Origin of the sequence: Microbacterium sp. HMH0099, assembly GCF_049384025.1 — a bacterium.
Lineage (GTDB): Bacteria > Actinomycetota > Actinomycetes > Actinomycetales > Microbacteriaceae > Microbacterium.
Genome location: NZ_JBMRJR010000007.1, coordinates 57,672 through 157,040, shown reverse-complemented (window position 1 = coordinate 157,040; position 99,369 = coordinate 57,672). Strand labels below are relative to the sequence as shown.

Annotated in this window: 92 protein-coding genes and 4 pseudogenes (1 of these 96 cut by a window edge); 53 read left to right on the top strand and 43 right to left on the bottom strand. The window is 66.2% G+C overall.

What is annotated here, in order from left to right:
* Window positions 1–133: 133 nt before the first annotated feature.
* Genes ACO03V_RS15880 through ACO03V_RS15870 form a run of 3 tightly spaced genes read right to left on the bottom strand, consistent with a single transcriptional unit; the run spans window position 134 to window position 1,775 of the window.
* Entirely contained in the window at window positions 134–496 is a 363-nt protein-coding gene (locus tag ACO03V_RS15880; protein WP_423138302.1) for a substrate-binding domain-containing protein, read from the bottom strand.
* A gap of 57 nt (window positions 497–553) precedes the next feature.
* Entirely contained in the window at window positions 554–1,237 is a 684-nt protein-coding gene (locus ACO03V_RS15875; protein ID WP_423138301.1) for a GntR family transcriptional regulator, read from the bottom strand.
* Between the two features lie 10 nt (window positions 1,238–1,247).
* A complete protein-coding gene (locus ACO03V_RS15870) occupies window positions 1,248–1,775 on the bottom strand; it encodes a VOC family protein (RefSeq protein WP_423138300.1) in 528 nt (175 codons plus the stop codon).
* A 168-nt stretch (window positions 1,776–1,943) separates the two neighbouring features.
* Between ACO03V_RS15870 and ACO03V_RS15865 the strand changes: the two genes are divergently transcribed.
* Both ACO03V_RS15865 and ACO03V_RS15860 read left to right on the top strand, forming a co-directional pair.
* Window positions 1,944–4,130 carry an alpha-ketoacid dehydrogenase subunit alpha/beta gene (locus tag ACO03V_RS15865; protein ID WP_423138299.1) on the top strand — a complete coding sequence of 729 codons (2,187 nt, stop codon included), beginning with the start codon at window positions 1,944–1,946 and terminating at the stop codon, window positions 4,128–4,130.
* A complete protein-coding gene (locus ACO03V_RS15860; protein WP_423138298.1) occupies window positions 4,130–5,470 on the top strand; it encodes a dihydrolipoamide acetyltransferase family protein in 1,341 nt (446 codons plus the stop codon). Before ACO03V_RS15865 ends, ACO03V_RS15860 begins: the two co-directional genes overlap by 1 nt.
* 1,567 nt (window positions 5,471–7,037) lie before the next feature.
* Here the strand turns inward: ACO03V_RS15860 and ACO03V_RS15855 are convergent.
* Entirely contained in the window at window positions 7,038–8,276 is a 1,239-nt protein-coding gene (locus tag ACO03V_RS15855) for an acyl-CoA dehydrogenase family protein (protein ID WP_423138297.1), read from the bottom strand.
* 280 nt (window positions 8,277–8,556) lie between these two features.
* Here ACO03V_RS15855 and ACO03V_RS15850 point away from each other — a divergent pair, with 280 nt between their 5' ends.
* A complete protein-coding gene (locus ACO03V_RS15850; RefSeq protein WP_423138296.1) occupies window positions 8,557–9,039 on the top strand; it encodes a VOC family protein in 483 nt (160 codons plus the stop codon).
* A gap of 71 nt (window positions 9,040–9,110) precedes the next feature.
* On the opposite strand, the gene ACO03V_RS15845 is transcribed toward ACO03V_RS15850, so the two are convergent.
* From ACO03V_RS15845 to ACO03V_RS15820, 6 genes are all read right to left on the bottom strand, one after another.
* Window positions 9,111–9,437, bottom strand: a complete 327-nt coding sequence (locus tag ACO03V_RS15845) for a hypothetical protein (protein ID WP_423138295.1) — start codon at window positions 9,435–9,437, stop codon at window positions 9,111–9,113.
* A 23-nt stretch (window positions 9,438–9,460) separates the two neighbouring features.
* Complete coding sequence (locus ACO03V_RS15840; RefSeq protein WP_423138294.1) at window positions 9,461–10,165, bottom strand: SDR family oxidoreductase; 705 nt, start codon at window positions 10,163–10,165, stop codon at window positions 9,461–9,463.
* 31 nt (window positions 10,166–10,196) lie between these two features.
* Complete coding sequence (locus ACO03V_RS15835; protein WP_423138293.1) at window positions 10,197–10,787, bottom strand: flavin reductase family protein; 591 nt, start codon at window positions 10,785–10,787, stop codon at window positions 10,197–10,199.
* Between the two features lie 153 nt (window positions 10,788–10,940).
* Window positions 10,941–11,969 carry an ABC transporter permease gene (locus ACO03V_RS15830; protein ID WP_423138292.1) on the bottom strand — a complete coding sequence of 343 codons (1,029 nt, stop codon included), beginning with the start codon at window positions 11,967–11,969 and terminating at the stop codon, window positions 10,941–10,943.
* Window positions 11,966–13,549: a sugar ABC transporter ATP-binding protein gene (locus ACO03V_RS15825; protein ID WP_423138291.1), complete on the bottom strand. Its 1,584-nt coding sequence runs from the start codon at window positions 13,547–13,549 to the stop codon at window positions 11,966–11,968. The genes ACO03V_RS15830 and ACO03V_RS15825 overlap by 4 nt, the downstream gene beginning before the upstream one ends.
* Window positions 13,546–14,712: a sugar ABC transporter substrate-binding protein gene (locus tag ACO03V_RS15820; protein ID WP_423138290.1), complete on the bottom strand. Its 1,167-nt coding sequence runs from the start codon at window positions 14,710–14,712 to the stop codon at window positions 13,546–13,548. The genes ACO03V_RS15825 and ACO03V_RS15820 overlap by 4 nt, the downstream gene beginning before the upstream one ends.
* A 602-nt stretch (window positions 14,713–15,314) precedes the next feature.
* On the opposite strand from ACO03V_RS15820, the gene ACO03V_RS15815 reads away from it, so the two are divergent.
* The 9 genes and pseudogenes from ACO03V_RS15815 to ACO03V_RS15775 all read left to right on the top strand — a co-directional run bounded on the left by ACO03V_RS15815 (window position 15,315) and on the right by ACO03V_RS15775 (window position 22,697).
* Window positions 15,315–16,322, top strand: a complete 1,008-nt coding sequence (locus ACO03V_RS15815) for a PucR family transcriptional regulator (protein ID WP_423138289.1) — start codon at window positions 15,315–15,317, stop codon at window positions 16,320–16,322.
* Window positions 16,323–16,355: 33 nt separating this feature from the next.
* Window positions 16,356–16,652 carry a putative quinol monooxygenase gene (locus tag ACO03V_RS15810; RefSeq protein ID WP_423138288.1) on the top strand — a complete coding sequence of 99 codons (297 nt, stop codon included), beginning with the start codon at window positions 16,356–16,358 and terminating at the stop codon, window positions 16,650–16,652.
* Window positions 16,653–16,793: 141 nt separating this feature from the next.
* The gene (locus tag ACO03V_RS15805; RefSeq protein WP_423138287.1) at window positions 16,794–17,420 is read left to right on the top strand and encodes a helix-turn-helix domain-containing protein; all 627 of its coding nucleotides are present in this window, start codon (window positions 16,794–16,796) and stop codon (window positions 17,418–17,420) included.
* On the top strand, window positions 17,417–18,799 hold the full coding sequence (locus tag ACO03V_RS15800; protein ID WP_423138286.1) for a M24 family metallopeptidase: 1,383 nt from the start codon (window positions 17,417–17,419) through the stop codon (window positions 18,797–18,799). The genes ACO03V_RS15805 and ACO03V_RS15800 overlap by 4 nt, the downstream gene beginning before the upstream one ends.
* A complete protein-coding gene (locus ACO03V_RS15795) occupies window positions 18,796–19,668 on the top strand; it encodes an NAD(P)-dependent oxidoreductase (protein ID WP_423138285.1) in 873 nt (290 codons plus the stop codon). The genes ACO03V_RS15800 and ACO03V_RS15795 overlap by 4 nt, the downstream gene beginning before the upstream one ends.
* A gap of 132 nt (window positions 19,669–19,800) precedes the next feature.
* Window positions 19,801–19,914: pseudogene (locus ACO03V_RS15790) on the top strand (hypothetical protein); the annotation flags it as partial.
* Window positions 19,915–20,131: 217 nt separating this feature from the next.
* Window positions 20,132–20,482, top strand: a pseudogene (locus tag ACO03V_RS15785) (ATP/GTP-binding protein); the annotation flags it as partial.
* 20 nt (window positions 20,483–20,502) lie between these two features.
* On the top strand, window positions 20,503–20,892 hold the full coding sequence (locus ACO03V_RS15780; RefSeq protein ID WP_423138284.1) for an SDR family oxidoreductase: 390 nt from the start codon (window positions 20,503–20,505) through the stop codon (window positions 20,890–20,892).
* Window positions 20,893–21,248: 356 nt separating this feature from the next.
* Entirely contained in the window at window positions 21,249–22,697 is a 1,449-nt protein-coding gene (locus tag ACO03V_RS15775; protein ID WP_423138283.1) for an AbfB domain-containing protein, read from the top strand.
* A 492-nt stretch (window positions 22,698–23,189) separates the two neighbouring features.
* Here ACO03V_RS15775 and ACO03V_RS15770 read toward each other — a convergent pair whose 3' ends face one another.
* Complete coding sequence (locus ACO03V_RS15770; RefSeq protein WP_423138282.1) at window positions 23,190–24,176, bottom strand: SMP-30/gluconolactonase/LRE family protein; 987 nt, start codon at window positions 24,174–24,176, stop codon at window positions 23,190–23,192.
* A complete protein-coding gene (locus ACO03V_RS15765) occupies window positions 24,173–25,987 on the bottom strand; it encodes a flavin-containing monooxygenase (RefSeq protein ID WP_423138281.1) in 1,815 nt (604 codons plus the stop codon). The genes ACO03V_RS15770 and ACO03V_RS15765 overlap by 4 nt, the downstream gene beginning before the upstream one ends.
* Window positions 25,988–26,158: 171 nt before the next feature.
* Between ACO03V_RS15765 and ACO03V_RS15760 the strand changes: the two genes are divergently transcribed.
* The gene (locus ACO03V_RS15760) at window positions 26,159–26,605 is read left to right on the top strand and encodes a MarR family winged helix-turn-helix transcriptional regulator (RefSeq protein WP_423138280.1); all 447 of its coding nucleotides are present in this window, start codon (window positions 26,159–26,161) and stop codon (window positions 26,603–26,605) included.
* 653 nt (window positions 26,606–27,258) lie between these two features.
* On the opposite strand, the gene ACO03V_RS15755 is transcribed toward ACO03V_RS15760, so the two are convergent.
* From ACO03V_RS15755 to ACO03V_RS15745, 3 genes are all read right to left on the bottom strand, one after another.
* Entirely contained in the window at window positions 27,259–27,771 is a 513-nt protein-coding gene (locus ACO03V_RS15755; protein WP_423138279.1) for a B3/4 domain-containing protein, read from the bottom strand.
* A gap of 81 nt (window positions 27,772–27,852) precedes the next feature.
* On the bottom strand, window positions 27,853–28,278 hold the full coding sequence (locus ACO03V_RS15750; protein ID WP_423138278.1) for a cupin domain-containing protein: 426 nt from the start codon (window positions 28,276–28,278) through the stop codon (window positions 27,853–27,855).
* Window positions 28,279–29,168: 890 nt separating this feature from the next.
* A complete protein-coding gene (locus ACO03V_RS15745; RefSeq protein ID WP_423138309.1) occupies window positions 29,169–29,813 on the bottom strand; it encodes a TetR/AcrR family transcriptional regulator in 645 nt (214 codons plus the stop codon).
* Between the two features lie 161 nt (window positions 29,814–29,974).
* Between ACO03V_RS15745 and ACO03V_RS15740 the strand changes: the two genes are divergently transcribed.
* The 8 genes from ACO03V_RS15740 (at window position 29,975) to ACO03V_RS15705 (ending at window position 40,487) form a co-directional block, all read left to right on the top strand.
* Window positions 29,975–31,270 carry an MFS transporter gene (locus ACO03V_RS15740; RefSeq protein ID WP_423138277.1) on the top strand — a complete coding sequence of 432 codons (1,296 nt, stop codon included), beginning with the start codon at window positions 29,975–29,977 and terminating at the stop codon, window positions 31,268–31,270.
* 17 nt (window positions 31,271–31,287) lie between these two features.
* A complete protein-coding gene (locus ACO03V_RS15735) occupies window positions 31,288–33,942 on the top strand; it encodes a family 78 glycoside hydrolase catalytic domain (RefSeq protein ID WP_423138276.1) in 2,655 nt (884 codons plus the stop codon).
* 38 nt (window positions 33,943–33,980) lie between these two features.
* On the top strand, window positions 33,981–35,210 hold the full coding sequence (locus ACO03V_RS15730; RefSeq protein WP_423138275.1) for a glycoside hydrolase family 1 protein: 1,230 nt from the start codon (window positions 33,981–33,983) through the stop codon (window positions 35,208–35,210).
* Window positions 35,211–35,213: 3 nt separating this feature from the next.
* Window positions 35,214–36,011, top strand: coding sequence for an SDR family NAD(P)-dependent oxidoreductase (locus ACO03V_RS15725; RefSeq protein WP_423138274.1), 798 nt, complete (start codon window positions 35,214–35,216; stop codon window positions 36,009–36,011).
* A gap of 88 nt (window positions 36,012–36,099) precedes the next feature.
* A complete protein-coding gene (locus ACO03V_RS15720; protein WP_423138273.1) occupies window positions 36,100–36,933 on the top strand; it encodes an SDR family NAD(P)-dependent oxidoreductase in 834 nt (277 codons plus the stop codon).
* 2 nt (window positions 36,934–36,935) lie between these two features.
* Window positions 36,936–37,805, top strand: a complete 870-nt coding sequence (locus ACO03V_RS15715) for a sugar phosphate isomerase/epimerase family protein (RefSeq protein ID WP_423138272.1) — start codon at window positions 36,936–36,938, stop codon at window positions 37,803–37,805.
* A 59-nt stretch (window positions 37,806–37,864) separates the two neighbouring features.
* Entirely contained in the window at window positions 37,865–38,836 is a 972-nt protein-coding gene (locus ACO03V_RS15710; RefSeq protein WP_423138271.1) for a Gfo/Idh/MocA family protein, read from the top strand.
* A gap of 154 nt (window positions 38,837–38,990) precedes the next feature.
* The gene (locus ACO03V_RS15705) at window positions 38,991–40,487 is read left to right on the top strand and encodes an MFS transporter (protein ID WP_423138270.1); all 1,497 of its coding nucleotides are present in this window, start codon (window positions 38,991–38,993) and stop codon (window positions 40,485–40,487) included.
* A 46-nt stretch (window positions 40,488–40,533) separates the two neighbouring features.
* Here ACO03V_RS15705 and ACO03V_RS15700 read toward each other — a convergent pair whose 3' ends face one another.
* Entirely contained in the window at window positions 40,534–41,745 is a 1,212-nt protein-coding gene (locus ACO03V_RS15700; protein ID WP_423138269.1) for a helix-turn-helix domain-containing protein, read from the bottom strand.
* A gap of 146 nt (window positions 41,746–41,891) precedes the next feature.
* On the opposite strand from ACO03V_RS15700, the gene ACO03V_RS15695 reads away from it, so the two are divergent.
* From ACO03V_RS15695 to ACO03V_RS15675, 5 genes are all read left to right on the top strand, one after another.
* Entirely contained in the window at window positions 41,892–44,135 is a 2,244-nt protein-coding gene (locus ACO03V_RS15695; protein WP_423138268.1) for a glycoside hydrolase family 2 protein, read from the top strand.
* Between the two features lie 36 nt (window positions 44,136–44,171).
* Entirely contained in the window at window positions 44,172–45,527 is a 1,356-nt protein-coding gene (gene uxaC / locus ACO03V_RS15690) for a glucuronate isomerase (RefSeq protein WP_423138267.1), read from the top strand.
* A complete protein-coding gene (locus ACO03V_RS15685) occupies window positions 45,524–46,936 on the top strand; it encodes a mannitol dehydrogenase family protein (RefSeq protein ID WP_423138266.1) in 1,413 nt (470 codons plus the stop codon). The genes uxaC and ACO03V_RS15685 overlap by 4 nt, the downstream gene beginning before the upstream one ends.
* Before the next feature lie 33 nt (window positions 46,937–46,969).
* Window positions 46,970–48,208 carry a D-mannonate dehydratase ManD gene (manD, locus tag ACO03V_RS15680; protein WP_423138265.1) on the top strand — a complete coding sequence of 413 codons (1,239 nt, stop codon included), beginning with the start codon at window positions 46,970–46,972 and terminating at the stop codon, window positions 48,206–48,208.
* Window positions 48,209–48,931: 723 nt separating this feature from the next.
* The gene (locus ACO03V_RS15675) at window positions 48,932–49,279 is read left to right on the top strand and encodes a hypothetical protein (protein ID WP_423138264.1); all 348 of its coding nucleotides are present in this window, start codon (window positions 48,932–48,934) and stop codon (window positions 49,277–49,279) included.
* Window positions 49,280–49,963: 684 nt separating this feature from the next.
* Here the strand turns inward: ACO03V_RS15675 and ACO03V_RS15670 are convergent.
* The 4 genes from ACO03V_RS15670 to ACO03V_RS15655 form a co-directional block, all read right to left on the bottom strand.
* Window positions 49,964–51,088, bottom strand: coding sequence for an alpha-L-rhamnosidase C-terminal domain-containing protein (locus ACO03V_RS15670; RefSeq protein WP_423138263.1), 1,125 nt, complete (start codon window positions 51,086–51,088; stop codon window positions 49,964–49,966).
* Window positions 51,072–51,287 (bottom strand): hypothetical protein, encoded by a 216-nt coding sequence (locus tag ACO03V_RS15665; RefSeq protein WP_423138262.1) that lies wholly within the window; start codon window positions 51,285–51,287, stop codon window positions 51,072–51,074. Before ACO03V_RS15665 ends, ACO03V_RS15670 begins: the two co-directional genes overlap by 17 nt.
* 11 nt (window positions 51,288–51,298) lie before the next feature.
* Window positions 51,299–51,826, bottom strand: coding sequence for an ROK family protein (locus tag ACO03V_RS15660; protein WP_423138308.1), 528 nt, complete (start codon window positions 51,824–51,826; stop codon window positions 51,299–51,301).
* A 107-nt stretch (window positions 51,827–51,933) separates the two neighbouring features.
* Window positions 51,934–52,941 (bottom strand): LacI family DNA-binding transcriptional regulator, encoded by a 1,008-nt coding sequence (locus ACO03V_RS15655; protein ID WP_423138261.1) that lies wholly within the window; start codon window positions 52,939–52,941, stop codon window positions 51,934–51,936.
* Between the two features lie 138 nt (window positions 52,942–53,079).
* Here ACO03V_RS15655 and ACO03V_RS15650 point away from each other — a divergent pair, with 138 nt between their 5' ends.
* Genes ACO03V_RS15650 through rhaS form a run of 4 tightly spaced genes read left to right on the top strand, consistent with a single transcriptional unit; the run spans window position 53,080 to window position 57,780 of the window.
* A complete protein-coding gene (locus tag ACO03V_RS15650) occupies window positions 53,080–54,612 on the top strand; it encodes a sugar ABC transporter ATP-binding protein (RefSeq protein ID WP_423138260.1) in 1,533 nt (510 codons plus the stop codon).
* The gene (locus tag ACO03V_RS15645; RefSeq protein WP_423138259.1) at window positions 54,609–55,643 is read left to right on the top strand and encodes an ABC transporter permease; all 1,035 of its coding nucleotides are present in this window, start codon (window positions 54,609–54,611) and stop codon (window positions 55,641–55,643) included. The genes ACO03V_RS15650 and ACO03V_RS15645 overlap by 4 nt, the downstream gene beginning before the upstream one ends.
* A complete protein-coding gene (locus ACO03V_RS15640; protein WP_423138258.1) occupies window positions 55,640–56,704 on the top strand; it encodes an ABC transporter permease in 1,065 nt (354 codons plus the stop codon). Before ACO03V_RS15645 ends, ACO03V_RS15640 begins: the two co-directional genes overlap by 4 nt.
* Before the next feature lie 38 nt (window positions 56,705–56,742).
* Window positions 56,743–57,780, top strand: coding sequence for a rhamnose ABC transporter substrate-binding protein (rhaS, locus tag ACO03V_RS15635; RefSeq protein ID WP_423138257.1), 1,038 nt, complete (start codon window positions 56,743–56,745; stop codon window positions 57,778–57,780).
* 188 nt (window positions 57,781–57,968) lie between these two features.
* Here the strand turns inward: rhaS and ACO03V_RS15630 are convergent, their stop codons facing one another.
* Window positions 57,969–58,979 (bottom strand): LacI family DNA-binding transcriptional regulator, encoded by a 1,011-nt coding sequence (locus tag ACO03V_RS15630; RefSeq protein WP_423138256.1) that lies wholly within the window; start codon window positions 58,977–58,979, stop codon window positions 57,969–57,971.
* A gap of 81 nt (window positions 58,980–59,060) precedes the next feature.
* Here ACO03V_RS15630 and ACO03V_RS15625 point away from each other — a divergent pair, with 81 nt between their 5' ends.
* From ACO03V_RS15625 to ACO03V_RS15605, 5 genes are all read left to right on the top strand, one after another.
* Window positions 59,061–59,420, top strand: coding sequence for an L-rhamnose mutarotase (locus tag ACO03V_RS15625; protein WP_423138255.1), 360 nt, complete (start codon window positions 59,061–59,063; stop codon window positions 59,418–59,420).
* Window positions 59,420–60,586 carry an L-rhamnose isomerase gene (gene rhaI / locus ACO03V_RS15620; RefSeq protein WP_423138254.1) on the top strand — a complete coding sequence of 389 codons (1,167 nt, stop codon included), beginning with the start codon at window positions 59,420–59,422 and terminating at the stop codon, window positions 60,584–60,586. The genes ACO03V_RS15625 and rhaI overlap by 1 nt, the downstream gene beginning before the upstream one ends.
* A 79-nt stretch (window positions 60,587–60,665) precedes the next feature.
* Window positions 60,666–62,702 carry a bifunctional aldolase/short-chain dehydrogenase gene (locus ACO03V_RS15615; protein ID WP_423138253.1) on the top strand — a complete coding sequence of 679 codons (2,037 nt, stop codon included), beginning with the start codon at window positions 60,666–60,668 and terminating at the stop codon, window positions 62,700–62,702.
* Entirely contained in the window at window positions 62,699–64,120 is a 1,422-nt protein-coding gene (locus ACO03V_RS15610; RefSeq protein ID WP_423138252.1) for a rhamnulokinase, read from the top strand. Before ACO03V_RS15615 ends, ACO03V_RS15610 begins: the two co-directional genes overlap by 4 nt.
* A gap of 66 nt (window positions 64,121–64,186) precedes the next feature.
* Window positions 64,187–65,446 carry an alpha-hydroxy acid oxidase gene (locus ACO03V_RS15605; RefSeq protein WP_423138251.1) on the top strand — a complete coding sequence of 420 codons (1,260 nt, stop codon included), beginning with the start codon at window positions 64,187–64,189 and terminating at the stop codon, window positions 65,444–65,446.
* A 260-nt stretch (window positions 65,447–65,706) separates the two neighbouring features.
* Here ACO03V_RS15605 and ACO03V_RS15600 read toward each other — a convergent pair whose 3' ends face one another.
* The 6 genes from ACO03V_RS15600 to ACO03V_RS15575 form a co-directional block, all read right to left on the bottom strand.
* On the bottom strand, window positions 65,707–67,503 hold the full coding sequence (locus ACO03V_RS15600) for an ATP-dependent nuclease (protein ID WP_423138250.1): 1,797 nt from the start codon (window positions 67,501–67,503) through the stop codon (window positions 65,707–65,709).
* Window positions 67,504–67,737: 234 nt separating this feature from the next.
* Window positions 67,738–68,631, bottom strand: a complete 894-nt coding sequence (locus tag ACO03V_RS15595) for a hypothetical protein (RefSeq protein WP_423138249.1) — start codon at window positions 68,629–68,631, stop codon at window positions 67,738–67,740.
* A gap of 5 nt (window positions 68,632–68,636) precedes the next feature.
* A complete protein-coding gene (locus ACO03V_RS15590; RefSeq protein ID WP_423138248.1) occupies window positions 68,637–70,304 on the bottom strand; it encodes an HsdM family class I SAM-dependent methyltransferase in 1,668 nt (555 codons plus the stop codon).
* Between the two features lie 357 nt (window positions 70,305–70,661).
* A complete protein-coding gene (locus ACO03V_RS15585) occupies window positions 70,662–71,018 on the bottom strand; it encodes a VOC family protein (protein ID WP_423138247.1) in 357 nt (118 codons plus the stop codon).
* A 257-nt stretch (window positions 71,019–71,275) separates the two neighbouring features.
* Window positions 71,276–71,491 (bottom strand): hypothetical protein, encoded by a 216-nt coding sequence (locus ACO03V_RS15580; RefSeq protein WP_423138246.1) that lies wholly within the window; start codon window positions 71,489–71,491, stop codon window positions 71,276–71,278.
* Between the two features lie 102 nt (window positions 71,492–71,593).
* Complete coding sequence (locus tag ACO03V_RS15575) at window positions 71,594–72,622, bottom strand: helix-turn-helix transcriptional regulator (protein WP_423138245.1); 1,029 nt, start codon at window positions 72,620–72,622, stop codon at window positions 71,594–71,596.
* Between the two features lie 125 nt (window positions 72,623–72,747).
* Here ACO03V_RS15575 and ACO03V_RS15570 point away from each other — a divergent pair, with 125 nt between their 5' ends.
* From ACO03V_RS15570 to ACO03V_RS15560, 3 genes are all read left to right on the top strand, one after another.
* A complete protein-coding gene (locus ACO03V_RS15570) occupies window positions 72,748–73,176 on the top strand; it encodes a VOC family protein (protein WP_423138244.1) in 429 nt (142 codons plus the stop codon).
* Window positions 73,177–73,576: 400 nt separating this feature from the next.
* Window positions 73,577–73,861: an ATP-dependent DNA ligase gene (locus ACO03V_RS15565; protein ID WP_423138243.1), complete on the top strand. Its 285-nt coding sequence runs from the start codon at window positions 73,577–73,579 to the stop codon at window positions 73,859–73,861.
* Between the two features lie 53 nt (window positions 73,862–73,914).
* Entirely contained in the window at window positions 73,915–74,256 is a 342-nt protein-coding gene (locus tag ACO03V_RS15560; protein WP_423138242.1) for a hypothetical protein, read from the top strand.
* Here the strand turns inward: ACO03V_RS15560 and ACO03V_RS15555 are convergent.
* Window positions 74,249–74,563, bottom strand: coding sequence for a hypothetical protein (locus ACO03V_RS15555; protein ID WP_423138241.1), 315 nt, complete (start codon window positions 74,561–74,563; stop codon window positions 74,249–74,251). The two genes, ACO03V_RS15560 and ACO03V_RS15555, sit on opposite strands and share 8 nt — an antisense overlap.
* Before the next feature lie 54 nt (window positions 74,564–74,617).
* Here ACO03V_RS15555 and ACO03V_RS15550 point away from each other — a divergent pair, with 54 nt between their 5' ends.
* The 3 genes from ACO03V_RS15550 (at window position 74,618) to ACO03V_RS15540 (ending at window position 76,083) form a co-directional block, all read left to right on the top strand.
* Complete coding sequence (locus ACO03V_RS15550; RefSeq protein ID WP_423138240.1) at window positions 74,618–74,866, top strand: PASTA domain-containing protein; 249 nt, start codon at window positions 74,618–74,620, stop codon at window positions 74,864–74,866.
* A 523-nt stretch (window positions 74,867–75,389) separates the two neighbouring features.
* On the top strand, window positions 75,390–75,773 hold the full coding sequence (locus ACO03V_RS15545) for a hypothetical protein (protein ID WP_423138239.1): 384 nt from the start codon (window positions 75,390–75,392) through the stop codon (window positions 75,771–75,773).
* A gap of 25 nt (window positions 75,774–75,798) precedes the next feature.
* Complete coding sequence (locus ACO03V_RS15540) at window positions 75,799–76,083, top strand: ATP-dependent DNA ligase (RefSeq protein WP_423138238.1); 285 nt, start codon at window positions 75,799–75,801, stop codon at window positions 76,081–76,083.
* A gap of 107 nt (window positions 76,084–76,190) precedes the next feature.
* Here the strand turns inward: ACO03V_RS15540 and ACO03V_RS15535 are convergent, their stop codons facing one another.
* The 6 genes from ACO03V_RS15535 to ACO03V_RS15510 form a co-directional block, all read right to left on the bottom strand.
* Complete coding sequence (locus ACO03V_RS15535; RefSeq protein WP_423138237.1) at window positions 76,191–77,213, bottom strand: PDDEXK nuclease domain-containing protein; 1,023 nt, start codon at window positions 77,211–77,213, stop codon at window positions 76,191–76,193.
* Window positions 77,214–77,348: 135 nt separating this feature from the next.
* Window positions 77,349–77,516 carry a hypothetical protein gene (locus tag ACO03V_RS15530; RefSeq protein WP_423138236.1) on the bottom strand — a complete coding sequence of 56 codons (168 nt, stop codon included), beginning with the start codon at window positions 77,514–77,516 and terminating at the stop codon, window positions 77,349–77,351.
* A 50-nt stretch (window positions 77,517–77,566) separates the two neighbouring features.
* Window positions 77,567–78,559, bottom strand: coding sequence for an FHA domain-containing protein (locus tag ACO03V_RS15525; RefSeq protein ID WP_423138235.1), 993 nt, complete (start codon window positions 78,557–78,559; stop codon window positions 77,567–77,569).
* Window positions 78,556–80,010 carry a hypothetical protein gene (locus tag ACO03V_RS15520; protein ID WP_423138234.1) on the bottom strand — a complete coding sequence of 485 codons (1,455 nt, stop codon included), beginning with the start codon at window positions 80,008–80,010 and terminating at the stop codon, window positions 78,556–78,558. Before ACO03V_RS15520 ends, ACO03V_RS15525 begins: the two co-directional genes overlap by 4 nt.
* On the bottom strand, window positions 80,007–81,026 hold the full coding sequence (locus ACO03V_RS15515; RefSeq protein WP_423138233.1) for a M15 family metallopeptidase: 1,020 nt from the start codon (window positions 81,024–81,026) through the stop codon (window positions 80,007–80,009). The genes ACO03V_RS15520 and ACO03V_RS15515 overlap by 4 nt, the downstream gene beginning before the upstream one ends.
* 2 nt (window positions 81,027–81,028) lie before the next feature.
* Window positions 81,029–81,382 (bottom strand): hypothetical protein, encoded by a 354-nt coding sequence (locus tag ACO03V_RS15510; RefSeq protein WP_423138232.1) that lies wholly within the window; start codon window positions 81,380–81,382, stop codon window positions 81,029–81,031.
* 330 nt (window positions 81,383–81,712) lie between these two features.
* Here ACO03V_RS15510 and ACO03V_RS15505 point away from each other — a divergent pair, with 330 nt between their 5' ends.
* From ACO03V_RS15505 to ACO03V_RS15465, 9 genes are all read left to right on the top strand, one after another.
* Complete coding sequence (locus ACO03V_RS15505; protein WP_423138231.1) at window positions 81,713–82,273, top strand: DUF6668 family protein; 561 nt, start codon at window positions 81,713–81,715, stop codon at window positions 82,271–82,273.
* The gene (locus ACO03V_RS15500; protein WP_423138230.1) at window positions 82,270–82,551 is read left to right on the top strand and encodes a hypothetical protein; all 282 of its coding nucleotides are present in this window, start codon (window positions 82,270–82,272) and stop codon (window positions 82,549–82,551) included. Before ACO03V_RS15505 ends, ACO03V_RS15500 begins: the two co-directional genes overlap by 4 nt.
* Before the next feature lie 19 nt (window positions 82,552–82,570).
* Complete coding sequence (locus tag ACO03V_RS15495) at window positions 82,571–83,302, top strand: hypothetical protein (protein WP_423138229.1); 732 nt, start codon at window positions 82,571–82,573, stop codon at window positions 83,300–83,302.
* Window positions 83,295–84,668 carry a hypothetical protein gene (locus ACO03V_RS15490; protein ID WP_423138228.1) on the top strand — a complete coding sequence of 458 codons (1,374 nt, stop codon included), beginning with the start codon at window positions 83,295–83,297 and terminating at the stop codon, window positions 84,666–84,668. Before ACO03V_RS15495 ends, ACO03V_RS15490 begins: the two co-directional genes overlap by 8 nt.
* Window positions 84,668–86,170, top strand: a complete 1,503-nt coding sequence (locus ACO03V_RS15485) for an SCO6880 family protein (protein ID WP_423138227.1) — start codon at window positions 84,668–84,670, stop codon at window positions 86,168–86,170. Before ACO03V_RS15490 ends, ACO03V_RS15485 begins: the two co-directional genes overlap by 1 nt.
* Window positions 86,170–87,852 (top strand): hypothetical protein, encoded by a 1,683-nt coding sequence (locus ACO03V_RS15480; RefSeq protein ID WP_423138307.1) that lies wholly within the window; start codon window positions 86,170–86,172, stop codon window positions 87,850–87,852. The genes ACO03V_RS15485 and ACO03V_RS15480 overlap by 1 nt, the downstream gene beginning before the upstream one ends.
* Window positions 87,849–89,597, top strand: coding sequence for a type IV secretory system conjugative DNA transfer family protein (locus ACO03V_RS15475; protein ID WP_423138226.1), 1,749 nt, complete (start codon window positions 87,849–87,851; stop codon window positions 89,595–89,597). Before ACO03V_RS15480 ends, ACO03V_RS15475 begins: the two co-directional genes overlap by 4 nt.
* Window positions 89,597–89,965: a DUF4913 domain-containing protein gene (locus tag ACO03V_RS15470; RefSeq protein ID WP_423138225.1), complete on the top strand. Its 369-nt coding sequence runs from the start codon at window positions 89,597–89,599 to the stop codon at window positions 89,963–89,965. The genes ACO03V_RS15475 and ACO03V_RS15470 overlap by 1 nt, the downstream gene beginning before the upstream one ends.
* A 585-nt stretch (window positions 89,966–90,550) precedes the next feature.
* Window positions 90,551–90,736 carry a hypothetical protein gene (locus tag ACO03V_RS15465; RefSeq protein ID WP_423138224.1) on the top strand — a complete coding sequence of 62 codons (186 nt, stop codon included), beginning with the start codon at window positions 90,551–90,553 and terminating at the stop codon, window positions 90,734–90,736.
* A 234-nt stretch (window positions 90,737–90,970) separates the two neighbouring features.
* On the opposite strand, the gene ACO03V_RS15460 is transcribed toward ACO03V_RS15465, so the two are convergent.
* The 3 genes from ACO03V_RS15460 to mobC are packed head-to-tail and all read right to left on the bottom strand — an operon-like array spanning window position 90,971 to window position 93,829.
* On the bottom strand, window positions 90,971–91,801 hold the full coding sequence (locus ACO03V_RS15460; RefSeq protein ID WP_423138223.1) for a hypothetical protein: 831 nt from the start codon (window positions 91,799–91,801) through the stop codon (window positions 90,971–90,973).
* A gap of 22 nt (window positions 91,802–91,823) precedes the next feature.
* Window positions 91,824–93,437 (bottom strand): relaxase/mobilization nuclease domain-containing protein, encoded by a 1,614-nt coding sequence (locus tag ACO03V_RS15455; protein WP_423138222.1) that lies wholly within the window; start codon window positions 93,435–93,437, stop codon window positions 91,824–91,826.
* On the bottom strand, window positions 93,434–93,829 hold the full coding sequence (gene mobC, locus ACO03V_RS15450) for a plasmid mobilization relaxosome protein MobC (protein WP_423138221.1): 396 nt from the start codon (window positions 93,827–93,829) through the stop codon (window positions 93,434–93,436). The genes ACO03V_RS15455 and mobC overlap by 4 nt, the downstream gene beginning before the upstream one ends.
* Before the next feature lie 266 nt (window positions 93,830–94,095).
* Here mobC and ACO03V_RS15445 point away from each other — a divergent pair, with 266 nt between their 5' ends.
* The gene (locus tag ACO03V_RS15445; protein WP_423138220.1) at window positions 94,096–94,389 is read left to right on the top strand and encodes a hypothetical protein; all 294 of its coding nucleotides are present in this window, start codon (window positions 94,096–94,098) and stop codon (window positions 94,387–94,389) included.
* Between the two features lie 255 nt (window positions 94,390–94,644).
* Here the strand turns inward: ACO03V_RS15445 and ACO03V_RS15440 are convergent, their stop codons facing one another.
* From ACO03V_RS15440 to ACO03V_RS15425, 4 genes are all read right to left on the bottom strand, one after another.
* Window positions 94,645–95,370, bottom strand: a complete 726-nt coding sequence (locus tag ACO03V_RS15440) for a hypothetical protein (protein WP_423138219.1) — start codon at window positions 95,368–95,370, stop codon at window positions 94,645–94,647.
* 343 nt (window positions 95,371–95,713) lie between these two features.
* Window positions 95,714–95,992 carry a VOC family protein gene (locus ACO03V_RS15435; RefSeq protein ID WP_423138218.1) on the bottom strand — a complete coding sequence of 93 codons (279 nt, stop codon included), beginning with the start codon at window positions 95,990–95,992 and terminating at the stop codon, window positions 95,714–95,716.
* A gap of 72 nt (window positions 95,993–96,064) precedes the next feature.
* The gene (locus ACO03V_RS15430) at window positions 96,065–96,430 is read right to left on the bottom strand and encodes a DoxX family protein (RefSeq protein WP_423138217.1); all 366 of its coding nucleotides are present in this window, start codon (window positions 96,428–96,430) and stop codon (window positions 96,065–96,067) included.
* Between the two features lie 28 nt (window positions 96,431–96,458).
* Entirely contained in the window at window positions 96,459–97,082 is a 624-nt protein-coding gene (locus ACO03V_RS15425; RefSeq protein ID WP_423138216.1) for an NADPH-dependent F420 reductase, read from the bottom strand.
* Window positions 97,083–97,176: 94 nt separating this feature from the next.
* Between ACO03V_RS15425 and ACO03V_RS15420 the strand changes: the two genes are divergently transcribed.
* Both ACO03V_RS15420 and ACO03V_RS15415 read left to right on the top strand, forming a co-directional pair.
* A complete protein-coding gene (locus ACO03V_RS15420) occupies window positions 97,177–97,671 on the top strand; it encodes a MarR family winged helix-turn-helix transcriptional regulator (RefSeq protein WP_423138215.1) in 495 nt (164 codons plus the stop codon).
* An 83-nt stretch (window positions 97,672–97,754) separates the two neighbouring features.
* A pseudogene (locus ACO03V_RS15415) lies at window positions 97,755–98,603 on the top strand (IS481 family transposase); the annotation flags it as partial.
* Between the two features lie 39 nt (window positions 98,604–98,642).
* Here ACO03V_RS15415 and ACO03V_RS15410 read toward each other — a convergent pair.
* Window positions 98,643–98,768 carry an IS3 family transposase gene (locus ACO03V_RS15410; RefSeq protein ID WP_423138306.1) on the bottom strand — a complete coding sequence of 42 codons (126 nt, stop codon included), beginning with the start codon at window positions 98,766–98,768 and terminating at the stop codon, window positions 98,643–98,645.
* 47 nt (window positions 98,769–98,815) lie between these two features.
* A pseudogene (locus ACO03V_RS15405) lies at window positions 98,816–99,369 on the bottom strand (IS3 family transposase) (its annotated part continues 97 nt past the right edge of the window); the annotation flags it as partial.

The window sequence follows — 99,369 nt, the reverse complement described above, 5'->3', positions numbered from 1 at the left end:
CGCGGGAGCGGGCGGTCGTCGAGGGGTGATCGACACGCCGAGTCTAGGAACGGCGCGCGTCCGGACCGGTGGGCTTGTCACGAACGAGGGACCTGTGCTGAAAGCATCGACATCGTGGGCGCCGCTCATAGCGTTACACCGACTCACAGAAGGTTCGTGCCGGATGCATCTTGACATTCGGAGGCATTGACGAAGTGCGGTGACGCCGACACCAGTGTCGTTCAGTAGCCGTATCGCTCTCGGCGTCCTCGAGGAGGCCGCCGCGCCGGGAATAGCGACTCCGGACCGAAGTGGGGGGAACCACCGTGGCCGCGGCGAAGTCGATGTCGTCGTAGCCGACAAGCGGGATGTCATCGGGAACGAGGATGCCGCCGAGCATCGTCAGCGCTTGGAGCACGCCGACGGCGAGGAGGTCGCTTGCGGCGAAGACCACATCGGAACGATCGTCGCGATCGCGCAAGGCCTCGCCCGCGGCGCGGCCAGCCAGCACCGTCATGGCCTCGGTCTAAATGACCTCGAGGCTCGCACCGTCAACCTCGGTGACCGCGCTGCGTCATTCCTGACGGAAGAGTTCCGGATGCCGCGCGAGCCGGACGCTTGTGCGGCGGATGTGCGCGGCGAGGGCAAGTTCAGCCACCTGCAGGTCGTCGGAATCGAGGCCGGTGACGATCAAGGCGTGGTCGGAGTCGACGAGGGCGCGATCCGCAGGTGACATCGAGCTGGTGTACGCCGCGCGATACGCCTGCGTGGCGTTGAACAACTTCTCGGTGAGCGCCCCGAGCTGGCTCGTGTGCGCTCCCGAATAGGTGAGCATGTGGAAGCGCCTGTCGAGGTCGAGGAACTCGACGACGTCGGTGGTCGCGGTGAGCCGGGCCGCGAGGTCGCGCAGCTCGGCCCTGGTCGAGGCGGGCAAGCCCTCCGCCGAGTAGCGCAGCAGCAGCGGCTCGAGCCGCTCGCGCATGCGATAGATCTCCTCGCACTCCGCGAGGGTGAGGTGGGTGACCCAGGCGCCCGCGTTCGCGCGGATCGACACCAGGCCGTCGCGCTCAAGCACGAGCAGCGCCTCGCGAACGGGCACGCGACTCGCCCCGAAGCGCTGGGCGAGGTCCTCCTGCCGCATCCGGGTGCCGGGCGGGTAGTCCCCGGCGAGGATCGCGGCGCGGATGAGCTCGGCGGTGCGCAGGCCCGCATCACCGTCGCGCGCGGCCCGCGTTCCGGCCGTTGAAGTGGCATTCATCGGCTCGACGTTACCGGTCGGGGGAGAGGGGGCTCCACAGGCGCCGATCGGTGGTCTTCTCGTATGCCTTGCCGTGGGGGAAGCTCACCAACTCGAACTGCATCCCCCATGGAGACCGGAAGTATACCCACCGCTGGCCGGCGCTGGCGTTGCTGCTCGGGGTCGGCTCGCCCATCACCTCGACGCCTTCGTCGCGCAGGTAGGAGACCGCGGCGTCGAGGTCGTGGACGTAGAACGCGAGGTGGTGTCCGCCGATGTCGCTGTTCGAGGGCACCGGGCGCTGCCCGTCGGCGGCGTCGTACTCGAAGACCTCGAAGTTGACGCTCGTGCCGAGGCGGTAGAAGCGCAGCCGGCGCATGATCGTGCGCGGGTGGACGCCCAGATGCTCGCGCATCCAGTCGCCCTCGGTGTGAGCGAAGGGACCGAGGTCGTACACGGGCACGCAGCCGAGCACCCGTACAAGGAAGTCGTCAGCTGCGTCAAGGTCGGGCACGGTGAAGCCCACGTGCTCCGTGCCGACGAGTCCGGGTACCGCCATGGCGTCTCTCCTTAGTTCTGCTTGCGAACACTGTATTCAATCAGGGGATCGCGCCTCGCGATCGACGAGACAACGAGCACCACGCCTTGAAATTGAATGCAATCAATGGGAAACTCTCCTCTGAGCGATAAATGAGGGCGCTCTTCCTCTTCAACGGAGACCGGGAACATGCCGAAACGCACAAAGCTGTCGACGGGCGTCGACTGGATCCAGCTGACCGCCACCGCCGCGGACTGGAAGGCCGCCGACGCATCGCTGCTCGATACGATGTTGAGCCAGCTTCATCTGATCCGCGCGTTCGAAGAGACGGTTCTCGATCTCGCCGGCGAAGGCCTCGTGCACGGACCCGCGCACTCCTCGATCGGTCAGGAGGGTGGCGCGGTCGGCTCCATCGTCGGAATGCGATCGACGGATGCCGTGAACGGATCGCACCGCGGACACCACCAGTTCCTCGCGAAGGCGCTCACCCACGTCTCGCCCGACGGGCTCGACCCGCGCGCCGACCTCACCGACGCCGTGCAGGAGGTGCTGCAGCGCACCCTGGCCGAGATCCTCGGACTCGCGCAGGGCTACTGCCGCGGACGCGGCGGGTCGATGCACCTGCAGTGGTTCGAGGCGGGTGCCCTGGGCACCAACGCCATCGTCGGCGGTGGCGCGCCCATGGCTACCGGCAACGCGTGGGCCCAGAAGCACTCGGGCACCACCGACGTCACCGTCAACTACTTCGGCGATGGCGCAGCGCAGATCGGCTCGGTGCTCGAGTCGATGAACCTCGCCGCGGCCTGGAAGCTCCCTGTGGCATTCTTCGTCGAGAACAACCTCTATGGGGTCTCGACCCGCGCCGACGAGATCACCGCCGACCCCCGGTTCTCTGTGCGCGGTCAGGGATTCGCTATCCCGTCCTGGCGCGTCGACGGCATGGACCCGCTCGCTGTGCACCTGGCCACACAGGAGGCCTACGCTCACATGCGTGGCGGCAACGGCCCGGCGGTGATCGAGGCGGAGGTGTACCGCTTCTTTCACCAGAACGGCCCCTACCCCGGAAGCGCGTTCGGCTACCGCACTAAGGACGAGGAAGCCAGCTGGAAAGCGCGCGATCCGCTCGACCTCACCGCCCGCCGCATGATCGAGCGCGCGCTCGTGAGCGAAGACGACGTCGTCGCCTTGCGCTCCCGCGTGCAGGCGGCGATGGCGAAGGCGGTGGCCGAGCTCGTCGAAGACGATCCCGATCGCCCGGGCAAGAGGCGCATCCGACCGGAGCTGTGGCCTGAGACCAGCTTCGTCAACGTCGGCGTCCGAGGGGACGCGAGCGAACTCTTCGACCTGCCGCAGCGCGGCGCAGACGAGGGCGACGCCACGCGCACCGTGAAGTTCGTCGACGCGGTCGCGCAGGTGATGGACCGTCGCATGGAGCAGGATGCCCGCATCGTCGTCATGGGCGAAGACGTGCACCGCCTCAACGGCGGCACGAACGGCGCTACCAAAGGCCTGGCGAAGAAGTATGGTGACGACCGCGTCATCGGCACCCCGATCAGCGAGAACGCCTTTGTGGGGGCCGGTGGCGGCATGGCGCTCGACGGCAGGTTCCGCCCGGTCGTGGAGTTCATGTACCCCGACTTCATGTGGGTGGCCGCCGACCAGGTCTTCAACCAGATCGGTAAGGCGCGGCACATGTTCGGCGGCGACAACCCCGTGCCGCTCGTGCTGCGCATGAAGGTCGCGATGGGCTCGGGCTACGGTTCGCAGCACCTCATGGACCCCGCCGGTATCTTCGCCACGAGCCCGGGGTGGCGCATCGTCGCCCCCTCGAGCGCGGCCGACTACATCGGACTGATGAACGCGGCTCTCGCCCTCGAAGACCCCGTGCTCGTCATCGAGCACGTCGACCTCTACGGCAAGACCGAGGCAATTCCCGACGGCGATCTCGACTACGTCATCGGCCCCGGCACCGCGGTTCTGCGTCGCGAGGGCGCCGAGGTCACGGTCATCGGCTATCTGTCGATGGTGCATCACGCGCTCGAGGCGGTCGAGAGCACCGGTATGGACGCCGACGTGATCGACCTGCGCTGGCTCGACCGGGCCTCGATCGACTGGACGACCATCGGCGACAGCATCAGAAAGACCAACGCCGTCGTCATCGTCGAGCAGGGCTCGCAGGGCACCTCGTACGGCGGGTGGCTCGCCGATGAGATTCAGCGACGATTCTTCGACTGGCTCGATCAGCCCGTCGCCCGGGTGACCGGCGAAGAAGCGTCGCCGAGCATCTCGAAGGTGCTAGAGCGGGCGGCCATCGCCCGGACGGAAGAAGTCGTCGCGGTCCTCGAAGAGGTCCGCAAGGGACTCGGAGCACGCTGATGGCCGAGATCGTCCGGATGCCGGAGGTGCTCGCCGGCGCGAGCGAAGCCGCCGTACAGAGTTGGCTCGTCTCGGAGGGCGACGAGATCAGCGTCGGCCAGCCCATCGCCGAGATCGAGACCGACAAGGCCATCGTCGAGCTCATGGCGGAATCCGCCGGCACGGTGAGTCGGCTGCTCGTGCCCGCGGGCGAGAGCGTGTCGGTCGGGGAGGCCATCATCGCCCTCCGCGGCGCCGACGAGGACACCGGTGCGATCGACGCAGCACTAGCGCACGCGGGCGGCGCCGCGGCGCCGGCGGCCGCTGAGGCCGAGCCGACGTCCGCGCCGCTCGTCGACGACCCCGACACCGCAGGGGCGGAGGCTCCCGAGGCGTCGGCCCCCGAGTCCGCTCCCGCTCAACCGGAATCGCGGACGACGGGGGAGGGCAGGCGTATCTTCGCCACCCCGCTCGTGCGCCGCCTCGCGCACGCCGAGGGCGTCGATATCGCCGGCGTCGAGGGGACCGGACCGAACGGGCGCATCGTGCGCCGTGACCTCGAGCACCACCTGGAGCAGCGCGGGACGCGCGCGCCCGGCGCCGAGGCCCCCACTGTCCCGACCCCGTCGGACCCGAACCCCGCGACGCCGAAAGCGCCGGCATCCGCCCCCGACGACACCCTCGGATACCGCGACGTGCCGCTGGATCGGATGCGTCGCGCGATCGCCCGTCGGCTCACCGAGAGCAAGTCGAGCGTTCCGCACTTTTACCTCACGGCCGACTGCCGGGTCGACGCCATGCTCGCTCTGCGCGCTCAGGTCAACGAGGCCGCCCCGCGAAAAACCTCGCTCAACGATTTCGTGGTCAAGGCGGTCGCGATGGCGCTGGTAGAGGTTCCCGAGGCGAACGCGATCTGGAACGGCGACAGCGTCCGCGTCTTCGACGGCGTCTCGATCTCGGTGGCCGTCGCCATCGACGGCGGCCTCACCACGCCCACCCTGCGCGACGTGCACCGCTCCTCGCTGACAGAGGTGAGCGCGAGCATCGCCGACCTGGCCGAGCGCGGCCGGGCCGGGCGCCTCAAGCAGCACGAGCTCGAGGGCGGAAGCTTCTCGGTCTCAAACCTCGGGATGTACGGCACGACGGAGTTCTCGGCAATCCTCAACCCGCCGCAGTCGGGCATCCTCGCCGTCGGCGCGGCACGACCGATGCCGGTGGTGACCGACGGGGCCCTGCAAGTCGCGACCGTCATGACCGTGACGCTCTCGGCCGACCATCGGGTGCTCGACGGCGCGGTGGCTGCGCAGTGGCTGGCCGCCTTCCAGCGGCGCATCGAGAACCCGCTGTCGATCCTCATCTAAGCGCCGCCGGGCGCGGCGTCAGATCATCGTGCAAGGATGCCGACCAAGTCGTCGAACGTCGTGCGCGCCAAAGTTGTCGTTGCATACGCCTTCCGCTACAGCGACGAAGTGCGCGGGCTGTTCTTCGAAGAAGCGCCCCTCCTCGGCGCATAACATCAGATGCCGCTGCCAGGGGTTGAGGTCGTACGTGGTTGGGTCGAGTCGATCGTCGACGGGGCGACAAGGTCGTTCCCGTGCAACGGTTCTCCTCGGTTCAATTCATCGCCTTACGCGTCGCCCCATCGATCACCGACGACCCGTCGATGCCGCGGTTCGGCCTAGGCGCCCGCAGGAGCTGCCCGTCGTTGACGTCGCCGGCGTCTCAGTTCACTCGAGTGGACGCGACATGGGGGCTGATGGGCACGGCGGCGGCCACACGGGATGTGGTCGAGAGCCGGCTGCCGACGGTGGCAGCTTCTGCTCGACCTGTCGGTGACAGTCGATGGTATGAGCAGCGCCGGCCAGTCGTAGGCGATACGAACACCTTCGCAACGTGGCTACAGCGCAGGACGTCGATGTCGCCAGGTGCTGCACACCCGGCTGATACGCGCACTGCGAAACCAATCCGCTCGGCGGATCAATACATCCTCAGCCATGGCTGAGGAACATAGAGACCGCTCGCGCTTTGCAGGCGCAAACTGCAAGTGACGATGAGGCGACGCGCGTCGTGCGGTATCCACAGGGGTGAAGCTAGCTGAGTGTGTTGTACGTGGCGGCCTCGAAGTCCATGTATCCCGTGAACGATCCTGCTTCGGCGAAAGGGCGGATCGGGGTTCCCCAGTAACCGGCGATACCGTAGGACCTGGATTTCTGTTGCGGGTGCCGCACTACGGCATTCTCTCCAGAAGCACTATCGGCAGTTTCTGCCCGGATACTAAGCCCCAGGCGTTGAGAGGGACCGGTGGACTCAACCGGTTCCTGTCTCGCCCTCGTCGAGCGGCGAGAAAGGTATATCGCAACTGCGGTGGACTCATCACCCGGGTCAGGCCATAGATCGTTATGAGTCAACCGACTGGTCTCAACCGCGTTTACAAGTGTGGTTCGGCAGACGAACGCGTCGCCAGGCTAGTGGGACGGCTGGAAAACACCAGGGGTGTGCGCCGATGAATTAGGTTATGTCAAGCGCTCTCGGACTCGATGGCCCCTGCGATGTACTCCACGCCGGCCACGGGCTCATCAGGAGTGTTGCAGCTCAGCGCCGTAACTGAGTGGCCGTGCTTGCGCGCTTTCTAGACAAGGGCCGCCCCTGCATAGCCGCTCCCGCCGAGCACTGTGATGTGAGCCACGTTCGTCATTCTCTGATCTGTAGGGGGTCTAGCTGAGTTGATTCATGTTTCTCGGCGGACCCGGAGGGGCGCGGAACACTGAACAGGAGCGCTCCCTGATCGCTACCACTCCTCTGTAACCTGACCGATACTTTGGGTCATCTCACCTGCACGCATGTAATGGAAGATGCCCAAAGGCCCGGCGACCAGCGCCCTGGCCCCTCCAGGTTTCGACGGAAAGGACGAGCTTTTCAGCTGCGCGGTCAGCTCAATCCGAAGTGGGCCTTCGCGAACGCCACAGCGACCTCCGGCATATGCTCCTGGATCTGCGCCTTTGACATCTGCGATGTCAGGAAGTAGTCCTGGAGGGGAACGCCCTTCTTTGCGACAGATGAACCGACCGAGCGGAACACGAGCTCGGTCGCCTCATGCGCGATACGACAGGCTCCGTAGATTGCGTTTCCGAGGCCGACCCACTCCTCGAGAGCGGGGACGTCGCCCGTCGCCCATCTCTCACCGAGACGCTCGTACTCGCGCATGGCACCGAGAAGGGTCGACTGGGCAGCGTCGATCGACGCACGCGCGGTACCCCAGACCCGCTGCCCTTCCTCGTGCTTGTACCGCTCGATCAGGGGCGGGTAGATCCTCTTCTTCGTGAGGATCGTCTCCTCGTACGCGTCCAGCGCCGCCCAGGCAGTCCCTACCTGCACCGCAGCGAGCGAAGCGGGATAGAGGGCCTGGATCTGTCCGAGATAGATTGGGTTGCCCGTGGACCGGGTTCCGAATGTGCCCTCATCGAGGGTGGAGTAGGCCCATTCGGACATCGGCGAGACGTGATCGGCGGGGATGAAGACCTCTTCGGCCACCACCGTGTTGGAGCCGCTCGCACCCAGCGACATGGTGACGTGGGAGCCCCAGTCGTCCCGGATCTGAAAGTCCTGCCGAGGCATCAGCACGACGGCGGGGACAGGGGCCTCGCCCTCGGCGATGATGACCGAGGTCGCCATTGCGTGCGTGGAATACGGGGATCCTGAAGACCAGGGCCACTCGCCGGAGAGGAGATACCCGCCCTCGGTTGGGATCAGGGCGCCGCGTGGAGTTGCCGAGTGAGGGGCGATGAAGACGCCGTCCTCTCCGAATGCATCTCGCACGACGTCGGGGGAGAAGTGGGCGACGAGCGGGATGGTGTGCCCGGTCCCCAGGGTCAGGCACCAGCCAATTCCCGGGTCTCCTCGGGAGATCTCGATCATGGTCCGGTAGTACGTCTCGAGGTCGAACTCGTAGCCGCCGTATTGGCGGGGCTGGACCAGCCGGTAGAAGCCCGCACCGCTGAAGGCTTCGTGGATCTTCTGGGAGTACTTCCCGTCGCTGGCGGCCTGCACCCGGTTCTCTCTGAGGAGCGGGCGCAGGGCGACGGCCCGAGAGAGAACCTCGCTCGGGGTCAGGTCGGGCTCCGGTACCTGCAGATCTCCGGACACGGCCGTTGTATCGATCGACGACATTGTCGTTTCCCTCCGTCTGCCCCTCTAGGTAAGGAGCAAGTAGATTCCATCGCGTCGCCAGGGGTGCGCGCTTGCCCTCGGTCCCCAAATCGCCGTCGACTCGTTGACCTGTCGAGGCAAGCGACGCGCGGGAGCGTCTGGCGAGCATGGAATGCCGACCAATTGTGCTCGGCGAAGTCCCCGAGAAAGGTAGATCGATGAAGATCCATGACGAGTCACGACTCGAAGCGAACCTCGATGGCGCTGGAACCCGCAGGCGTGGAGTCTCAGGAGGTGAGCGATGACCCGCGTCCAGCACATCGCCATCCGGGTGTCCGATCTCGAGCACTCGATTGACTTCTTCACGAAGGCCCTGGGCGGGAAGCAGGTCCTGCGCCCGTACAATAACGGCGTCCAGATGACGGAGATCATTATGGGTGTGGAGAACACCGACTACCGGATCGGGTTTGTTGAGCTGCCCGACGGGTTCGGTCTGGAGCTGTTTCAGTTCGTTCCAGACAGAAATCCGACGATCGGTGTGCCGCAGCCACAAGCGTCGTTCATGCATTTCGCTATTCATGTGGATGATGTCGCCGCTACTCTCGAGCGCGTTGTCGCCAACGGCGGGAAAAGCTTTGGAGACCCGAACGGTTGGGCGCCGAGCGATCCCGGCCAGTACGCGTACTTCACCGACCCCGACGGTAACATTTTCGAGTTGAACGACACGACGTGGGAGCGGATCCTGAGCTCGGCAACCGAACTTTACCCCGAGGCCAAGCTCTGACACGGGTGAGGCTTTGATACAAAGCAGCGGGCTCCAGGATCATTCCTGGAGCCCGCTGCTGTTGCGCTCGATTAGTAGTGGACGACCGCCGTGATTGCCGTCGGCCGATCACCGATTTCGTCGCAAGACCCGACGATGAGACGTTCCCGCCACTCAAGGACGAGGAGAGCCTCGTCATAGTCGCAGAGGTGGCCGGCGCCGGTGGACCAGAGCATGTCCGAGATGATGGAAGGGGGCACGCCCGGGGCGTGGATCCCAACGCCGCGTCCTGCACTCGTCTCAACCCTGATGAGGTAGCCCCCGCTGTAGACCAGCAATTCACTCGGCGGTTCCGGCGTTTTTTCGGTGGGGAGATCGCGAACGGCTCGCGCCTCCAGCCGATCAATGATCGTCAACATGTCGGTCGCTCCCTTCCCGCCTCCTAAGAGGCAAGCGTTCCTCTGTTGACGTGCAGCTCGGCTCCGGAAACTCCCCGGTTCTCCAGCAAGAAGCGGGTCGCGTCTACAACGTCGGCCATGGCGGCAAGTTCACCTCCGGGCGTTCGCGTCCTGTACTGGACGAGGGCCTGTTCCTTGTCGGCCCAGAACGGCGAATCGCCGATGATCCCCGGATGCAGCACGTTCACGCGGATGGGCGCCAGGTCCACTGACAGTGCGACGGACAGGCCCTCAATTCCGCCGTTAACCGTCGATACGGCGAGCGAGCCGGGATAGGGGCGGTACCGGGCGATCCCTCCGAAGAGCACCACGCCGGTGTCTGCCGATCGGACCAAGCGATCGCCGAGAGCGTGGATGACCTCGGCGTATCCGACGAGCTTGAGAGTGGCCAGGCGGGTGGCCGCAGCGATATCGAAGCTGCCGATGGTCATAGACCCTCGTTCGACTCCGGCGAGTACGACGCCGTGCACCTCACCGACGCCGGAGAGGGCATCGGCGACTGCTTCGGGTTGTGCGAGGTCGAGTGCCAGTCCTTGAGCGGCGACACCAATGCTCGAGGCGATCTGCTCTGCGCGTTCCCGATCGCGGCCGGTGAGGATGACACGGTCACCTCGCCCGGAGAAGGATCTGCTCATTTCCGCGCCAATCCCGCTGGTTCCTCCGACGACGAGGATGGTTCGTGTAGCCATGATGACTTTCCTTTGGTTGAGGCGGGAGGTGTCAGCTGAGGGCAGCGGACCGGTCCAGGGCGAGCCAGGTCCTGCTGTGGTACACGAGCGGCACCGCCGGCTGCTCAGGCTGATCGATGGATGCGGTGTGGGTGACATTGACGACCACGAGAGTGGACGTACCTGCCTCGTACCGGTTCACGATGCGCCCACGCAGACGGATCCGGGGGGAGAGATAGTAGGGCTCACCGGTGGCGAGCCGGCCCCACGACGTCTCGTCGGCGAACCTGTCTACGCCGCTGGTCGAGCAGAGCCTGGCCAGCTCAACATCGTTGGTGTCCAGGAGGTGGACAACCACAGATGATGCCGCGAGGATCACGGGCGCGGCGGAGGAGAGCGAAGAGACCGAGAAGACGAGCAGCGGCGGTGTCGCGCTCACGGAGAAGACGCTCGTCGCGGTCAACGCGACGGGTCCCTGCCCGGCGTCGGCTGTGACGACCGCGACCCCGGCGGCGTGGTTTCGGAAGGCAGCGCGGAATTCGTCCGCGGAGACTCCTTCCACCAGATCTGCGTCGTCTACCAGAGGTGACGAGCTTGAGGGGGCAAGCACGCTGGGTGCGGTAACCGGATTGTTCGACGGCATTGTCGTTTCCCTTCTTCGAGGTCGACCGAGTCGGCTGAGAGCCGTTGTCTCGATGTCCTGAGTCAACGCGACGGGGCGATGCAGGCGCTTGCGCCCCTGCATCAGAGCGCTGTCGCGTCTTTGGCTTCCCGAGTCAAAGACGCGACAGCGCACTTAGCGTCCGGCGGCCTTGTTCCGTCGCCCCAGGTAGGTCGAGAGGCCGACGGCGATGAGGAGGATGGCACCGTTGAAGACGTTCGATGCCCAGCTGCTGGCTCCCATGAGGGTGAGCCCGCTGACGACGATGGAGACAAAGATGGCGCTGACAATTGTGCCGATGACGTTGAAGAAGCCGGGCACGATCGCGGTCGCTCCCAGGAACACTGCCGTGAGAGCTGGGAAGAGTAGAGAGCCCCCGTCCACTGCCGTCGCGCTGCCGAGGCGTCCGAGCTGGAGTATCCCAGCCGCTCCGGCGATTAGCGCGGATATCACGAAGGTAACCAACACGTTGCGGTCAACTCGCACGCCTACCAGCCGTGCGCTTGATGCGTTCGATCCGATGGCGTAGAGAGATCTGCCGAACGCAGTGTGCTCGAAGACGTACCAGATGATGACCGCTGCCAGGATGACTAGGAAGAAGACGGCAGGAAGACCGAACCATCTCAGTGAACCGAATGAGATCAGCGCTGAGCTGGCGGGCAGGACGAAGGTCTTGCCTGCACAGAACCAGATCGTGAGCCCTGACAGGAGTGTGGACATTCCCAGTGTGGTGACGAACGGGTTCATCTTGAATCGGACGACGAATAGGCCATTGACCAGCCCGATCACGACGGAGAGCGCGAGAGGCAAGACAATGGCGAGCCACAGGGGAGCCTGCGCCTCGACCTGCAGGCCGGCCGAGAAGACGAAGCTGGCGATCGCTGTGGCCCCCACCGAGAAGTCGAAGACCCCGCTGACGAGGGTGAAGAGCACCGCCAGCGCCACGAGAGCCACGACCGCGTTGCTGCCGAGGACGACGTTGACATTATTGATCGTGGGGAAGGCCGCGCTTGCTGGTGGCACGACGGAGAAGAAAATTATGACGGCGCAGGTGATGAGGATGAGCGCGTACTTCTCTGCAAAGCTCAGGGCCGAGAAAGAACGAGTCTTCTCCGGGCTGGGCGGGGGCGTCTTTGTGGCGGTGTTGACGGTGTCGGCAGTCATGCGGAAGCTTTCTCGTCGGCGATGGGGGTGGTGAGGGTGAGGGCCGCGAGGTCGTCGAGCGACACTTCTGACGCGGCGACGTCACCGACGATCCGTCCCTGAGAGAGGATGACGATGCGATCGCACAGGGCGTGAAGCTCGGCGAGATCGCTGGAGGCGATAATGACCCCGTTCTCCGACGCGGTCGACTCTCGAATGAGCGCGTAGATTTCGGCGCGCGACATTACGTCCACCCCTTGAGTGGGCTCGTCGAGCAGCAGGACTCGCGGGTCTCTTTGCAACCATCTGGCGATGACGGTCTTTTGCTGATTTCCTCCTGACATCGAGGAGAACAGAGCACGTGGACCGGAGACCTTGATGTGGAATCGATCGATAAGCCCGGTTGCATACCGCCTGGCTGGCCCCCTGGCGAGAAAGCCGCGTCGTCGAACCCGGTGCATGACGGTGATCCACAGATTTTCAGCGACGGATAGATCGGCGAACGCTGCCTCACGTCCCCGGTCTTCTGGTACCAGAGCGATGCCCTGGGACATGGCGGCGCTGACCGAACGCGGGGCGTGAGGGCGATCACCGAGCCGCATCTGTCCGCGAGCGGGGCGTTGACTGCCGAAGATGCACGACAGCAACGTGGACCTGCCTGCGCCGGCAAGGCCTGCTATCCCGAGCAGCTCTCCGTGGTGAAGGGTGAGGTCCACCCCACATAGGGGACCGCTCTCGATCCCTGTCAGAGTGAGAAGTGGAGCGCTGCGGGCGTGCGCGACGCTTCCTGTCGGGCGCAGTGACGCGACTTGCCTTCCTGCCATCAAGGAGATCAGCTCATCCTCGGTCGGTGCGGCCGCCACAAGATGTCCCGCGACCCTCCCGTCGCGGAGCACTGTGTAGTCATCGGACACCGCGAGCACCTCGTGGAGTCGATGGCTGACAATGATGAATGTCTGTCCCTGGGCTGCGCGGACCTTGATGCGGGCCAGGAGTTCACTTGATTCCTCCCTACCGAGGGAAGCTGTGGGCTCGTCGAGGACGACGACGAGGCGGCCCGTTTCGTCGTCCTGTAGCGCCCGCGCGATTGCAACAAGCGTCCGGTCGGAGGGACGCAGCCGGTTGATAGGCGTCTCCGGAGATGCAGAGATTCCGTAAAGCTGAAGGAGGGCCCGAACCCGGGCGCGAAGCTTTCCCCAGGCCACCCGGCGTGTTGGTGTCACCGGGTAGCCGGATGACAGGGCGAAGTTCTCCTGCACCGAGAGGTCGTCGAACAGCCCCAGGTCCTGGTGCACAAACCGGAGTCCAGCTTGTTCGGCGTCCGCCGGTCCGTAGGCGCTGAGGTCAAAGCCCACCCCCTGGACCTGAAGCTGTCCGCTGTCGGCGGTGTGTACCCCGGCGAGGATCTTGATCGTCGTGCTCTTGCCAGACCCGTTGCCGCCGAGAAGAGCGTGCACGGTTCCAGGCCGGACGCTGAGGGAGATGTCGTTCAGGACGACGACGTCGCCGAACGATTTGGACAGCCCTGTGACGACCAGGGCTGAGTCGACTCTCCCGCCGGCCGAGCCCTGGTCGTCACGATCGAGAGTGGCCTCGGTCACTCTCGGCCCCACGCCTTCAGATAGATGTCACGCCAGTCGCCCACATCGATTCCACCGGAGGCGGGCAGGTTGTGATCCGCGTCCACGACGAGGAGCGGTTGCGCGATATACGCCGGCGCCGCCCCCGCCAGGACACGGTTTGCGGTGTCGATCGAACCCCACTGGGACCAGCCGGAGTCCTCCGCCGTGACACCCAACGCGAGGCCGTTGCTGGAGCCGCTTCGGATGAGATCGAGAGTCGTGGCGTCCGAGGGACCACCGACCACGACCGTGAGGTTGCTCACACCGGATTGCGCTATTGCCTGGTAGAGCCCGCCCGTGAGAAATCCGCCGCCGGGGACTTGCAGGATGGTGGCATCAGGGTTGGCCAGAAGCGCTGTAGTCACCTTCTGGATGAACGTGCCGTCAACCGTCTCTGGGTCGGAGAAATCGATGTTGGTGATGACCTCGCCACCTCGGCTTTCCAGCTCTTGCGTGAACCCGTCAGTGATCGTCTGGCCAAAGGAGTTGGTCACCTGCGTGAGCGTGATGGCACGAGCGTCTCCGTTGGTGGCACCGTAGGCCCAGGCGGCACCGAGCTTGCCGTAGAGGGCCCAGTGATCATCGAAGGAGTAATCCGGCAGCCACTCGGGCACGGCCGCCCACAGGGCCGGGTCGCAGTCGTCCGGGCCTCCTCCGCCGACTATCACGATGCCGGCATCATGCGCCTCCTTGAACGCGGCCTGCGCCGCCATGCATCCGAACCCCATCGGGATGATGACATCCGCACCGGCGGCGACGGCCTGACGGATCGCGGTCGCGAAGCCCTCCGGGCTGAGTTTGCCGTCAGCGATCTCAACATCCCACCCGGCGGCCTTGGCCCCCTCGACGAGGCTCGCCGTTCCGGTGGCGCATCCGGAATTTGCTTCGCCACAGGAGATGACATAGGCCTTGATTCCTTCAGGAATCTTCAAGGGGTCGAGCGTGAGATCTCCTCCGAGCCCCTGGTAGGCGTAGTCCAGTGCGGCTTGCGCCTCGGGTGACTTCTCGCCGGATTGCTGCTCGTTTGCGTCGCTTGGGGCGCTCGAACAGCCGAACAGGGTCACGGCGATGACCATGGCCGTGGTGATGGCCGCTGCTCGCCTCAACCGCCAAGGAGAGCGACCGTGGACGGTGGTACTCATCATCTGCTGCCTCTTCCTCCGACCGCTGTTGAGTCGGATCGAAGGCCCGACCGGCGGCGAGCCCGTTTCGTCGTTGAAACACCGGTTTCTGCATCGTGGACGAGCGTCCCTCCTTCACGCTTGGCTGTGGGAGCCAAAGCCCAATCCCCGGCTTGGCCCGAAAGACCAAAGTTTGGTAGACGCCGCCCACGCCGAGCCCAGAACGCGGCGCATCTGTCGTGTGGGCGAGTATCGTTCCCCCACCGGCGCTGTGGCCCGGGTCGATGCAATGAGGCATGGAGGTGTATATGGTGCGCTCATCGCCGTGGGTGCGACGGCTACGGCCCCTCGGGCCGGTGACGCCGACGTGTCTGCCTGAGACATGGCTTCGAACGGTTGCTGCTCTCGGCGAGGGCCCGGCTTTGTGGGCGGTCGAACTGGGCCGAGACCTTGGTCCCTTGGCTGTGAGGTCAGACCTCCCCGCTACCCGTTTTAATGAGGCTTCGGAGGCAGCACGTCCGGCGGCGGAGGCAGTGGTGCTCAACGCTCTAGTCGCTCTCGCGGAAGGGTCACCTGCGGCGGCGGACGTGCCACCAGAGACAGCGGAGCAGATCGCTGTAGCAGTGCGTCAGAAGGTGCCTCTGGAGTACATCCTCGAACATGAACGCCGCTCGCATGCCCTTGTTGGCGAGGCCCTCATCCGCGAGTTCAAGCGCTTAGCTCCGGCCGAAGAGCAGGCCGAGGGGCTCGCTGAGTTGTCACGGTTCCTGGTCGACTTTGTCAGTACCTTCGCGACGGCCAGCAGTGCCGCCTTCGCGGCAGCTGAGCAGGCGTGGCTCACGAGCGTGGCCCACGGCCGTGTGCAGTCCGTCCAAGGTCTGCTGAGCGGCGCCCTCGGCGGAGCGGACGCCGAGCGACGGCTGTCCTACGAGGTCCTGAACCGCGTCCACGTCGGCCTCATCGTGTTCCGCCGCGACCGCCGGCGCGTCGACCTTGATCGGGTGGCGGCACAAGTCCTCGCCCACTGGGGCGCAAAGCGACACTTGATCATCCCAGGGGAAGACGGAGCAGTGTGGGCATGGGGCAGCTTCCTAGACGTGATTGTCCCGTCCTCAGAGCTGAATTGGGTGATCCCTGAGGAGGCGGTTGTGGCCGCGGGGCGGCCCCTGACCGGGGCGGACGGTTTCCGTCGCACGCATCGTGAGGCAGTCGTAGCGGAACGTGTTGCGAGAATCGCGCACGCAAAGTCCGCCCCTTTGGTGCGATTCGAGGACGTGCGGCTCATCTCCCTCCTCACAGCTGATCCGCGCGCTGCGGAAGCGTTCGTGCGTGACGAGCTTGGGCCGCTCGGCCAGGTCCGGGAAGCCCACCTGCGCGAGACGGTTCGGGTCTATCTCGAGTGCAATTGCAGTCCTGCGACAGCTGCGTCTCGGCTTAACGTCGTCAAGAACACGATCGTGTATCGCATCCGTCGGGCGGAGGAGCTGCTGGGTCACTCGGTCAAGGAGCGGCAGTCGATCCTCTGGGTCGCGCTGCACCTCGTTGATGTAATCGGCCTGCCGCAGGAGGAGGCAGCCAGTGAAGCAGCATCTTCGGCTTCCAGCGCGGCTTACCTGGTACAGCGTCACTGAACGAGCCGGGCGATCGCCTTCTACGGTGTCTGCATGACCGTCTTGTCGATCTTCGAGATCCGTGTAACCCCCGACGCCCTGCAAGAAGCACCGCAGCTCATAAGCGAGACACTGGCAGGTACGAGATCACAGCCGGGCTGCATCGGCGTCGAGGTTACGGTCGATATTTACGATCCGTCGCGATTTTTCCTTGTGGAGCGCTGGGCGACGCTGGCCGATGACGATGCCTACCGCGCATGGAGGATGACGCCCGAGGGAGCACCGACCGTCGGGCGGATACTCGCCGGGCCTCCCGTGCTCACCCGGACAGAGGTGCACGACGAGCTCTGATTGTCTGCCCTCCCGGCTCAACAGATCCACCCTTCTTGTGTCATCGGGTACAAGAAGGACCGTGCTGCCTGCGGCTTGACTGGACTCGCTGACAGCACGCACGTGCATTTGTTGCGGGTCGGCGCCGAGAGGAAGCGGACGATGACGTCGACGGAACGGGGCACGACACCGACAGCACTGTCCGTCGAGTCTTCGACAGATGACCCGGACGCCGACGAAACCGCCGCCCGACAACTGCTCGGGCGCAGGCTTAGAGCCCTGCGCACTGAGCAGGAACTAAGTTTGCGTGCCCTCGCATCTGAGGTGGGCTGTTCGGCCAGCGCGCTGTCACAGATCGAAAGCGGTTTGGGGTGGCCGTCCGTCCGCCTGCTCGCCCGAGTGGCCCGCTACCTCGGAGCGTCCCTGGATCTCCTTTTCGACCTCGGAGGACCCGCTCGGACCGCACGCACGCTTTCGGTCGATTCGCTGATGCTCACCTCCCTATCTCTCGAGCCGGAGGAGTTCCTGCCGATCACCTCCGGCAACAAAGGAGGCGTCGCGTTCGTCCACGTTGCGGAAGGCGAACTGACGATTGAGACCAACCACGACGCCATCACGGTCGGCCAGAGCAGCACGGTCCGCTTCCGTTCGGGGCACCCGATGATGTGCAGCAATCGCAGCTCCTCCCTCTGCCGAGCCCTCTGGGGCCACGTGGCCGTCTCCGAGCCCTACTCCCATGCCGCAGAGCAGACGCACTTGACCAGGAGCCAACGAAAGGACACCCCATGAAAAACACCGGCACCACGGGCACCACAGCCGTCGACTGGGAGGCACGCGTCGACTTCGACCGGCTCCGCGACGCGCGCCTATTCCGCTTGAAGGCTGAGCTCGACAGGTCCGAGCTCGGTGCGGTGCTCGCCTTCGACTTCTCGAACATCCGCTACATGAGCGCCACCCACATCGGCACCTGGGCCATGGACAAGCTCATCCGCTTCGCCCTGCTCACCCGTAACACCGACCCCGTGGTGTGGGACTTCGGATCCGCCGCGAAACACCATCAGCTCTACAATCCGTGGCTGGACACCACCACCGCGGAGATGGACGCCGACCCTAACGCTCCCCATGAGGGCGCCAAGCGACCGCGCCTGGAAACGGGTGCCCGCGCCGGCATCTCCACCCTCCGCGGCGCGTTCCCGCCTGAGGCCGAGATCGCCCAGGGTGTGGCGAAGAAGATTAAGCGCGAGCTCGAGAAGTTCGGGCTCGCGAACCAGCCTCTCGGCGTCGACGTTATCGAGCTGCCGATCTTGTTCGCGCTGCAGCAGGAGGGCATCCAGGTCGTCGATGGCCAGCAGGTGTTCATGGAGGCCCGTCGAGTGAAGACGCCCGACGAGATCCGTCTACTCACCCAGGCCGCCTCGATGGTCGACGCCGCATACGAAGACCTCTACCGCTTCCTCCGCCCCGGTGTCCGCGAGAACGAGGCCGTCGGTCTCGTGGCGAAGACGCTTTACGACCTCGGCTCCGAGTACGTCGAGGGCGTCAACGCGATCTCGGGCGAGCGTTGCTCCCCGCATCCGCACGTGTTCTCCGACCGGCTCATCCGGCCGGGCGACCCGGCGTTCTTTGACATCCTGCACTCCTTCAACGGCTACCGCACCTGCTACTACCGCACCTTCGCGGTGGGCTCGGCGTCGAGCGCCCAACGCGACGCATACACCCGCGCCCGGGAGTACATGGACCGCGCGATTGCCCTCGTGAAGCCCGGTGCCACCACCGCCGACATCGTGTCGGTGTGGCCCACCGCCCAGGAGTTTGGCTTCGGTGACGAAGAGGCCGCGTTCGCCCTGCAGTACGGTCACGGCGTGGGACTGTCAATCTGGGAAAAGCCGATCTTTTCCCGCTTGACCTCGCTCGACCACCCCGAGGTGCTTCAGGAAGGAAACGTGTTCGCCCTCGAGACCTACTGGCCCTCGGCCGACGGCTGGGGTGCGGCGCGGATCGAGGAGGAGGTTGTGGTCACCGCCGACGGCTGCGAGGTCATCACGAAGTTCCCCGCGGAGGACCTGCTCGTGGCCGGAAAACGGTACTACACGATCAACGGACCGTTGAATCTTCGGCGCGATTCGCAGTCGCACCTGAACACGACGTGGGGCCGAGGCGAAGCATGACAACGCTTGGATTCCTCGGTGCCGGAGCGATGGGGTCGGGCATCGCTCAGCGACTCATTGACGCGGGCCACGATCTCGTCATCTGGAACCGCTCACCCAAATCCATCGCCCCGCTCGTCGCGGCGGGGGCTAGGCCGGCCGCCACACCCGCGGAGGCACTGAAGCCTGACATCTCCTTCTCGATGCTTGCGAATGACGCAGCGGTCGAGGCTGTGCTCAGCAGCGACGCGATCGGCAACCGGCCCGACCGCGTTCACGTCTCGATGGCCTCCATCAGTCCCACTCTGGCTGACCGGCTTTCGGGAAGCTTCAGCGACGCCGAATCCACCTACGTCAGCGGGTGCGTGCTCGGCCGCCCCGCTGTGGCAGCGGCGGGTGAACTGCATGTCCTTGTCAGCGGGGCTGAGAACGCCATTGAAGCGATCCGCCCGTACCTTGACATCATTGGCAAGCGAACCTGGCTGCTCGGCGATCGTCCGTCCACGGCCAATGTGGTCAAGGCCGCGGTGAACTACAACATCATTCATGCCCTCCAAGCCATCGGTGAATCAGTGGCGATGACCGAACGGCAAGGTGTTGACCCTGCGCTCTTCACGCAGCTGCTCTCCTCGACCCTGTTCGCCGATGTCGTCTACACCGGCTACGGCGACATCATTTCGCGAAGGGCATACCACCCCCCGGGCTTCACGGTCGCCCTCGGCCGAAAGGATCTCGAGCTAGCCGAGCAGGTCGCGCGGGTCGGCGGTGTCACGCCGGCGTCGCTGCCCGTCCTGCGCTCGGTCTTTGACGCAGCGCTGGCGGATCCGTCCCTCCGCGACGGCGACTGGAGCGTAATCGCCGAGGTGAGCAGGCAGGGGCTCAGTATCTGATCAATCGGACTGCGGCCCGGCGACAGCGGCTACTGCACCGACCATCCGCCGTCGGAGGCGAGCACCGCACCCCTGATGTTCACAGAGTCCTCGCTCAGCAGGAAGGTGCTCGACGCGGCGAGCTGATTAGCGATGGTGATCGTTGGCATGATGTCCTGGAAGGGCTTGAGCCGTCCGAGACCGGCGGCCGAGATCCTGCTCGACCGCGGCTATGACTCGGCCACAAAGTCCGACATCACTATCGAAGCCGGGATCAGCGGGCTAACACTCCATCGCTATTTCCCCTCGAAGGTCGACATCGTCTGGGGAGGCTCTGATGGAGCACTCGACGCTTTGCGTGAAGGCGCTCGAGACCACCGACGATCGCCTTTCGACCATCGGAGTTGTGACCGAGGCGGTGACAGCGGTCTTCAGCGAGGACTGACGTGACACCCCTGGCTGCAGGAGCAGCCATCCAGACCACGTGGTCTACGACATTTCCGCGATCGGTGAGGCTGCGGGCGATCTGCGTGCGGCGACGCTGCTCGCATGCTGGTCGAACGGCTTCGCGACGGTGAATATCGCCAACGTCCTCGCAGACGCTGGCCTGGAACCGCGTCGGCACTACTTCGTCATCATAGACAAGCTGTGGCGTGCCCTCCGCGCCGGTAAAGGCATCGTCGACCGCGTGGACTTCCTCACCCGACTCAACCGTCAGGTGGGTGTCGGCACGGCAATGAGTTCGCACACCATGGCCGACCTGAGCGCCCTCTCGGAGAAGGACCGTCTGAAGGCGAAGGGCTTCGTCGAGCGCGCCGGCATGTGCGCAACGGGGCTCGAGCGGCCGCGCGGACGATGACCGACGGAGGGGTCGTCGCGAACATCGTCTCGACGGCGGGCTTCCGCGACGTGGCGCCGCGGCTGTCGGCGTATGTTTCCCCCAAGCACGCCGTCCGGGGTCTCACCAAACAGCTCGCACTGGAATTAGCGCCGCGGGGGATCTGCGTGCACGGCGTCGTCCCCTCGTATATTCGACGGAGGGGGAACATCGCGGCGGCGGCCGCCGCGATGACGCATCGCGCGGGAGAGACCGGCGACCCGTCCACCGCGCCCCAGGCCATGACGCAGAGTCTGATCGGACGGCTCGGAACGCCGGATGACATCGCGCGCGTGGTCTGCGTGAGCGACCTCTCGATGATCATGACGGGAAGCACGCTGCTCGCCAACGCCGGCGAGACAATTTGAGGCGTTAAATACGTGAGAGTAATGCTGCTGGGGTCCGGTCGAACTTCGAAGTCATCTGAGCCAAAATCGTAAGAGTTGAGCAGCTGTCTGCGCGCCGGTTATTGGCGGGCCACTGTGCCGCGAGTGACTCGACGCCATTTGGCATTGACGTCCGCGAGCCGGTTACCAGATCCGAGTCCGCAAGCTCCGCTGCGGTGTCATACCGAGTGGTGCGCTCGTCGCGGTGGTGAAATGGCTCTTCGGTGAGCTCATCAGTGACGAGATGGGCGCACGTCGAGCTATGGGCCACCGGTCAACACGTGAAACGGAGGCCCGCAGCTTGCGGCCCCTGGCAACCGCTCATATACCGTTCGAAAATGTTAGCCCTCACAATGAGCCGTTCTCTCTTAGGAGTCTCAATGACGCTACTCCGACGATTCGGTGATCACATGGGTCGCCGACGTCTCGCCACCTCCCTCGCTGCCCTCGCTCTCGCGACGCTGACGGTACAGATTGGTGCCGTGGCCCCCGCCGCCGCGGCCACCGGCGACTCCGCGTACGCGATGGCCTACTTCACCGAGTCCCCGCAGGGGCTCGCCAACGACGACAACGTGCACTTCGCGGTTAGTGATGACGCATTGGAGTGGACACCGTTAAACGACAACGAGGGCATCGTCGACCCAACTCTGGGGACCGGCGGGATCCGAGACCCATTCCTTTACCGCCTGCAGAACGGTCAGTGGCTCCTCGTAGCCACCGACATCTGCGAGACCGCACCAAACAATCAGATTCACGTCTGGACCTCGCCCGACCTAGTCAACTGGTCGGCTGAGCGAATGCTCACGGTCAACAACGCATCCTTCAGCTGGGCACCATCGGTTTACTGGGACGCCGGTCGTAACACCTACGGAATTCTCTACTCCACCGAGCGCACCATCAACGGGTCAACGCGCCTAGTGAACATGGTGTCGTATACCAACGACTTCGTCACTGCGTCCGCGCCCACCCTTTTCTACGATGCCGGGACTCAAAGCACGATCGACACGCATCTTGTCGCGAACGTCGACGGGTGGAACTACCTATACATCAAGGAGTACGGCACGGGGAAGCTCGCCGGGCTACGCTCTCGGACCCTAGATCCGGGGAGCTTCGTCAAATACACGGACGGTGTCGGCCTGAACTGCACGGAGGCGCCGACCCTGGTCAAGTCTCTCACGAGTAACAGCTGGTACTTGTGGGGTGACAACTTCTGCCCGAATGCCCGGTTCTACGCCTGGCAGGGCGACATCGCGACCGGAACCTGGTCGCAGCTCAGTGATCGTGTGTACACGGCACCGGTCCTGGGGAAGCACAACACAATCGTCACGGTCACCGCGGCGGAAAAGAGCGGCCTGCTGAACCGGTGGGGTGGGACGAACACGAACCGCCTCAAGTCGTGGAACTTCCCCGACCGGTACGTCCGCCACATCGGCGGGCAGGGCCGCATCGACACCATCCCCCTCGACCCTTATCAGGACTCACAGTGGAGGGTCCGACCGGGTCTCTCCGACAGCGCGGGCGTGTCGTTTGAATCTGTCAACTTCCCCGGTCAGTTCCTCCGCCACACGGGATTCAAGGTAGTCCTCGCGCCGAACGACGGGTCAGCAGGGTTCCGCGCAGACGCGACCTTCTATCGCGAGCAGGGCCTCGCCAACGCAGGATGGTCGTCGTTCCGCTCCGTCAACTTTCCCGACCGGTACCTGCGTCACTCTGGCTTCGAACTGAGGATTGATCCAATTACTGACTCGGTGGGACGCGACGACGCGACATTCCGGGTGGGCTATTGACGCCTGACAGACAGCATCCCGCCGTCGCCCTGTGGTAGACGGCGGGGTGATTTCCCCGACGCTCGTTTGGCGCCACCGCTCGGGCCAGCGACGGTCTTGGCAAACGCGACCATTGCTTGACCGGGCGCGGCGACCGAAGGCGGGATGGAAGACAGTATCCAGCGCCAAGGCGGACTCGCCGAAAATTTACGTTATATCAGTTTATTGGTCACCCGCCGACCGTACGCAGAGCTACGTCGTCCGCTACGGAACGCAACCCGAGCGCCTACCGCAGCCGTGCGGTGCTCGACGGGACTAGCGTTGAACTCGGCGGACTGAACGCGGGCACCGACCTCTGGATTCGCGTGGACTCGGTCGATGAGGGCGGCGTGGCCGAAGGGGTGCTGATCGGGCCCGCGGCACAGCCGCATCACGGTTGGCCGCTTCGACCCGGCTGACCGGCGTCCTCGCTCCAGCACGGAGACGAGGACGCCGATCGTCGGCGGCGAGGCGTTACTGCGCTACTCCGTCTGCGAGTGCGGCGAAGCGGTAGACGAAGCCGCCGTCCGCGCCGCTAATGGTGGCGTATGCCTGGTTCGTGCCCGGCGCGATGGCGACGTTGGTCGCGGAGCTGAGTCCGGCACCGATTCCCTCCGGTACCGTCACCGTCTGCAGCAGAGTGCCAGAGGTGTTGTAAATGAGGATCTCGGGGCGGCTGTGCAGGCCGACGTAGAGGTTGCCGTCGGCGTCAACCGCGATCGAGTCGACCTGGCCGACGCCCGGGGATGCGTGGATCGCGGGGAACGCGGTCGCGACCTCGGCGCCGTCCTCGGTGAGGGTGAGCCGGTCGATACGGTTGCCGGTGTTCAGGCTGACCCACAGCTCGCCGTGGTCGGGCGAGAAGGCGATACCGTTGGGCGAGGGCAGCTTGCCCGCCAGCACGGTCGCCGCACCGGTCGCTGGCTCTACGCGGACGACGCGGCCCGACGCCTCCCAATACGGGTCCTGCGCACCGGCCGCGTCAGTGACGTAGAGGGCGCCGTCCGCACCGAACGCGACGTCGTCCGGCTGCATCGGGACGCCGTCGACCGATCCGGTGAGGACGTCGCGGACGTCCTCGCCCTCGGCGGTCATGCTGCGGATTGATCCGCTGAGGAAGTCGGTGACGTAAAGTCGCCCGTCCTCGGGGTGGAACTGCGCTGAGGTGAGCGCGGAGGCGGCGTCGGTCCACACCGGCTCGACTCTCTCGTCGTCAAGGTCGATCCGGAGCACTTTGCCCGCGCCGGGAGGTGCCGTGACGTCGACGACGTAGAGGCTGCCGTCGGGGCCGAAGGTCGGCCCTTCGAGCAGGGTCATGCCGGTCGTCTCGTGTACCTCGGTGACCTGCAGCACTCGCTCGGCGGCGACGATCGACGCAGTCGACGAGGGGTCGCCGGCGCCCGTGCAGCCTGCGAGCGCTCCGGCGAACAGCACCGGGAGGGCGATTGTTCGCCGCCTCATCGGGAGGCTCCGACGCTCGCGCCGACGAGCACGTCGCCCATTCCGTCCTCGCGCCAGGCGCGCAGCAGGCGGTGGAACGCGATCGGGCCGGGGCTGTAGGTCGCTCCTCCGATGGCGCGGGTGCCCTCGCCGTTGTAATAGCCGGGCGTGCACTCGGCCTGGAACGCCGTGGTGTCCGCGGCCGTCTCTTGCACGGTGCGCACCCAGGCCTCCTCGGCTTCGGCGGAGGGCTCGAGATAGCGGGCGCCGACCGCGCGGCCGCGGGCGATGACGGCGGCGATGTGCTCGGCCTGCTCGAGCAGGATGTGTGCGAAGTTGACCGAGTTGGCGTTCTGGATGCCGCTGAGGTGGAAAAGGTTCGGGAAGCCGTGCGAGGAGAAGCCGTGCAGCGTCCGCGGTCCTTTCCCCCACGCCTCGAGCAGCGTCCGCCCGTCGCGGCCTACGACGGGCAGGGTGCCGGACATGACGCCGGAGATCCCGACCTCGAAGCCGGTGGCGAAGATGACGCAGTCGACCTCGTAGGCGGTGTCGCCGACGACGACCTCGGTCTCGGTCATCCGGGTGATGCCGCCAGTGTCCGCCGTGTCCACGAGCCGTACGTTCGGGCGGTTGAAGGTGGGAAGGTAGGTGTCGCTGAAGCCCGGGCGCTTGCACATGTACCGGTACCAGGGCTTGAGCGCCGCGGCGGTCGCGGGATCCTGGACGACGGAGTCGACGCGGGCGCGGAGGCGGTCCATCGTGTCGAGGTCAGCCAGCTCGTCGCGCCGCTCGCGCTCCTCCCGCGGGAGTGACGTGTCGACGGCGCCCGAGAGGATCTGGCGCTGCAGCTCGACGGTCTTCGTCCAGCCGTCCTGCACCAGCGACTCGTCGACCGGTTCGCCGGCAAGGACAGCGAGGAAGTTCTCCATCCGCTCGCGCTGCCAGCCCGGGCGCAGTGACGCGACCCACTCGAGGTCCGTCGGCCGGTTGTCGCGGACGTCGACCGTGGAGGGCGTGCGCTGGAAGACAATTAGCTCGCGGGCGTCCTCGCCGACGTGCGGGATCACCTGCAGACCGGTGGCGCCGGTGCCGACGACGGCGACACGCTTGTCCGCGAGGCCCTTCAGCCCGCCGTCGGGCGTGCCTCCGGTGTAGCCGTAGTCCCAGCGCGAGGTGTGGAAGGTATGGCCGCGGAAGGTCTCGATGCCCGGGATGCCCGGCAGTTTCGGCTGGGTGAGGGTGCCGGAGGAGGTCACGACGAAGCGAGCGCGGAAGGCGTCGCCGCGGTCGGTCTCGACGAGCCACTCCTCCGCGTTCTCGTCCCAGCTCAGCGCGGTCGCTCGGGTCTGGAAGAGGGTGTCACGGTAGAGCCCGTAGCGCTCGGCGATCGCGACCGCGTGCCGACGAATCTCCTCGCCCGGCGCATACCGTTCGGACGGGATCGTGCCGACCTCCTCCAGTAGCGGGAGGTAGACCGACGACTCGACATCGCATCGCACCCCCGGGTAACGATTCCAGTACCAGGTGCCGCCCACGTCGCCCGCCTCGTCCATCAAGCGCAGCGACTCGACGCCCGTCTCGCGCAACCGCGACGCGGTGAGCAGCCCGCCGAAGCCAGCCCCGATCACGAGAGCCTCGACCCGGTCGGTCACCGGCTCGCGCTCTACGCGCTCGGTGTAGGGGTCCTTCGCGTAGTAGCCGAACTCCCCCACCACACGGCGGTACTGCGACGCGGCATCGGGCCGCGCGCGACGGTCGCGCTCGGCGCGGTACTTCCGGCGTACGGCATCGAGGCGGTGCTCGTCTGCGGTGGTGAGGATGCTGTCGGCCATGCGTGCTCGCTCTCGTCACGCGCATCGGCGCAATGACGGAGCCCGGAATGGGACGTCGGCGGGATTCCCCCGCGGGCGCCGACACGACTCCGGATCGGTTCTTACTCGCCCAAAGGTTAGCCTATAACTAAGTAATTGTCCTGGGGATACGCCGAGTCCTACGGTGGTGGCATGGACTCCCGCGCCCGCGCCCTCTCGGACATCGAGCGCCTGTCGATCGCGATCACCATTCGGTCGATCCCCCGCGTGCTGGCACCACTGCTGACCACCGACCTCACGATCCAGCAGCTGAAAGCCCTCTCGGTCATCGTCACGACCGAGGAGGGAGCGACGGGCGCGGGCCTCGCGCAAAGCTTCACCGTCTCGATGCCGTCAATGTCGAAGCTCATCGACCGCCTCGCCGCCAGCGGCCTGGTCCTCCGTGAAACCGACCGGGCCGACCAGCGCGTCCGCCGCATCCATGCAACCGATCTCGGCCGCGCCGTCGTCCGCGAGCTGATGGCTGCCCGCCCCGAACTCGGCGAAGATGTGCTCTCACGGCTCTCCCTCGACGAACTCCAGGCCCTTGAGACCGGACTGCGCGCCATCAGCCGGGAGTTGCGTACAACCCACGACTGACCGGGCACTGTCGCATCCGTGAGGTCTCAGCTCCAGGTTCAGCGGGCCGCGGTCACCTTCGGCACCACCCCATCAGGCAGTGCCGGTTCTTCACCCACAACGGTCCGAGGGCTGGGAATGAACACGGCGATGGCTGCGCAGAACACAGCAGCGGCGAGTCCGAAAAGCAGGGCAAGGGCAAAGCTCGACCCGGAGGGCACGGAACCGCCGGCGCTGCTGATGGCCAAGTTTGCGAGCACAGCGGCGACAGCGGCCGAGGCGACGCTCGTGCCGGCATCGAGGTGGCCTGCCGAGCCCTCGGAGACAAGTGGGAGAAGCGCATTTGAATGGCTGGCTGCAACCACAGGGTCACGCGGCCGGTGTCGACCCCGGCCGCGGGAGTCCAAGTCATCGTGAACCATTCCCCGCGCCGTATCTTCGTCGCGATGACGACCTGAAGATAGTTGAGAAGCCGGTCATCTATGTAGAGGGGCTGTGGTCAGTGCCATAAAACAGCTGGCCCATTGAAGTCCTTTTGATGCAGTGGAGGGTCGCGTCAAGGTGGAGGCCGTGCCGCGGGAGCAATTTGCGCTGCTCTACTCATATGAGCACGCCAGCGTCGCCGCGACCGCAATCGACCACGGCGGAATCCCTGTCGATCTACGTCCCTGGGGTCATGCGCTCACCAGGCGACGAGACACCTGCACGTCTGCGCCCACGCCCGTCAACGCCTCGGCAAGTGCGTCACCGGTCGCGTGCAGTTCGGCGTCGGTGACCGGGGCGAGGGCGTCGAGAATGAACAACGCCGTCCGAGTCGTATCGGTGAGTCCGGTGCGGCGGCCTTGCCGCCAGTTCCACCTGCGGCACGTCACCCCGACCTCGTCGCCCCAGACGACCTCTCCGGGTTCGGGATGCTCGATCACCGTCTTTCCGTTCGCGGTCGTGTCGAACGGCTCCTCGCCCGTGGCGCCGAGCAGACGCGCAGGCCCGTCGTAGCGGTTGAAGTCTTCCCCGCCGAGAGGGATCTGGTGCAGCACGGAGATCGCATTGTAGACATCCGTGAGCGCGTTCACGCGCGGCAGACCGTTCTCGGCTCGGCGGGTCATGGCTTCGAGGCTGTTGCGGGTGCGTTGAGGCCTCGCCCCGAACCCCCGGTACGCCTCACGCCATGACGCGATATGCGGCAACTCATCCAGGAAGACTCTGCCCGGAGGTCAAGCGCATGGGCCAAAGCACGAGTGATGAGCGCATCGACCGTGGTGTCGCCCTCACCGGACGCGGCCGGAGCGAGGCCATCCACGACGACGAGGAGAGCGCGGTAGTCCGGGCGCATCTCGAACACTGCAGGCGCCACGGTGCATGCATCTAGGAACTGTTTGGGGGTGAGGGTGTCTGGCATCGGGGGTCTCCGTTCGGTGTGCGGCCCCCACGCCCGGCTCGAACACCGTCAGCGAGAACCGGGCAGAAGCATCGGTCGAGTTCACATACGAATGGGAAGTATCGCCGTGGAATGACAGCGCATCGCCGGGGGCGAGGTCGTAGCGGTCGCCGTCGACTTCGACCGTGACCGTTCCCTCTTGGACGTGCAGGAGTTCGCGGGTGCCGTCGCTGTGTGCCTCACCGTCTTGACGCTCACCCGGGGCGAGCGTCCAGTCCCACAACTCGACTACATCCGGCGTCTCGGTGCCCGCCACCAGCACGCCTCGGCCACCCGCGTCGCCAGACCACAGGACAGCACCCTGCCCGTTGCGGATGAGCCTCGCCCGGCGCGGGGTCGGAGGCTCCGCCAGGGCCGGAAGCCCAACCCCGAGCGCAGCCGAGAGCCGCAACAGGGTACCCACGCTTGGGTTCACCGCACCCCCTCGACGTTGACGAGCATACGGCGACTCACCGTCGCGAACCCTGCGAGCTGATCAAGCGTCCATCCGCGGCCCTTGCGGGCCCGTCGGAATCGGCGGGCCCTCTTCTTCTGAGCGGACCAAAGCTGTGGGCCGATCGGCAAGTTCAGCCCGACGATGTCCCCCCGCGCTGCACGCACGCCGGATGTTGACCGTGCCGGGGTTTGCGGAACTCCCGTCATTGTTTACCTTCACGCTAACTCCGCCTGCCCAGGAGGGATTGCGCAACGTGAGCGTCCAGGGCAGATCTCCCCCTGGTGCGGGGCTCAGCAATTTGTGCCTCCACGGCCCGGACGAGCCCGTCGTACGCCAGCGTCGGAGCGGCCCAAGCCGCTCGAGCACTTGTCGCGCAGCACCGGACGCACCTGCAGCACACACCGAGGGGGTGGACCGATTCCAAACTGCCCGGCCCGTGATGGCTTCGCGCGCCTGCTACCCGACAATCAATTGCTGAACCGCTGCGCGAGCCCCTCGAACGTTTCGTATGGACAATAGGGGCCCGACATCGCGGAGGAGTGCTCGAGGTGGTGCGTGGAAAGGATGTACCGCAGTGGCGCGGGGACCCCGCGCCGGCAGGGGAGCCAGTGAGGCTGACGAATGGAGCTAACAGCGCGCCGAACGAGATTCGACCAACGTTCTTGCCCGGAACCCCAATGTCTTTCGCTCAAACCCGAGCCAACCGGGGATCATGTAGATGGCTCGGGTCCCACGCTCGGCGTCGCAATCATCCGCATGAACACCTCGAGTAGCGGCAGGACGTCATGGCTTGGATCCATCAGCGCCTGGATGCGCAGGCCATCGATCATCGCCGCGAGCATCGTAACCTTGTCGTCGGCGCTGAGTTCTTCGCCGTCCTCGTCAGTGCCGAAACGTCGGCTGCAGAGATGTGATCGCATCCGGTCGCGCCGCGCGACGAAGAACTCGTGGGCGGGATGCTGGGGATTGGTCGCTGCGACCGTGATAGCCAGCCAGTTGCGTCCTTGTTCTGGGTGTGAGAATTCGTTCCTAAGTACGGCGGACAGCACCTGCTCGGCGGGGACTTGCGACTCCATGATGCGTCGAGCGAACTCTTCGTCGTCGGCGTCGCGCTGAGCGAGCGCCGCGACAAGGAGCTCGCCCTTGTCGGTGAAGTGGCGCAGCAACGCAGCGTGCGTGACGTCGGCGCGCGCGGCGATGTCACGGAGCGACGCACGTTCGTAGCCGTGCTCGGCGATGCTCGCCAACGCCGCCCTCACGATCTGAGCGCGTCGCGCGGGGGTTGAGGCGTAGGGCCCACGGCGACGCGGATTTGCGCTGAGTGGCACCGTCACGGGGGCGTCCGTGCCATTCATCTCCACCCTCCCAATCTTCCATCCCATCGGTTACTTGCTAATCGTAACCAGGGTGGTTACTCTTCAGCAAAGATAACCATGCCGGTCACATTTCGGCGGGCCGCAACACGCTCGCGCTCACGCGTAGCCGCGGGATCGGATCACACGATGAAGGAGTCACTGTGACCAACAACCTCTCGGAGCTGCAGCAGGAGTCCGCTCCCAGCGGATCCGGATCCGAACCTTTGCAGCCCATGAGCCGGAGCTACATCTTTTGGCTCATGCTCGCCAGTTTTGGCGCTTCGATGGCGATGATGGTTCCGTTGTCGTACGGCATCGCGGTGCGCATGACCGAGCTGGCTCCCGGCCATGAAGAGGTGTTGGGCTACATCACGGGCTCGGCTCAGCTGGTGTACCTGGTCGTGAGCCCGCTCATCGGGATCTGGAGTGACCGCACCCGCTCGCGCTTCGGGCGGCGCACGCCGTTCCTCTACCTCGGCACCGTGATGGGTCTTGCCGGCCTCGTCGTGATCGGTCTCGCGCCGAACCTGTTGATCGTCGGTGTCGGCTGGGTACTCGGAATGACCGGGTGGTCGATCGCAGGTGCCGCGCTGCAGACGGTTCAGGCTGACAAGCTTCCGGAGGCTCAGCGTGGAAAGGTCTCGGCGCTCACCGGGCTCATGACCCAGATCGCACCCGTGCTCGGAATCGGCGTCGCGTATGCGGTGTCGTCCAGCACGCTGCTGATCTTCGTCGTGCCCGGTGCCATCGGTGCGCTGATGCTCGCCTTGTTCCCCCTAATCAAACCCGAGGGCTCGTCGAAGAACCTTCCTGCCGGGGGCCACGTTACGGTGAAGTCTGTCGTGACCAGCTACGGCTTTAACGTGCGCAAATACCCCGACTTCGCGTGGAACTGGCTCGGCCGCTTCGTGTTCTTCATCGGCCTGTACTTCAACACGACGTTCGGCACCTTCTTCTACGCCCAGCGCCTCGACCTTCCGGTCCGGGAGGTCGCAGGAATTGTCGCCACCGTCGGCATGATCGGCGTGCTCGCCGCTGCCACCGGCGCAATCCTCGGAGGTTTCCTCTCCGACAAGCTGCAGCGCCGTCGTCTCTTCGTCATGATCGGCTCACTCCTGTTCGTCGTCGGCGCCGTCGCGGAGGCAACCGCGTGGTCACTGCCGCAGATCATCGTCGGGGCGGTCCTTATGCAGCTGGCCATCGCGGTGTTCGCTACCGTGAACCAGGCGATCGTCTATGCGGTCATTCCCGAGCGCGATCAGGCGGGCCGCTACATGGCGGTGATTCAGTTCGCGCAGAAGATCCCCAGCGCCGTCGCCCCGCTCATCGCGGGTGTCGTGATCACGATCGGCGCGGTCGGCGATGCGAAGAATTACACGCTGCTATACCTCACCGGTGCCGTCTTCGCCCTCGTCGGCGGACTCATCATCCTGCTCAAGGTCAAGTCGGTCCGCTGAGGCGGAGGGAGTCCACCATGTCGCATCAGAGTCCTCGCGCCCTCTTCGTCGATAGCGGAGGAGACGAGTTCATCGTCACCGGCCCACGTCCTCGGCTGTCGTTCACGAGCGACGGCTCCGAAACTCACGTCGTTGAGGCATCCATCGACGGCGAGGCCCCAGTCACGGCGGAGGTTGCCGGTCACCGGTTTGTCGAATGGCCGTTCGCGCCCTTGCTCAGCGGCAGTCGTGTGTCGTGGAGAGTGCGTAGCGGAAAAGATGCTGCGTGGTCAGACCCCGGGGAGTTCGAGGCGGGGTTGCTCGACGCCGACTGGACGGCCGAGTGGATCTCGCCGGTCGAAGCCGGGGATGCCGGCTATGGGAAGCGCCCCGCGCACGTCCTCGCGGCGACATTCACCCTAGAAGCGGAAGCCGTGTCGGCTCGTCTGTACGCGACGGCGCTCGGCATCTACACGGCGACCGTAAATGGACGCCGCGTGGGCCGCGATGAGCTTGCTCCCGGCTCGACCTCGTACGACCGCACGCTCTACGCGCAAGCCCACGACGTCACCGCGCTCCTCGAAGCGGGGGAGAACCGCTTCGAGATCGAACTGTCCGACGGCTGGTATCGCGGCCAGGTCGGAGCCTTTCGGCTGCCCGCGGGCTGGGGCACCACCCTGGGGGTGCGGGCTGAGCTGCATGTGCGGCTCGCCGACGGGACGACGCAGCTGATCGTGACTAACGGCAGCTGGACGAGCGCCCTGTCGACCATAACCCGTGCCGACCTCATGGCGGGCCAGACGACCGACTTCACCGCGAAGCCTGGTGACCCGACCGCGGTGCGTGTCGGCGCGGTGATCGACGCGCCGGCGATCTCGTGGTCGCCGGCGCCGCCCGTGCGCGTGCTCGAATCGCGCGCTCCCGTCTCCGTCGCGCACATCGCGGATGGCGTCAGCGTCATCGACTTTGGCCAAAACGCCTCCGGCCGGGTGCGCCTCACCGATCTCGGTGCCCCGGGCACCCGTACGGTGATCGAATACGGCGAGTACGTAGATGCCTCGGGCGACCTGTCCACCGCCCACCTCGATTCCGAGCGACCAGAGGGTCGGAAGGCCTTCGTGCAGCGCGACGAAGTCGTGGCGGGAGCCGCCGGTGAGGTGTTCGAGCCGCGACACACGGTGCACGGCTTCCAGTACGCACGCATTACCCGTGCGGGAGCGCCCGTGGATGCGGCATCCATTGCCATGCAGATCGTGCACAGCGATCTGAAGCGCGCGGGCTCGTTCGAGAGCAGCGACCCGGACCTCAACCGTCTGCACGAGATCGCCGACTGGAGCTTCCGCGGCAACGCCGTCGACGTGCCCACCGACTGCCCGACACGCGAGCGCCTCGCGTGGAGCGGTGATTACCAGGTGTTCGCGCCGACAGCGACCCGCCTGTACGACGTGCTCGGATTCACCCGCAAGTGGCTGCAGTCCGTCCGCGACGACCAACTTGACGACGGCCGCATCGCCAACTTCTCACCCGACGGTCGACGCATCAAACATCACCTCGACGACCAGTTCGCCATGATGACCGGGTCATCGGGATGGGGCGACGCGATCGTCTCCGTGCCGTGGGAAATGTACGTCTCGTACGGCGACCGCGCGGTGCTCGAGGAGAACTACGACGCCATGGTGCGCTGGGTGGAGTGGGCGCTCGAGAAAGCGCGCACGACACGACACCACGCACGCGTGCAGACGTCGCCCGAGCCCGAGCAGTTCGAGCAATACCTCTGGGACGGCACGTTCCACTGGGGCGAGTGGACCGAGCCGCGGGAACGGGATGCCGAGGGCAACCGCATCGACCCCATCAAGCACAACCCGATGGCCTGGTTCATGGCAGATAAAGGCGAGGTCGGCACCGCCTACCTGCACCGGTCGACCACGACGCTCGCTCGCGTCGCGGAGATCCTCGGACGGGAAGCGGATGCTGCGCACTACGCAGACACCGCCGAGAAGGTCGCCGATGCGTGGCGCCAGGCCTATCTGAACAGCGACGGCACCACCGCGGCCGACACCCAGGCGGCCTACGTCCGCGCACTGTCGTTCGGCCTCGTGCCCACCGTCCTGCGCTCCGCTGTGGTGCAGCGGCTGGTCGAACTGATCGAAGACAAGGACATGCACCTCGCGACCGGCTTCCTCGCAACCGGTGACCTGCTGCCCGTGCTCGCAGACGCCGGACGTGCCGACGTCGCGTACGCGCTGCTCGGTCAACGTACGGCACCATCTTGGCTGTACATGATCGACCGCGGCGCAACGACGATCTGGGAGGACTGGGAAGGCATCGACGAGCACGGTGTCGCCCACGACTCGCTGAATCACTACAGCAAGGGCGCCGTCATCCGCTTCCTCCACACCCACACCCTTGGGCTCCGTCAGGACGCCAACTCGGTGGCGTGGGAGAAGATCACGATCACCCCGGTGCCCGCGCCCGGCATGACGTGGGCCCGCGGCACCCACGACGGCCCGCAGGGCGAGATCGCCGTGGAGTGGCGGATTGACGGTGACAGCATCCGCATCACGGCCGACATCCCGGCCGGCACCACCGCCCGCATCGTGTTCCCGGGCGGTGAGACGCACATCGCCGAGCAGGGCCGTTTCGATCAGACCGCCGGGCTTCCGGCATCCCCCCTCGCCGTCGCCACCCGGTGACGCGCATCCGACGCATCGACGCGAAAGAGAGAACGACAATGACGAGATTCCCCGACGGCTTCCTCTGGGGTGCCGCGACCGCCGGCCACCAGATCGAGGGCAACAACGTCAACAGCGATTGGTGGGCGCGGGAGCAGATGATGCCGGGCATGGCACTGTCCGGCGACGCTGTGGACAGCTACCACCGCTATCGCGAGGACATTCAGCTTCTGGCAGACGCCGGACTCACGTCTTACCGGTTCAGCTTGGAGTGGTCACGCATCGAACCTGTGCGCGGACACTTCTCGAAGGCGGAACTTGCGCACTACCGGCGCATGATCGAGTTCTGCTTCGAAAAGGGCGTGACCCCTGTCGTGACGCTGCAGCACTTCACCACGCCCCAGTGGTTCGCCGCGCTCGGCGGCTGGGACGGCCCCGAGGCACAGGAACTGTTCTGCGCCTACGTCGAACAGGCGTGCACGATACTGGATGGCGTCGAGTGGGTCGCCACCATGAACGAGCCCAACATGCAGGCCGCGATCATGACGGCCATGCGCCACCTGGCCGCGTCCGGCGGCGACTGGACAAGCCCCACCGTCGAGAACACCGGCGACGATCTGAAGGAGAAATCGCACAGCGAGTTCCTCACGTACGCCGACCCCGAAATTGGCCGCATATTCACTCGCATCCATCACGCCGCCCGGGCGATCGTCCGCGCCCGCACCCAGGCGAAGGTCGGTTGGACGATCGCGGCGGGCGCACTCACCGCAGCGCCGGGTGGCGAGGAAAAGCTGCTCGAGATCCGCTACGGCAAGGAGGACGTGTACTGGGAGGGCAGCCGCGGTGACGACTTCGTCGGCGTGCAGGCCTACAGCTCGCAGCAGGTCGACGCGAACGGACTCGTGCCGCATCCGCCGCACCCCGACAACACCCTCGTCGGCACGGCCTATCGCCCTGACTCGCTCGCGATGGCCGTGCGTCATGCGTGGGAGATCAGCGACCACACGCCGATCGTGATCACCGAGAACGGCATCGCCACCGCGGACGACACCCAGCGCATCCGCTACACCGGCGAGGCACTCCAGGGCCTGCTCGGCACAATTGCCGATGGCATCGACGTGCGCGGGTACCTGCACTGGACACTCCTCGACAACTTCGAGTGGGGTCACTGGGAGCCCACATTCGGACTCATCGCGGTCGACCGCGACACCTTCGAGCGCACTCCGAAGCCCAGCCTCGTGTGGCTCGGCGAGGTCGCCCGGCGCAACGCCTTGTCGACAGAGGCCTGACCCGTGAAGATCTCGGGCAAGACCTTCGTCGTCACCGGTGCCGGCAACGGCATCGGCCGCGAGGTGACGCTTCAGCTCCTCGCAGCCGGCGCGTCCGTGGCCGGCGCCGACCTGAACAAGGACGGCCTCGACAAGACGGCGGCAACCGCGAACGCGGGCGCCCGGTTCTCGTCCCACGTCGTGAACATCACCGACCGGGATGCCGTCGAGGCGCTCCCGGCGGCTGTTGAAGCGGTGCACGGGTCGGCCGACGCAGTGATCAACGTCGCCGGCGTCATTCAAAAGTTCGTGAAGGTCGCCGACCTGCCCTACTCGGAGATCGAGAAGGTCATGAACGTGAACTTCTGGGGAACCATGAACATGGTCAAGGCGTTCCTCCCCGTCCTGACCTCGCGTCCGCAAGCCGCTCTGGTGAACGTCTCCAGCATGGGCGCCTACGCCCCGGTCCCTGGTCAGGCCGTCTACGGCGCATCCAAGGCGGCAGTGAAGGTGCTCACCGAGGCTCTCTACGCGGAACTGCTCGACACGTCCGTCACCGTGAGTGTCATCTTCCCCGGCGCAATCGGCACCGACATCGCCGCAAACTCGGGGGTCGCGCTGTCGGACGGTTCGCAGGACGCACCCGCATACAAGACGACCCCGCCTGCTGCTGCAGCAGCGGTCATCGTCGACGCCGTGGTCAAGGGCAAATACCGCGCGACCATCGGAAGCGACGCCTCCGCTATGGACAAGCTCTCGCGCCTCAGCCCCAAGCGGGCCACCACCCTCATCGCCAAGCAGATGGGTGCCCTGCTCGAGTGAACCCGTGGGGTGCTGACGCACGCGTCAGCACCCCACCCCCGACCATCCAGACCACACCCGCTGAGTTTCAGCATGCAAAGGAGCACTCATGTCCTTCCCGTTCGCCGACGTCTCAGACCGCCCGATCTCCGATCTCCTCTCGCTGGGCGGTCGCCGTGCCGTCGTCACCGGCGCAGCGCAGGGCCTGGGCAAGGCCATCGCGTTGAGACTCGCCGAAGCCGGCGCCGACCTCCTGCTAATCGACCTCAACGCCGATGCCGCGAAGGCTGCGGCCGCGGAACTATCTGACCGCTACAGGGTCCGCGTCGCGAGCACCCGCGCCGACGTCGCCGATGCCGCATCCATCGCCGCCGCGGCGGACCTCGCCGTCGCCGAACTCGGCGGCATCGACGTGTGGGTGAACAACGCCGGCATCTTCCCGAACGCCCCCGTGACAATGATGCCCGACGAGATGTGGGACGCCACGTTCGCGGTCAACGCGCGCGGCGTATTCCTCGGCGCACGCGAAGCCGCCAAGCGCATGTCCGCCGGCGGCGCAGGCGGGGTCATCGTGAACATCGTCTCCACAGCGGGGGTGCAGGTCGCATTCCCAGGTATGGCCGCCTACGTCGGCTCGAAGCACGCGGCGCTCGGTATGACCAAATCCCTCGCGGTCGACCTCGCCCCGCTCGGCATCCGCGTGCTCGGTGTGGCGCCCAGTTTCGTCCCGACCGAGGGCAACCTCGCCGCAGCGAAGGCCGGCGCCGAGGCGGCCGCCGCGGCCGGGATCGAGATGCCCCCGCTCGACGTCATGGCCAAGAGCCTGATCGGCCGGATGGGAACCCCTGACGACATCGCCCGCGTCGTGCTGTTCGCTGCGAGCGACCTGTCGATGATCATGACGGGTAGCACTCTCATGGCTGACGCTGGCGAGACGCTCTGAGAATGCACGGCCCCTCTCGGCGGCCGCTGCGCGCGATCCAGCAGATTCAGATCGGCCGAGTGACTTCCACCGAAGACCAGACCCGCGACACGCTCGCGCGTCTGGCTTCGGCGGGGTTCGAGGGGATCGAGCTCAACGGCTTCATGACCCGTCCGACACCGCTCTTCGTGCGTGCGCTCACGAAGGTCGCGGGCATGCCGGTCGGGCGCGGCGGGCGGTTGGCCTGGCCGCGACTCGTTGCGGAATCGGGGATGTCGGTCGTCGCGCTGCACGAGGATCTCGGCACGATCGAACGCGAACCTCGCGCAGTCGTGGCGCGGGCAGCCGAGTTCGGCACCGTGACGATCGTGGTGACCGGCATGCACCGGTTCGATTATGGCGACGAAAGCGCGGTCGCTCAGCTGGCGCAGCGTCTGAGCGCCGCAGGTCGGGTTCTCGCCGCCGACGGTATGCGCTTGCTATATCACAATCACACCGCCGAGTTTCGACACGTGAGCTCTGGGCGTACCGCGTTCGACGTGCTGATCGAACTGACCGACCCTGATGCCGTCGGGTTCGAACTCGACTGCTTCTGGGCGGCCACTGCGGGGGCAGATCCGCTCGCGCTGCTGGACGCGGTCGGCGAGCGCGTGCGTCTGGTCCACATCACCGATCGCGGACCGCGTTTCACCGGTCCGACGATGACCCCCATCGTGAAGGTCGACAGCGTCGAGCTCGGCGCCGGAAACCTGGCGGTCAACGCGATCGTCGAGCGCGCAGCATCCCTGCATATGGACGCTGTCGTCGTCGAAACCCACAAAAACTGGATCGACGGATCCCCCCTGCGCAGCGCAGAGGTGAGCGCCCATGTGCTGCGGCGCCTCCTTCGCTGACCGATCCCGCGACCATCTCACCTGCAGAACGTGAGGGCGCTGAACAGAAGGGAGCAACGATGCTCACATGGGGGATCATCGGTACCGGAGACATCTCGGAGAAGGTGGTGGCCGACCTCACCGCGCTGCCGGACGCGACCGTCGGTGCGGTGTGGGGGAGGTCGACCGACCGGGCCAATCACTTCGCTCGAGGCCACGGCATTCCGTTCGCGACGGCGGCGCTCGACCAACTCCTTGCCCACGCGGACGTCGACGTCGTCTACATCGCCACCCCGGCGCACACGCACGCCGACATCGCCGTCGGGGCAATCCGCGCAGGCAAGCACGTGCTCATCGAGAAGCCGATCGCCACGAGCGCGGTCGACGCGGAGCGTGTGTACACCGAGGCGGCGACGGCCGGGCGCTTCGCGATGGAGGCGATGTGGATGCGGTTCAATCCGCTCTACGTTGAAATGATCGACCGAATCTGCGACGGGCTCCTCGGGTCGGTGCACAGCGTCAGAGGTAGCTTCGGAACACCGTTCCAGGCGCGGGGCCGTGTCCTCACTCCGGCGCAGGGCGGCAGCATCCTTCGAGATCGTGGCATCTATCCCGTCACCCTCGCGCACTGGTTCCTCGGCGAACCGACCGCGCTCGCTGCATCGGGGGTGTTCGAGGACGGTATCGATGTCGACGGTCACGCAACCCTCGAGTATGAAACGGGATTTGCCCAGCTGGCATGGTCGGGCATTCGTTTCCTCGATCTGACCGCGACGATCACGGGCGAGCGCGGGTGGCTCACGATTGATCCAATGTTCTGGGCCGGATCGCGCGCACGCGTGCACGCGGGCTCGGTGGAGCGGATCTTCGGTGCCCCCGAGGTGGTCGAGCATCCCCGCCAAGCGAACGGCTACGGGCCGATGCTCGCCGCGGTCACCGATGCCATCGGTCGCGGAGGCCTCGAGCATCCGTGGCATTCGCACGCGAACTCGCTCGCCATCACCCGCACTCTTGATGCGGTACTGGCGGGAATGGCGGCCTCGGACGTATGAGGCACCACACGGATGCCGTACCGCTTCTGTTTGCGACCATTTAGTTCTATTCTTGCCCGATTCGCCACCCTAGCATTGCGGTCGTCTCATACGCGCGACGTGGATCGACTCCCGTCATCGGTCGTGAGAGTATCCCCAAAGGAGTGTGAACGCGATGGCGCGTAACCCGAAACCGACAGCCAGCGAAGCAGACGGCGTCACCTACCGTCGAGCCCGCACCTGGGAGATCGCCTTCTCCCAGCTGAACAACGGTTCGGCGATGATCTTCTACGTCCTCGTCGGCCTCATGAGCTACCTGCAGAACGCCGGCTACGGCATCGCCGTGGCCGTCGCAGGCATCATCCTCACCGTCACCCGTGTGTTCGACGGTGTGATCGATCCGCTCGTCGGCCTCATCATCGAGAAGGTCCGCTTCCGATTCGGCAAGCTGCGCTTCTTCATGCTCGCCGGCTGGGCTATTCGATCGTTCGCGATCCTCATGCTGTTCGTCTGGGGATCGAACGGCGGCCTCGGGGCTGCCTTCTTCATCGCGCTATACCTCGTGTACATCATCGGCTCCTCGATGAACGATATCGCCGGTCAGATGTCGGGCCCCGTGCTTACCAACGACCCGCGCCAGCGGCCCACCGTCCAGGTGTGGGCGACCGTGTACGCCTATCTGATCCCCTCGATCTTTACGATCGTTTCGACCGTCGTCTTCCTGCCCCGCCACGGCAACGAGTTCACGGTCGGGATGCTCAGTGAGACCGCCATCACCTACGTCGCGTGCTCCTTCGTCTTCCAGATCCTCGCCTGTGTCGGCGTGGCGCGCGTCGACAAGCCGGAAAGCTTCGTCCACCTCGGGGTCACGAAGAAGGACGCCGAAGTCTCGGTCCGCGACATGTGGAACGTGCTCGCCCACAACGGAGCGTTCCTTCGATACCTGATCAGCGGGGCATCCGACAAGCTCGCTCAAGTCGTGAAGTCACAGGCTGTGATCGGAACTTTGATGTGGGGCATCCTCCTCGGCAACATGCAGCTCGGCACCACACTCAGCCTCATCGCGATCCTTCCCGGCATCGTGTTCGCGATCTTCGGTGCGCGTTACACGGGCAAGCACGGGTCGAAGGCGGCGACCGTGACGTGGACGTGGATCTGCATCATCCTCGCCGTCGTGCTCGCCGCGTTCTGCCTAATCGTCGACTTGCGCTCGGTGCTCGGCAGCCTGCCCCTCACCATCGTGTTCTTCCTCGTGTACCTGCTGCTCAACGGCGCGTCGATGGTGGTCACGGTGGCCTCGGGTGCGATGCGCGCCGACGTCATCGACTACGAGCTCGACCGCTCGGGCAAGTTCCTTCCGGCGACGGTCACGGCAACGTACAACTTCGTGGACCAGATCATCTCGTCGCTCGGTGCGACCCTCGCCCTGGGAGCCGTCGCACTGATCGGCTTCACCACGGTGATGCCGCAGCCGACCGACAGCCCGAACACCGCGATCCTGCTGATGACGATGCTGTTGTTCTTCGGCCTGCCGATCCTCGGCTGGGTCTGCACGCTGTTCGCAATGCACGGATACAAGCTGAACCGCGGGGAGATGATCGCCGTGCAGAAGCGGATCGCGGACCGCAAGGCTGAGGTGAAGGCGGAAGCCCCGGCGGAGTCCCTCGCCTGACGGCCACCGACGAGGGGTGCCGACGCGACCGCGTCGGCACCCCTCGTCAGTTTCCGTGCAGGCCGCGGTACGCCGTCGGCGTCATTCCATACTCGGCACGGAATACCTTGACGAAGTAGTTGGCGTCGTCATACCCGACAAATGTCGCGATGTCGCGTACCTCCTGAGTCGTGGTGGCGAGCAGTCGCGCGGCGCGCTCGGCCCGTCGCTGAGCGACGTACCCGGCGAGCGTCGTCCCGGTGGCCTCCTTGAAACGCCGCGCCAACGTCGAGGTCGACACCCCGAGGCGCTCGGCGAGCTCGGTGGTCGACGAGTGATTGCTCAGGTGCAGGTCGATCTCGTCGGTCACGCGCCGGATCAGAGGCGGGTAGCCGCGGACTCGATGGCGTCTGACCGCCTCGCAGAAATCGGTGATCATCTGCGACATGAAGCCCAGAGCGCGTCGCGGATCGGAGCTGTGGCCCACGCGGTGCAACCGTTGCGCGTACTCCTGGGAGATCGCGTCCACCGTCATCGGCGGCAGTCCACCGCGCTGGGCGGCGACCCGGGCCATAATCCGAAGGATGGTTGCGCCGAGGAACGGCGTGTTCAAGTAGCCGCTGATGCGCGGCATCCCGGACAGGCCCTGCAGCGCAGCGAGTGCCCGGTCGGTCGCGCCGTCCGCGACGGCATCCATGAAGTCCTGCTCGTGGCGATAGCGCTCCTCAATCACGGCGAACGAAGCGGATTGCGGCGCGTCGCCGAAGCCGGGCGCGATGGTACCCCCCTCCGCCTTCACGTGCTGCAGGGTGCCGGCAGCATCCTCACCACCACCCGCACGCAGCACCGCAGAGGCGCTGCGGTGCACATACTCGGCATCGACGATCGCGTAACGGGTGCGGTAGAGCTTGTACAGCGACAGGTAGGCGGTCGGAATCCCGAGCCGACTCATCACCTCTTCGGCTGTCCCCGGGTACATCGGCGCGTGCGTGTACGGGCCGATAACGAGAAGCCGGTCGTCCCAGCGCACCAGAGTCACCGCCATCCCGAGCGGCTCCTCGACCTCATGGATGACCTGCGCGGGCATCGCGTGAACGAACTCGCGAAGAGCGGTAGCGGTGAAGGCCGGTTGGATCTGCGGGTTGAGGCAATGGGCATCTTGAAATGACGCAAGTGCGCTCACGAGGTCGGAGGTGACGGTCACCGGACAGCTCAGCACGTCGGTGAGAACTCTGACGATGGCGGTGAAAATGTCCGGATCTGCCGTTATCGTCGCCAATGTCGTCTCAATCCGTCGGCGCGCCCCCACTCCTGCGCGGTGAGTTCTGTTCGTGCGCTTCCAGTTCTACCATCCATCCTCAACTGCTCCTAGCGTGGGGTCATGCCCGGCACATGCCGGTGCGCTGTGCGCCGAAGGAGATTACAATGACGCAGCCTCCCCGCTCTTCCGTCCGCCGGGTGACGCCGATTCTCGACGGCTGGGCGTTCGCCCCCGAAGCGCTGCCGGACGCGAGCTGGGACGAGGTCGCGTCCGCTGGATCGAACGTCGACCTGCCGCACACGTGGAATCTCTCGGACGGCTCCGCCGGTGGCGGGTACCGCCGTGGCCGTTCGACCTATGCGCGACGCGTGACCGCCGACGTCGGCGCGATCGAAACCTGGCTCGAGTTCGCCGGGGTGAACTCGAGCGCCGAGGTGTACGTCGACGGCCACCTCCTGTCGCGTCACCACGGCGGGTACTCCACATTCCGTGTCAACGTGACCGATCATCTCGTACAGGATGCCGCGACCGTCGTGGTCGTCGTCGACAACGCGGCGAACGAGACCGTGTACCCGCAGCAGGCCGACTTCACCTTCTATGGCGGCATCTACCGTGAGGTCCGGCAGATCACCGTCGGCGCGACGCACTTCGCCCTAGACACAGACGGGGGACCGGGCCTCACCGTCATGCCCCGGCTCGAAGGAGAGCGGGCCATCGTCTCGATGAGCGCCGCCGTGTCCGGGGTTGCCGGCGGCGCGGCATCCGTTCGGTTCGTCATCGACGGCGAGACGTCCGTCTCGGCGCCCGTTACAGACGGCGCCGCCCAGGCAGACCTCACGATCGAGCAGGTTCGGCGCTGGCACGGAATGCGCGACCCGCACCTCTACACCGCTCGCGCGGAGCTCCTTCACGACGATGTCGTCGTCGATGCGGTCGAGTTGCGATTCGGATGCCGCGAGTTCGAGGTCGACCCGCAGCGCGGGTTCCTGCTCAACGGAGTGGAGTACCCGCTTCGTGGCGTCTCTCGACACCAGGACTTCGAGGGCGCCGGCAATGCCATCACCGAGGACATGAAGCAGACCGACCTCGCCCTGATCCGCGAGATCGGCGCGACCACCGTTCGGCTCGCTCACTACCAGCACGATCAGCGGTTCTACGATCTGTGCGACGAGGTGGGCCTTGTGGTCTGGGCCGAGATCCCGCAGATCACGGTGTTCCTGCCCGGTGCGGTCGACAACGCCCGTCACCAGCTCACCGAGCTGATCGTGCAGAACCGTCACCACGCGAGCATCGTGTGCTGGGGTCTTTCGAACGAGATCACCCTCGCCGGCTCCGGCGAGGACGTCGTGGCTGCCCACCATGAGCTCGACGACCTCGCCCATCGCCTCGATCCGACGCGGCTGACGGCCATGGCGAACCTGTTCCTCCTCGAGACGGACCACGCCCTGGTCACCCTGCCCGACGTCATGTCATACAACCTCTACTTCGGCTGGTATGTCGGCGACGCTCCCGACAACGACATTTGGCTCGACGACTTCCACGCCGCGTACCCCGATATTGCGATCGGACTCTCGGAGTACGGTGCCGATGCCAACCCGCAGTACCAGTCCGCTGATCCCGCCAAGGGGGACTACACCGAGAGCTACCAGGCGCTGTATCACGAGCACATGGTCGGAATGATCGAGGAACGGCCGTGGCTGTGGGCCACGCACGTGTGGAACCTCGCGGACTTCGGTTCGGCCGGTCGGGACGAGGGCGGCGTCGCCGGGCGCAATCAGAAGGGTCTCGTCACGTTCGACCGCTCGCTCAAGAAGGACGCGTTCTACGTGTACAAGGCGGCCTGGGCGACCGAGCCGTTTGTCCACGTGGCCGGACGACGCCGTGCCGAGCGCGCCGAAGACGTGACCGAGGTGGTGGTGTACTCCAACCAGCCGCAGGTGACGCTGCTCGTCGATGGTGCCGAAGTAGGTACGGTCTCGGGCGCTCGGACGTTCCGGTTCGACGTGCCGCTGACAGGTGAGCACGAGATCACCGCGCGCGCCGGCGAAGAAACCGACACGGTCGTCCTGCTCAAGGTCGACGAGGTGCCCGCGGCATCCATCATGCCCACCACCACCATCGCGAACTGGTTCGACGAGGCGCCCCTGCCGGCCCCTGAGGGATTCTTCTCGATCAACGACACGCTCGCCGACATCAAGCAGTCGGAGGAGGGTGCGCCACTGATCGGCGCGGTGCTCGAAGCACTCGCGACAAGCCGAGGCGAAGTCGGTCGCGGCGTCGAGATCCCTCCGGCTATGCAGGCGATCGTCGATCGGATGAGCCTGGAGAAGCTCATCAAACAGGCAGGCAGTGTGCCTGTCGAGCAGGTCGCCGCGCTCAACGCGCAGCTCAACCTCATCGCGAAGTAAGCAGTTCTCGTGGACCATCGACTGTTTCCTTCGGACGTGCGCGTCCGTGAGCTCGCGGCCGAGCTTCACGCTGAGGTGGCAGACGCGCCGATCATCTCGCCGCACGGCCACGTGGACCCCCGTCTCTTGGCGGACGACATTTCGTTCAGCGACCCCGCCGAGCTCTTCCTCACCCGCGATCACTACGTCACGCGCCTGCTCCATGCGAGCGGGGTGTCGCTCGGTGATCTCGGGCTCGACTCGGGGCGCGCCGTCGATCCCCGCGAGGCGTGGAGCATCCTCGCCGCCCACTGGCACCGCTTCGCCGGGACGGCCAGCGGGTACTGGCTAACTGACGAGCTTATGAGTCTTTTTGGGGTCGACGAGGAGCTCGCCCCCGAGACCTCTGACCGCATCTACGATCGCGTGGCGGCGGCGTTGGCCGAGCCCGCGTTCCGACCCCGTGCTCTTTTCGAGCGGTTCCGTATCGACGTGCTCGCCACCACAGACGACCCGCTCGACGACCTGGCACCGCACGCGCGCCTCGCCGCGGACCCGACGTTCCGCGGTCGCGTGCTTCCGACCTTCCGCCCCGACGCGTACCTGGATCCGGAGGCTCCCGGGTTCGCCGATCGGGTCGGGCTTCTGCTCGCGGCGACCAACAAGCCGACGACGTTCGTGGGGTACCTGGAGGCGCTGCAGGACCGCCGGGAGTACTTCCTCGACCACGGAGCCGTGTCTGCGGACCACGGTGTGGTCGAGCCGTTCACGACTGATCTGGACCCGCAAGAGGCCGACGAACTGTTTCGTGCGGCGCTGGCAGGGACCGTGGATGCTGCGGCCGCCCGCGTCTTCCGCGGCCACATGCTGCTTCAGATGGCACGCATGAGCGTGTCGGATGGACTGGTCATGACGGTGCACCCCGGCGTAAATCGCAACCACCATCAGCCGACCTTCGAACGATTCGGACCCGATACCGGTCACGACATCCCCGTGAGCACCGAGTACACGTACAACCTTCGTCCGCTCCTGAACGCCTTTGGTACCGCGCCAGGGTTCCACCTCGTGCTGTTCGCGGTGGATGAGACGGTGCACTCGCGGGAGGTGGCGCCTCTCGCCGGCTTCTATCCGAGCGTGTTCATCGGCGCACCGTGGTGGTTCCTCGACGCGCCCGACGCGATCCAGCGGTGGCGGTCGGCTGTCACCGAGACCGCAGGCTTCTACCGGTCGAGCGGCTTCATCGACGACACGCGTGCATTCCTTTCGATTCCTGCAAGGCATGACACGGCACGACGATCGGATGCCGCGTTCCTCGCGCGTCTCGTCGTCGAGGGGCGCGTCAGCCTGCCGACCGCGCGCAGGGTGGCCCGGGATCTCGTCGACGCGATACCGCGAAAGGTCTTCAAACTGTGACCCCATCACTCCTCACCCGCGACGAGCTCTCCAGACGCCTGGGGGAGGCAGCTGCTGCGCCCGCTCCGGTGCGGATCATCCATCTGGGTCTCGGGCACTTCTTCCGTGCGCACCAGGCCTGGTACACAGCCCATGCCCCAGATGCGGCGCAATGGGGGATCGCGGCGTTCACCGGGCGCAGTCTCGCGAGCGCCGAAACCCTCAACGGGCAGGGTGGACTGTTCACGCTCGTCGAGCGTGGGCCTGAGGCGGATCGACTTGAGGTGGTCCCGAGTGTCGTCGAGGCGGTCGCGGGTAACGATGTCGAGCGCCTCGACATGTTCGCTCGTGACCCGCAGGTCGCCGTGATCACGCTCACCGTGACCGAGAGCGGGTACCGGCTGACGGCCTCAGGGCTTCCCGACCTCGACGATGGGGACGTGCGCGCAGACCTCGACACCCTGCGCTCCGACACGCATGCGGCATCCACGATCCTCGGCCGGCTGAGCACAATCTTCCGAGCGCGCCGGAACGCGGCCGCCGGGCCGATCGCTGTCGTCCCCTGCGACAACATCCCCGGCAACGGCGACTTCGTCGCGCGCGGGGTCACCGCGTTCGCCGAGCTGGTCGACCCCGCGCTCGCGGCGTGGATCACCGCGAACGTATCGTTCGTGAGCACATCGGTCGATCGCATCACCCCTCACACCGACGAGGTCCCCGCCGTCGTTTCGGACGCGGGCTGGCTCGACGGCCTGACGGTGATTACCGAGCCGTTCTCGGACTGGGTGCTCGCGGGCGACTTCCCCGCGGGAAGACCCGGCTGGGAGAGCGCCGGCGCCCGATTCGTCGACGACATCGAACCGTGGGAGAACCGCAAGCTGTGGCTGCTCAACGGCGCCCACAGCCTCCTCACCTTCGCGGGCATGCCGCGCGGGCTTCGAACGGTCGCCGAAGCGATCGCCGACCCTGAGTGCCGTGCCCTCGTCGAGTCGTTCTGGAGCGAGGCCGTCGCCTGCCTCCCCGAAGGCACCGAGCATGTGCAGTACCGGCGCCAGCTCATCGACCGCTTCGAGAATCCCCGTATCGTCCACAGGCTCGCCCAGATCGCCGCTGAGGCGACGACGAAGGTGAAGTTCCGGTTCGCGGCCGTCGCCGAGCGTTCGATGGCAGATGGTCGGGATGCCTCGGCCAGTGCGCGCGCCCTCGCGACCTGGATTGCCTGGCTGCGCACCGACCCTGGAGCCGCCGACGTGCGAGCCGACGCGGTCGCAGCTGCCGAGTCATCCGACGATCCCGTCTCAGCACTCATCGGACTCGTCTCGCCGACGCTCGCGGCCGGGCACGGCTTCGTCGATCAGGTCCGTCGATTCGTCCCGTCGGTGACGGTGATGGCTGATCAGACATGGTCTTCGGTCGCTGACCGAACCTGACTTACAACCGTTCCACTGTTCCAAGGAGAACTCATGATCATCGATAAGGCCGAGGTCATTGTCACCAGCCCTGACCGCAACTTCGTCACGTTGAAGCTCACGACCGATGAGGGCCACACGGGGCTGGGGGACGCGACCCTGAACGGTCGCGAGCTGGCCGTCGTCGCCTATCTCACCGAGCATGTGGTGCCGTTGCTCATCGGCAGCGATGCCAGCAGGATCGAGGACACGTGGCAGTTTCTTTACCGCTCGGCGTATTGGCGGCGTGGTCCGGTCACAATGGCGGCGTCCGCTGCGGTGGACATGGCGCTGTGGGACATCAAGGGCAAGGCTGCGGGGATGCCGGTGTACCAGCTGCTGGGTGGGGCGTCGCGCAACGGTCTCATGGCATACGGGCATGCGTCGGGCAAGGAGCTTCCTGAGCTGTTCGACTCGATTCGATCCCATCAGGAGCAGGGGTACAAGGCGATCCGGGTGCAGACCGGTGTGCCGACGTTGAAGGCGATCTACGGGATCGCCGCGCAGGGTGCGGATGTCGGCGACGCGACCGTCAGATATGACCACGAGCCAGCCCGTCGCGGCGCGAAGCCTGTCGAGGAGGATTGGGATACCCGCGCGTACCTCAACCACCTGCCTGGAGTGTTCGAGGCGGTGAGAAACGAGTTCGGTCCCGACATTCCGCTGCTGCACGATGGGCATCACCGGATGACTCCGATCCAGGCGGCACGTCTCGGTAAGGATCTCGAGCCGTACGACCTGTTCTGGCTGGAGGACTGCACCCCTGCCGAGAACCAGGAGGCGCTGCGGCTGGTTCGTCAGCACACCACGACGCCGCTCGCGATCGGAGAGATCTTCAACACGGTGTGGGACTTCAAGGACATCATTCGCGACCAGCTCATCGACTACGTCCGCGGCGCCGTAACCCACATGGGCGGAATCACGGCGCTGAAGAAGACGCTCGACTATGCGGCGCTGTACCAGATCAAGTCGGGCATGCACGGGCCGACCGACATCTCGCCGGTCGGCATGGCCGCCGCGATGCACCTGGGTCTCAGCATCCACAACTTCGGCATTCAGGAGTACATGAAGCACGGGCAGCGCACAGATCAAGTCTTCGAGCAGTCATTTACCTGGACCGACGGGTACCTCCACCCCGGCGACAAGCCTGGCCTTGGCGTCGACCTCAACGTCGACGAAGCGGGCAAGTACCCGTACGAGCAGGCGTACCTGCCATACAACCGCCTTCTCGACGGCACCGTCCACGATTGGTGAGTGCAATGGATGCCGCGGCCGGCGCCCGTTCGTTGCCGATCGCGGTCGTCGTGATGGGGCGGAGGGCGACGTCACGCACCCAGGCGTGGCCTTCCGCGATGCCGATGTAGACCGTCATGACCTCACCAATCCTGCTTGGCCGGGGCAATGATGATGTCGTTGATGGTGACGTTTTCAGTTGATCTCGCGCATACGAGACGGCTCCCGAAACCTGTTCCGGAGTGATGGCCATCCCGTTCGGCATGCATACCTCTAAAGCACGGGAGAGACCACGCGTCGTTTACGTTCCGTGGATCGACAAACTATTAGTAGATAGCCGAGCGTCGCTCGTCTTCGCTGCCCCGCAAGTCGCACATGCCCAAGACCGCTGCGAGACGGGCGATAAGGTCTGCGCCACTATCGAAAAACGCCTCGTGGCGCTCTGACTGAGTCCTCTGTGAAGCCGTTGAGTCCACGATACCGACCGTCCGCCTTCGGCATATGGCCTGCATCCCGTCGTAGATAAAGATTCCTGAGCGCGTTCCCTACTTTACGGGCGACCACCGGTCACCGTTCCGAATGTGTTCGCGCCGATAATCGACGTTATGTTGGCGTGCTGCGAGTAGAACCGATTGCTCAATCCCGGATCAGTGCAGGGGGTGCCGGAAGCGAGTTTCGGTACAACCGTCTGCTGCATCCTGCAACCCGGCTCCTTCCGATCTTGGGTGAACACAGACTGTTGCGATGCGCCGAGTGTTGTACGCGGGGGGCGAGTTCGTCACCACTGATGTGACCGCGACGAGCCTCTTGCGGTTTACTGCGGGTCTCGGCGCCATCGGCACGGCCGACATCGTCGAGGTGCCCATCGCGCGCAAGGATACCGAGGTGGGTTCCGTGACGGCGCAGTTGGTGATTAACTCCTCGTCGGACATCCTGACCCTGCCGGCCGCGTGGTCGGGGGTGGAACCAGACTTTTCCGGCGAGGCGCTAATGCTGCAGATGCGCCCTGGCTACCCACGCTCCCCGTCCCGGAACGTGCCTGTGAATCCGCGACCGCGTTGGGCGTACGAGCCCGAGTTCGGCGGTTGGTAGACGACGTCCAACCTGCTGCTTGAGACGTGCTCTTCCACATCGTCGATGACCTCCTGGGTCGGTGAAGACACGTTCCGGCAGAGAAGCTGCCTCAGGAATCCGTTTGCGCGTCCCATGACGCCCTTCAACTCTGGATCGCAAGCTGGTGGGAGCAGAATCCTCGTTGTGAGCGTCCCTCTGAAAGACGCCGCGGCAATCCTGGGCGTGGAGTTCTTCGACGCAAGGACCTAGCACTCATAAGTCGCTCGGACTGACGCACTCGAGGTCTGGAACCGCCACTACGAGTGACATCGGCCCCACGGCGTCCATAACGGCCAGCCGCTGGCGCCCGCAAATCCGGCGCGCGTCAACAACGTCACGGGTCCCTACACCCAGAAGTGAGCTGAGTCTCACGTTCCCCACACGCAGCGCCCAGCCTATGATGCTGCTTGGCGTCCTCGGCACATCCCCGCCAACTCACTTAGCGCACACCACACTGAACACGCTCTCGACACCTCGCGGCAGCCCAGTGGTTCCAGCATCGTATGCGAGACGTGGCGTCAATCCTGGCCGGTGGAGGACTATTTCCAGAGAGAGCACGTTGCGTCGAGCGGCGATGCATCTATTTCGGGTGTGTAATAAGACAGCGCCCACACCATGCGGCGAGGCACTGGCTTGCCCCTCAAGGAACGAGCGAAGTCACTCCTATTTGACGGAGGCGTCGACAGAGTCGACCGGTATGACTACAGAGCCGCTGTAGCGATTCTCCCCGTAGAGGAGCGTTGTATCCGCCGGAAGGTTGACGACTACTCGCTCTCGGTCCACGAGCACCTCAATATCGCCGCGGGGCGTCGGAACGACCGCTCCCGCCCAATCCAGATCTCCCAAATCCGGGCTCAAGCTCACTTCGCGCCAGCCGTCAGCGACGGGTTCCAGCCCCAGGATTATCGTCGGCAGCGCCGCGGCCGGTCCGGCCGACCATGCATGCGTCAGACTCTTCCCGAACGGTCTGCCGTACATCTCCCACGGTGACGCGTCGTCGCTTGAAAACTCCTCCCAGAATGTCGCGGAGCCTTCGTTCTGCATACCGCCCCACATGCGACGCAGGTGGGAGAGCGCTTCGGCTCGTCCACCGAGGCGGGCCAATACCAACAGTCCGAAGGTGCGCATGAACGGGGTGCCGGCGCTATTGGAGAGGATCGCTTGCTGCATCCCATTCGTTGCGGCGCCTTCCGGGGGTTGCAGCTGAGCGATTGGCGCCAGGAAATTGGGGTACGCGGAGATTTCGTCGCCGCCAAGGTACATGCTCCAACGTTCGTGGCGTGAGTCCCACGCCTGCTCTCGCAGGGTCGACGAGAGCTTGTCTGCGAGCTCTTTGGCGCGCGTAGCGGCGGGGTGACCCGCGATGGTCAGGACGCGGCCGGCACCTCTCAGCGCCCAGAACCAGAGAATCTGCGTGGCTGTCAGTACGCGACCCGCCTCCACATCGAGGCCCCAGTCCAGGAAGATGCCCCCGGGGCCGGCATGGGCGAACTGCTCGGGGTGATCGCTCGTGCGCAGCAGCCCGTCCGAAGGCGACGCGCACTCGATGAGCCCGTCGAGAACGTTCACGATGTGTGGGGCCAGCTCTCCGAGGTAGCGGCGGTCTTCGAAGTAGACCTGGAAGAGGTCGTGCGAGATTAACCACCAGAGGGAGTAGTCAGCGATTCCGTTGATGTAGCCGTCGCGCGGGCGCCCGAGTGCGGTAAGCGTGTCGCGGGTGGGTTGTGGGTCAGCGAACGCATACGCGTTCGTCAGCACCGCAAGTGCGTTGTCACCGGCCCACGGCATGCGGTCTCTCCTGATGCCGTCCACGACGAAGGTCTGAAGGCAGGAACGCAGCGTGAATGCTCCTCTGGCCCTCGCCGCGAATGCGCCGCGGCGCGGCGCCGAGCTCGTCGAGACGAGGCGTGATCCCCGCGGGGCCGCCGAACGACGACGGCGACAGCGCGTCCATGTCGTCGGCGGTGATGAGGACGACGTTCGTCACAGTTTTACGGGTCATGCGTAATACAACTCCTCGAGGGCGATGGCGGCGGCGCCGCGAATGAGGAATTCGTCACGTGCGTCCGCGGCCTCGATCCGCAGCGACTCCCGCAGAAGCGGTAGAATGCGTTCCCGCGTCGCGGCATCGAAGCGAAGCAGAGTGGCGGGGGCTATGCTGGCCAGCGTGCCGCCGACCAGGACCAAGGCCGGCGTGAAGAGGTTCACGATGGTCGCGATCGCGCTGACGAGCTTGTCGATGATGTCGTCTTCGAGCTCGCGAGCGCCGGCGATGCCTGCCGAAGCGAATTCGTCGAGCTCGCGCATCATCTCCGGCTGACGCTCACGCTTGCCCCGAAGCGCCTCGAGTTGCGGTCCCAAGTACGGCTCTGCGGCGACCGTCTCCAAGCATCCGTACGCCCCGCAACTGCACAGCCTGCCGTTTTCGACGACGCGCAGATGTCCGAGGTAGCTCTCACCGCCGCGGCCGGGTATCCCAGCGAACGGCCCGCCCTTGAGGGCGGTCGCACGCGATTCGCCCTGAATCGTTTAAGGCGATGCTAGAGCACCGCAGCGCGCTCATCTACTCCGGCTCACACTGGCCGCGGCCGGCACGGCGGGCGGACAAAGTCCGGAATCGCGCACAGCGCCGCTTAGCACTCCGTGGAGGCCCGCGCGATGAGCTCCGGCGAGAATACCGTCTGACGCCTGGGCCGTTCGGGATCGTCGGCCTCGTCCAGCAGGATGCGCATGGCGGTGCCGCCGATGAGCGTGCTGGGCTGGCGCACAGAGGTGAGGGGAACGGCCGCGGCGGCGGCGAAGGGGATGTCGTCGAAACCGACGACGGCGATCTCGTCGGGGACCAGCATCCGCCCCTTCACGATGAGCCCTTGCAGCAGCCCGAGGGCGAGCAGATCGTTCGCGGCAAAGACCGCGTCAGGGCGATCGGCGCGATCGCGCGCTAGGATGCGTTGCGCGGCCGCGACCCCCTCGGCCACCGTCATGGCCCGCGTCGGTGTCACCTCGAGCGTGGCGGGGAGCCCGCTGTTGTCGACGGCGCTGCGCGCCCCGGCGAGTCGATCCGTCACCTGCCGGATGTCGAAGCTGCCGCCGACGAAGGCGATGCGTCGCCGTCCGCGCGCGAGAAGGTGCTGCGCCGCCAGGTGTCCGCCGGCGACACTGTCGACCGAAACCGAGGAGAAGAGCCCGTCCCCCGAGAAGCGGTCGATGAGCACGGACGGTATGCCGCGAGCGCGCAGGCGATCCAGTCGTGACGTCACGTCGCCGTACGGCGCGATCAGCAGGCCCCGCACCATCTGCTGCTGGAACAGGTCGATGTAGAGCAATTCGCGTGCGGCGTCCTCGTCGCTGTTGCCGTGCAGGAGCGCCAGACCGCGAGTGATCGCCTCGTCCTCCGCTCCACCGACCACCGCCGCGAAGAAGGGATTCCGGCCGTCGAGAGTCACGAATCCGACGGTCGTGCTCACCCCCGCGCGCAGCTGGCGAGCGGCGTCGTTGCGGACGTAGCCCAGGCGCTCGATCGCCAGACTGACGCGCTCGACCGAGGATGCCGAGACCGTCTCCGGTCTGTTGAGGACGTTCGAGACCGTGCCCACGGACACCCCGGCGAGGGTGGCGACGTCGCGGATGCTGACGGTCACGGCGCCTCCTCGCGTCACGATCTGATCTCGGCGCGTCGTCGACTTGACCGCGCCGTCCGCCTCACCCTACAGTGACTGGCATCCAATCTGAAACGATTCAGATTCTGGACTCGATTCGACCCTCAACGAGGAGGCCGCATGGCTGACGCGACGAACGCGACACCCGCAACACCCGGGCACGCCCTCGAACTTCGCCGCGTGATGAAGTCGTTCGGTCCCGTGGTTGCCCTGCGCTCGGGCAGCCTCACGCTCGACCGCGGCTCGATCCACGCCCTGATCGGCGAGAACGGCGCCGGCAAGTCGACCCTGGTCAAGATCATCGCCGGGCTCTACCGCCGGGACGACGGCGACTTCTTCCTCGACGGCGAGAGCGTGGACTTCCTCAGCACGGCGCAGTCCAAGGCCGCCGGCATCGCGGTCATCTATCAGGAGCCGACGCTGTTCCCCGACCTGTCGGTCACCGAGAACATCTTCATGGGACGCCAGCCCACCGGCCGCCTGGGGCGCATCGACCGCGCGGCCATGCGCGAGGAGGCGACGAAGATCTTCTCGCGCCTGGGGGTCGCCCTCGATCTCGACCGCGTCACCGAGGGCCTCTCGATCGCCGACCAGCAGATCATCGAGATCGCCAAGGCGATATCGCTCGACGCGCGCGTGCTGATCATGGACGAGCCCACCGCCGCTCTCAGCGGCGTCGAGGTAGAGCGCCTGTTCGCCGTCGCGCGGAGCCTGCGCGACGAGGGCCGCGCCCTGCTGTTCATCTCGCACCGCTTCGACGAGGTCTTCGCTCTGTGCGACGTCGTCACGGTCATGCGGGACGGCGCCTACGTGCACACCACGCCCCTGGTCGACACGACCGTCGACGAGCTCGTCCGGCAGATGGTCGGGCGCGATGTGACCGAGCTGTTCCCCAAGCTGCCCTCCACCGCGGGTGAGGTCGTCCTCGAGGTCGAGGGACTGACCCGGCGCGGAGTGTTCCGGGACGTGTCGTTCACCCTCCGCGCGGGCGAGATCGTCGGCCTGGCCGGACTGGTCGGCGCCGGACGCAGCGAGGTCGCACGCGCCGTCTTCGGCGTCGACACCTACGAATCGGGCAGCGTGCGTCTCGGCGGCGCAGCCCTGCCGAAGGGCAACGTCCGGCAGGCGACCGCGCGCGGTCTCGCGCTCGTCCCCGAGGACCGACGCAAGCAGGGCCTCGTGCTCGACGAAGGCGTCTCGCGGAACATCACGCTGGCCATCCGCGGCAAGCTCTCGCGCTGGGGGCTCCTGCGCACCGCCGACGAGAACCGCGCCGCCCGCGAGTGGGCCAGCCGCCTCGAGGTCAAGACGGCGGCCCTGGATGCCACGACGGGAACCCTCAGCGGAGGCAACCAGCAGAAGGTCGTCATCGGCAAGTGGCTCGCCACCGAGCCGCGCGTGCTCATCGTCGACGAGCCCACCCGCGGCATCGACGTGGGCACGAAGTCGGAGGTGCACCGCCTGCTGTCGGAGCTCGCCCAGCAGGGACTGGCCATCCTGATGATCTCGTCGGAGCTGCCCGAGGTCCTCGGCATGGCCGACCGCGTCCTGGTCATGCGCGAAGGGCGCCTGACCGGCGAGTTCGCCCGCGCCGATGCCACCCCCGAATCCATCATGTTCGCCGCGACCGCCGATGCGGAGGCCACCCTGTGAGCACCATCGCCCCCGTGCGGCCCGGCACCAGCCCGGCCGCCAAACTCGTCTCCCACGTCGCGACCGCCCGCGAAAGCGGCATCGTCCTCGCGCTGGTCCTCATCGTCGTGGTCGCGACGCTGAACAATCCGACGTTCGTCTTCTCGCCGGACGGCTTCCGCGACCTGCTGCTGACGCCGTCCCTGCTGCTGCTCGTCGCGGTCGGACAGGCGATCGTCATCATCACCCGCAACGTCGACCTGTCGGTCGGCTCGGTCGTCGGGCTGACGGCGTACCTGACCGGTCGCCTGTTCGTCGACGTCCCCGGCATCCCGCTGATCGGCGTCTTCGTCGGAGGCATCCTGCTCGGCGGGCTCCTCGGTCTCATCAACGGCGCGCTCGTCGCCTACGCCAAGGTGCCCGCGTTGGTCATCACGCTCGGCACCATGTACATCTACCGCGGCATCAACGTGTCGTGGGCCGGCAGCAGCCGCATCAACGCCGGTGACCTGCCCGCCGACTTCCGGGGGCTGGGAACGGGGCAGGTGCTCGGCATCCCGTTGCTGACGATCCTGGCCGTCGTCGTCCTCGTGGTGGCGGCGTGGTACCTGCGCAACCTGCGCAGCGGCCGGGAGCTCTACGCCATCGGCTCCGACCCCGCCGCCGCGCACCTGTACGGGTTGCGGGTCAACCGCCGCATCATCGGCGCCTTCGTCACCTCGGGTGCACTGGCGGGCCTGGCGGGCGTGCTGTACGCCGCCCGGTACGGCACGGTCGCCTCGAACGCCGGCTTCGGCTGGGAGCTGCAGGCCATCGGCGCCGCGGTCATCGGCGGCGTCGCGATCTCCGGTGGCGTCGGCACGGTCTGGGGTGCTGCGATCGGCGCCTACCTGCTGCTGACCATCAACCGGGCGCTCCCCATCCTCGGCATCGACGACTTCTGGCAGCGAGCCGTCGTCGGCGCCCTGATCCTCGGCGCCATCGTGCTCGACCGCGTGCTCGCCGTCCGCCAATCCCGCAGACTCACCGCACAGAGGGAGACGGGTCGATGACCTCCACCGCCGTCGAGAACCGCCAGCGCTCGTACCGCGCACACGCCCGACCGTTCTGGCGCCGCAGCCTGCTGTCGCGCGAGGCCGCCGTGATCGGCATCCTGCTAGCCGTGATCGTCGTGTCGCTGCTGACCGTGCGCAACTTCGACAGCCCGCTCACGGTGACGTACCTGTTGCGTGACATCGCGCCGATCCTGCTCATCGCCCTGCCGATGACGCTCATCATCGTCACGGAGGAGATCGATCTGTCGGTGGCGAGCATCGTGGGGCTGTCCAGCGTGACGGTCGGGGTGCTCACGCAGTCGGGATGGCCGTTCGAGCTCGCCGCGGCGGCCGCGATCGTGGTCGGCATCCTGGCGGGCATGCTCAACGGCTTCCTGGTGACCGTCGTGGGATTGCCGTCGCTCGCGGTCACGATCGGCACCCTCGCCCTGTTCCGCGGGATCGCGGTGGGCCTTCTGGGCACCGAGGCCGTGACGACGTTCCCCGAGACGTGGACGGACCTCGCGAAGGCGAACATCCCCGGCACACCGCTGCCGATGATCATGATCCCGTTCGTCGTCCTGGTAATCGTGTTCGCCGTGCTGCTGCACTTCACCCCGTTCGGTCGGTCGCTGTATGCGATCGGTCTGAACAAGGAGGCCGCGCAGTTCTCGGGCATCGACGTGGGCCGGACGAAGTTCCTGCTGTTCGTGATGAGCGGTGCCGTCTCGGGCTTCGCCGGCGTCTACTTCACGCTGCTCTACAGCAATGCCCGCGGTGAGAACGCCATGGGAATGGAGCTGCAGATCATCGCCGCGGTCCTGCTGGGCGGCGTCTCCATCTTCGGCGGGCGCGGTGCACTGCACGGCGTGATCGCCGGTGTTCTGCTGATCGGCACCCTCGGCAGCGCCCTGCGCCTGGCCGGTGTCACCAGCGACATCATCAACGTCATCACCGGAGCGCTGCTCGTGCTCTCGGTGGTGTCCGCCAGCGCACTCGGCTGGCTGCAGACCCGGCGCGCGTCCCCGCGCGGCCCCAAGAAGGACGACCGCGCCGTCGCAGCCGCGACGGCCGGTTGACCCGACCTGATTCCCACACACGAGAAAAGGAAACAATGATGTTCGGATTCACACGCACGGCTCGCGTCGGCACCGCTGCCGCCGCGCTCGCCCTGGCCGTGACGCTCGTCGCGACCGGCTGCTCCGCGGGGAGCGGCGGAACCGGCGGCGGGGAGGGCGAGGGCGACCTGTCGATCACGTTCCTGCCCAAGAACCTCGGCAACCCCTACTTCGACACCTCCAACTCCGGCGGCGAGGAAGCCATCGGGGAGTTCGGCGGCACGTACGAGCAGGTCGGGCCCAGCGAGGCCACCCCGACCTCGCAGGTGCAGTACATCCAGACCGCCGCCCAGCAGGGCGTCGGCGGTCTGGTCATCTCGGCCAACGACCCCTCCGCGATCTGCGACGCCCTCGACGAGGCGCGCAGCGCCGGCGTCAAGGTCGTCACGTTCGACTCCGACACCGATGCCGGATGCCGCGACCTCTTCATCAACCAGGCCACCGCCGAGGGCATCGCCCAGGCGCAGGTCGATCTGATCGCGGAGCAGATCGGCGACGCGGGCCAGATCGCGGTCTTGTCGGCCGCCGCGAACGCGACCAACCAGAACGCCTGGATCGAGCTCATGAAGGAGGACCTCGCCGCCGACCACCCGAACATCGAGCTCGTCGACGTCGTCTACGGCGACGACGACGACCAGACCTCGTTCGACCGCACCGCCGCTCTGCTGCAGACCTACCCCGACCTGAAGGGCATCGTCTCGCCCACCACGGTCGGCATCGCCGCCGCCGGCCGCTACCTCTCCACCTCGGAGTACAAGGGCCGCGTCGCGCTGACCGGTCTGGGCACGCCGAACCAGCTGCGCGAGTACGTCGAGGACGGCACCATCACCGCGTTCGCGCTGTGGAACCCGGCCGACCTCGGCTACCTCGCCGCGTTCGCCGCGAAGGCGCTTATCGAGGGCGACATCACCGGTGCCGAGGGCGACTCGTTCGAGGCCGGCAAGCTGGGCGAGTTCACCGTGGGTGCGGATGCCACCGTGCTGCTCGGAGACCCCTTCGTGTTCGACGCCGACAACATCGCCGACTTCGACTTCTGATCCGTCGAGGTCGCACGAGCCCCGGTCGCCTCACGGTGGCCGGGGCTCGTGCCGTCGTGCCGGGCCGTGGCGGGCCGGGGCTCGTGCCCTCGTGCCGGGCCGGGGCTCATGCCGTCGTGCCGGGCCGGGCCGGGCCGTGCCGGGCCGCGCCGCGCCGGTGTGCGGGGCGCGCCGTCCTGACGCGTCGGTCAGGCGGTGCCGGCGGACGAGGAGGCCCGCACGACGAGCTCGGGACGGAACCGCACCTGCCGCTCGTCGGGGGCGAGGTCGTCGTCCAGCTGGCGCAGGAGCAGATCGACGGCCGTCGCGCCGAGGGCCTCGGCCGGCTGGCGCACCGAGGTGAGGGGGACGACGGTCGCCGCGGCGAAGTCGATGTCGTCGTAGCCGACCAGGGCGACGTCTTCGGGTACCCGGATGCCGCCGAGCATGGTCAGCGCCTGCAACACGCCCACCGCCAGCAGGTCGTTGGCCGCGAACACGGCGTCGGGTCGGTCGGAGCGTTCGCGCAGGCTCTCGCCCGCCGCGCGGCCGGCCAGCACGGTCATGCCCTCGGTCTCGATGATCTCGAGTTCGGCATCCCGGACCTCGGCGACCGCGCGTCGCGCACCGGTGAGTCGGTCGGCCACCTGGCGGGTGCTCAGCGGTCCGGCGACGAAGGCGATGCGCCGGCACCCCTGTGCGAGCAGGTGCGCAACAGCGAGATGGCCGCCCTCAACGTCGTCGACCGACACCGTGCACACGTCGTCGCGGGACGTCTGCTCGTCGACCAGGACGACGGGGATGCCGGCGGACGCCAGGCGCTCCACGACGTCGCCGTCAGCATTCGCGGGGGTCAGCAGGACTCCGGCGACCCGCTGCTCGCGGAACTGATCGAGATAGAGGCGCTCGTGGTCTCCGTCGGCTCCGCTGGAGCCGAGCAGCACGACGAACCCGTCTGCGGCCGCGCGGGCCTCGGCGCCGCGTGCGACGGCGGCGAAGAAGGGATTGCCCACGTCGAGCACGATCAGCGCGATGGTGCGGCTGCGGCCGGCGCGCAGCTGACGCGCGGCGTCGTTGCGCACGTAGCCGAGGACCTCGATCGCGGCCTGCACACGCTCCACCGCCGCGGTCGAGACCGTGGCCCGTCCGTTGAGGACGTTCGAGACGGTTCCCACCGAGACGCCGGCATGCGCCGCGACGTCTTTGATCTTGACCGCCATGATCCGAGACGATATCGCACCCCGGGACCGCGTGTGGTATCTTCGCATGAAACGATTCATTCTCAATGAGGAGATCCGCCCATGTCCGGACAGACCGAGCGCGTCTGCTTCGAACTCCGCGTCCGTCCCGAGCTGATCGACGAGTACGTCGCCCGGCACTCACCCGTCCGCGCCGACATGCTCGCCGAGATCGCCGCGGCCGGTCGACGCAACTACTCGCTGTTCCTGGGCGAGGAGGGACGACTCATCGGCTACTACGAGACCGACGACGACGCCGCCGCCCAGGCCTACCTGGCGGCATCCCCCGTCGCCGCCGCCTGGGAGGCCGAGATGGCCCCGTTCTTCCTCGGCCTCGACGGACGCCCCGATCAGGCCGCCACCGCACTCACCGAGGTGTTTCACCTCGCCGACCAGCTCGCCCACGCCACGAAGGACCGATGATGACGACTCTGACCCCCGAGATCCTCTCGGCCCTCGAAACCCAGGCCATCGAGCTGCCCTCCTGGGCGTTCGGCAACTCCGGAACGCGCTTCCGCGTCTTCCCCACCGCCGGCACCCCGCGCGACCCGTTCGAGAAGATCGCGGATGCCGCCGAGGTGAATCGCCTGACCGCGCTCGCTCCGAGCGTCGCGCTGCACATCCCGTGGGACCTGGTCGAGGACTTCGGTGCGCTCCGCCGCCACGCCGAAGACCTCGGGGTGAGCCTCGGCACGATCAACTCGAACACCTTCCAGGACGAGGACTACAAGTTCGGCGCCCTCACGCACCACGACGAGCGCATCCGCCGCAAGGCCATCGACCACCACCTCGAGTGCATCGACGTGATGGATGCCACGGGCTCGCGCGACCTGAAGATCTGGCTCGCCGAGGGCTCGAACTACCCCGGGCAGAACGACATGCGCGGCCGCCAGGACCGCCTGCAGGACTCGCTGCAGCAGATCTACGCGCGTCTCGGCGAGGACCAGCGTCTGGTGCTGGAGTACAAGTTCTTCGAGCCGTCGTTCTACCACACCGACGTCCCCGACTGGGGGACCTCCTACGCCCAGGTCGCCGCCCTCGGCGACAAGGCGATGGTGTGCCTGGACACCGGCCACCACGCACCCGGCACGAACATCGAGTTCATCGTCATGCAGCTCCTGCGTCTGGGAAAGCTCGGCTCGTTCGACTTCAACTCGCGTTTCTACGCCGATGACGACCTCATCGTGGGGGCGGCCGACCCGTTCCAGCTCTTCCGCATCCTGACCGAGGTCGTGCGCGGCGGCGGACTGAACAATCCCGACGTGGCGTTCATGCTCGACCAGTGCCACAACATCGAGGACAAGATCCCCGGGCAGATCCGCTCGGTGCTCAACGTGCAGGAGATGACGGCGCGCGCGCTGCTCCTCGACCGCGAGGCCCTCGGCGCCGCGCAGCAGGCGAACGACGTGCTCGGCGCCAACGCGGTGCTGATGGACGCGTTCTACACCGACGTGCGACCGGCTCTCGCCGAGTGGCGCGCCTCGCGCGGCCTGCCCGCCGACCCGATGGCCGCATTCGCGGCATCCGGGTATCTGCCCCGCATCGCCGACGAGCGTGTCGGCGGGACGCAGGCCGGCTGGGGCGCCTGACCGCGACCGCCGAGCGCCCCACCGAGACGCGCACGACACCCCTCACGACACGACCCATCACACGATGAGAGATGACGACATGACCAGCTCGACCGCCGCCGACCTCGTCGCGCGCAGCAACCGCCTCGGCTCCGACCCGAAGGTCACCAACTACGCCGGCGGCAACACCTCCGCCAAAGGCAGCGACATCGACCCCGTCACCGGCGAACCGATCGACCTGCTGTGGGTCAAGGGCTCGGGCGGAGACCTCGGCACCCTGACCGAGAAGGGGCTCGCCGTGCTGCGGCTCGACCGCATGCGCGCGCTCGTCGACGTGTATCCCGGCATCGACCGCGAAGACGAGATGGTCGCCGCCTTCGACTACTGCCTGCACGGCAAGGGCGGGGCCGCCCCCTCGATCGACACCGCGATGCACGGACTCGTGGATGCCGCGCACGTGGACCACCTGCACCCCGACGCCGGCATCGCCATCGCCACGGCCGCCGACGGTGAGGAGCTGACGCGGAAGATCTTCGGCGACAAGGTCGTGTGGGTGCCGTGGCGTCGCCCCGGCTTCCAGCTGGGTCTCGACATCGCCGCCATCAAGGGGGAGAACCCCCAGGCGATCGGCACGATCCTCGGCGGCCACGGCATCACGGCCTGGGGTGACACGTCGGAAGAGGCCGAGCGGAACAGCCTCTGGATCATCGACACCGCGCAGGCCTACATCGACGAGCACGGTGCAGCCGAGCCGTTCGGCGGTGTGCGCGAGGGTTTCCAGACCCTCCCCGAGGGGGAGCGTCGGGCGAAGGCCGCGGCTCTCGCCCCGACCATCCGCGGTCTCGCCTCGACCGACAAGCCCATGGTCGGTCACTTCACCGACAGCGACGTGGTGCTGGACTTCCTGGCATCCGAGAAGGCACCTGCCCTCGCCGCGCTCGGCACGAGCTGCCCCGATCACTTTTTGCGCACCAAGGTCAAGCCGCTGATCCTCGACCTTCCCGCCGACGCCTCGGTCGAGGAGGCGATCGCGCGGCTGAAGGAGCTGCACGTCGCCTACCGCGAGGACTACCAGGCGTACTACGACGCACATGCCACCGCCGACAGCCCCGCGATCCGCGGCGCCGACCCGCTCATCGTGCTCGTGCCGGGCGTCGGCATGTTCTCGTACGGCGCGAACAAGCAGACCGCGCGCGTCGCGGGGGAGTTCTACGTCAACGCGATCAACGTCATGCGCGGCGCCGAGGCCCTTTCCACGTACTCCCCGATCTCGGATGCCGAGAAGTTCCGCATCGAGTACTGGGCGCTCGAGGAGGCGAAGCTCCAGCGGATGCCGAAGCCGAAGACGCACCAGGGTCGTATCGCGTTCGTCACGGGCGCGGCATCCGGGATCGGGAAGGCCATTGCCACCCGCCTCGCCGCGGAGGGCGCGTGCGTCGTCGTCGCCGACCTCGACCTCGAGAAGGCCCAGGCAGCCGCTGCCGAGCTGGGCGGAACCGACGTCGCGATCGGTGTCGCGGCGAACGTCGCGGATGCCGACGGCGTGCAGGCCGCGATCAACGCCACGGTGCTCGCCTTCGGCGGTGTCGACCTCGTCGTCAACAACGCCGGCCTGTCGCTGTCGAAGCCGCTGCTGGAGACCACCGAGAAGGATTGGGACCTGCAGCACGACGTCATGGCGAAGGGCTCATTCCTCGTGGCGAAGGCGGCCGCGAAGGCGCTCATCGCGCAGGGGATGGGTGGCGACGTCATCTACATCTCGTCGAAGAACTCCGTGTTCGCCGGCCCCAACAACATCGCCTACTCGGCGACCAAGGCCGACCAGGCGCACCAGGTGCGTCTGCTCGCGGTCGAGCTGGGTGAGCACGGCGTGCGCGTGAACGGGATCAACCCCGACGGTGTCGTGCGCGGCTCGGGCATCTTCGCCGCGGGCTGGGGCGCCAACCGCGCCGCGACCTACGGCGTCGACGAGAAGGACCTCGGCCAGTTCTACGCCAACCGCACGATCCTCAAGCGCGAGGTCGTGCCCGAGAACGTCGCCGACGCGGTGTACGTGCTCACCGGTCCCGAGCTCTCGCGCACGACGGGGCTGCACATCCCCGTCGACTCGGGCGTCGCCGCGGCGTTCCTGCGATGACCGCGACCGACGGCGGCGCCGTCGCCGCGGTCGATCTCGGGGCCACGAGCGGGCGCGTGATGATCGGCCGGGTGCGCGACGGCGGGCTCGAGCTCGAGCAGGTCGCACGCTTTGCCAACGGACCCGTCGAGCGCGAGGACGGCTGGCACTGGGACATCGACGCTCTGAACGCACACGTCCGCGCCGGCCTCGCCGAGGCCGTCCGGCGCGAGCCCACGCTCGCGAGCATCGGCATCGACTCGTGGGCGGTGGATTACGGTCTGCGGCGCGACGGCGAGCTCATCGCCGAGCCGTTCCACTACCGCGATCAGCGGACGGGGAGGGGGGTGGATGCCGTTCACGCCCGCGTACCGTTCGACGAGCTGTACGCGCGGAACGGCCTGCAGTTCCTGCCGTTCAACACGCTGTACCAGTACCTCGCCGACGACCGCGTCGCCGACGCGGAGGTGAGCCTGCTGATCCCCGACCTCGTCGCGCACCGCCTGACCGGTGCCGTCGTCGCCGAGCGGACCAACGCGTCGACGACCGGTCTGCTCGACGTGCGCACGGGGGAGTGGGACGACGAGCTCATCGGGCGTCTGGGTCTGCCGACGGCGGTGCGACCGCGCCTGGTCGCTCCGGGGGAGACGATCGGTCACCTGTCGCCGTCTGTCGCCGCCGAGATCGGCGCGGACCTCCCCGTGCTCGCGGTCGGATCGCACGACACGGCGTCGGCGATCGTGGCCGTGCCCCTCTCGACCCCGAGCGCCGCGTACATCTCCTGCGGCACCTGGGGTCTCGTGGGGCTCGAACTCGCGGGCCCCGTCCTCACCGCGGCGGCACGCGAGGCGAACTTCACGAACGAGGGCGGCGTGGACGGCCGGGTGCGCTTCTTGCGCAACGTCACCGGTCTGTGGCTGCTGAGCGAGACCGTCCGGGCGTGGGAAGCGGAGGACGGTCGACGCATCGACCTTCCGGCGCTGCTCGCGGCGGCTGCGTCGGTGTCACCTCCGGGCCGCCTCTTCGCGGCGAACGATCCGTCCTTGTCGGCGCCGGGAGACATGCCGTCCCGCATCGCCGCCCTGCTCGGCACGGCCGCGCCCGGGCCCGCCGGTCGCGCGATGTTCGTCCGTGTCATCGTCGAGAGCATCGCGCAGGCGTTCGCCGACACGGTGCGCGCGGCGGGTGCTCTGTCCGATCGGCACGTCGACGTCGTCCACCTGGTGGGCGGCGGGGCCCTCAACGGCCTGCTGTGCCAGTCCACCGCCGACCGCACGGGCGTTCCGGTGCTGGCGGGCCCGGTCGAGGCGACGGCGCTCGGCAACGTCCTCGTCCAGGCGCGCGCGCACGGATGGTTCGGTGCCGACGCGACCCTCGAGCACCTGCGTGAGCGCGTCGCCGAGGCCTTTCCTCCACGGCGGTTCGAGCCGAGACCGTAACTTTCCACCCCCGTCCGCCCTTGGCGCGGCGTAGTCTGTGGTCAGACCACATGAAAGCGAGACCTCATGGTGCAGCGTCAGCTCCCCAAAGTCGGCGAGCTCCTCGAGCTCATGCAGTTCAAGAAGCCCGAGCTCGACGCGCGCAAGCGCCGCCTCGACGCCGCGCTCACGATCGCCGACCTCCGCACGATCGCGAAGCGCCGGACGCCCAAAGCGGCGTTCGACTACACCGACGGCGCCGCCGAGGCTGAACTGTCGCTCGACCGCGCGCGTCGCGCCTTCGAAGACGTCGAGTTCCACCCCGACATCCTTCGCCCGGCATCGGACGTCGACACATCGTGCGAGATCCTCGGCGGACCCTCGGCGCTGCCCTTCGGTATCGCGCCGACCGGCTTCACCCGTCTGATGCAGACCGAGGGCGAAAGTGCCGGGGCCTCGGCGGCGGCGGCGGCCGGCATCCCGTTCACCCTCTCCACCCTGGGCACGACCTCGATCGAGGGGGTGAAGGCCGCGAACCCGGTGGGCCGCAACTGGTTCCAGCTGTACGTGATGCGTCAGCGCGAGATCTCGTACGGACTCGTCGAACGCGCGGCGAAGGCCGGATTCGACACGCTCCAGTTCACCGTCGACACCCCCATCGCCGGGGCGCGTCTGCGCGACAAGCGCAACGGCTTCTCCATCCCGCCGCAGCTGACGGTCGGCACCATCGTCAACGCGATCCCGCGCCCCTGGTGGTGGTACGACTTCCTCACCACCCCGAAGCTCGAGTTCGCCTCGCTCAGCACGACCGGGGGCACCGTCGGCGAACTGCTGAACGCGGCGATGGATCCGACCATCAGCTACGACGACCTCGACATCATCCGGGGCATGTGGCCCGGCAAGATCGTCGTCAAGGGCGTGCAGAACGTCACCGACGCCGTGCGCCTGGTCGATCTCGGCGTCGACGGCATCGTGCTCTCCAACCACGGCGGCCGTCAGCTCGACCGCGCCCCGATCCCCTTCCACCTTCTCCCGCACGTGGTCCGCGAGGTCGGCAAGGACGCGACGGTCATGGTCGACACCGGCATCATGAACGGCGCCGATATCGTGGCATCCATCGCCCTCGGCGCGAAGTTCACCCTGATCGGTCGCGCCTATCTGTACGGCCTGATGGCGGGTGGGCGCCAGGGCGTCGACCGCATGATCGCGATCCTCCGCAGCGAGATCGAGCGCACCATGACGCTGCTCGGCGTCTCGAGCCTCGCCGAGCTCGAGCCGCGCCACGTCACGCAACTCACGCGGCTGGTTCCGGTGGCCGATGCCGCGGTGGTCGACGCCCGGGCCTGAACGGTGTATCGCCGCCAAAACCGGAATGACTGCCCCGCAGGCCATACGGCACTTAGCGCGGTTGCACGGGTCAAGGCTTTCAAAATCTGGTTGATCACAACACGTTCCGAGGCCGTCTTTGCGCCGGTGCAGTCGCGCCGATAATGGATATTATGTCAGTTCACTTGTCTCGGGCTCAACCGGTGATGGGACTGCCACCGACGTCGCAAATTCACGGGGGCTTCTCAACCGACGCATCTCGGCATTGGTACCGGGCAACCTTAACCAGATTGCCCAAGCACCGCCTTGCTAGCATCGACTATACGTTCAAGGTGCTTTTGAGTACGCTCGTTGCCTTGTGCGCTGATAGACAACGCCTCGCGGAGCCAGCCCGGACCCTTACGCGCCACCACTTCTGGAGCCAACCTCTCAAGCTCTCCGTCCCGAACCAGTACGATTCCAACGGATTCCAGTCGCTCAAGCAGCTCGAGCAGCGCGCCCCGCGCCTCGCCCCGAAATGCCTCGACCCCGTAGGCCTTCACGTCGGCCCATGGCGATTCACGGCTGCGAGCTTGCGCAAAGAGCTCATCACGCGTGGCCGCGACAAATGGCTCGTCACGTCGGTTGTTAAACAACGCTTCTATCGCATCTAGGACGTAGCTCACTGTGACGGGCTCCCGTGGCGCGCGTTGCGCGGCGGTCGCACGCTTCCAGAGGGTCCTCAGACCCGCGTCCCATTCACCTCCCATTGCGTCGACCAGCTTGCCCAGAGAACCCTCGTCGTTCAGCATGTCCAGGTCAGGCGCGGCTACGACCGGAACCGCTACTGCTCGAAGTGTGTTCGCCACTTTCCACATCGCGTCCTTGCCTCCAGTTGGGACAAAAAGCACTTCGTTGCGCGGCAACGTGTATGCACCGCCGTGAGCGGAATCCATGCCCGCATTGAGATAGGCGCAGTCGCCTTCCGCCTCCGCGAGCACGACAACACGATGGAACAAGCCATCAAGCACGTTTGTGTATTTCAGCACCGGATCATGCCACAGCTCCTGAAGTCGATCAGAATCCAACTGATGGACTCGCGTCGCCCCTTCTCCACGACTCGCCCGGACTACGGAAACCTGCACACCGGAGTCGAGCAGTCCAGTCAAGAGGCTGCGATCATGCGTCGCCACTATAATTTGCACGCCTCGCTCCACCGCCAGCGTGCCGAGCTCCGCCCCAAGCGCATGTGCTTGAGGCGGATGAAGGAACGCTTCCGGCTCGTCGAGAATGATGACGGGAAAAGTCGCCGCTATAACTGGCAAAACCTGGCCGAAGAACCCACGCATTCCGTCACCTTGCTCGTCAAGCGGTCTAAGCGCCGCCATAGCCGCGCGGTACGCGGGAGGGATGTCGTCGATGGGGGGCGCCGGCGAGTCCACTTCGCCGACTCGCAGGCGAACTGTTCGGCCGAGCGAGTCGAGGGTCAGAGGTTTTCCGAAGACCTGTTGAGACGTCGCCGTAAGTCGGTCCCGTAGCTCCCGCGAATCCTGTAGAGCGTGAATTGGATGGGTAGCGGGGTCATCACCGGACTCGCGCATCTCCGCTGAGCCGCCAATCGAAAATCTTCCGGCGGCGTTGCCGTAGAATATGAAGAACTGCGCGAGATCACCTACGCCATTCGATGGTTGCCCCCATAGATAGGCAAGGTTTGTAGGGTCGTGAATACCACCACCGCGCGCGAACCCCATTGTCGCTTCGTTGATTACGAATGGGCTACCCTGCCCAATCCACGCTATCAGGTCCGCATCGTTTCCCCGAGTGTTTAAAGTGACTGACTCCACGGAGATTCGTGGAGGACGGGGCTGCCCCGGGTAGTGTTGCATCCACTGTTGAAGCTCGCGTAAAATTGTGGATTTACCCGCGTTATTAGAGCCTACTATCACCGTCACCCCGGACGCTTGCGGCCGGATTTTGTCACCGCTCTCCAGCTTGATTTCTTCGATGCCAAAATGAAACCGGCTCGCGCTCCCCAAGGCCCAATTCGGATGTCTGCTTGCGTACAAAGACGCGACATTGTCCATTTCCACTCGCTGCATAGAGATATTATTGCAGGCCCGAGGGGCTCGGCTTCAGGATGGACTAACAGGAAAGACCTGAAACGGGATCCGGCGCGAGGCGCGTTCCACCCACACACATGGAGAGACATCGCCACTCCCTGCCGTCATTACGCTCACGGCTGCGGCAATGGCGGCGCGGTGGTCGGCGTCTGCTGGACACCGTGACGCAGGCAAGGCCCCTGCGCAGATACTACGGGCCCATGCCAGAACTTATTACGGAACGTCAGTCGTCTCGCCTTCCTCGGCTACCGCGAGCTCGCGACGCTCAATAAGACTGCGTACGTGGACATGCTGTGACACGGAGGTTGCCGCGAGGACCTGCTCGATCATGCGGGTCATGAACTGTTCCGGTCGCACGTCCCGCGGGACCCGGTCGAGTTCGACTTTCACGGTTGCGTTTTCGTCGGACCAGCTGACGAGGGCGAGGCCGGTGGCGGTGTATCCGTTGGTGCCACCGAGGTCGCGGAGTTTGCGGATCATGTCGACGGTGCGTTCGTATGCTTCGGGTTCGTCAGTGAGGATCGTGGAGCGCTGTACGAAGAAGAAGCCGACTGCGGCGAGGGGGTAGCGGCTGCGGAGGTTCCCGGCGTCGCCGTATGCTTCTTCGAACCGATTGGAGAGGTTCTTTCCGAACGAGGAAATCTGCGTCTTGGTCGACAGCAGCAGCTCTGGTCCGCGGTCCCATCGAGAGATCGCGACGTCGACCTGCTTCTCGTACGCGCGGCCGAGGATTTTCGCGTCCGTCGGTGCAACCACAGGCATGGCCATGACTCTTGCGCGCACCTCATCAGACAATTGGCGGGGCAACTTCTCGAGCAGCAGAGCAACGTCCCGCGGGAGAATGCGCGGGCGGGTGGCGCGTGGCCATACTTCGTCGGGCTTGAACCCGGAACGGCGGAGCTCATGCGCAAGCCACGAATCCACCCCATTCGCAAGGGCACCCGTCGCCCAGCCCTTGCCGGCAGTAACCGGAATCGTAAGCAGCTCCTCCAGCAGCCCGTAGTCGGGACGATAGTCGGGGGTATCGCCCCGTTCATGACCCCACGGGTCATTGAGATCTGCGGCCGTGAGGGCCTCGTCGAACGGGGTAAAGGAGTCGTCTCGCACGGCCACTACGCCACTCCCCCGCCACCGCTGCGCCCCCGGACGGTCCGACGAGACGTCAGCGCACGGTGATCCCCCGCTATTGCGGCCAGCTCCTCGTCCGAGAGCACGTTTTCGAACAGCACCATGTCGACAAGATTCACCGCCGCTAGGAGGTTCCGGGCTTGGAGCAAACGTTGGACGCGTGGCTTCACCACAGCTAGAGCATCGCGGTGCTGCGCGAGGAGCGCAGGCGCGGGCATCCACCACCGGTCGGCCTCGCGAGGTTCGAGTTTCAGAATGCCACCCCCGTAGGAGCGGCCGACGAGCTCGGCAGAAAGCAAGGTCATCGAGTTTAGGGACGCGACGGGCAGGACATCTCGTGCGAGCTCACGGTGCTCTTCGCTGAGGTACACGCCGTGAACGCTGTTGAGGTGGCGGGCGCCGACAGTGTTTGTGGTCAGCCGGGCGGTGTCGGCGTTCATGTAGGTAAGGAACAGGTCAGGGGCCTTGAGGACTGGCACCCGCCACCAGGGCTTACGGACCCGGCACTTGTACGCCTGGTCGGCACCGGTGCGGTGGCCCTCGTCGATGTACCGCAGTGTCGCAGCCGCCGGCTTCTTACTCGGATACAGCAACCAGATCGGCTGGTCCTCCTGTTCCAGCCGGCTCATCACGGTGCGGGTGAGCGCGAGTCCGCGCAGATGCGAGCTGCCGGGAGGGCTGATGCGCAGCAGGTCCCGCTGTGGGATACCAAGCTCGCGCACCCGGGCGGGCGACAGGGCGAAGTATCGATTCCCGCCGGTCACAGCACCGAGGGACGTGTCACCGTACGTCTCCAACGGAACGAAAGCCACATGACTCGAAAGCCGTGTCATCGCAGCGGTGGCCACTGGAGACAACGCCAGGGCCGTCCACCGGTCAGTCGTGTCGATCGGCGACCACGTCGTTCCCGTCTCCAGTGCGGCAAGGGTCGACACATTGCGGGTTTGCCGCAAGATGGCGCTACCGGCGGGGGCCTGCTTCCAACCGTCGGCCTTCACCAGCACGGTGTCAGCCTCGGCGTCAGGGAACACTTGCTCGTCAAACACCACAAGTTCCACCCTTGCGAAGTTCTCCAGCAGAAAACGGCGAATCGGGGCGGCGTAGTTCACGCTCAACAGCTCGGCCGGCAGCACAAGACCAAGACGCCCGCCGGGCTTGAGAAAGCCGGCTGAGTGCGCAACGAACGCAGCCCAGCTGGAGGACAACCCCGTGAGGGCCACGCCCTGCTGCAGCGCGGCGAACCTTGCGCGGTCCCGCTGCGCACCGGTCCAGTCCTGGTATCGGATGAACGGAGGGTTCCCGATGATCGCGTCAAACGTCGCAGAGGCCTCGACCATGAAGAAGTCGCTCACGGTCATGATCGCGGTTCCACCGGCAGCGTTGATCAGCGCGTGAGCTGCTTCCGCGCTCGGCGGGTGGATCTCGACCCCGTCCACGGCAGGCACGCTATTGCCAAGTTCCTTGAGGCGTTCGACCGCAGAGATGAGGAACGCCGCCTCGCCCGCGCTCGGCTCGAGCACACGATCATCCGCGGATCGGATCGCCCATCCGGCAAGATGCCGCGTGACGCCCTGAGGTGTGAAAAACGCTCCGCGCGCCTTCCGCGTCGACGCGACGTCAGAAACAAGCGAATGAATCACCTCAGCAGACACCCCATCAGACTAGGCGCGCGACTGCTGACCAGAAGCCTCACACGCCCACCCGGGTACCTGTCGAGGCCCCACACATCCCCGAAGTCAGCGCAGCTGCGAGTCGTCGTGACCGCCCTCGCCGATCAGGCCGTCGTGTGCACCTCTGGTGGTGAAACGCTTCTTCCCGTCCATCAGCGAAGTTCGGACGGGCTCGCGGCCCGAGCAAAATGCTGTCCAGCCGAAAGCTAGCCCGCGCATGTCTCAGGCTCCCCCTTTGCCCCAGAGCAGCTGATCGAGGAACGGGCGCCGATAATCGGTTTATGTCGATTCGGGCGATCCCACCGCTCCACTCGTTCGGCAGTGATGATTTGGTGGGAGCTAAGGGGTGTCAGCGTACAACCCGATGACGTTGCCCTCAGAGTCCTTCACGTAGGCGTACCGAGCTGTTTCGCCCATGGACTCGATTGCGCCGAGCTGCTCGCCGCCGCCGTCGATGACGGCCGCGATGGTGCCTTCTAGATCTGGCACGGAGATCACAACCGTCGGGTGCGATACAGGCCCTCGCTTGTGGATGTCTCCATCAATGCCCGCTCCGCTGCCGGTCCGCAGCATGATGTTGCCGTCCCCCCAGTCTTCGAAGGTGAAGCCGAAGACCTTGCCATAGAAGGCTTGTGCGCGAGCGACGTCGTCGGCAGGAATTTCAAAGTGCTCCACGGAGGCCATGACGTCGAGCATGTCCCCGCCAGAATGCTCCGTCAACCCTTGCGCAGAGGCGGACGAGGCAGTTCAGCTACTCCCCCGGATCTACCGATGCAGCAGTGCGCTCAAGCTCATCGGCCAAGGCGCGTGTGATCACCGCCTCGTCGGAAGTGCGCTCCGTGCGTCTTCGTTCAGCTCATATCGGCAAAAGGCATACTCAGAGCACTCAGCAAGGATGAGACCGGGGCCTTCGGTTGCACGGATCGGTCAGAGTGGATTCGTAGGCGCGACAGTCAATCAGAGGAGCTGTCTCCACCGCGTGAGTTACGCTCACGGAGCTCTTTTCGCAGCTGCACCCCACCGGCCGTCATGACGATCAACGCTGAGACAATCGACCCCAGACGTACCCACCACGGCATGTCTGGGAACAACATCACCGGCAGGGCCACGATGAAGGTGGCTCCGATGAAGTACCAGACCGAAGTCGATGCGCTTGCGCTCTCAGCCATAGGGCGAGGCTAACAACATTGTCTTAGCCGCCGGCGGTCTGTCTTCCCCGGACGGGTACAGCTTCGTGCACCGGTGAGTGTCTGCCCCGGGACGCGGCGCTGTCAGTCGCCTTGCCGCGCGACCTTCGGCGCCGCGTCGAGCCCGCGGTCAGTAATTAGTCGCCGCCCGAGCTGTACGGCGGCGTCTTGCAGAAGCTGCGGGCCGACGATCTGCAATTCGCAGTCGAAGCCCGCGAAGCGGGCCGCCAGAGCACGCCACGACCACGATCCCGTCGTGAGCTTCGTGCGACCATCACCGCCCTCCTCCATTCGGGCGTCAGGGTCGACGAACGGCGCTACTCGGTGTGGCGGCAGATCGAGCACGGCGGTCCCGACGCACGGCCAGGCCGCATTCGCATCTCTCGATCCCCGGAACCGGGCGGCGACGAAAGCGACCGCGTCGCCGCCCGGAATCGGGCGGGGCGCGAACCGCTGCCGGGTGGGGAGTCCTGGACGTACACGGTCGATGCGGTACGTTCGCCAGTCGCCGATCTCCTCGGTTGGAACAGGATTGTCTCTGATGCTTGTGTGTGCGTGGGCATCCGCGTTCCATGCCAGTAGGTACCAGCGACCGTCTCGCGCGATGACGGCATGCGGCTCGACCCGGAAAGATCGTCGATCGGTCTCCGCCGTTTCCCGGACCGGGGCATAGTCAAAACGCAGGATCTCGTGCGCTGATGTTGCCTCGCTCACGGCGACAAGCACCGCTGGATCGACGGTGACATTGCCGCTTGCCACTTGCACGTTGACCGCGTCGACGCGGTGACGGAGTCGCAGGGGCATCACTTGCCGGATGGTTGCGAGCGATCGTGCGGCAGCTTCGGCAATGTCTGCCCCCGAGGACGGGGCCACGGCAAGGGCCAGCGCCACGGCCACTGCCTGCTCGTCGTCAAAGAGCAGCGGCGGCAGATGTGACCCCGCCGATAGGCGGTATCCGCCTGCGGGTCCGCGGAGCGCCTCAATGGAGTAACCGAGGTCGCGGAGTCGCTCGATGTCACGACGCACCGTGCGGGGACTGACATCGAATCGCTCGGCGAGCACGTCGCCTGACCAGTCCCGACGCAACTGCAGCAAGGAAAGCAGCTCGAGCATCCGGGAAGACGGTCTGGCCATAACCCATCTTCACCGATATAGCGGTCGCAATCTGTCCGCAACTACTGAGAGGGTGAACTCGTCGCCGACGCCGGCGGTCAAGGGACAGCACATGAGGAGTCGATATGTCCATCACCACTACCCCGCACCTCAACTTCGACGGCGACGCTCGCGCGGCGCTTGAGTTCTACGCTTCGGCGCTCGGCGCGCAGGCTGTTTTCATGACCTACGGGCAGATGGGGGCGTCTGATGATCCGGCTTGGGCTGACCGCATCGTGTGGGGACAGGTTGAGACCACGAGCGGTATTCGTGTGATGGCATTCGATGTCTGGCCTGGTCAGCCCTACAAGCAGGGAGCGAACTCGTTCTACGTCTACCTCAGCGGTGACGACGTAGAAGAGATCACGATTGCATGGAATGGACTGTCGGATGGGGCGGAGATTCGGCAGCCGCTTGGACAGTCGGCGTGGTCTCCGCTCGCCGGTCAACTGCGCGACAAATTTGGTGTGATCTGGGCACTTGACGTGCGCGCACCGCGGACCGCGTCCGAATAGCGCCCGCTCGGCGCCTCCCAATCGGCGGCAAGCTCGTCGAGGAGTACGACGGCCAGGACAGCTGACCGTCCGCGGTCACTACCGGCGGCGGGTCAATAATCCGCGAGGTGCTCGACCGGTCGCGAAGTCGAGGTGGCCCTCCCGAGTGCAAGGGGCGCGGAACGAGAGGGCCACGTGGAGTCTTTCGGACCGAGCGCCGCATCGGGTTGGCACTTGCGTAATCCGTCCACGCGGCGAAACGGACGAAGACCAGTAGAACGCAATCGCGCAGTATCCCGCCCCAGAACCACGCGCGCCGCCCCATCGTGTCAAGGCCCGTGCGGTGCCACGAGAAATCGCGAATCGTCGCTCGTCAGGGCAAAACCCGGCATCTACATCACCTGGACGCAGGAGGTTCTTGATGGGACAGCTCAGGTACGACCCCAGCACATCGTTCGAGATTGAGGACAGAATACTGGCCCATCTCCGTCTTGTGATCATGACGAAGCTTCGTCGCCAAGAGTCCTTTATGTTGCAGTTGCCCCACCGTGACGTGGGCTGGGTCAGCGTCTGGATTCACCCGTCGGTACCCGTTGGCTTCAGATTCTTCGGCAGCCGGACGCCGGCAATCGATCGTGAACTGGCGGAAGCCTGGATCACGGAGGCCAGCGGCTCTGACGGGCTCACCCTCACCAGCCGAAGCTGACGACCACCAGTCAGACCCTTGGCGTATGAACCGCGTGTGTCACGCATGTCACGGTGACCGACCTCGAGAACTCGCCCCCTCGCCGACCTCGTAAGCTGCTGCAGGAGTGGCTCGACGACTCCGAGCAGCAGGGTTACCTAACCGCCGGGTCAATCAAGGTGGTGCCGCACGAGGACGACGACCGGGACGACACCGGACTCGTGGTCATGACCCTCGCCAACATGTCGTCCTCGGCGTACTTCCAGCCCGCCAAGCACGACGACCCGCTCTGGACCGCCACCATCACAGGACGCGGGGAAGACTTAAAGATGAACCCCCACCAGGTGGCAAGCCTTGCTGCGGAACTCGTTGGTAGCCGGCAACCTGTGCACGTATCTGCAGTGGCGGTCACTTGAGTGGGACCGCGACAGCGGCGAGCACTAGACGACCGCGCGACATCCCGGCCGCGGGAGGGGCGATGTCCTCGAGCGACGACGGAAGTTGACGCGCCGGCTGCGGTTTGCGCCGAACGACGCCGTAAATGATGTCCGGGAGCGCGACCCCGTCGACGACGCTGTGAGTTATCGCCACCACCAGGAGGTTCATCCTCGGGAAAGCGTGTTGCCCGGCCTCACGCTCAACCGGTGTCAGCCCCTCGATCGTGTACCAGCCCAAAGCACCTGGCGCTCCGGCGGGCCGTGGCGTCGGGTCGCTGGTGGTCACCCGCTCACCGTAGTAGCGCTCGTGGCTGGGCCCCAACCGGCGTACCTTGAGCAGATGACGCAACGGCACCCGGCCAATGTCACTGTCCCTGACGTGGTGGGCCTGCCGTTCCACGTCGGCCGCGACACCGCCTCCGCAGCCGGGGTGGCCCTGGCAAGCACTAACCCCGACGGGCCACCCATCGGCGCTCTCGCATGGCCGGGACTGTTCTACATCACCTCCCAGCAACCAGCGGCCGGTACGGTGATGCGCCAGTGGGATTCGGTCGTCGTGGAGATCAAAGCGTACGACGCCGCGAAGTAGCCGTCCGCTGTCACCGTCAGACAGCCGACGCCATCTCTCTTATCCACGCAGTGACAACGTCCCACCGGTAGACGCCACGCGTGTCGGGTGCAGGTCCGGCGCCGACCTCGGTCCACATGCGCAGGGTGGACGCTCGAGCGCCGATGCGGGCGGCGGTTACGTGCAGGGAAAGTGCGGCGCGGGCACGATGCGGCAAGCTCACGGCGGCGACGCTATGGGGGAAGGCCCGGAAGCTGGTCAACCGGCGTAGGGATCTCACCCGACGCTGCCCCGGACTTCACCCGCACCGGGCATCTGCCCACGGTGATGAGGACAGCTCCCCCCCCAATGCCGGTTACGCTGGCCTCGGCATTGCGCTCGTCGCAGTTCGTCTTTGCCAGGCGCCCCGCTCGGAATCCCCCACTACCTACCCCGAGTGGGGCGCCCAACACTCTGCGCGCTTCCAAACGGTGCAGTTCTGAAGGCGACGACAACTAGGGTAGCCCCCTAAATAGTCAGCGGCGCGAACTACTAAGCTGCCGACGTGCCAGAAGACGAGATCGAGGACTCCCCTCCACGACGCAGCCGCGCGCTGCTACAGGCTTGGGTGCGAGAGTTCATCGACCAGGGCCACCTCGTCGCGAGCGATGTACGCGTCGCCGAGCAAGAGGACTCGGACGGCCGTGACACGGGTCTCGTCGTGGTCGGCCTCGTGCACGCCGAAGGATCAATCATTCTCGAGGCCGCCGGCTACGACGAACCGCTCTGGCAGGCCACCATCACACGCACCGAGCACGACGAGACCATGCCACCGCACGTGCTCGCGAGCCTCGCCGCCGAACTCGTCGTCGCGGGAAACCTCTGCGATTTCCTGCAATGGAAATCGCTGGAATGGGACCGCGACAGCGGCTACCACGACACCCACTGACACCACCACGACCTAGGAACGACCCATGGGCCGCTTGATCTACCAGGAACGCCACGTCCTCGACGTCGAAGACCGACTGCTCTCCCACCTGCGCATCGTCATCATGAACAAGCTGCGCCGCAACGAATCGTTCATGCTGCAGGCGCCGCACCCAGAACACGGGATGCTCAGCCTGTGGCTTCACCCGGCCACGCCGATGGTGTTGCAGTTCTACGGCGGACGACATCCCCGCATTGATACCGAGCTGATCGAACAGATGATGCTCGAAGCGAGCAGCCCCAACGGGCTCACCCTTCCTGCGACAATATGAGGCTCGGCGGGCGGCCGCTACCGGCTTCGCCATCTACCTTCGTGCGACTGGTCGAGGTTCTCCCTGATCGCAGCCTTGTCACCGACGTCAGCAGCGTCGGTGTCTTCCTATGCGTTGTCCGCAGCATCGCCAACGATCTTCGTCAGTGTCTCTTCCGCCGGCAGCGCCGCCTGGTCGGCCGCTGAGAGTTCGTATCGACTGACAGCCACTGGTTGCGTCGATCCAGCCAGCGCGTATTTGACGACGGTCTCATTCTTGTCGGCGACGAGCAGGATGCCGACTGTGGGGGCATGAAGGTTCGGGATCCGCATGCGGTCGTCGACGAGCGCGACATAGAACCCGAGTTGGCCAGCGTCGCGGGGGTCAAACTTGCTTGTTTTCAGCTCAACGACCACGAAACGCACCTGTTGCCAGTTGAAAAACAGCAGGTCGACGTAGAAGTCGTCGCCGTCCACGTCAAAGTGCACTTGGCGACCGACGAAAGAGAAACCCGCCCCCAATTCGCGGAGGGTGTCCACAACGCGAAGCGTGAGCCGCTCTTCGAGCTCACGTTCGCTTGCGTCGGAGTCAATTGCGAGGAAGTCCAGGGTGTATGGGTCTTTGGTGAGCTGCTGGGCAAGCTCAGAATCACCGCTCGTCAAAGCTGACGCGAAGTTCGACGGGGCAGCCGCAACCCGCTCGTGTAGCCGGGTTGCGATTTGATGCTGCAGAACCGCGCGGCTCCATCCGTTCGAGGCGTCCTGCGCCGCGTACCAGTCCCGCAGGCTCTGATCGTCGAGCTTGTCGAGCAGCTGGATGGTGTGACTCCAGGGCAATCCGCCAACAGGCTGTTGGCGAATCGCTTCCTCGCTAGGCCATGCCTCCGCAAGTCGACGGGCATACCGGAGATTGGACTCCGAGAAACCTTTCATCGAGGGGAATTGGGCACGCAGGTCGGCTGCTAGCCGAGCCAGCACACCACTCCCCCACGGCTCCACCTTCTGTCGCTCGATGAGGGCGTTACCGATGTACCACCAGAGCGCGATGACCTCCGTGTTTGCCGTGCGTTGCACCGCGAATCGAGCCTTGTGGGCACGCTCGACGATGAGGGCCAGAGTCTGCGCATAGCTGGACGGGAGAATCTCGGTCACCCTCTCATCCTCCACCGCTACGCCGCGACCTACCTTCACCAAGCAGTCCGCCAACACTCTGTTGGCGAATCGCGACGCGTGTCCTCGTGGCAAGGCAATCTGAGACTTCAGCGGGCGTCAGCCACTGCTTTCGAGTCACTCCAGCAGTTGGACGCGGAGCTGCTGGATGAGTGAATCGATGCGGTCGACGTCGACGGTGTAGCGGGGGGCGCGGCCGCGGCGCGCGCCGATGGGTTGATCAACGTCGGTACGAACAACGCCGATGTCTTCCAGAAGTCGCAGATCTCGAGTGAGTGAGCTCACCGCCGTCTTTGTCGCTTCACGGATGTCGCCGTAGTAGCTGCCGGGGTGCTTTACGAGGTAGTTGATGACGTGTCGAGGGCCGGTTCGGGCAAGCAGGGCGATTGCGTCGGCGGGAACTGTCGGTGCTGGCACTGGGTTCCTGACTGTGGGTACCACGAAGCGGAGCGTGCTTGTCGATGTGGAGCGGGGGTGCGCAGGTTCGACAACGCGGGATGCTGGTCCTCGTAGGGTACGCAAAGACCCGCGGCGGGTGTGGGAGAAATGCCCGCAACCGTTTCCGCGCCCGTGGCTGAAGGAGCCGGAATGGTCACCGTGAATGAGCGGTCGCCGATCTGGAGGCGCGTGCCGGTGACAACGGCCCGGGGGTGTCCAGCGGGGATGTCGATGGGCTCTTTTCCGTGCTCGGTGACAGTGGTGCCGTTGGCCGATGACTGGTCGGTAACCCAGAGCATGCCGTCGCGGAACGAAAGGATGCAATGAGACCTCGACACCGAGCGGGCGGGGTCGTCAACCGTCACGGTTGCGTCGACGCCTTCGGCCTCCTTGGGAGGCCTGCGCCCAAGCAGGGTCGTCCCACGGATGATCTCGGCGGAGCCGTCATCGAAGGTGATCATGGCGCTGGGCACGCGCAAGCGACCTTCACCGCTACCGGTGACGTTGAAATCGGGGTCGATGTGGGGCGCGGGCGCTGTGTCGACGACAGGATCGGGGAGCGTCGCTGATGTCGCCGGGAGCTCGTCGACAATTTCGCGAATCGGCTGCGCGAGTTCTTCGTCCGCCGTGGGTTCGTTCGCGGGGGCGTATGTGCGGGCGTGTCTTCGGTCGACCGTGACGGCGCCGTCCGGGTCGATGGTGAGCATGAGGGAGACGCCCGCGTCAATTGCATGGGCGTACTGCCGCCTGCCGGTGGTGGCGGTGTACGCCACCAGCACCTCGACGGCTTGTGCTCGCGCGGTGTTGGAGTCCGCCGCGGTGATGGGAACGCTCTGACCGGGGAGCGTGACGACGCCCGTGCCGTCTGTGTCGATGCTGACGTTCATCATGGGGCATGTCCTCTGGTTGCGGTTGAGGCGTAGACCAGGGTCTGGTCGACCTTCTCGCTGGTGACGTAGACCGTTGTGGTGAGCACTGCGAGCGGCGACTCGGATACCCCGGTGGTGAGGGTGGTGAACGGCTCCGAGCTTGGTGTCGCTGCGCTGGCGTCGACGAGGACGGCTTTGTTGCTCTCGGTGCCGTAAACGGTGGAGCCGGACACGGCGACAGGGGTAATGCGGCTCGGGAGCGCGACGGCACGTGGGTCGGCGCTGTAGTCGATGAATGCTTCGCCGAGGGTGAGTGTTTCGGCGTCGGCGGCGTGGATGGGAACGTCCTGGGCGGTGATCCGGGCGTTCATTGGCGCGGTGAGCGTGGTCATGTTCGACGGGAGGTCGACCAGTGTCACAGTGAGAGCCGGCCGCTGAGACCACACGACGATGAGGGTGTCGTCGTCGGCGGCGGAGATCAGCAGCGGGGCTCCTTCGACGCCTTCGGGCCGTGGGAGCGGCTTTTTCACGGGTGCTGCATCTGCGGTGAGGGTCCACCAGGATTCTTCGTTGGCCGCGATGATGCCTTCGCGGCCCGACAGGATGGGGACCGCTGTGACGGGCACGTCGGTCAACTTGAGACCGTCGCTGGTGAACAAGCCCGCGGTCTGATCAGGCAAGGTGATGAGCGGTTGCGAGCCGAGGTAGGTCACCTTTGCGCTGCGGCCGACGTTGACTTCGACGGGGGCTACGGGGGATTGATCTGTGTCGAGCGGCCACAGGGTGAGCGAGGACTCGCCCGTGGCGAGGACCAGGCGCCCCTGCACTTCGGAAGCGTGTACGACGTCGTTCGCGCGCGGGGCCTGGGCGCCGCGCCATGTAACGGCGCCGGCCGCGGCGTCGACGAGATTCAGCTCGCCGCTGTTCGTGGTGATTAGCAGTCGCTGGTCGTCGATGAGCCGCGGTTCGCTGCGTGGGGCGATCGGCAGCGACCACGCTGCTTGTTCGGAGAACCCGGGTGGGACCAGGACGGGGATGTTCGCCCCGGCACCTGGTGGGCCGGGGTCGGCGGTGGCCACGGGGGCCGGCCCCGGCTGCAGCACGACGGCGAGAGTTGCGACGGTTCCGCCGACGACGATCACTACAGCAAGTCCTAGCGCGATCAGAAGCGGCAGGCGCGAGCGCTTTTGCTCCGTCTCGGGCGCCGGCATGGCGAGCTCGTGAGCGGCGCCGTCTGCGGTGACAACCATCCGGTGCTCGGTGTTGTCGACGACGGCACGCACCCGCACCGCGTCCAGACCGAGTTGGGCCGCCTGCTGGGCCGCGGCGGCAACTCCCGCCTCGGTAGGGGTGGAGCCTTCGGGTACGTCGACCGGCAGGCCGTTGAGGGTGACCAGCTGCTCACCTTCCATCGCGAGGGTGAGAACCGGAAATGCCGGGACGGTCGTCGGGTCGAATTCTTCGTCGCTCATGCTGCTACTCCCCAGAACTCCCAGTGCCATGATTCGGTCGGACCGCGCCCGCCGGGTCGCGCCCAGTCGGGGTTACGCCACCCGAAACGGGGCGCGTTCTGGTCCATCCACGCGTACTCGAGGCTGTAGAAGCTGAAGATGCCGACATCGACAGCGAGTGCCCACCCGTGGTTCGACGTACCCGGGGTGGCAGCGTTGCCGCCGTAGATTTCCTTAGCTCTAACCTGCTCGTCGTAGTCGCGGTACCCGTCGTTGACGACGAGGTCCTGACCAAACTGGGCACGGTAGGCGTTGTTCAGTGCGACGAGAGCCTGAGCCGCGTCGGCGCGAAGAACGTACTCGGGCTTCCACGGGATCGGCGAGAGCGTGTTTTCGGGGACACGACCGTTCTCGTACCCGCCCCACGGGCCGGGTCGGTTGATGCCGCCGGGAATGATGCCGTCAGGGATGGTGCATTCCTGGATCTCCCTGGGGTCCACGCCGGACAGGCCCGCGACCACCTCTGCAGCCGGTTGGACATAACGCTCGTAGTGGTACGGGTCGGCGTTGACCTGCACTCGATGCGCCGCGATCCAGGGCGGCAGGTTCTCCCAGTCCTGAACTTGCCGGAGGGCTGTGAGGAAGTTGGTGGCCGAGACGAACGGGTCCATCCGGTCCTCGTATGACCCCCAGCGGCCGTTGTCGCGCTGCTGGAAGAGACCACGAGAATCAGGGCCCACGACGTCGCCCTGATCGAGCACACTAAGCGAAGACTCGCCCATAGCTGTCATCACGCCGATGGTCTGTCCGCGCGCGTCCAGGCCGAGGGCGGCACCCGCGGCCATGATCTGCGCGGCGTTCTGCAGCTGCTCGCCGCTGTAGCCGGCGATGCCTTGGGGTGGCAGTTGGCTGACGTCGACGTTGGCAGGGGTGGGCATGCACGCGGCGGCGGCGCCGTTGTCTCCGAAGAAGAGCACGACGAGGAGCGTCGGCAGGAGGATGACGCCGGCGACAACGGCAGGGATGACCTTCTTCACGGTCAGGGACCCGCCTGTTCGGGAGGTGTGAGCCGGTCAACGGCCCATCCCGCTTGAGCGTTCTCGCGGTACAGGACGAGCATGTACTGCCCGACCCCCGTGGGGAGCAAGACGTTCAGCTGGGTGGCACTGGGGGCCGCTGACACAAGCGGTTCTCCCGTGATGGTCGTAGCGGGCACGCTCTGCGGATCCGTGTACTCGTACGCGAAGACCGCTTCTTGCGTGAGCATCGGCTTCAGCTGCGCCCACCAGCTGTCGTAGGGCAGATCGCGCTGCAGGAACGCCGTCAGCGCGGCCTGTGCCGTCGCAGTCCCCGCGTCGCGTCCCTCGTCGTCGAGGGTGTCGGCGGGTGTCACTGAAGCGGTCGGCGCATTTGACAGAGCCGGGCTGGCAGAAGGTAACGTGCCAGGTTCTGCCTCTCCCCCGGAGCAACCCACCGTCATGGTGACGAAGATCACCGCGGCCACCGCGGCCGCCGTTCTGCGCGCTCTCTCGATGACGCCCTCCCCCGCTTATGCTTCTATAGACACTACGAGATGTTGTCTATAACCAAGAATTAATTCTTACGCATGAAACCGGGGCACTGATTGGCAGAAGCACGCAGCGTTGAGCTCCGCCCACGAAACCCCTTCCTCCCCCCGGCAGTCCCACCGGCAGACCCGGGAGAACGCGACGAACCAGACCGGGTGTGGAACAACGCCCTCGCTTTGCGCGGCCCGTCAACGCCTGCAGCCGTCCCGAACAGCAACATCGACGGCCTCGCGCCCTGGCCCACGCAAAACACCACCAACCGGCCCCTGCTGACCGTTGTTGGCCTGCACGGCGGAGCAGGAGCGACCACACTCTGCTCACTGCTCGGCATCGACGTTGTAGACGGTCACGGCGCCTGGCCGGTCTTCACCGGCTGGGACCGCCCACTCCCCGACATGCCGGTCCTCGCCGTTGCGCGCACCCACCACGCGGGCGTCGCGGCGGCCAGCCGCTTCGCACGGCTGTGGGGGGCAGATCAGCTACCGGCATCCCGATTGCTGGGCATCGTCATGGTGGACGACGGCCCAAAGCTCACCTCGCAACAGCGCCTGGTCGCTCGCCGCCTCGGACAGATGACACCGCACGGGTGGCACATCCCCTGGCAGGAGAACTGGCGCCATGAAGCCCCCACCCCCACCACCATCGGCGGCCGCCTCAAACGGGTCCTCGCCAACATTCGCTCTCTCGCCACACCTACAGGAGAAAACCCAACATGATCAGCACTGCGCTCACCGCCCTCTCTCACGCGGTGGTGGCACTGCCCAACCCGACCCCGGAGCAGCCCCCCGGGACGGACGGCATCCTCACGGTCCTGAACTGGATCAGCTGGATCGTCATCGTCGCGGGCATGGCCGGCTTCCTCATCTCGGCGGGAACGCTCGCTTTCGCGGCGTTCACCGGTCGCGAGGTGAACAGCTTCAAGGGCATCGTTCTCGCGATCATCGTGTGCGTCCTGGCCTCGGCCGCGGGCGTCATCATCCAGGTCTTCATCTAACGACCCGACGGGACTCCCCATGAGCAACGACGGCACAGCCAACAACACCCCCTTCAACAGATGGTGGATCGTCTCGGCCCTCTTCGTCGTCGCGATCGCGGCGGCGATCGTTCTCGTCCTCGTCCTGGGCCGTGGGGGGCAGAACGACGCCGCGCAGCCCGGCGCCGAGCCGTCTGAAACGTCGAGCGCCTCCCAGCCAAGCGCGACGAGCGCTCCCCCCACCAAGAGCGGCGCGTGCAACGTAAACACCGCCAACCAGGACATTCCCACCGTGGGCCCCCCGGCCCAATGGGTACCGGAGCGGTACTTCTTCTACCCCACAAGCGCCGAGTACGGGCCCGTCGACTCAGACGGACCCTGGGGCTGCTTCGCGCCCTCGCCTACAGGTGCGCTGTTCGCCGCCGTGAACGCCGTTGCAGGCGTCGCTCGGGAAGATTTCGCCGACGTGGTGGAGGCGAACGCGGTCGACAACGGAGGAAGCGAGCAATTCATCGCGCTCACCCAGGGTCGAAACCGTGAGCAGGCGCCGGGTCGCGTCGCCCAGGTCGCCGGCTTCACTTTTACGGCGGTGAAGCCTCAGCAAGTGACCGTTCAGGTCATCTTGGCCCAGAGCGACGTCGAGGCATCGTCGACGGTCGTCCTCGTGTGGGACCAGAACCGATCCACATGGCTGGTCGACTACGCGACCTCGAGCATGACGCCCACACAGTACAACGGCGCGCTCTACACTCCCTGGTCCGCAAATGGGTGATGCCCCCCTTGATGACTGCGGCTGGCTTGATGTCGGGTGCGGGATCGGCAATGTCGTCAAGGGCGGTATTGAGGAGTTCGTTCGCTCTCTCGCGGACGGCGCCGTGCAGTTCCTCGGGTGGCTGACGAGCTTCTGGATCAACATCCCCTCCCCGGATGTGCAGTCCGACGCGATCGGGCAGATAACCAGCGGTCTGCACTTCTACACGATCGTTCTCGCGATCGTCGGCCTGCTCGTGACCCTCATCCGCATGATCTTCTCGAACTCGTTCCGGGACGGCATGCCCGCGGTGAAGATGATCGTGAACCTCATCGTGGTGACCGGCGTGTACACCGCTGCCACCACGGCGCTGATCCTCGCTGGGGACTCTTTCGCCCCCTGGATCATCGAGCGGGCCACCGGTACCCAGGATCTCGACCTCACGCAGCTGCTCACGACACAGGCGATCATGACGGCCGGCGTCGGCCCCGGTGTCCTCCTGGGCATTGTGGCTCTGCTGGGCAGTTTGATGAACGTCATCCTGATGATCCTGCGCGGCGTGCTCGTCACGTTGGTGTTCGCGTTCCTGCCCGCCCTGGCCGCGGCATCCGCCACGGAGGCGGGAAACCAGGCTTTCAAGAAGGCTCAGGGTTATCTCCTGGCGCTAATTCTGTTCAAGCCGGTCGCCGCTGTGATCTACGCTCTCGGGCTGCTCCTGATTCGCACGCCGCCGTCGTTCACGACGACGGATGAATTGGGCGCGTCGCTCTATCACGTGTCGGTCGGCGTGATGACGCTGCTGATCGCAGGGCTGGCGCTGCCAGCCATCATCAAGTTCATCGCCCCGGTGGCCGCTGGCGGTGTCTCGTCGGCGTTCTCGGGCGCCGGACTCGCCGCGGGCGGAGTGGCCGCCGGCGCCGCGGTCGTATCCCTAGGAGCCGGCGCCGCCGCGGGTGGCGCTCTCGCGGCGAAGGGTGCCGCAACGACGGCATCGACCGCGGGTAACGCCGCGGCCGCCACCGGGCAGGGAGCGAGAGCCGTCGCCAGCACCGCCGCCAACAACAGCGGCGGGGGTGGGGGCGGCGCAGCTGTCGCCACGGCACCGCGCACGGGCGGCGGCGACAGCGCTGCGCCCTCGAGCAGCGGCGGCAGCTCTCCGAGCACGCAGAACGGCCGCGGCGCCTCTGCTACACCTTCGAGCTCAGGGGGCGCGGGCGGCGGTGCGCAAACTTCTGCCGCGCCGACGCGCGGCGCCGCGGCGGGCGGCGCACAGTCCGCGGCACCCACCACGCGCCGCCGAGACAACACGGGACGTGTTGCCGATCTGACCGCGGGCGGGGCCCGCACCATCAACCGCACCGTTGACGACACCGCGGAGGAGAAGTGATGTCCGAGAACGCCAGCGTGACCTACGGAAACATCGTCAAGCCCGGGCGCCTAGGCATCTTGGGCCTGCCGATGGGGGTCTCGCTCGCGCTGATCCCCGTCGTGATCCTCATGGTTCTGCTCCTGGTCACCGGAAACATCCTGGGTGCGCTGCTCGTCGTCGCTGTGGGCGCGACCGCTGCGGGCCTCATGCTGTGGCGCGGACGCGCTGACGGCCGAAACATCTACGAAAGGGGCGTGCTCATGTTCGCGCACCGCCGCAAAGTGAAGAAGGGCAACAACCTCTACCTCGCCGGCCCTGCCGGTCGCGTCCCGGACGGCAAGATGCGCGTCCCGGGCCTGCTCGCTGCCAGCGAGCTCTCCGAGCACACCGACGCCTACGGCAACCCTTTCGGCCTGATCCGCGTGCGCGCTACGAAGCACTACACCGTGGTGCTCGAGGCGTTCCCGGACGGTGACCAGCTGGTCGATCAGAAGGTCATCGATTCCCAGGTCGGGCACTGGGGCGCGTGGATGGCACAGCTGGGTGTGGACGGCGGCATCGTCGGCGCCAGCGTCACGGTCGAAACGGCGCCCGACTCAGGCCTTCGCCTCGAGCGGATGACGCGCGGGAACCTCAGCGAGAACGCCTCGGCATTCTCCGCCGCCGTCATCGACGAACTCCCCGAGCACTACAACTCGGGCTCCCCCTCGGTGACCACCCGCATCGCCGTGACCTTCTCCGGGAAGGGACTCGACACGGACGCCAGCGACCGCGGCATCTCGGTCATGGTCGAAGAGATCGCCAACCGGCTGCCGAGCCTGATCGGCAATCTCTACTCCACGGGCGCGGGAACGTCCGTGCGGGCGTGCACCGCGCAGGACATCATCGACTTCACCCGCACCAGCTACGACCCCACCGTGGCATCCCTCATCGAGGAAGCCCGCGCGGAGGGCGGAACGGGCCTGTCCTGGCCGGATGCGGGGCCTGTCTTCCACGACGACCAGCTGGACCGGTACTTTCACGATCGCGCCGTGTCCAAGACGTGGGAGATGTTCGAGGGCCCGCGCGGACAGTTCTACTCAACCGCTCTGCGGCGCATCATGGAACCGACCCCGAACGTCCTCCGCAAGCGCGTGACGATCCTGTACCGGCCGATCCCGTCGTCCGAGAGCGCGTCGTTGGTGGAGAGCGACATCAACAACGCCGCCTTCGCGGGCTCGCAGAAGCAGCGCATCAGCGCCCGCCAGGAGCAGCGTCTCGCCTACGCGAAGAAGGCCGCGCAGGAAGAAGCGCAGGGCGCCGGCCTGGTGCGGTTCGGCATGATCATCACGGCGACCACGGCGACGTCGGATGACTTCCCGCGCCTGGACAAGATCATCCCGTCGATGGCCAACGCGGCGCGTTTGCGCATCCGCCCCGCGCTCGGCAACCAAGCGGTCGCCTTCCAGGCGGGGCTCCCGTTGGGGGTTGTTCTCGCCGAACACTCGCTGCTCGACGACAAGATGCGGGCGTGGCTGTGATGGCCCGCCGCGACAACCAGCGTCCCTACTCGGACGACGATCTGTCCCTCACGCTGTCTCCGAAGAAGGCCCGCCAGACGCGGCGGGATGCCAAGCGCCTGTCCACGGCACAGCCGAAGTCCTCGGGCGCGCTAGACCGGCTGCAGGAGTTCTTCAACAGCGCCGCCGCGGGCCGCGCAGACGCGGCGATCCGTCCCGGTCGCCGCGGCTGGGCCGGACGCGGCACAGGCCGCGTCAACTACATCGAAACACCCGTGGAGTACCAGGGCACGACGGTGCAAGTGTGCGGCCTCTGGCCGTTCATCGCCGGTTCCGGAAGCCCCGTGGTCGGCGCCCCGCTGGGGCGGCACCTGACCACCGGCTCCGTGGTGTGCGCGGACCCGATCAGCTGGTTCCTGGCGAACCTGATCGGCAACCCCAGCGCCTTCGTCATCGGGCGTCCGGGCCTGGGCAAGTCCAGTCTCGTTCGCCATATCCTCGCGATTCTCGAGGGGTGGGGAATCGTCCCCATGGTCCTCTCGGACACTAAACCCGACTACGCCGACCTCATGGCAGCGATGGACGGGCAGGTCATCCGCCTCGGCCGCGGTGTCGGCGCGCTCAATGTGCTTGACCTCGGCCCGCTCATGGGCCAGCTCGAGCAGATTCCCGACGAGGAGCACCGCCGACAGGCACTCGAAGAGATGCGCGGGCGCCGGCTGACGCAGGTCATCGGCCTGGTGGCCCTGGTGAACAACCGGCCCCTGGAGTCCTTCGAACGCTCGATTCTCTCGGAGGCGCTGCGCATCCTCGACGAGCGATCTGAGCGCACTCCGGTCATCGGCGATGTCACCGACCTGGTGCGGGGTCGCGAACCCCGCCTCGCCGCCCTTGCCATCGACCGCGACGACGTGAACCGGTATCACGAGCGCGTGCAGAGCCTCGTCGACGGGCTCACTGCCCTGGGCCCGAACGGTCCTTTTGGCGACATGTTCGCGCGTGAGACCACCGAGCACATCGAGGTTGGACGGCCGATGGTCTTCGACGTGTCGACCATTGACGAGGCCGATCACCAGATGCATGCGGCCGTTCAGACCGTGTGCTGGAATTACGGCTCCGCCGTGGTGTCGGCCGACAAGCACCTGGCGGAGGCGGGTCTGAAAGAGCAGCGCCACTACTTCCTCGTCATGGACGAGTTGTGGCGGATGCTGCGCGCATCCGACGTCATGGTTTACTTCCTCGACTCGCTCACGCGCCTGAACCGTCAGCGCGGCATCGGACAGGTGATGATCACCCACACGATGAACGACCTCGAGCTGAGCTCCGAGCACCTCAGCAAGATCGCATCCGGCTTCGTCGAGCGATCCGGCATGGTCTTCCTCGGCGGCCTCGCAGACGCCGAGATGGGCAATCTAAAGAAGGTGTTCGCCATGTCTCAGACGGAGACCACGATGATCTCGGACTGGTCCGCAGAGAGCGCGGTGAACCCCGAAACCGGCCGCTCCGCGGCCCCTCCCGGACGCGGCAACTTCCTGCTGAAGCTCGGCAAGAAGCCCGGTATCCCCTTCACCGTGGTGCTCACGCCAACCGAGCTCGAGGTGAACAACACCAACCGCGCCTGGCAACAGGCCAAGGCGCGCGCCGAGGGCACCGCGGCCATGGGCCTCGATCCCGTCGACGAGTACGACGCGGTGGACGCATGAGCAGGCAAGCAAACCGCCGCGCTCAGCCCGCCGGCAACGACCTCGGCTGGATCATCCTCGGCGGCGTCCTCATGCTCGGACTCGTCGGCCTCGCCGTGGTCTGGGTCGGCGCGCAGCTGAACCCCGCGATCGAGAACCTGCCCGACCGCGGCATCGGCACAGTGCTGACCGCCATGCTTCGCGGGACGCTTCCTCCCACGGCCCTTCAGATCGGCGCAACAATCGTCATGGCTCTGGTTGTGGTCGGCCTCGTCGGCATCCTCGGCTGGGCGATCTGGAAGCAGTGGAACCAGCGCTCCCGCGTGGACCACAAGGCGTCCTCGATGGGGCAGACGCGCGACGTCGCCGACCTTCTCGAACCGGCGGCACGCGCCGATAGCGCCCGACTCGGCGCCGAGAAAGCCGGCCCCGGCGTCACCTTGGCCAGCCACATCCCCAGCGGCAAGCGTCTCTATGCGTCATGGGAGTGGGTGCAGCTATGGATCATGGGACCCCGCGCCGGTAAAACGTCGTGCGTCTGTGTCCCGCAGATTCTGGAGACCCGTGGCCCGGTCCTGGCCACCTCCAACAAGCGCGACATCGTGGATCTCTCCCGCGGCCCCCGCTCGGAAAACGGTGTCGTCTGGGTGCACGACGTGCAGCACATCATCGGGGAGGAACCCACCTGGTGGTGGGACCCGCTGTCGTTCGTGCACGACATGGAGACCGCGGAAAAGATGGCGGACGTGTTCATCACGTCCGCGACCGCGGCCGGGTCCAAGCAAGACGCCTACTTCGAGTCGGCGGGACGCGAGACGCTATCCCGCCTCATGCTCGCCGCGGCCCTCGGGGGTCTGTCTGTGCGCAACGTGTTCGCCTGGGCCAACGACCCGGACTCTCGTCCCGGGGCCCCTGACGACCCCGCACAGATCCTCTCCGAGAACGGCCAGACAGAGCAGGGCCGCGCGCTTCGCCAGACGCAGAACCTCACGGAGAAGCAGCGCGACGGCGTGTACGGCACGCTGCGCCCCTGGATCAGCGTTCTGGGCAACACCAAGGTGCTGCCCTGGATCACCGACGAGACGCGATCGCGGCCGCACTTTGACCCCGATGCGTTCGTGCGGTCGACGGACACCATCTACCTGATCTCCAAGGAGGGTGGCGGCTCCGCTCGAGCGATCACCGGCGCCCTCACCATGGCGATTCTCATGGCCGCGGAGCAGTACGGCTCCACGCAACCCGGGGGCCGGCTACCGACCCCGCTGATGGCGGTACTCGACGAGGCCGCGAACGTGTGCCGTTGGCGCGAGCTCCCCGACGTGTACTCGCACTACGGCTCACGCGGCATCATCATGTCGGCGTTCTTCCAGTCCTGGGCGCAGGGCGTCGAAGCGTTCGGGGAGACCGGGATGAGCAAGCTCTGGTCCGCGGCCAACATCCGTGTCGCGGGCGCCGGCCTCGCCGAAGACAAGTTCCTGCCGTTCCTTGCCAGCCTTATCGGTGACCACGACGTCGTGAAGCGGTCCTCGTCGTCGCAGTCGAAGGGACGGAGCGTCACGACGAGCCTGCAGCGAGAACGCATACTCGACACCGCCGACCTGACGGCGATGCCGCGCGGCCGCGCCGTACTCCTAGCATCCGGGGCCCCGGCCACGCTGATCAAACTGAACCACTTCTCCAAGCGGCCCTACGCCCAAGCCGTCAACGACAGTCGCGAATACTACGAAGCTCGCGCCGTCTCCTCCTCGAGCAAGGACGTCGCCTGATGGATGCCATCGAACGGGACGACGACGACATCGAATTCGTCGAAACGGCCTACGCGAATGTCGCCGAATTCGTCGAGCAGCTCCTGTTGCCGACCTACCGCCGCAACCCAGCCAAGCACCGCTGGGACCCACGGTGGTGGGAATACCAGGAAGTCGCGATGCGCCTGGAAGCGCTCTGGCGATCGTTCGAGTACCTCCGCCTCGAAGGACCTACCGGTATGGCCGTTTTCTTCCGCGACTACCTAGACCCCACGATGCGCGAGCTCACGTCCGAGAACGGACCGTTCTGGCGCCTCGACAAGCTCGGCGACGAGCGCGGCGTCCCCGACGCTTGGCCATCCGAGTCGCCGCCGCGCAACATGTTCTGACGCTCCGGCGACCGCGCCTCCGATCCAGCGGCATCAGCACTGATTCTCTGCGGGAGGCGTCTTGACGTCCAAGGACCGGTGGGGCGGGCGCGGATTCGGTCGGCGGGGACTCTGATCAGCCCTTTCCGGCACGCCGCGACACGCCGAAGCGCACTTTCCCCCGCCTGTGTGATGTCGGAACCCCCGTCTATTGTCCGTTCTGTGGACAAGTACCTGCGATCACCACGAGAACCGCGGAATTGCGAATGTTAACAGCGCTTCACGGCGGGGGTGCTCTGTGGATGAAACCGGGGACAACCCATGCTGCACATGGGGAGAGACGGTGGAAAATCACACAGATGTAACTACTACCCCTTGTGGTGCCTTCCGATGTCGGAGCCCATATGTAGTATTAAGGACAAGGCCGAGAGGTCCCCAATCAAATACGACAACCCCGATCATCGGGGGAACCGAGTCGGGGTCGTCGTCACCATTTCTTGGCGGAGCAGGTGACTTACTACCCTAGTACTACAGCAAACGAATGGCGTCGCCCGACGCCACGCTGGGTTCTCGGTATTTGGTGCAAGGTTCCGAGGAGGAACCAAAATGGCTAAGGCCAACAACACCAGCGGGCTTCGCCCGGGTCAGCCCGCACCTCAGTCGGGTCAGTACCAGCAGATCGGTCCCCGCGGCGGTCGCGGCCCAGAACGGACGGTCACTCGGCACGAGCCGATGCCTCCGACGTCGAAGCCGAACATGACCTACAACCTGGTCGACCGGACGAAGCACTGAGCATGGTGACGAAGCGGGTCAATGGCCCGATCTACGTCCCGTGCCCCCAGTGCCGCCGCAACCTCGGTCCGTTCTCGCGGCTGACCAGCGGGCGCGCTCGTTGCGCCCACTGCGGCGCAACCTTGCTCGTTCGCATCTAACGGTCGAACGAGCAGACGGCGTGCCCCTCACGGGGCACGCCGTCTGCTCTTGTACCTGGTTCACGAGACCAAGCTCGAAGTTAGACGCTCCGATTCAGCGGGAGATCTCCTGCACCTGTTCACGGTTGGCCGATCCTCCACGCGCGGTCCGTGGGCGTGGTGACCCGCGGCGCAGGCCGCGGGCGACGGACTCACCGGCCGACTCGGGAAAGCTGCGGTCGACCGCCTCTTTCACCTCGAGCTGCTGAGGGCTGAGACCCTGTTCGCGACCCGTGTCGTTTCCGCGTTCGTCGAGGCCGCGGGCCTCGGCCTGGTGGCCGCGTTCTTCGCCACGGTGGAACGCGGCCGCGTCCTCACGTTCCTCGGCGCGTTCGTCCGCGGCCTCGGCGCGCTCGCGCGCCAGATCGGCGTTTGGCTGGCGTTGGTCGTCGTTGGCCTGTTCTTGCTCGTCGCGCTCGCGCGCGGCCTCTGAGCGGTCGTCTGCGGCCTGCGCGTCAGCACGCAGGGCGGCCAGGCGGTCGTCGACGGCGTTGAGGAGGGCGTTGCGTCGTGCTTCCTCGTTTTCGGGATGCGCGGCGCGGAGCTCGTCGACGTTCAGCCCGAACTGGCTGTTCGCGCGTTCCCGCACGATCTCGTAGATCTCTCGCGCCTTCGGGTCATGGTTGTAGAGCGTGGCGCCGTATGTCGCGGCGTTGGCGACGCGCTCACCGTTGGCGTTGCGCCAGAATTCGTCCCGCTGGACTCGTTCGTAGATGGATGCCGTGAGGCTGGCCTGGTCGCGCTGCCTCTGCATCACGTCGGCGCGTGCGGCCTCGTCGCGCGCTTGGGCGCGGCGGCGTAGTCCTTCGGCTGCCTGTCCTGCCCCCATTGCTGCGGCGCGGAGCACCCGGTCGAACTCGTTGCCGATGACGTCTTCCTCGTCCATGCTCGTGTCCTTTCTCGTGCTGTTATCCGCGGCCGCGATCGCGGTCGCTGTCGGGGGTGGTGGGCGACACTGTAGGTCGCATGCTCGGAGCAGCCCCTGGGCGTCCAGGCTGGGTCGCGGAGGACGTGCCCGCCGTGGCGCCGGGGCGCTGCGCTTCCGCGCGTTCGATCACGGCGACCGCGGCGCTGACGGCGGCTGTCGTCTCCTGGGCGGCTGCGAGTCGGCCGCGGGCGCGCTCCGCTGCGGCGACGGCGTTGCCGACAAGGGAGATCTGGCTTGCGACGGCGAGCCACCCTGCAGCGCTGTCACGACCGACCGCGCGCGCAGCAAGTCGTGAGACGTAGGCGGCGTCGGCGCCAAGCTGCTTGCGCTCGATCCGCTGCCGCTCCGGCTGGGTGGGGTCGTACCGGCTGGCTTGAGATGCCCGTGCCAGCATGTCTGATGCTGTGGCGATGGGGCCGTGGTTGGTGGTCTCGAAGTACAGCGAGGCGCGGGCGAGTGCTCCCGATGCGTCGACGGCTGCGACCCGCGTAAAGCGGGCTGTGCGGTCGGGCACCACGATCTGCTGAGCGGATTCATTCAGCTGCTGCACGACGTGCAGAGGCAGACGCTTCGCGCGCACCCCTGCGGGAACATCCAAGGCTCCAGCCCGCAGGTTCTGGTGCCGCTCTGCCCAGACGGGCGCGGCCTGCGCCTCAGCGTCCGCGTCGCTTCCCCAGCGTTCCCGGAGCGAGCCAAGCCCGAGGTTGGTGTCCAGCTTGGACGCGGCGAACCACACGGGCTGGGGACGCTCGCCGTCCTTCACGTTCGGAACGAGAGCGGCTGAGTAACCAACAACTCGCGACGTGTCGCCTTTCGCGAAACGAGGGCGCACGAGCACGCGCGCGTCGCGCGCCTGTGCGACAAAATCAGTTTCGCTGCGCGCCACGGTGGCGGCGCCCCGGAGACGGCGTCGGAGCTCGTCGCGCTGGGTCACATCGTCACCCTCGCGGGCTGCGCGCTGGAGATCGCCGGGCTTGTTGCCGCGCAACGTCTCACGCTCAGCCTCACGGGATTCCAGCACCTGAAGTCCGTACTTGTGCTCGAGCTTGTTAGCCGCCGCCTGCGCGCGGTGGTGGTCATTGTGGATGCGAGCTTTGCTGCCGTCCTCGGCGACAAGGCTGACGGCGATGTGCACGTGGTCGTTGCCGTTCTTCGACAGCCCGTGACGCACAGCTACCCAGCGGCAGGACTTCCCGCCATCGGGGTCGGTGAAGCCCATCTCGTTCACGAAGTCTGTCGCGATGGCGTTCCACTGCGCGTAGCTGAGCGGTCCCTCGGTGGGGTTCAGGCTGAGCGAGCAGTGCCAGACGTGCGCGTCCTTCTCGCCGACCTTGATCTTGCGCTGATTGATCTCGTCCCACTCGTACACGGGCGCGGTTACCTCAGTGCCGTAGAGGCGTCGAGGTTGGTCGAGGACGAGCGCCAGATCGAGCACCGTGTCGGAGTCCTGCAGGGACGCTCCACGGGCGGCCTGCATCACGACGTCGTGTCCGGCCACGACGTGCTGGTCGCTGTGATCGTTGGCGCGTCCGGGGCCGGCGAGATACATCATCAGCCCCGCCATACGGTCGCCGCGCGTAATGTTCGGCATCATCGCCCGACCACACCGTCATTCATATAGGCATCGAGCGATCCACAGATGCGATCAACGGCGGCAAGTGTGTGCTTCAGTTCGCCGTCCACGCCGTGGCCGGCATTCACGGCACGCGCGATCTGGTTGACGTTGTTCGACACCGACGCCAACAAGCGACGAATGTGGAACAACTCGGTGAGCTCATCCCGGCGCTGGACGGCGGTCTTGCCGTCACCGTCCGAGAGGGCGGCTTCTACCAGCAGGCGCGCGACCGTGACACCCACTTCTTTGGAGCGCTTCACCAGCGCGAGCTCTTCCTCGGCGGACACCTTCACGCGGTGTTCCGCAATGCGCCCACCCGTGACGTTCGCGCGGCGGCGCCGGCTCTGAGCGGTACGCGTGTTGTCCGTCATCCGCTCGTCCTCTCGCCCAGTGCAACGACCCGCAGGAGCACGGGACCACACTTCCAGTGTGCCGCATCCGGCCGCGTAGCGGAAGGAAAGGGGCATTTAGGGGACCTAAATATATAGCTTGCTCCTCGCCTGGTGCATTCCAGTGTCATCCGCACCACCCGCAGGGGTGAGACCTCACGGGTTGTTGTGAGCGTCCAAGGCTGACACACTCGATGTTGAGCGCGCTGTTGCGCGCGGTCTCGAATCCCCCGACATAAGGACACGACATGGCGAACGCGATGAACCCCGATGAGGTGCTGCGTCGCGCCCGCGACATGCAGGAATCGCGTCTGGCCATGATTGACGACCTCGTTCGGACGAACGTCGAACTCGCCGACGCACGCGAGCGCGTAAGCACCGCCGAGAGAGACTACAGCCGCTCCTACGCCGCGGCCGTGAGCGCGGGTTGGACGACCGGTGAGCTAAGCAAGATCGGCTTCGCCGAGGCAGGGAAGACGCCCCGCCCACGCCGTCAGCCCCGTCGCCAGAACACCGCTTCGGAAGAGTCCGCTACGGAGTGAGTTGGGAATCCCCTGACCACCTGTGGACGGCCCGAGCCACCTTCGGGCTCCACCCGCCCACAGGTGGACAGCGGGACCCTCGGAGGTTCTACGGACCCACCACCCGATACCGGAAGGTATCACCCAGCTAGCCCCCGTCAAGGGCGCTTCGCGTCACTACGTGATGCGGCAGACGCCGCACCCTTGACGGGGGCTAGCTGCGCGAAGAGCGGCAATTGTCGGGGAGCTGGGAGAGAGACGGATGCTCACAGGCGACTAGCGCTGGAGGTCCTCGCGCTCGATGACCGGAGCTGAGCTCGACCGTCGATCAGAGGTCGCCGTGCCGCCTCGTGAAAGGTCGCGGGTGAGGGTGCGCGGGAACGCCGCGGCGAACGGTGACTTCGGCTCTGCGGTCGTCGATTCAGGCGGCACCGGCTGGTCCGGCGTGGCCTGTGCATTCAATTGTTCGGCGATGCTTTGCGCGCGCTGGTGCGCGGCGGCGAGTTCGTCGGCGTGAGCGAACGGGGCACCCAGGCGGGCAACGGCTTGTGCGATGACAGCGTGGGCGTCCGCGATGCGCCGTTCGTGTTCGGCGATGACGGTGGGGATGCTGTCGACAGGGTTTCCGAGTTGCACCATCGTACCGATGTTGTTGCGGAGCGCTTCTGCCGGATCGACGGTGACGCCGATGCCGGGGGCGTATTCCAGGGTGAGCCTGAGCATGTTCTTTCCGCCCGTGGTGGCGCAGTACTGGCGCTCGGTGTGCGCGGTGATGACGTGCCCGCCGATGGAGCCGACGCGTTCGGGAACGGGGATGGCAGTGCCGTACTGGAGGCCGTGTCGGTGGGCCCAAGCGCCGAGGGCATCGACGGCTTCTGATCGACTGGTGTAGGTCCGCTCGCCGAGCTCGATGCGGAACTTGTCGCCGCTGACATCGGTGGAGCGGGCGGCGTCTTCACACAACTGGGCCGCGATCTGTTGGCCGCTGTCGATCTCCTTCACGGCGCGCTGCGGCGCGTGCTTAGCGACGATTGGGCGCGGTGGTGCGCGGTCTCCTGACGGCGGAGTTTCCGCAGCGCCTGGTCGGCTTGCGCCTTCTCCAGGACGAGCGGGTCACCGGATGCCAGGGCCTTCGCCTCCGACGCGCTGGGACGGCGACATGATCGATAAGCCTACGCGCGAGTGGCTGCCTGGGTGAAGAACTCATGCGCGGAGGTCCCGGTAGGAATATCAATTGCCCATGCCCCCTTCCCCGCGCCCAGGCGCACGGTAGCGAGCCCCTGGAACGCGGCGTGGGGTGTGAGGGAGACACGACTGAGCAATGTGCGTCCGACAACCGCGTGCGTTATGGAGTGAACGGGGAAGCGGCCCGACCTGTGGCGTGGCGGCGGGTGAACACGGTGCGGGCTCCGGGGTGCAGCGTGACGAGTGTCGCGGAGCGGGTGCCGAGGTGAACTTCTTCCGGTGTTTCGGATCGCAGCGTCAGACCCACGACATCGGTCCAGAACGCGGTTGAGCGGCTGAGGTCGGTGACTTCGAGGTGGACGGCTCCGAAATCGGCGACTTCGGCTGGGGAGTTGGTGGCGGCGGGCCTGAGCCCCGAACCGACGACATCTGCGGGCATGAAGCGTGCTCCTGTGCGTGAAGAGAAAGGGGTGGGCCGGCCGTCGCGGATGCGGGGCCGGCCCGGGCAGGTTCAGGCGATGACGGCGAAGCCGAGGACGGCGGAGACGACCGACAGCGCTGCGAGAACGAGAGGGGCCACGAACGGCTCCTTTCGGCGGAGGTGGACGACGACCGCGCCAATCATGAGGACGGCAAGGGCGATCGCGGCGATGGGGCTGAGGATCGGGGCGACGTTGACTAGCACCGGCAGCACGAGCCCGATGGCACCGACGACCTCGGCGAACCCGATGAGCTTGACCGGTCCAATAGTGAAGTCCTCGGTCCAGCCCATCCCAGAGGAAGCGAGCGCTTCCTTCGGACGGGCGACTTTCATGAGGCCGGCGCCGAGGTAGGCGACGGCAAGCAGACCGGTGATGATCCAGAACGCAATGAGCATGGCGAGTTCCTAAAGACGAGGAGGCGGATTACTTCTTGACCGCGAAGCCACCGGTCCAGCCGATGACTTCCTGGGCGGCGAGGGTGAGCTGGAGGAAACCGACCGCTTCGAGCTCGCGGGCGCGCTTGAGCGAACCGGCGGAGACAGCGCTCACCCCTCCCGCAGTGACGACGTCGATGAGACGCTGCTTGGCCGCGTCGTCGTCACCAGCGACGAGGACAGTCGTGAGGGCGTCTCCGACCTGACCGGTGCCGAGGGTGGCGGCAAAGTTCGTGTTGAACGCCTTCAGCACGGTCGCGCCCGGGACGCGGGTCTGCAGCTCAGCGGCGGCCGAAGAATCCGCCGGAACCGTCAGGGAGTCGAAGGTGCTGAAGTCCACCGGGTTGGTGACATCGACCAGGATCTTGCCCTCCAGCTGCGAGCCGTACTGCTCAGCAATCTCCGCGAGGGCGGGATACGGGACGGCGAGAACGACGATCTCACCAGTGATCACATCACCCACGAGGCCCGCCGCGGCGCCAGCCTGCTGCACGGCCGCGTCGGTCTTGACCTGGTCGCGACCGAGGATCTGCACGTCCGCTCCACCCTTCGCGGCAATCGACGCGACGACGCCCCCGATGTTGCCCGTACCGATGACGGTGACCTTGCTCATTGCTATCCCTCTCGAAAATTGGCGAGCCATTGCTTGCCCGGGCAACAACCTAGCAGGTCGTTGCCCAGGCAACAATCTGCGTTACGCTGAACCCATGAACCCGACGGTCCCGCGGATGAACAACGCGCAAATGCGCGCCTGGGTCGCGCTCATTTCCACCGCCGAGCTGCTACCGCACGCTCTTGACGCGCAGCTCACCGCGGACGCCGGACTCATCAACTTCGAATACGGCATGCTCAGCATCCTCAACCTCGCCCCGGACCGAACCCTGCGTATGGGCGAACTCGCGAAGGCCGTCGATTCCCCACTCCCACGTCTCTCTAAGGCTGTGACCAGGCTCGAAAAGCGCGGCCTGGTTGAGCGGGTGGCGTGCGCGGGTGACGGCCGCGCTGTCAGCGTGCAGCTCACCCGCGATGGACGACGAGCCTGGCTACGCGCCACCCCGCCACACATCGCGCTCGCCCGAGACGACTTGCTCGCTGACTACGACGATGATCAGCTCGAACAACTCGCCACACTCCTCGAACCCCTCCTGCGCCGCCTCGACCCAGCTGCCGCGCTAGGTGTGCTGCCCGGGGACGTTGGTTGAGGTGTGGGCGATGGACGGGTGAGGACCTCCCGGTCGAGAGAGGAGCTGTCTAGTTCCCGCACTCGATGACCAAGGAGGTCCTCGTGACCCACGCTAACGCTGCTCTGACCCCTCGCCAACGCCTCCGGCTCGCTCGACAGGTGGTCGATGACGGTTGGTCCGTCGCTGCGGCTGCGACCTACTTTCGGGTGTCGTGGCGGACAGCGGAACGGTGGGCGCGCCGCTATGTCGAGATGGGGGAGGCGGGGATGCAGGACCGCTCCTCCCGGCCGCACTCGAGTCCGAACAGGACGCCCCGACCGGTGGTGCGGAAGGTCGTGCATCTGCGGTGGAAGAAGCGGCTCGGTCCGGTCGGAATCGGCGCTCAGCTGGGGATGCCTGCCTCGACCGTCCATGCGATCCTCACGCGTTGCCGGGTGAATCGGCTCAGCCACGTCGATGTTCGCACCGGTCAGCCGGCCCGCCGCTACGAGCACGAGTATCCCGGCTCGATGATCCACGTCGACGTGAAGAAGCTCGGCAACATCCCCGACGGCGGCGGGTGGCGCTACGTCGGCCGTTTCCAAGGCGAGCGCAACCGAGCGGTCACCGCCAAACGGACCGGAAGACGTGGCATCGCCGGCGACATGGTCACCGGGACAGCGTTCATCCACACCGTCATCGACTACCACTCTCGCGTCGCCTACGCCGAGATCCACGACGACGAGACCGCAGCCACAGCGGTCGCGGTTCTGCGACGCGCGGTCGGCTGGTTCGCTGCCCGCGGCGTCACCGTCGAGCGCGTCCTCTCCGACAACGGCTCCGCCTACCGCTCCTTCGCTTGGCGGGACGCCTGCGCTGAATTCAACATTCGACCGAAACGCACACGCCCCTACCGGCCACAGACGAACGGGAAGATCGAACGATTCCACCGCACGCTCGCAGACGGCTGGGAGCCTGACCCGCTTTTCCGGACGGGTTGTTTGTGTTGATCATGCCGCGGTTGCGGCGGGGATGTGAAGTCGTTCGAACTCCACGGGGCTGAGGTTGCCGAGGGCAGTGTGCCGACGGGTCGGGTTGTAGAAGCCCTCGATCCACTCGAACATCGCCGACGACAGCTCTGCTTTGAGGTCCAGTTCGACCGATCGAGAAGCTCGCGCTGCATCGTCGACCAGAACGACTCGATGAGCGCGTTATCGACGCTGGAGGCGACCCGGCCCATCGAGCCGAGCAGACCGGCTTGCCTGAGCCGGTGACCGAAGAGCCAGGAGGTGTATTGCGCTCCTCGATCGGCGTGGACCACGGTTCCAGGCTCGGGTCGTCGTCGCCAGCGAGCCATCTCGAGGGCATCGACGACGATCTCCGCGGTGATCCGGTCCGAGATCGACCAACCCACCACTCGGCGGCTGAACGCGTCGATGACGGTCGCGCAATAGACCCATCCGTCTTTCGCGCGATGCTGCGTGATGTCGCAGAACCGGAGCCTGTTCGGCTCAGACGCGCGGAACTGTCGCTTCACCAGATCCTCGTGCGTCGCTGTGTCTGGCTTCCAACCTCGCCGTTTGCGTCGATGAGACACCCCGGAGAGGCCGTCAAGGCGCATGAGCCGGGCGACGCGCTTCTTGCCGACGTGAACGCCGAGCCCGAGCCGCAGCTCGGCCAGCACCCGCGGCGCCCCATAGGTGCCTCGCGAGTCGCGATGCACCTTCCGAATCGTCG

What these genes read in the sequence shown, in the direction of transcription:
- ACO03V_RS15570 (WP_423138244.1), top strand. Translation starts at nt 72,748, where the DNA reads ATGTCCATCACCACTACCCCGCACCTCAACTTCGACGGCGACGCTCGC.
- ACO03V_RS15525 (WP_423138235.1), bottom strand. Translation starts at nt 78,559, where the DNA reads ATGATGAACGTCAGCATCGACACAGACGGCACGGGCGTCGTCACGCTC.
- ACO03V_RS15830 (WP_423138292.1), bottom strand. Translation starts at nt 11,969, where the DNA reads ATGACTGCCGACACCGTCAACACCGCCACAAAGACGCCCCCGCCCAGC.
- ACO03V_RS15765 (WP_423138281.1), bottom strand. Translation starts at nt 25,987, where the DNA reads ATGGCCGACAGCATCCTCACCACCGCAGACGAGCACCGCCTCGATGCC.
- ACO03V_RS15455 (WP_423138222.1), bottom strand. Translation starts at nt 93,437, where the DNA reads ATGATGCCGAACATTACGCGCGGCGACCGTATGGCGGGGCTGATGATG.
- ACO03V_RS15820 (WP_423138290.1), bottom strand. Translation starts at nt 14,712, where the DNA reads ATGAGTACCACCGTCCACGGTCGCTCTCCTTGGCGGTTGAGGCGAGCA.
- ACO03V_RS15780 (WP_423138284.1), top strand. Translation starts at nt 20,503, where the DNA reads ATGACCGACGGAGGGGTCGTCGCGAACATCGTCTCGACGGCGGGCTTC.
- ACO03V_RS15420 (WP_423138215.1), top strand. Translation starts at nt 97,177, where the DNA reads ATGAACCCGACGGTCCCGCGGATGAACAACGCGCAAATGCGCGCCTGG.
- ACO03V_RS15695 (WP_423138268.1), top strand. Translation starts at nt 41,892, where the DNA reads ATGACGCAGCCTCCCCGCTCTTCCGTCCGCCGGGTGACGCCGATTCTC.
- ACO03V_RS15775 (WP_423138283.1), top strand. Translation starts at nt 21,249, where the DNA reads ATGTTAGCCCTCACAATGAGCCGTTCTCTCTTAGGAGTCTCAATGACG.
- ACO03V_RS15465 (WP_423138224.1), top strand. Translation starts at nt 90,551, where the DNA reads ATGGCTAAGGCCAACAACACCAGCGGGCTTCGCCCGGGTCAGCCCGCA.
- ACO03V_RS15610 (WP_423138252.1), top strand. Translation starts at nt 62,699, where the DNA reads ATGACCGCGACCGACGGCGGCGCCGTCGCCGCGGTCGATCTCGGGGCC.
- ACO03V_RS15480 (WP_423138307.1), top strand. Translation starts at nt 86,170, where the DNA reads ATGGCCCGCCGCGACAACCAGCGTCCCTACTCGGACGACGATCTGTCC.
- ACO03V_RS15800 (WP_423138286.1), top strand. Translation starts at nt 17,417, where the DNA reads ATGAAAAACACCGGCACCACGGGCACCACAGCCGTCGACTGGGAGGCA.
- ACO03V_RS15735 (WP_423138276.1), top strand. Translation starts at nt 31,288, where the DNA reads ATGTCGCATCAGAGTCCTCGCGCCCTCTTCGTCGATAGCGGAGGAGAC.
- ACO03V_RS15490 (WP_423138228.1), top strand. Translation starts at nt 83,295, where the DNA reads ATGGGTGATGCCCCCCTTGATGACTGCGGCTGGCTTGATGTCGGGTGC.
- ACO03V_RS15600 (WP_423138250.1), bottom strand. Translation starts at nt 67,503, where the DNA reads ATGCAGCGAGTGGAAATGGACAATGTCGCGTCTTTGTACGCAAGCAGA.
- ACO03V_RS15580 (WP_423138246.1), bottom strand. Translation starts at nt 71,491, where the DNA reads ATGGCTGAGAGCGCAAGCGCATCGACTTCGGTCTGGTACTTCATCGGA.
- ACO03V_RS15585 (WP_423138247.1), bottom strand. Translation starts at nt 71,018, where the DNA reads ATGCTCGACGTCATGGCCTCCGTGGAGCACTTTGAAATTCCTGCCGAC.
- ACO03V_RS15720 (WP_423138273.1), top strand. Translation starts at nt 36,100, where the DNA reads ATGTCCTTCCCGTTCGCCGACGTCTCAGACCGCCCGATCTCCGATCTC.
- ACO03V_RS15745 (WP_423138309.1), bottom strand. Translation starts at nt 29,813, where the DNA reads ATGAATGGCACGGACGCCCCCGTGACGGTGCCACTCAGCGCAAATCCG.
- ACO03V_RS15870 (WP_423138300.1), bottom strand. Translation starts at nt 1,775, where the DNA reads ATGGCGGTACCCGGACTCGTCGGCACGGAGCACGTGGGCTTCACCGTG.
- ACO03V_RS15845 (WP_423138295.1), bottom strand. Translation starts at nt 9,437, where the DNA reads ATGTTGACGATCATTGATCGGCTGGAGGCGCGAGCCGTTCGCGATCTC.
- ACO03V_RS15865 (WP_423138299.1), top strand. Translation starts at nt 1,944, where the DNA reads ATGCCGAAACGCACAAAGCTGTCGACGGGCGTCGACTGGATCCAGCTG.
- ACO03V_RS15675 (WP_423138264.1), top strand. Translation starts at nt 48,932, where the DNA reads ATGCGCCGAGTGTTGTACGCGGGGGGCGAGTTCGTCACCACTGATGTG.
- ACO03V_RS15640 (WP_423138258.1), top strand. Translation starts at nt 55,640, where the DNA reads ATGACCTCCACCGCCGTCGAGAACCGCCAGCGCTCGTACCGCGCACAC.
- ACO03V_RS15565 (WP_423138243.1), top strand. Translation starts at nt 73,577, where the DNA reads ATGGGACAGCTCAGGTACGACCCCAGCACATCGTTCGAGATTGAGGAC.
- ACO03V_RS15805 (WP_423138287.1), top strand. Translation starts at nt 16,794, where the DNA reads ATGACGTCGACGGAACGGGGCACGACACCGACAGCACTGTCCGTCGAG.
- ACO03V_RS15770 (WP_423138282.1), bottom strand. Translation starts at nt 24,176, where the DNA reads ATGAGGCGGCGAACAATCGCCCTCCCGGTGCTGTTCGCCGGAGCGCTC.
- ACO03V_RS15460 (WP_423138223.1), bottom strand. Translation starts at nt 91,801, where the DNA reads ATGGACGAGGAAGACGTCATCGGCAACGAGTTCGACCGGGTGCTCCGC.
- ACO03V_RS15760 (WP_423138280.1), top strand. Translation starts at nt 26,159, where the DNA reads ATGGACTCCCGCGCCCGCGCCCTCTCGGACATCGAGCGCCTGTCGATC.
- ACO03V_RS15795 (WP_423138285.1), top strand. Translation starts at nt 18,796, where the DNA reads ATGACAACGCTTGGATTCCTCGGTGCCGGAGCGATGGGGTCGGGCATC.
- ACO03V_RS15730 (WP_423138275.1), top strand. Translation starts at nt 33,981, where the DNA reads ATGACGAGATTCCCCGACGGCTTCCTCTGGGGTGCCGCGACCGCCGGC.
- ACO03V_RS15670 (WP_423138263.1), bottom strand. Translation starts at nt 51,088, where the DNA reads ATGCCGTGGGCCGGTGACAACGCACTTGCGGTGCTGACGAACGCGTAT.
- ACO03V_RS15435 (WP_423138218.1), bottom strand. Translation starts at nt 95,992, where the DNA reads ATGCCCGCAGATGTCGTCGGTTCGGGGCTCAGGCCCGCCGCCACCAAC.
- rhaI (WP_423138254.1), top strand. Translation starts at nt 59,420, where the DNA reads ATGACGACTCTGACCCCCGAGATCCTCTCGGCCCTCGAAACCCAGGCC.
- ACO03V_RS15855 (WP_423138297.1), bottom strand. Translation starts at nt 8,276, where the DNA reads ATGTCGTCGATCGATACAACGGCCGTGTCCGGAGATCTGCAGGTACCG.
- ACO03V_RS15860 (WP_423138298.1), top strand. Translation starts at nt 4,130, where the DNA reads ATGGCCGAGATCGTCCGGATGCCGGAGGTGCTCGCCGGCGCGAGCGAA.
- ACO03V_RS15425 (WP_423138216.1), bottom strand. Translation starts at nt 97,082, where the DNA reads ATGAGCAAGGTCACCGTCATCGGTACGGGCAACATCGGGGGCGTCGTC.
- ACO03V_RS15575 (WP_423138245.1), bottom strand. Translation starts at nt 72,622, where the DNA reads ATGCTCGAGCTGCTTTCCTTGCTGCAGTTGCGTCGGGACTGGTCAGGC.
- ACO03V_RS15495 (WP_423138229.1), top strand. Translation starts at nt 82,571, where the DNA reads ATGAGCAACGACGGCACAGCCAACAACACCCCCTTCAACAGATGGTGG.
- ACO03V_RS15880 (WP_423138302.1), bottom strand. Translation starts at nt 496, where the DNA reads ATGACGGTGCTGGCTGGCCGCGCCGCGGGCGAGGCCTTGCGCGATCGC.
- ACO03V_RS15715 (WP_423138272.1), top strand. Translation starts at nt 36,936, where the DNA reads ATGCACGGCCCCTCTCGGCGGCCGCTGCGCGCGATCCAGCAGATTCAG.
- ACO03V_RS15500 (WP_423138230.1), top strand. Translation starts at nt 82,270, where the DNA reads ATGATCAGCACTGCGCTCACCGCCCTCTCTCACGCGGTGGTGGCACTG.
- ACO03V_RS15520 (WP_423138234.1), bottom strand. Translation starts at nt 80,010, where the DNA reads ATGAGCGACGAAGAATTCGACCCGACGACCGTCCCGGCATTTCCGGTT.
- ACO03V_RS15445 (WP_423138220.1), top strand. Translation starts at nt 94,096, where the DNA reads ATGGCGAACGCGATGAACCCCGATGAGGTGCTGCGTCGCGCCCGCGAC.
- ACO03V_RS15605 (WP_423138251.1), top strand. Translation starts at nt 64,187, where the DNA reads ATGGTGCAGCGTCAGCTCCCCAAAGTCGGCGAGCTCCTCGAGCTCATG.
- ACO03V_RS15430 (WP_423138217.1), bottom strand. Translation starts at nt 96,430, where the DNA reads ATGCTCATTGCGTTCTGGATCATCACCGGTCTGCTTGCCGTCGCCTAC.
- ACO03V_RS15840 (WP_423138294.1), bottom strand. Translation starts at nt 10,165, where the DNA reads ATGGCTACACGAACCATCCTCGTCGTCGGAGGAACCAGCGGGATTGGC.
- manD (WP_423138265.1), top strand. Translation starts at nt 46,970, where the DNA reads ATGATCATCGATAAGGCCGAGGTCATTGTCACCAGCCCTGACCGCAAC.
- ACO03V_RS15875 (WP_423138301.1), bottom strand. Translation starts at nt 1,237, where the DNA reads ATGAATGCCACTTCAACGGCCGGAACGCGGGCCGCGCGCGACGGTGAT.
- rhaS (WP_423138257.1), top strand. Translation starts at nt 56,743, where the DNA reads ATGTTCGGATTCACACGCACGGCTCGCGTCGGCACCGCTGCCGCCGCG.
- ACO03V_RS15470 (WP_423138225.1), top strand. Translation starts at nt 89,597, where the DNA reads ATGGATGCCATCGAACGGGACGACGACGACATCGAATTCGTCGAAACG.
- ACO03V_RS15485 (WP_423138227.1), top strand. Translation starts at nt 84,668, where the DNA reads ATGTCCGAGAACGCCAGCGTGACCTACGGAAACATCGTCAAGCCCGGG.
- ACO03V_RS15615 (WP_423138253.1), top strand. Translation starts at nt 60,666, where the DNA reads ATGACCAGCTCGACCGCCGCCGACCTCGTCGCGCGCAGCAACCGCCTC.
- ACO03V_RS15630 (WP_423138256.1), bottom strand. Translation starts at nt 58,979, where the DNA reads ATGGCGGTCAAGATCAAAGACGTCGCGGCGCATGCCGGCGTCTCGGTG.
- ACO03V_RS15475 (WP_423138226.1), top strand. Translation starts at nt 87,849, where the DNA reads ATGAGCAGGCAAGCAAACCGCCGCGCTCAGCCCGCCGGCAACGACCTC.
- ACO03V_RS15650 (WP_423138260.1), top strand. Translation starts at nt 53,080, where the DNA reads ATGGCTGACGCGACGAACGCGACACCCGCAACACCCGGGCACGCCCTC.
- mobC (WP_423138221.1), bottom strand. Translation starts at nt 93,829, where the DNA reads ATGACGGACAACACGCGTACCGCTCAGAGCCGGCGCCGCCGCGCGAAC.
- ACO03V_RS15835 (WP_423138293.1), bottom strand. Translation starts at nt 10,787, where the DNA reads ATGCCGTCGAACAATCCGGTTACCGCACCCAGCGTGCTTGCCCCCTCA.
- ACO03V_RS15540 (WP_423138238.1), top strand. Translation starts at nt 75,799, where the DNA reads ATGGGCCGCTTGATCTACCAGGAACGCCACGTCCTCGACGTCGAAGAC.
- ACO03V_RS15550 (WP_423138240.1), top strand. Translation starts at nt 74,618, where the DNA reads ATGACGCAACGGCACCCGGCCAATGTCACTGTCCCTGACGTGGTGGGC.
- ACO03V_RS15850 (WP_423138296.1), top strand. Translation starts at nt 8,557, where the DNA reads ATGACCCGCGTCCAGCACATCGCCATCCGGGTGTCCGATCTCGAGCAC.
- ACO03V_RS15710 (WP_423138271.1), top strand. Translation starts at nt 37,865, where the DNA reads ATGCTCACATGGGGGATCATCGGTACCGGAGACATCTCGGAGAAGGTG.
- ACO03V_RS15705 (WP_423138270.1), top strand. Translation starts at nt 38,991, where the DNA reads ATGGCGCGTAACCCGAAACCGACAGCCAGCGAAGCAGACGGCGTCACC.
- ACO03V_RS15625 (WP_423138255.1), top strand. Translation starts at nt 59,061, where the DNA reads ATGTCCGGACAGACCGAGCGCGTCTGCTTCGAACTCCGCGTCCGTCCC.
- ACO03V_RS15810 (WP_423138288.1), top strand. Translation starts at nt 16,356, where the DNA reads ATGACCGTCTTGTCGATCTTCGAGATCCGTGTAACCCCCGACGCCCTG.